Genomic DNA, 115343 nt, shown 5'->3' on the forward strand with positions numbered 1-115343 from the left:
ATCGTGGTGATAAAGGATTTATTGGTAAATTATTACCAGAAAGCCATCAGAAAGAAGAAAATTTGCGGGTAACATTTATTCCCAGACAAACGGGGATAGCAGAAACCTTAGATCTTAATCGGGAGATGTTAAGTGGTTTCACTTACTATAGCGAAGGATATTACGAACTTCCTTTCGAGACCGATTTACAGGTTCCGGAGGCTGCAGATATGCAGAAAACAAAGCGGTTCTCAGGGAAGAAAGGTTTCGCGAAACTGGAGATTATGATGCCTGATGCCAGGTTCAGAGGAAAGAAAGTAGAGTATCTGATGGAGAAAGAAGACCTGCTGGTATCAGGGCAGGAAGAGAATAATTCAAATCAGGACAATTTCTATATCCCTTCAGAATGGGTAAATAGCCCTCACTTACGGATTGTATACAGAAAATCTGAAGAAAAACTGTATTTAGCTACCTTTGGCGAAAAGACCTTGTTAAATGAACAGGAACTGCCTATTTCGAGCCCGGCAGCCCCGGTATGGACAGAATTGCCTTATAACTCGAAAGTCTTGCTTAACGGGATTATCGGAATGAATATTTACAAACCATAGGATGGAAAAATATCTTTCAATAGCGTTATTTTTATTAGTGCTGGCCATGCTGGTCCTACATTTTGCAGAAATTAGAAAATCACAAAGATAATGACCGATCATCTTTTTGGAATAACAGATCCCGGATTAGTAAGGGATAATAACGAAGACGTTTTTATTGCTGCGGAACTGATGCAGCAGAAATACCAGATTGCTGGAGTGATAGATGGTGTGGGTGGTTATGCAGGTGGAGAGATTGCGTCGGCATTAACCAAGGATTGTCTGCTACGCGAACTAACCGGCGAAATAGCGGAGCCGCAACTGGCCCTGCTCCAGGCTTTGTTTCTCGCTAATGAAAAGATATTGTTTGAAAAAAAGACAGACCTGGAACTGGCAGATATGGCCTGTGTAGCGAGTGTTGCAATTATTGACTGTGCACAAAATATACTGCATTATGTACATGTCGGTGATACACGCTTATACCTTTACCGGGATCAAAGCTTGATTAAGATTAGCCAGGATCAAAGTTTTGTAGGCTTTCTGGAAGATTCCGGGCGACTGACAGAAGCCGCTGCAATGCAGCATCCAAAAAGGAACCAGATCAATCAGGCCTTAGGGCTGGTACCTGTTGCGGACATGCCCGATAATTACATCGAAACAGGAACTTCGCCATTTTTACCGGGCGACCTGTTATTGGTTTGCAGTGACGGGTTAACTGATATGATCAGTCAGCAGGAGATCAGTGCTGTACTGGAGCAGGATATCCCAATCGAAGAAAAAGCGGTAAGTCTGATTTACCTTGCCAATGCTGCCGGAGGAAAAGATAATATTACAGTAGTGCTGGCCAAAAACACCAAAATCCCAGTAAAAACTATTGTCGAAGATGTACCTGTAAACCGTATACGCAATGCAGATGAACAGATTTTCGAAAAAAACAGACGGGAAGAATTACCTTTTGTTTTCGAAACTGAAAACCAGTTCAGAACCGAAAGTACATTACCAGCAGATCTCACTGAAATAGAAGAGCCCGTTATCACCCTGCCTTTACAAAGTAACAGGCATCAGCAAACTGAACCAGAAATGCCAGGAGAAGAGGGAGGGAGTCACCAGCGAAATCATAATATTATTATGCTCGCTTGCTTTCTGGTTACCCTGTTATTGGGAGTTGCAGGATGGTGGTTCTTTAGAAGCCGGACCGAAAGCGACAACCTGGAGAAAGTTGTCCGGACGGCTCCTGTTTTACTACCTGCTGAGAACAAATTGTCAGCATTGCTGGCTGGATTTAAGGGCGACACTTTAAAGCTGAATACAAAAGATTATAATGGAGTTATCAGACTAACCAGAACCATAGAAATCAGCAGGGATAGCCTGGTGATCCTAGCTGAAGGACCGTTGTCTTTAGTTAAGGATAGTCTGTTCCAGGGTGAGGCTGCAATTAAATTCACAGGAAATCAACGTTCGGTTCATTTGAACGGCATAAAAATTACTGGATTTGCAACAGGAATTATTGCCCCGGAGCATGGATTGGTACTTAAGAATGTAATATTCGAAAACTGTGGTATAGCATTGGAAAACCGGTTTGCTTTCAAAAATAATGAGTCTGTTTCCGGCAGTATCTCAAAGAATAGTTTCCGGGTAGATACTTCGGGTAAAAAATAGAGATGCAGAAATTGAGTAAAGCAAATTCCGGAAGGTTCACAGAACGTTTGCTACTGATAGCCGGTATAATTATTCTGGGTACTTTTTTCTTCAGACTCCATGTGAAGCTGGAGGAGAAAATGTTTAATGTACCTGAAAAGCTAAAGGCTGGCAAAATTGTTAATTTGAATGCGCCGGATCTGAGGAAGTCTTTTAAAATTCTACTGAAGCAGGAATACTACCTTACTGATCAGAAAGATATAGAGCTGATAAGTACCATAGCAGATAGCGTGATCACTTCATCTGGAACAAAGCTGACAACGATCGGGGAACTGAATAAAAGAAGGTTTAATATTGATGCAGACAGAGCTGAGCTTCAGGGAGGTAAAGTAGTTAAAAGCAGGCTGGATTATTCCCGGGCTCTTCTTGGATTTAATTTTATCGGACAGCCAGCACACCTGCCGCAAGAAGTGCAGGTGGGAACAGGAGCTGGAGAAATCTCCGGGCGGGTTACACAGGCAACCGGTGCGGCAGTGGGCGTACTGATAAGGCTAAATGCCGTTATCCCTGCCGACAGTTTAGAACAGAAACCACTTACAGCTTATGCAAGAACCGGCTCAGACGGAACTTATCGCTTTAGTGGACTAACTGAGGATATGTCATTTGAGGTATTGCCCATACAGCCCGGAAAAGAATTTGGGCAAGTAAAAGGCGTTCAGGAACTGCAAGGGAGTAAGCGTATTAACTTCAGATCTGAACAGCATACGATCCGGCTGATTGCCCCTTCAGTGTATAATCAATTAAAGAAAGACGGCGCATTGATTGTTCGTACACCAGAACAGTTCCGGAGTGGTTTTTACTGGATAACAGGACTTTTTTTCGCTGCATTTATAGTACTCCACCTGTTGATGAGTATGAGGTTTCCGACTGCCGATCAGTTTATTTTGCCCATTATATTTTTGTTAAGTGGAATCTCGCTGCTTACCCTACTGAGCCTGCAAGATCCATTAAGGGACCGCTTTCTGGCAATTGATTCTGTCAAATATTTATTGATCGGACTATCGGTATTGTCCCTTTTATTGTTTACCAATCTGCGTAAATTTCACCCGGATTCTGCCTTCTACCGGCTATATCTATTCCGGATGCCAGGTGCGGCAAACGGATGGCCCTGGATCGCAGGAGCTATGTTTATTCTAGCGCTGACTTTGCTTTTCGGTGCTGGCCCTCAGGGAAGCGGAGTCCGGGTTAACCTGCTTGGCATTCAGCCCAGCGAACTGGTTAAATACCTTACTATTATATTTCTTGCAGGATTTTTTACCAGGAATGAATCATTTATCTCTTCTTACGCCAGCTGGACAAAGAGGTGGCAGTTTTTCTCTTTTGCCTTAGTGGCCATTGTGGGTACTTTATTCCTTTTCCTATTACTTGGTGACCTTGGACCAGCTATGGTCATTTGTTTCACTTTTATATTTCTGTTTTCATTTTCAAGAGGAGACTTTATGCAGATGGCTGCGTTCGTGCTGCTATTTGTCCTTTGCTGCTGGATAAGTGGAAATATCTGGTTGAGTATCGGGTTTACAGCTGCTGTACTTGTTATCCGGACCAGATTATTGAAAAAAACAATAAGCGAGTCTGCCCTGATGGCTTTGGTTGTATTATCTGCATTTTTGACGATAGATCAGCTGCCATTATTAGCTAAACTAATTCCAGGTCCTGTAGCCAGACTTTCAGACCGGAAGGCGATATGGCAGGATGCCTGGGACAATGAAGTTTATGGCGGTGACCAGGTTGCCAATGGTCTGTGGGCTATGGCAAGCGGAGGCTTGAAAGGACAGGGCATCGGTGAAGGTTATGGGAAGACAATACCCGAAGGACATACAGATATGATCCTTCCTGTTATCGCTGAAGAGTTTGGTCTGGCCGGAATTGCCTGTGTATTTGCATTATTTATGCTCTATCTGCATCGTTCTTTTCTCATTGGCCGGGCAAGTGGCACTCCATTAATTTTTTATCTCTGTGCGGGTATCGGGCTGAGCACATTTGTACAATTTATATTAATAGCCGGGGGCTCAACTGGCGCATTGCCGCTGAGCGGAGTGTCTCTTCCACTGCTCAGTTACGGTGGGTCGTCTATGGTTATTAACTTGCTGGCAGCAGCATTTCTACTGTCCGCATCTATGGTTAAAGGAACAGCTGTTCAGCTCAAATATATGCAGAACAATCAGGACCATAATCTCGTTCCTGCATTATTAACCGCATTGGCTGCTGTTACTTTACTTACTGTGCATGCTTCAAAATATAGTTTATTTCCATCTGGTTGGATTGTCAAACCCGCACTGGTAGCGGATCGGAGTGGTAGCCGTCTTTTTAGCTATAATCCCAGAATAGGCATCTTACTACAGAAATTAGAGGCGGGAAATCTATACGACCGCAACGGGCTTTTACTGGCGACAAGTGATCCTAAAGAAATTAACAGGCAGCATTCTGCCCTTTCCGCTGCTGGCATCAACAGTTATGATCTGGATTCAGCAGTACATAGCCGCTCAACAAGATATTATCCTTTTCAGGAACAGCTGTTTTTCTGGACCGGCGATGCTAATACAGGAGTGTTTAATGGCGGAATTAACGGGTATTTTGCAGAATATCAGCATGCTGCGGAACTCAGGGGATTTAAGTTGCCGGCTGTAGATATATCCATTACCGCATCAAAATATAAAGAAGACAGGTTCCTGCCGGCAAGTACTAAAGAAATGACGGTCAGCCGTAAAGATTACAGTGAGTTGCTCCCAATTCTCCGCTCAGGACTGGATACTAATGAAATTGCAAAATTTAAAAAGAAAGATCGTAATGTTCGGTTAGCTGTAGATGCAGCTTTGCAGACCCGGTTGCAACAGGCAATGATTGAAAATTCTGCCATCAGCGGAAACCGCGTATCAGTTGTGGTTATGTCATCCTCTACTGGAGACGTATTGGCCTCTGCCGCCTATCCTTTACCGCCTGTTCACGATTGGGAAGCCCTTACGATGCCTGTTGTTGAGCAGCGTAAACTCTCTGCCTGGTATAATACAGCAGACCCGGGTTTTACAGTAGCCACACAGCCAGGTTCGACGGTTAAAATATTAACGGCTCTGGCAGGTTTTAATAAGCTCGGTATTTCAGCTGCTGAAAAGACATTTCTGGTCAGAACGGCAGAAAGAATACGTACCGGGGGAGCGGAACCAGATGAAACCGGAAACATAAATATGGAACAGGCTATTGTGCGTTCAAACAACGTCTACTTTATTAAACTCGCCAATGAAGCCAAGCTGGGGGAACAGCTGGCCTCGCTCTATCTTAAGACAGGAATGTTCCTGAATGGCGTAGGTGGATATTATTACGGGCGTAAAACAGTAGATCCGGAACAAATTGAGAAATGGACAAAGTATTGGAATAAAACCGTTTTCAATCTGCCATATCATCCAGAAAATATTTATAAATACAGGGCTTCCGGCATCTCAGGAATTGCATGGGGACAGGGCGAGCTGATTGCTACTCCTGCAGCTGTGGCCAGAGTGGCTTCCGGTATTGCGAATCATGGAGAAATGATTCCAAACCGCTATGCACTAAGTTTAAATGGTAAAACCGTTCCTGTTGGAACACCTGTGAAACTCGCAGACAAAGCAAGCTATGCTAATTTGATCCAATCTTATATGATCCGGCAAAGCGCACCAAGATCTGCGGCGTTCGGGATTTCGGTAGCTGGAAAAACAGGTACACCTGAAAGAATGTTGAAAGGAAAAAAAGTAAACGATGGATGGTATGTATTCTTTGCTCCCGATGGGCATGGAAATGGTGAAACCGTTGTTTGTATTCGTATTGAGGCAACCAGAGGTTCTTCAGATGCTACACGTCTGGCCGCGGAGACCGTTGTCCCTATACTAAGGCAGCAAGGATATATAACCAGTATTCAATAAAATATGACCAATTATGTTCTCTAAATTTTGGAAAGATAAACAGCAGGACCAGTCCGATCCCAAACAATTAAGGGCCGCTATACTCGATTTTGTGAAGTCAGAAATTCTTCCGCTGGAAGGTGGGGAAGGACGGCATATGCAGCTATTAAAGCTGTTTTTGTTTCCACAGGCAGAGGATAGATTTTTATACGAGTCGGCTGTTCAAGCTGCAGACCCGTCTCTTTTCAAAGAAGAAGTACAGCGTATTGCAGATAATTATGCTGTTGATTTACCATTAGACTGGCAATTGGAAGTTCATTTTACAGCTGATTTACCTTCAGGTAGTAAAAAGAGTCCGCTTATGCCTGTTAGTTTGGAATTTGGCAGTGTTCCGGTTCCGGAGGTGTTGAAAACAGAAAAAGCGATTTTAAAAATTTTAGCAGGTAAGGCTATTCAGGAAAGCTACATCATTCTTCCCGGTAGCAGGATAAATCTGGGACGGGAAGAGCGTGTACAACTCAGGGACAATAGTATCCGTATCAACGATATCGCCTTTCCGGCAGAACTTCAAGAAGGAAATAAGTACATCAGCAGGCAGCATGCACATCTGGAATGGGACGAACCATCCCGGACCTTTCGCTTGTTTGCCGACGAAGGCGGTGTGCCTCCTGGCAATAAAACAAAAATAAGGTCTGCAGCCGATGAAAGTTTGCATAAATTAAATTCTATACAGGTTGGTTATACACTGAAACCTGGAGATCAAGTGATCTTGGGCGATCAGATAGTTATTTCCTTTAATTCATGGACAGAAAAGTCTAGTGTATAAGCTTATTTCGTAGTTTAGCGGATATTTTGAGAAAATCCCCTTTATGTCTATGATCTGGCGTTATCTTTTACTCTTGTTTTTTTTTTCAGGGCTCTCCGTAGTCCATGCCCAAAAGCGGTATACCATTAGTGGTTTTGTCAAAGATTCCACCACAGGTGAGCAGATGATCGGAGCGACTATCAGTTCGGTGGGGGCTGTTACAAGTGGTACCAGATCAAATGAATATGGCTTTTTCTCTCTTACCATTCCAGAAGGCGAATATCAGTTTAAAGTCGGCGTAGTAGGTTATGCTATCGACACACGGACAGTGCAGCTTAACAAAAATATTCAGCTTCAGATTGCATTAAAACCAGAAGATAACAATCTTTCAGAGGTTGTGATCCGCTCCGGTGGAAGTACACAGAAAGTCAGTTCTGCGCAAATGGGCGTCGAAAAATTGAGTATGAAAGAAATTGATCAGGTTCCTGTCTTATTTGGCGAACGTGATCTAATAAAGGTTGTACAACTACTCCCTGGTGTCAAATCGGCCGGGGAAGGAAATAGCGGATTCTTTGTCCGGGGTGGTGCTGCCGACCAGAATCTGGTATTATTGGACGAAGCGATTGTTTACAATCCGTCCCATTTATTAGGATTCTTCTCCACCTTCAACTCCGATGCGATTAAAGATGTCACTTTATTGAAAGGGATTAATCCGGCAAATTATGGTGGCAGATTATCTTCGGTTATGGATGTCAGGATGAATGACGGAAATAATCAGGAGCTGCGCGTAAATGGGGGTATAGGAATTATAGCATCAAGACTAACTATAGAAGGACCGATCGTTAAAGATAAAGGATCATTTTTAATTAGCGGAAGAAGAACCTACGTGGATATGTTCATGAAACTGAGCAGTGATACGGCGATTAAAAAAAGTGCATTATACTTTTATGACCTGAATCTGAAAGCTAATTATCAGTTGGGTCAGAGAGACAAAATTTATCTGAGCGGCTATCTGGGTATGGACAAGCTTGGACTAAGTGATCTTTTTGGTTTGAATTGGGGTAATAAGACAGCCACGTTGCGCTGGAATCACCAGTTTAGTCCTAAGTTGTTTTCCAATACATCGATCATTTACAGCGACTACAAATATGATATAGATATTAATACATCGGAGAGCTTTGAAGGAAAAATCAGTTCACAAATTAGGGACTGGAATCTGAAAGAAGAATTGAGTTTTTATCCAAACAGTAATAATACATGGAGAATGGGCGTGAATTCCATTCACCATACGATACGGCCAGGTGAATTCTCCGGTGATTTCTCGATGGACAACCAACCGCTTACCTATAGTTGGGAAAATGCAGCCTATGTAAATAATGAGTGGAAGGCATCTGACCGGTTGAAAATAGATTATGGATTGAGATTAAGTGCATTTTCCGTTTTAGGAGGCCCACAGCAGTTTTATGAATTAGATCAGCGAGGTGCAATTCTCTCCTCACGTCAGTATAGTAAAAATGAAATTGTACAAACCTATTTTAATCTGGAACCGCGAATTGCAGCGGCTTATCAGTTAAATGAAATTTCATCATTAAAAGTCGGATACAGCAGGAATACGCAGCCATTGCACCAGCTGTCTAACTCTGCAACAGGAAGCCCGACCGATAAATGGGTGGCAACCAACAATATTATACGCCCCGAAACAGCAGGTCAGTTTTCTGCCGGATATTTCAGAAATCTGAAAGATAACAAGTATGAATTCAGCGCCGAAGCATATTATAAAGCAATGCAGCATCAGGTTGATTATAAAGACGGAGCCAATATCAGAAGTAACGATCCGATTGAACCACAGCTGCTTTTTGGCAAAGGTAGGGCATATGGAGTTGAGCTCCTGCTGCGTAAGAAAACAGGTAAGCTAACAGGGTGGATAGGTTATACGCTTTCCCGTTCCGAGAAACAGATCGATGGAATTAATGATAATGATTGGTATGCAGCAAGGCAGGACAGAACACACGATATATCCATTGTCGGAATTTATGCACTTAATCCTAAATGGAACCTATCTGCAACATTTGTTTACTATACTGGAAATGCAGTTACTTTCCCAACCGGAAAATATCAGGTTGATGATCAGGTTGTTTACCTGTATACCAGGAGAAACTCTTATCGGATGCCGGCATACCACCGTCTTGATTTAAGCGCGACCAGACAGCTTAAAAAACGCGGGAGATTCACTTCCGAGTTAGCCTTTGGACTATATAACGCTTATGGAAGAGAAAATGCTTATACCATTTCTTTCCGTGATAATCCAAATGACAGGTCTAAAACAGAAGCTGTACAAACTTCCCTTTTTAAATTTGTACCATCTGTGTCCTATAATTTTAAATTTTAATTTATGAAAAACACGATATATAACTGGAGCCTTTCATTGGTTATTTTGCTGTTCTTCGGCTCTTGCGAAAAAGTGATACCTATAAAATTAGACAACTCTGATAAGCAGATTGTGATTGAGGGTGAAATAACGATTAAAAAAGAACCATATTTCGTCAGAATATCATCTACTAAAAATTTCGATGAGAATAATGATTTTCCAGGTAGGACAGATGCATTAGTCATCATAACAGACCTGAACACAGGCAAAGCAGAAAAACTAGTTCATACCGGTTCAGGAGTTTATCAAACCAGTACCTTACAGGGCGTTGCAGGGCATACCTATCAACTGGATGTCACTGTAGACGGTAAAAATTATAAAGCGCAGTCTACGATTCCGATGAAGGTTGTTAAGATAGATAAACTAAGCATCCGTAGCTTTGAATTAGATACCGATAAGAAGTTTATCGTACCTGAATTTACAGATCCAAAGGGAGAGGTTAACTTTTACCGGCTGAGACAATGGATAAATGGTGTCCTTGTTAAAGGTTCATGGGCCAGAAACGATGAAGCAGCAGATGGCAGAGTCTTTGACACACCGTTTTATTACGACACTTCTGACGAAGCTGGTAATCCGCTTATAAAAGATGGCGATGAGGTCACCGTAGAATTGCAATGTGTAGATAAAGGTGTATATGATTATTTCCGGACGCTGAGTGAAACTATCGAACAGGAAGCGGCTGCACCTGCTAACCCTTTAAGCAATATTTCGGGAGGAGCTTTGGGTTATTTCAATGCCTGCCGTACGTTTAAAGTTACCTCAACAATTAAGTTGTAAATTGAAGAATAAAAGATAAAGATGAATAAAGCCGATGTTGAACTGGTCGTAATTACCGTTAAATCCGGAATAGAAGAAGCTCTTAGTTTAAAAGTTTATAAAAATGGTACCCTGGCCAGAAGAGGCTCTGGTGGATTACCTGGAGTTAAAATATCGGGAATGAGCCTCAATGCAGGCCCTGGTTTTTTCCTGGGTGTAATGAACAGCGTTTCCCAGCAGGTACTGGACTCACCTGTTAATTATGAGGAAGAGATTACGAAAACTGCATTGGAATATCAGGTTTCATTCTACGGACAGAGCAGTAATGGCGATCAGGGTGAGCGGGCGGAGTGGACGCAGTCTGTTACGCTGCGATTTTTCATGGATGAAGGAACCATGTATAGAAATCAGCTGCTTGGATTTGTAGATGGTCTGGCCATCGAAGCGATGAAATTAACAGACTCCTGGTATTTTGACCTGGTTATGCTGGCATTGGAAGGTAAACGCTCTTCTGTGCTTCCCGAACATACAATAGTTAGTAATTTTAAGAACGAAGATGAAGCAGAAGCTGCATTTCAGGCATATTTTCAGCAGGTAAATAAAAAACAACTTCCCGAATTTGTGAAGGACAAAGTGTTTACTGATCCCCAGGGGCTGCAGTATAAATTATTACTGCAAATGGATGATCAGTCGTTAACTTATACATTTGAACCGGCAGGGGTCGTTTAAACCGGTGCAATTTATTTGAGTAGTTCCAGGAGGTCCTTTTTTGTCATTGTATTGAAAAGAGAACTGTCAGTGTGAATAATGTCGCTGAACAGATTCTTTTTACGCTGCTGTAATAACATTATTTTTTCTTCGATAGTATCCTGGCAGATCAGTCTTACTGCAACGACATGTTTCTCCTGTCCAATTCTGTAACTCCGGTCAATAGCTTGATTTTCAACTGCGGGGTTCCACCAGGGGTCCACTAAATATACGTAATCTGCTTTCGTGAGATTGAGGCCCGTTCCGCCAGCTTTCAAACTGATCAAAAATACACGGACATCGTCATTTTCCTGAAAATTTGATACGCTCTTTTGGCGGTTTGCAGATTGGCCGGTCAAATATTCATGATTAATATTTTTGTCTCTCAGCTCTTTACGAATCAGATCCAGCATACCTACAAACTGGGAAAAAACCAGGATTTTATGTTGTGGAGCATGATTTTGAATTTCTTCCATCAGCACATTAATTTTAGCTGAAGAGTTTCCATGGAGCAGATTATCCTGCAGCAGGGCAGGGGAATTACAGATCTGACGGAGTTGGGTAAGTCCTTTTAAAATATGTATGGTGTGTCCGGCAAGATCATCTGATTTGACATGATTTAAATAGTCTTTATACTCGTTTTTACAAACATCGTAAGCTTTCCGCTGACTTTCATCCATTTCACAATAGATGACCATTTCCGTTTTTTCCGGTAATTCTGTAGCCACTTCCTTTTTTGTTCTTCTGAGAATAAACGGACTGATTTTCTTACGAAGTTCAGCAGCTTTTTTTGTGTCATTAAACTGGTCGACCGGGGAAGCATACTGCTCTCTGAAATGCTGTTTGCTACCTAAAAGACCGGGGCAGGCAAAAGACAATTGCCCATACAGATCATAAGTATTATTTTCAATCGGCGTTCCTGTCATACAGATGCGGTTTCTGCCTTTAAGCAGTATAACTGCTTTATAGATTAATGACTCTGGATTTTTAATCTGCTGAGATTCGTCCAGGAATATATGTTCAAATACAAAATTTTTAAGCCATCCTATGTCCCGCAGTAAAGTTCCGTAACTGGTAAGCACAACGTCAGCTTGTTTAAATTGTGCTGAATCTTTTGATCGTTCCGTACCATATAACGTATAGGTAATCAGCTCAGGTGCAAACTTTTTAATTTCTGCCTGCCAATTGAATAGCAGTGTCGCGGGTACCACGACCAGAGAAGCGTTATCCTTAGTTTTTGACCGGCTGCTGAGTATGTAGGCGATAACCTGTAATGTTTTTCCAAGCCCCATATCATCTGCCAGGATGCCCCCGAAATTAAAGGTGCCCAGGAAATCAAGCCAGTTGATTCCCTGCTGCTGATAGCTTCTTAAGATTGCGTTTAAGCCCGGTGGCTTACCAATGTTCTCGATTTTATTAAAATCGGCCAGCTGCCTGTTCATCTCGGTCAACTCCATTTTCACCTGATCGGAAAGCATATGTGCATCGAACAAATCGGGAATAGCAGTAAAACTAGTTTTTGGCAAGCTAAGCTTTTCCTCATTCAAGGTGGCCAGCTGGAAAAGTTCATTTAATCTGGCTAACCATTGTTCCGGCAGTAATCCATGTGTACCATCTCCCAGTATTACGAATTTGCTTTTGTTGCGGATAGCGCGGTGGAGCTGTTTCAATGGAACCCGCTGATTACCATAGCTTAATTCCAGTTTAGTGTCAAACCAGTCCAGTCCGCTAATGATTTCTATGTCTATTTTAGCCTGATTATGATTTAATTTATTGCCTTTTAGATCTTGAAATCCCAGAATTGTTATTCCATTATCCTGCCAGGTCTGGAAAGTTTTCAGAAACCAGGTTTCGTCAAGGAAATGTTTTTTGTGCAGATAGAAAGCATCTTGCTGAAGCTGATCTTCAAAATGCGGATGTTGTCTGGAAATCAGCGTAAGAAAGCGGAGTTCTGCTTCCTCATCCCTGTTAATACGGAATACTTTTCCATTTCTGTCCTGTGTAAGAATCTGTTTTCTGGAAAGCACCGGGATTTCGGTTTCATTGTAACGGATTACAGGATTGAGTAAAACGTAATTTTCGGAATCGGTCAGATATATCAGTAACTCACTATCTGGTTGAGGTCCGTCGTGGTTTTTTTGCTCTGACTTTAATTGCCTGACAGTCGCTTTTTTGATATAGGTATAATTAATGTGGATACGTTGCTCCAGACCAGCTAGAACATCCTGATAGAAAGATTCATATCTTGATTCATGGATTAAAATATGATTATGATGCTTTTTGAAAAAATGAATCAGATTTAGTAATTCTGGCTGGTCTATCAGATAAAGATTCTTATGATGCAGAATAAAATAATGCAAGGTTACCGGAAGCATAAGCAGATCAAAGCGCTTATCTGCTATGTTTATTGAGGCACTTATTGTATAGAAGTTATCTTTAAGATCTACCTGTAGTTCTATTTCCAGTTTGTCCTTTTGCAGATTTACTGGTTTCAGGGCAGCTGCAGTTAGGTTTTCCGACACCTTAGGATCATGCAGATAAACTTTTAGTTTTGCCGGATTCAAAAAGAGTGCCTTTAGACTGTTGAGCTCCAATGCAAAGTCAGGTTGATCATATCGTTGCTGAAAGCGGGACAAAGCTGTATAAAATTTAACTTCAGCAGGGGCTTCCGCCGTCCAGATAAAGTCAATAGCGGGTATAGACTCCAATGGGTTTTTGGGTTTATCCTGCATGGTGAAAGCAGCTTCCATGAGCTCAGCCTGGAAATGATTATAATATTTATGTTGCCTGAAGACAAGAATATTCTTCTTGTCGGGAGCGGAAAGGAGATGCTTTGGTAAGTTTCTACCGTTTGCAGGGACAAGAAGTGCTTTTAACTGGCTATTTCTTTCTGTGGTTACCGGTAATAAATATTCTAAAACGGGGGAAACCTGTAATTCCTTACCCTCCAGTTTAATCCTGAAAAAAGCTTCCAGATCTTTCTCATTTTCAAGGCCATAACCTAGCGCTGTATGTTGCAGTTTTTTAATACGGATTTCCCAGTCAAAAAAAATGCGCAGGTAATTTTGTTCCAGGACGTTCATCAGAACCCGGGACTGATGAACGCACAGAAGGTTTTTTTGTCCGTTACAGGAGCAGGAGATAATTAGCTGTTTCGTATTTATTCTCAAGCTGATAGAAACAGGAATAGCCGACTGGTCCTGGATAAGAAAAGAGGCATAGCCAATTTCAATTTGTTCTGGTAAGAGCTGGAAATATCCGGCACTGGTCAGGTCTACCTGTGCAGCGCTATGTCTAATAATCCAAACCCTGTCCAGTTGTCTGAAATTGAAATCATCGATGATAAATGGTGGGTTCACTGTCATTAAGCTCTAAAGGTAAGATAAGCACTTAAAATCAGGGGGCAAAAATATTTAAAAATAAATTCTACTATTTCAGTAGACATTATTATATTTGTGAAGCGAAGGAAGTAGAAAAATCCTGAACATATAGTCATGTGGCCGAGTGGTGAGGTGCGGGTCTGCAAAACCCTAAACGGCGGTTCGAATCCGCCCATGACGTCGAGGCGTTCAACGCCTACAGCAACTTGATTTTTGGTTAGATCTAGTTTTGTTTTGTTCATACTCCAGGTTGGATGACCTGGAGTATTTTTTTGCAATTTTTTCTGATTAATAATTTATCATGCGTATTAATTACGGTTATTCAGAATTTATACGTGATTTTACCATTTTGGGTATATAAACCCTAAAACCGGTTTCGCTTTTGTGTTCCACTTATCCTATTCAAAATCTCCTTATTTTTCTAGTTTTTCTTCATCTTGTCCAATATACGGGACAGATAAATTCAAGGAAATCACTACAAATTCGCATATAATTTATTTTTATATAAAATCCAAGTTAATTTCAGTACTGTAAGTTAATTGCCTATATAAATATGACTTTTTGGTATGCATTTTGTCATTATGTTCATACCTAATCTGAAAAACATAAACATTATGAACAGTAACGATTTTAATTTCCGGCTTTATAGTTATAAAGATTCATTGCAATCTTTTGCTATCTCTTTTACACGTGACGTAGAAGACGCGAATGATTTGGTTCAGGATACAATGCTTAAAGCAATCAATTATTCTAACCATTTTAAAGAAGGTACTAATTTCAAAGCGTGGTTATATACCATCATGAAAAACACCTTTATTAATAATTATAGAAGAGCAACCAAAACGAATTCTATCATGACTGTGAGTGATGAAATCACATCAGATAAGCTTCATTACAGTGCGACTATAAATGATAGCCAGGGTAAGTTTGTAATGGAAGACATTTATAAAGCATTGGGAAAACTTCAGCCGGAATATTATGTTCCTTTTCTTAGATATTTTGAGGGATTTAAATATTATGAAATCGCGGAGCAACTAAATATTCCAATCGGTACAGTTAAAACAAGGATACACGTGGCGCGGCAACTGCTTAAAAAGAGCCTTAAAATGCATTATAAAAATTTGCCAGGAAACTAGGACTATAGATTTTAATCAGCGTTATTTTGTTTATTATATAAAGGGTGTCTGCCGGAATTAAATCTGGCAGACACCCTTTTTTCATTTATATAGCACCGGTCCGATTTTTTTGATTTAGGAAAAACTAATCTTTTTTGAGCCTGTTGTCAAAGAAACAGAGGGGAGAACCTATGAATCAGTTAAAAAACATATTGCCGGGTTTAATTTCGCTTCTGACAATAGTTGGATGTGGTCAGTCGGGGAAGGAAAACGAGATGGGTACAACCACACTACCTGCTGACACAAATCTAGGGCAGGCAAAAAGGCAGACTATCGGTGATAAGAAAAGTGTAGCTGCAGAGCAAATTTTTCTGGAAGAAACAGGGAGAATTCTATTACTTGAACTTGAATTGAGTAATGTGTCACTGCAACGTGCAAGCCATCCCGAGCTTAAAGCTTATACAGAGAAGATGATGGGTAGCACCAGAAAATTTCACGAACAGTTGCAACAGCTAGCAACGAGTCTTTCTTATCAACTTCCAGGAGCGTTGCCTTCCAGATCGCAGCTGCAGGTAGATGAAATTAAAAAGCTGGAAGGTCAGGGCTTTGACCTGGAATATATTAAGTCTATTCTTGAATTGCAGCATAAAACGCTGGATAACTTACATGGAGCTATTCGGTTCAAAAAAGGGCCTGTTCAGGAATTTGCCAACCATCAGCTTGAGGGTGTAAATAAGATGCTGGATGAAACCGTAATTATAGATTCACTAATCAAAAAAGTAAATCCAGACCAGCCTGGAGATGATTTATTAAGAATCGATCGTAAACATATCAAATAAGGAGAACAGAAGATGTCAGTTAACAGTCAAACACAAAATCCGCACGATAAATACCCCGTTCCTCCGTTTCCGAAGCAAGAACAGGAAGTGCCAGGAACAGAAGATCAGATGCAGCCGAAAGCAGACCATGGAGAAGAATCCTATATCGGGTCTGGTAAACTAGAAGGTAAGAAGGCCATTATCACCGGTGGCGATTCTGGAATCGGTAAAGCGGTAGCCATTGCTTTTGCCAGAGAAGGGGCAGACGTGCTGATCAGCTATCTGGATACCACAGAAGATAAAGATGCAGAAGAGACTGCTGCAGTAGTTGAAGCGTGTGGCAGGAAGGCTATTCTTATTAAAGGAGATATCAGATCAGAATCTCATTGTAAGGCTATTGTCGACAGAGCCGTTCAGGAATTTGGTCAGATTGACATTTTAGTAAATAATGCCGCATTTCAGATGTCCAGGAAATCACTGCAGGAAATACCAACTGCCGAATGGGAGCGTTCATTCGATACGAATATTACGCCAATGTTCTTTTTATCCAAGGCTGCGGAACCACATATGAAGCCTGGCAGCAGTATTATTAATACCACTTCCGTAAACGCATATTCACCGAGTGAAGTGCTGCTTCCCTATGCCGCGACTAAAGCGGCAATTCAGAATTTTACGGCTAACTTAAGCCAGATTTTGTTGGAACAAAAAAAGGGGATTAGGGTTAATGCGGTCGCGCCGGGTCCGGTATGGACACCGTTAATTCCTTCTACTATGCCAGATGCAGAGAATTTTGGCAAAGATACGCCGATGGGCCGTCCCGGGCAGCCCGTGGAAATTGCTGCCGCTTATGTGTTTTTGGCTTCCGACCAGGCTAGTTATGTCGCTGGCGCAACCATTCCTGTAACCGGTGGAAGGATAACAATCTGATGACTTTATAATATCCGTTAAAATCGTTAATTTACCAGGAGATTTTAACGGATATTATGGAACATACAGATATAAAAATACTTTTTTTCGATATCGGAGGAGTCCTGCTTACCAATGGTTGGGGACATGAGTCGAGGAAACTCGCCGCTAAACAGTTCGATCTGGACTATGACGAGGTAAACACCTTGCACAATTATATTTTTAACGTTTATGAGATCGGGAAAATCAGTCTTGACGAATATCTTGATACTGTGATCTTCAATAAACCCAGGGAATTTACCAGGGAAGATTTCAGGGAATTTATGTTTTCACAGTCAAAAGAACTTCCAGGCCTCCTGTCGTGGTTAAAAGCGTGGAAGAAAAATTGTGATTTCCGCATTATATCCATTAATAATGAAGGAAAAGAGTTAAATAGTTACCGGGTTAAAAAATTCAAACTTCATGAATGCTTTGATGCATTCGTGTCATCCTGCGATGTAGGTATTCGCAAGCCAGATCCGAATATTTTTAAATTAGCACTTGGTATAGCGCAAGCCAGACCGGAGCAATGTTATTATTTTGACGACCGTATTTTTCAGGTAGGAACAGCTGCCCAGCTGGGGATCCATGCGTTTCACCATACGAGCTTTGAACAAACTAAATCCATTCTTGAAGAAATTGGAGGAAAGGCTTAATAGTATTTGAAAGCCTGGTCTAGGCTGTTTTCACAAGACCTTTGACCAGGCTTTTCCATTGTGGATAGGATAATCCTAATTTTGCTGTCCAGCCAACAAATGTATTTCGAATGTTATCCAGTGTATTTTCTGTATGTACATTTGGAACTTCATTTCTTCCATGCTCTTCGGCAGAGACGACCTTTCCTCTGAGTTTTACCTGAAAAGTGGAGCTGGCAGAAGGTTCGAAAAAATGGGCTGTCTGATCTGTAGAATTAACCGGATTTGCACATGGTCTTGCCCTTAAACTTAGTGTTTTCTGATCTTCAGATATTTCTTCGGTAATTTCCTCGATAACCACCCAGTCGTAACCTTCACCAGCAGAAGTGCCCGGTCCGGGAATATTTATTTTAATGTAGTCACCAATTTGTGCAGGTCGGGTGAGTGTCCTGCCGGAAAGATCTGTTAATGTAAACGTTGATAGTGGCACTTCGCAGACTTCCCACCATTGTGATACCATCAGAAGCCTTTCTTTCGCAATTTCATAAAAATCTGCAGCTTGAGCGCTGTCCTGGAACTCGGCCAGGGCATTGGTGTCCAGTTGCCCTCCGGTATATTGTTGTGGTATTTGATCTTTCATGGCGTTTTCTTTCTGAAACGCCTAAACTGTTGAATTGTTTACTATTTAACTATCCAATATCCGAAAGCCAGCCACAATAAACCCTTGACTAGAAAGAACATAAACCCCCAAAATCCCAGTTTACGAAACCATTTTAAAATAAGTGCCTTTTTCTCCTGATTCATTGCTTAAACATAATGATTCTAATTTATTTTCGTAGCAGGATTATTTTATTTTACGTACCGATGGTTCAGGCTTCGCGGAACCTTTCTAAATTGTAATCATTTTCCCACGATCTATTCTTTTAAATTATGTTTGCGGCAAATTATAAAATATGTCAAAGACTAAACTTACTATCAATAATAACGGATCTGTTAAGATCGAAGGTGATTTTGAAATTGTAGATAGAAACGGAAATACTTATGGATTACAAGGTAGAACTGTATTATCTATATGCCGTTGCGGATTATCTAAAAACAAGCCATTTTGTGATGGTGCTCACAATGGTAATTTCGATCATGAAGCTATCGCGTTTGATCTTCCACCAAAAAAAGTATAATCTTTTGGGCTGAACCGCCTGAATATTATTCTTTTAAACATTTTTTGTGCCGGTCTGTTTTGTTTACCTGTTTACGTTAGATTCTAAAACCGGGAAGCCATGAAAAAACACGAAGAAGAACCTAAGCCGAAAGAAAAATCCGAGATTCCAAAAACTGAGACAGCGCAACCTCTTTCTGAAAAGGATGAGGTTAAAAAAGCGGAAGATGAACTTCGGATAAGAATGGATAAAAAATACAAATCTTCCAATCAGTGAAAGAAGCCCCCAAAAATTATTATAATTTTTGGGGGCTTCTCTATTTTATTGCATTTATGATCACCTGGTTGAACAAGTGCTCCTGCTGTAATACACAGGGCATATTGTCTGCGATCTCATTTGTTCTTTTTCGTAGTTGATATACCGTTGGGATACCCTTGGTATACCCTTCCTTTACCCAAAGGGTATACCAAGGGTATCCCAACGGTATATCAAGGGTATGGCAACGGTATATCAACCCCGAAGAAAAGAGGAAGAAAATCAACAAAAACCAAATATTTATTTAGGAACGAACAAGCCCGTATGTAAATGGGCTCCAACAAAAAATCCCTATCTGAATGAACAGATAGGGATTTTTTGTTGAGTTGAAGCTGTATCAGCCGGTTTAGAATAAGCTATCGAAGCTTTTAAAGCTCTCTTACCCAGATGTTACGGAAGCTTAATGGTTCGCTTTTATCTCCGTGAGATTGTAATTTGATTGGGGAGTTTCCATGAGCCTTACGGTAAGCAGCTTCTCCAATGTATTGTGTAGGACCTTTCAGAATGAAGTTATTCTGTACAAGCACACCATTCAGGAATACTGTAACAGCCGCCGGACTTTTTAAAGTGCTGTCAGTGTTGAATACCGGGGCAGTCCAGACGATATCATATACCTGCCATTCTCCCGGCTTACGCGATGGATTAACTAATGGGGTAGTTTGCTTATAAATACTGCCTGCCATACCATTGGTATAAGTAGGATTATTATTATTATCCAGAACCTGAAGTTCATAACCCAGGTCTCCCTTGCCTATAGAAGCTAGAAATATACCGCTGTTTCCTCTGCCTTGTCCTTCACCGGTAATGTTCGCCGGTACTTTCCACTCGAGGTGCAGCTGGTAATTTCCGAATGCTTTTTTTGTTTCAATATTTCCTGCTTTCTTATCTACAGTTAAAAGTCCGTTCGCTACCGTCCATTGCGCTGGTTTATTTCTATCTTCGGTAGTTACCCATTCACTCAGGTTCTTACCATCGAATAAAATGATCGCGTCAGATGGCGCTTCTGAAACGGTTTTACCTGGTTTAACTTCTTTAGGTACCGGTGTGTAAAATTCAGTGTCCTCATGTTTTGCCTGTGCAAAAACTGATGCAGTACTGATTCCTGCAAGAAGAACAGTTGTTAAAATGGTGCTGTTTAATTTCATTTGATGTTTATTTTTGGTCAAAGTTTATTTGCTGTTTATTTTACCGGATGTTCATGGTTAAAAAGCCGCGTACAAGGTAAAGAACATTTTCAGGTGATGCAATTTGTTTTAGATGATCTTTTCTTATTTCAGGCAAGGTCGACCGTCTTTTTTCTGAATTCTGAGGGTGTAGATGAGTACCTGGCTTTAAATACAGTAGAAAAGTAAGCAGGAGAGGAGAATCCGACCTGATAGGTTATCTCTGTTATACTTGCCTGTGAATCTGTAAGTAATGCCGAAGCCCTTTTTAAGCGCTCTCTTAAAATATAGTCATTCACCGTACAGTCAATAAGTCCCTTGGTTTTTCTGTAAAGTTGTATCCTTGAAATACTCATCTGCTGCGCTATAAAATCTATATTCAACTGATCGTTGCCAAGATGTGTATTAATGACCAGGTTGAAGTTTGACAAAAATTGTTCAGATAGCGGATTAGAGGCTGGTTTTCTTTGCTGATCTGCCCGTTTATTATTGGTTAAAGATGCAAGTGCTGGTTTCGACTCTCTGTTTACACGTCTGGTAACCGTATATGCGGGGAGATTATGGATGTTGTATAATTCTGACTGAAGTTTTATTCTCCGCCGGTTTAATAAGATACAAATGTAAATCAGGATCATAATAATTACACCCATTACGATTTCATGCCAATATATATCTTTCATAGTTTATGCTCTGATCTTTTGTTGTAAATCTGCTTTATGCAAGTTAAGAGAAAAATTGATTACCTGTTCGTGTCGGGATCGTTGCCGGGATCGTTTCCGGAGTTTTCCTGATTATAAAATTAAAAATTGGATAGAAAGACCTGTCCCCACATCTTTCAGTCTGTGTTTTAGTATTAATTATGATATAATTCTGTAAGTCAAAATAGGTAAAATAATGCTTTATATAGTGGCTATAGCTTGTATTTGTTTAATAAACAGCATTTTGAATTAGATTCTTATCATAGTTAATATATTATGGAAATGATACAATTTCGATAGGTACTAATTGGAATTTGCTATATATTGGCAGAGCTAACCAATATAAAATGTACGAGATGTTCCCCCCCAAATCCAGATCCCCGGATCTGTGTCCAATTTTGTCATACGACAATTCTAAGCGTTACCGCATATTAAATTCACCTAACCAAATTAAATTATGAATGAGTTTTTACTTCTAAGAAGGAAGTCTGTCTTTTCGGGGCTGGCTGAATTCAAATTCAATAAAAAGTTCCTTCTCGGACTTTTTGCAATGATTCTGCTTCATTTTTCCGCTTATGCACAAACAGCTGTAAAAGGAACTGTGTCTGATACTGAAAATAACACGTTGATTGGTGTTACTGTATCGGTAGGTGGTACGAGTATCCGGGTAATGACCGACGCAGATGGAAAATATACAATTAATGTTCCTGCAACAGGAAAACAATTGGTTTTTACCTATGTAGGTTTGCAGTCACAAACTGTTGAAATTAATGGCAGATCGACGGTAAATGTGATCCTGACAAGTGGTACTGAACTTGAAGTTGTGAATGTAGTGGGTTATGGCTCTGTAAAAAAGAGTGATTTAACCGGAGCTGCTACCACAATCTCTGCCAAAGATTTCAACAAAGGGCCGCTTATAGCTCCCGATCAATTGATTCAGGGTAAAGTTGCTGGTGTTCAAATGATTAACAATAGTGGACAGCCAGGTGGTGCGTCGACTGTTAGAATCAGGGGAAATACAGCAATGACGGGTTCAGGACAGCCGCTTTACATCGTGGATGGTGTGGCTTTGGATGGCAGATCTGCCAGACCCAGCAACAGCGGTGGTGTGGGTGTTGCTCCAAGTGGCAATCCTTTAAACTTTATTAATCCGGCAGACATTGCTAGTATGGAAATCCTGAAAGATGCATCTGCGACCGCTATTTATGGTTCTAGAGCAGCTTATGGTGTGGTATTGATCACAACAAAAAGAGGATTAGCCGGAACTACAAAAATAGATGCAAGCGCTTCTGCAGGTGTAAGTACAATTGCTAACAGTATTGATGTGCTTAATGGCGATGAATATCGTGCTGCATTAAAAAAATATGACTTGACCAGCGGTGATCATGGTGGTAATGTAGACGCCATGGACGAAATTACCCGTACCGGTTATAATCAGAATTATTCAGTTGGAGTTAGCGGTGGTAGTGACGGGAATACTTTCCGGGCATCCTTTGGTTACCAGAACCAACAAGGTATTATCAAAAAAACAGACTTTAAGAAATATAGTGGTGCATTTAACGGAAACTTCAAGTTTCTGGAAAGCAAAAAACTTGGTTTAGATGTCAATTTGATTGCGAATCAATACACAGAAAATATCGCGCCTATTACCACAGATGCAGGCTTTACCGGTTCACTGGTGAGCCAGGCTCTGTCATGGAATCCAACACTTTCTATGAGAAATCCAGATGGTTCTGTTTTTGTAGATCAGGGCTCAACAATTATTAATCCATTAGCGATGCTGGAAGCTTCGAGTGATAAATCGAAAGTTTCGACTATCCTGGGAAGTGTTTCACCTTATTATAAGATTACACCTTGGTTAGAGTACAGAATGTTAGCCAGTATTAATTATAGTACTGGTATCCGCAGAGCATCTACAAGAAGCTTTATTAATTTACAGGGTATTCAGGCAACTGATGATTTCCTTGGCGGATATGCAAGTTATTCGAACTCTGAGCTCATTACTCAGCAGTTTACCAATACTTTGAATTTCAATAAAGAAATTGCAAACAAACTGAATCTGAATGCAATAGTAGGTTACGAATACACCAATTATATCAATAAAGGGCAAAATTTGACAGCTAAAGGTTTTGGTGATATTGATGTAGATTATACTGACGCTTTCCAGGCAACTGCTCCGGCGAACAGAACGATGAATTCTTTCAATGATCCAACGACTCAGTTACAGTCTTATTTTGCAAGGGCGATTTTCAACTATGACAATAAGTATCTGTTAACTGCGACTTTCCGTGCAGATGGATCAACTAAATTTGGATCAAGTAACCGTTATGGATATTTCCCTTCTTTTGCAGCTGCATGGAATATTAAAAACGAAAGTTTTATGTCTGACGTTACCTGGTTAAATCAATTGAAAATCAGAGCTGGTTATGGAAAAACAGGTAATCAGGAATTCCCTTCAGGTTCATCGCTTCAACGTTATAATATTAACTATTCAAACGGTCAGCAGTCACTCGTAGGTGTAAATAACGAGAATACCAAATTGAAATGGCAGGCCGACGAACAAACTAATATTGGTATCGATTTCGGTTTGTTTGATAACAGGTTAACAGGATCAGTAGATTACTTCAATAAAACTACCACAGATCTGTTATTTCCGCAGATTCCATTGGTGCCTGCAAATGCTGGCGTTACAGTTACCTGGGTGAATTTACCTGGACAAATTACCAATAAAGGGGTCGAGCTGAGTTTGAATGCGAACATAATTGATAAGCCTGATTTTGGACTGACTTTAGGCGGTAATGCAACCTTCCTGAAAAATAAAGTAAAAAACATTAATGGTATTATTAAAACCGGTGCACTAAGTGGTCAGGGATTGTCTGATGTTACGCTTGAAGTAATTCAAGCCGGATATCCTTTGTTTGCCATGGTAACGCGTGAGTATAATGGTCTTGATGCAGACGGATTTTCTAAATACACAGATGATGGTTACACCTTTTATTATTTAGGTAATCCAAACCCGTCTGCAATTGTTGGTTTTAATGCAAATGTGAGATACAAGAAATTCAATTTTGCAGCAAATTTCAACGGTTCATTTGGTGGGAAAATTTACAACAATACAGCCAACAGCGTATTGCCTATCTCTAACCTTGGAACAGGTAAAAACGTAGCGTCGGACTTACTGAATTCTCCAATTAAAGAATCTCTGGCTAATCCTATTGCTGCTTCCTCACGTTATATCGAGAGCGGCAATTACCTGAAACTAGCTAATGCAACTATTGGCTATACTATAGGTGATCTGGGTAAATCTGTTAAAGCACTGAATATTTTTGTCAACGGTCAGAATCTGCTGGTCTTTACAAAATACAAAGGATTTGATCCAGAAGTCAATGTAGAGAAAGGCGTAAACGGAGTGCCTTCCGCTGGAATTGAATATGTTCCTTATCCAACTGCCAGAACATTCAACTTCGGCGTAAACTTTTCACTTTAATTTAATCCGGAAAACATGAAAAATAAATCAATTATAGCATTAATGGTATTGGCAATTTCTTTATCTGCCTGTACTAAACTTGATGAGAACCTAAACGGACAATTAGGTAATTCGGGGATAAACTCTGATAATGTACCAGCTTTATTAAACGCAAGTTATTCTGCGATGCGGAATCCATATCAGGGTGCGTACGGCTGGTGGGCTTTACAGGAATTTCCTACAGATGAAGCTATTGCGCCTACAAGAGGTGGTGACTGGGATGACAATGGTGCATGGCGTGCTTTGCATTTACACCGCTGGGCAGCAGATCACCCCAGGATATCTTCTGTGTTCAGAGATTTGAACAGTGTGAGTTATGTAGCGACAAACGTGCTTAAATTTAATCCAACTGCAGACCAGAGTGCGCAAGCAAGATTTCTCCGGGCTTTCGCACAGTTTTCTATTTTAGACGGCTGGGGACAAGTGCCCTATCGTGAACCTGGAGAGGACGTGAGTCTGCCTTCGAAAGTTCGTAAAGCACCGGAGCAAATTGATTATCTGATTGCAGAATTGACCGCGATTATACCCGATCTTCCGGACGGCCCCATATATACCGCAAATAAAAATGCTGCTAAGGTATTGCTAATGAAATGTTACCTGAATAAAGGTGCGTTTTTAAATCGTACTGCACCCACATTCGATAACGGCGATATGGCTAAAGTAATCTCACTGGCAGACGAGATTATTTCCGGTGGTAAGTATGCACTTAGTAAGTATTACGATAATTTTGCACCCAAAAATGATGCGCTGTCTAAGGAGAATATTTTTACAGCTCAGAATCTGGGAGGCGTAGATGCAGGTGGTGTCAGGAATATGTGGATTCCAGGGTTGCACTATAATCAAAACCCTAAAGGAAATAATGGTTTTGCAACCCTATCGGACTTCTATGATAAATTTGAAGCCAAGGATTCACGTATTGGTGGAGATTATCCTGGAGTAACGAATCTTACAGGATTAAAGGTAGGCTTTCTTATCGGACAGCAGTTTAATCAGAATGGGGTAGCATTAAAGGACCGTAAAGGAAATAACCTGAGCTTTACCAGAGAAGTAAGTATTATTGAGAGAGATCAGAATCACCTGGAAGTTGCAGGGATCAGAGTTGTTAAATATCCTGTTGACTATCCAAATGAGTCTACCGGACTGGCAGAAAACGACTGGGTATATTTCCGCTACTCAGATGTGCTTCTGATGAAAGCTGAGGCTTTATTGAGGACGCAGCGCGCAGGAGAGGGACTTATCCTTGTAAACACGCTGAGAACTTACCGTGGTGCGACTCCTTTTGTGACACTCACACTCGATAATTTACTCGACGAACGTGGACGCGAATTCTATTGGGAGAGTGTCAGAAGACAAGATTTAATCCGTTTCGCAAAATATCTTACCCCTTGGCAGGAGAAACCAGCGGACGATCCTAAGTATCTGGTATTCCCGATCCCTGACAATCAATTGTCTAATCCGAATTTTACGCAAAATCCGGGTTATTAAGCCATCTATATTAATTGGTTAGTAAAATGACCGGTTAAGCAAAAAGGTTAATCCGATTCCGATCGTGGTTAACCTTTTTTTTTGCTCATCTTTGTTATTTTTATGGATATGACGAAAAGAATAACCAGTCAGCCCAGAACTGTTAAGGTGACCAGGTACGTGAGCCCTCTGCGGGAGGGTGGTTCTATGCCTGCAATTGCAGAGGCTGACGATGATTTTTTATATGTACTCAAGTTCAGAGGTGCAGGGCAAGGTGTGAAAGCATTAATTGCAGAATTAATTGGTGGCGAGATAGCCCGCTTGCTCGGATTTAAGATCCCTGAAATAGTCTTTGCTGAACTGGATGAAGCCTTCGGTAGAACAGAACCGGATGAGGAGATTCAGGATTTGTTAAAAGCTAGTACCGGCTTAAATCTCGGACTTCACTATCTTTCCGGTTCCATCACTTACGATCCGGTCGTGAATACTGTCGACAGTTTGCTGGCGTCACAGATTGTCTGGCTTGATCTTTTATTGGTGAATATGGACAGAACTGCCAGAAATACTAATATGTTGTACTGGCATAAAGAACTTTGGCTAATAGATCACGGGGCCGCCTTGTATTTTCACCATTCCTGGAACAACTGGGAAGAAATGGCTAAGAAACCATTTAAGCTAATCAGTGATCATGTGCTGTTGCCATTGGCTGCCGAACTGGATCAGGTAGACGAGGATTTTCAGGCTGTTCTGACGCCGGAAGCGATAGAAAATATAGTCGCATTAATTCCTGAAGAATGGCTTTGTTACGACACACCCTTTGACCATCCGGAAACACACCGGGATGCTTATGTGAGTTTCCTGAAAACGAGGTTGCTGAATTTTGAAAATATTATAAAAGATGCACAGCATGCAAGAGAAATACTTATTTGAGTATGCAGTGATCCGTGTTGTACCCAGGGTAGAGCGCGAAGAGTTTGTGAATGTCGGCGTCATTTTGTATTGTCCAAAGTTGAAATTTCTCGAAGCAGCCTTACTGCCCGACTTCAAACGTCTGGAGAAATTTGCGCCTGAAGCCGATCTGGAAGAAATTATAGCACATCTTCATGCTTTAGAGCTGATTGCAAAAGGTGGCACTGCAGGTGGGCCGATCGGCGTTTTGGATGCTCCTTCACGTTTTAGATGGCTCACAGCCTTACGCAGCACACAGGTTCAGACCTCCCGTGTGCATCCCGGATTCTGTGCTGATCCGTCTGTCAAGATCTCAGCATTGCTTCAGGAGCAGGCCGGAGAATAAAAAAGGCCCTGCGCTAGCAGGGCCTTTTGTTTGAATTAAAATCTGGAATTAAGGCTTAGCCTCAAGCTCCTTTACCGACTTATCGATCAGATCGGCACTGGCCTGGTCATTCATTCCTTTTCTAACCGGCTTAAGTTGTTGCAGGATCTGAATAATCTTTGGTGCAACGCCATGCGCTTTGTATTTAATGCCGAAATCTTTAATTGCCCGTATTCCTTCACTTGCATACCCGGGAGATTTTACTGCTGCAATAATATTAATGAAATCGCTGAACATGTCAAATTTTGACTGTGGATCTGCACTCATAAAATTCTGATAAACAAATGGCCATTCCGAATCTCCTCCAGATACCCCGTAAATGGAAACGATCGCTTTGGTCAGCATGCCTTTGCTATCTTTCTCAAAACTTTTGGCCAGTTGAAGTGCCTGAGTTTTGTCCAGAATTGCAGTACCTTCCAGACCAGCACCTATAATGGCGTAAGAAGTGCTTTTCAGTGCTTCCTGATAGATTTCTTTATATTTCTCTGGTTGTTCAGAAGTATAAAGTGAGCGGATGGCGGCCGCTCTAACCAGATTGTTGTCGTCTTTTTGAGCAGACTTCACCAGTTCGGGTAAGGCTAGTGCGTATAGTTTCGTCTGGCCTGGAGTAATAGCTTCAATAGCCTGGATACGTAGTTCGTAATATTTATCCTGCAAAGCAGCCATCAGAATTTTTTCTGCTGTAGGATCCTGTTGTTTCAAGGCAGCTTTCGCTGCTTCAATGGCCTCCAGACGATCTACATATAATCCGGCGTTCTGGTATTGGAACCAGAATTCCTGTAAGGTTTTATGATCTGTCTTTTTGGTCAGCAGAATTTTATCGCCATCTACGTTGACCAGGTCTGGTTTACGGTCAAGTTTCCAGCTTAGCGTATCGGTTTTATCAGTCATCCAGATTTGTTTCCGGATCTTTTTCCCGCCGCTGTAAATGTCTACAGCCATAGGTATCCTGAATGTATCTCCATCCTGCGTTTGGCTAAGAATAACCTGCTGCGTTTGAGTCTGCTCGTCCCAATTGTATTTGATATCCAGCAGCGGGTGTCCTGCGCCGAAGTACCATTGATTGAAGAACCAATTCAGGTCTTTGCCGCTTACTTCTTCCAGTGCAAGACGAAGTTGATGAGCTTCACCATTTTTAAAGGCATTCGTTTTCAGGTAAAGGCCCAATCCTTTATAAAAGGCTTCTTTACCAAGGTAGTTCCTTAACATATTAAGTACTCTTCCACCTTTTTGGTACGATACCCCATCGAACATGTCCATGGAATTATGATAGTGAAAGCGGACAAGGTCCTTTTTCTCATTGCCCGGGTCGCTGAGGTAACCCTGCATAGCCTCGTAATTATGTGCATCTCCTGCGTCCTGTCCATATTTATGTTCTGCCCATAATGTTTCACTCAGGTCTGCAAATGATTCATTTACAGTTAAGTTGCTCCAGCTTTCTGCAGTAACGTAGTCACCAAACCACTGGTGGAAAAGTTCGTGAACGATAGTACTTCTGCCTTTATCGTAATAACGGTCTGCAAGCTCTCTTGCTGTGCCCTGCACATAATCTCCATGTAAGGTGGCTGTGGTGTTTTCCATAGCGCCACTTACATAATCTCTTACAACGATCTGTGCATATTTATTCCAGGGATAATCTACCCCCAGAATCTGAGAATAGAAGTCCATTACTTCCGGTGTAAACCCAAAGATATCTTTTGCATAAGGTGCGTACGCAGGTTCCAGATAGTAGTTTACTTCTTTATCTTTCCACTTATCCTTGTAGATTTTGAAATCTCCAACCGCCATCATGAATAAATAGGGCGAATGTGGCAATTCCATTTTCCAGGTATCGGTACGGGTTCCATCGGCATTTTTTTTCTGTGAATCCAGTCTGCCGTTGGAAAGTGTAACGTATTTCGCAGGCACAGTCATACTGATTTCCTGCGTGGTTTTCTGATTAGTGTGATCTATAGTCGGGAACCAGGCCGACGAGCTTTCCAGCTCACCCTGAGTCCATATCTGTACCGGCTTTCCTTTTTCTGTGCTGTCCGGATTAATGAAATACAAACCCTTTGCATCTGTAATGGCTGCACCTGCTTCCAGCTGAAGCTCGTCTGGTTTTGCCGTATAAGCAATATACAGGGTGTACTTTTCTGATCTCTGGTAAGTTTTGTTTAGCCTTATATTCAGAGAAAGGTTATCGTAAGTATATTTTAACGGGGTTTTCTTTCCATTGGTAAACAAGGAAACCTCTTTAATATCCATCCCTTTTGCGTCCAGTCTCAAACTGTCGGTGGCATAAAAATGTGGCTGCAGTGTAACCCATTCTTCCCCATACAGGTAACGTTTTTTATAGTCAAACTTAACATTGAGCTTAGTATGGACAAGATTGTTAATTTTATCCGGGGTTGCCCGGTATATTTTCAGCTGTGGATCAGCTAATTTTTCCTGGCCGAAAACAGGTAGTGTAATGGCCGTACTAATGAGCATCAGTGTACCTAATGCCGCATATTTATAATGATTCGGTTTTGATTTCATTTCGCAAATTTTGTATTGTAAAACTAGATGCACTGACGCGAAAGTACAAATTTGGTGTGAAATCGTATTTTTCAAGACATTTTTACACTATTGCGGTGAATCAGGGGGCGAAAAAGCCTGTTTTGTAAACTGACCGTAATAAACAAAGTATAAACTTAGTTTATTAGGGCTATACCGTATCTTTGTGATAGTTCTTTAGCGGTATGTCTATACCCTGATGAAATGTTTAAACAGAGAAAGATGGAAAAAGATGATATAATGCTGGATCAGTTAGCCAACAAAGAATATGAGTTTGGCTTTGTTACAGCTATTGATATGGATATTTCTGAAACCGGACTGAATGAAGATACTGTCAGGTTTATATCCGCGAAGAAAAATGAGCCGCAATGGATGCTGGATTGGAGAATGAAGGGGTATCAGGCATTTCTGCAACAGGAAATGCCCGAATGGCAGAATTTTAAAATGCCTGAAATGGATTTTCAGGCAATATCCTATTATGCTGCGCCAAAGCAACAGGCAAAATACGCTTCGCTGGATGAGGTCGATCCTGAATTGCTGCGTACGTTCGAAAAACTGGGTATACCCATGTCCGAACAGAAACAACTTGCAGGGGTAGCAGTTGATGTCGTATTTGACAGTGTTTCTGTAACTACAACTTATAAAAAACACCTGAATGAACTTGGAATTATATTCTGTTCTATCAGCGAGGCGGTAAGAGAACATCCGGAACTGGTACAGAAATACCTGGGTTCGGTAGTTCCGCATACTGATAATGTGTTCGCTTCACTGAATACAGCTGTGTTTTCTGACGGGTCTTTTGTATATATTCCCAAAGGCGTGCGTTGTCCTATGGAGCTTTCCACGTATTTCAGAATAAATGCTGAAAATACCGGGCAGTTCGAAAGAACCCTGATTATTGCAGACGAAGATAGTTATGTGAGTTATCTGGAAGGTTGTACTGCTCCGATGCGTGATGAGAATCAACTGCATGCGGCTGTCGTCGAACTAATTGCAATGAAAGGTGCGGAGATAAAATACTCCACCGTCCAAAACTGGTATCCGGGTGATAAAGAAGGTAAAGGCGGTATTTTTAACTTTGTGACCAAACGCGGTGCATGCCGTGGTGCACACAGTAAGATATCCTGGACTCAGGTCGAAACTGGATCTGCAATTACCTGGAAGTATCCGAGTATTCTTTTACAAGGAGATTATTCAGCCGGTGAATTCTACAGCGTTGCTGTAACTAATCATATGCAGATTGCCGATACAGGTACTAAAATGCATCATATCGGTGCACATACGAAGAGTAGAATTATTTCAAAAGGAATTTCTGCCGGAAAGGGTCAGAATAGTTATAGAGGTTTAGTTCAGATGGGTCCAAGGGCTGCTTATTCAAGGAACTTTACACAATGTGACTCCCTGTTGATCGGTGACCTTTGCGGAGCACATACTTTTCCTTATATCGAATCAAAAAACAATACTGCTACTATTGAGCACGAAGCGACCACCTCTAAAATTGGTGAAGATCAGGTGTTTTATTTGAATCAGCGTGGTATTGACTCTGAGCAGGCAATTGCTTTAATCGTGAACGGTTACGCCAAAGATGTATTGAATCAATTACCAATGGAATTTGCTGTGGAAGCACAAAAATTACTTTCTCTTACACTGGAAGGCAGCGTAGGATAAATCTAAAAAATTAAATATAAATGATGTTATCAATAAAAAACCTTCATGCAAATATTGAAGGAAAAGAAATATTAAAAGGAATTAACCTGGAAGTTAATGCTGGTGAAGTGCATGCGATCATGGGGCCGAACGGTTCCGGTAAAAGCTCGCTCGCCTCTGTATTGGCCGGACGTGAAAACTATGAGGTTACTGAAGGTGAAGTTTGGTTGGATGGTAAAAATCTGCTGGACATGAAACCTGAAGAACGTGCACGTGAAGGTGTTTTTCTTGCATTTCAGTACCCTGTGGAAATACCTGGCGTTTCTAATATCAATTTCTTGAAGACTGCATTGAGTGAAATTCGTACTCACCGTAATCTTCCTCAGCTTTCTGCAAAGGAATTCCTGAAGATGACCAGGGAGAAACAGGAATTGGTAGAATTTGAAGCTAAGTTAGCGAACCGTTCGCTGAACCAGGGCTTCTCTGGTGGAGAGAAAAAAAGAAATGAGGTTTTTCAACTTGCAATGCTGGAACCAAAATTGTCAATTCTGGACGAAACTGATTCAGGCCTGGACATTGATGCCCTTCGTATCGTTTCCAGTGGAATCAACAAATTGCGTTCGACAGAAAATGCCTTTGTTCTGATTACGCATTACCAACGTTTATTGGAATATATCGTGCCGGATTTTGTCCATGTATTATATAATGGCCAGATTGTAAAATCCGGTAATAAAGATCTTGCACTGGAACTGGAAGAAAAAGGATATGACTGGCTGAAAGAAGAGTTTCACGGTAACGCAGCTTTAAATGGACAATAAAATGAAAAAGTTATCTAAAAGTCCTTTGTACCAACAATTGGTGGATGCCTATAACCAGCGTAATTCCGATGGGAATGCTACGCAGGAGAGGGAACAGGCTTTTACTGCTTTTGTAGAAAAAGGTTTCCCTTCCAACAGGGACGAAGATTGGAAATTTACAAATTTAGCTCCTTTCCTTGCTGATGAATATAGTTTTGATTTACAGCAACCTGCGGCGGCGGTTTTAGAAAATGCAGTTCAACATGCCCGGATTCCAGGATTAGAGAGCTATGTACTTGTATTAGTTAACGGCAAAATAAACGGATCACTTTCTATATTGCCGGATGCTTCTTGTTTTAAACTTAAGCAGTTATCTGAAGTTTCAGATCTAAATTATTTTAATACTTATAAATCTGAACATGTTGGTGCGGGGAACCGTATGCTGGCATTAAATACAGCTCTTTTTAACGAAGGATACCTTTTAGAGGTTCCGGACAGCGTAATCTGGGATAAACCATTGCACATTATTCAGTTTTTTGCCGGAGAGCAGAATTTGTTTATCCAGAATCGCAATGTTCTGGTGATGGGCAGATTTGCAGGCCTGGAGGTGATTGAGTCTGTTATTTCGCTTCAGAACGGTCATAAGCTTTTTGTAAACAATGTAACACAGGTCAGGGTTGCCGAGCAAGCCAGTTTAATCCAGTACCAGATACAGCATAATCAGGCTGAGGACAGGTTAGTCAATTTTCTGGAAGTTGTGCAGGAAAAGAACAGCCGTTATGACCATTTTAGTTTTAATCTTCCGGGAGCAGAACTGATCAGAAATAACCTGGAAATTGTATTGAACGGATCAGCTACAGAAACTCATCTGATGGGGCTTTATCTGGTCGGCGATCACCAGTTAACGGATAACCATACTGCAATTCATCATTTATTCCCTAATTGCGACAGCAATGAGATTTATAAAGGTGTATTGCTGGGCAAGGGAAAAGCAGTATTTAACGGTAAAGTGTTTGTCGAAAGACCTGCGCAGAAAACTAATGCGTTTCAACAAAACAATAATCTGCTATTAAGCGATAAAGCACAGGTTTTTGCCAAACCTCAGCTGGAAATTTTCGCAGATGATGTGAAATGCAGCCACGGCTGTACAGTTGGGCAATTTGATCCTGAATCTTTATTCTATTTGCGTTCAAGGGGAATTGGTGAGGATTCTGCCCGTAAGTTACTGGTAGAAGCATTTATGTTTGATGTTACTCAAAGAATCACAAACGAGCCTGTAAAGGAATATGTACAAAGTTTAATCTACGAAAAGATGGAAAATTCTTTCGCAGATACCAATACTTCAGTTTATGGCTAGATTAGATACAGACCGGATTAGAAAGGACTTCCCTATATTAAGTACTACTATTTATGGTAAACCGCTGGTTTATCTGGATAATGCGGCAACTACACAAAAGCCGGTTCAGGTGCTGGATATGCTGGAACAATATTACCGGGAGTACAATAGTAATGTGCACCGCGGTGTACATCTGCTTAGTCAGCAGGCGACTGCTGCTTATGAGCAGGCGCGTAAAAAAGTAGCTGCTTTTATTGGTGCCGCGGAAAGTGATGAGGTGATCTTTACCAAGGGCACAACCGACGGTATTAATTTGGTCGCTTCTTCTTACGGCCGTAAATATCTGCAACCTGGTGATTCGGTATTAATATCAGCTATGGAACACCATTCTAACATTGTGCCCTGGCAGATGATCTGCGAAGAACGCGGTGCAGTGCTTAAGGTAATTCCAATGGATAAGAATGGCGTTCTGAAATTAGATGAGCTGCCAGGTCTATTAGATGAGAAAGTAAAAATAGTTTCGCTGACTTACGTTTCTAATTCTTTAGGGACAGTAAATCCTGTGCACGAAGTGATTAGCCAGGCACATGCTAAGAATATACCTGTACTGCTTGATGCAGCTCAGGCTGTACAACATTTTCCGATAGATGTGCAGGAACTCGATGTCGATTTTCTGGTTTTCTCAGGACACAAGTTGTACGGGCCTACAGGGATTGGCGTATTATACGGAAAGTCAGTATGGCTGAACGATTTGCCACCTTATCAGGGTGGGGGAGATATGATCAAAACCGTAACTTTTGCAAAAACAGTTTACAATGTGCTCCCTTATAAATTTGAAGCTGGTACACCAGATATATCCGGTGCAGTAGGTCTGGGAAAAGCAATTGATTATATCACTGAACTGGGACTGGATACGATCAGGGAACAGGAAGATATGTTAGTTCAATATGCGCTTACCGAGATGGCAGCTATACCGGGTATCCGTTTTATCGGTCAGGCGGAAAAGCGATCAAGTGTAGTTTCTTTTCTCATTAACGATATTCATCCGTATGATTTGGGAGAATTATTGGATAAACAGGGTATTGCTATTCGAACCGGACATCATTGTACAGAGCCGGTAATGGATCATTTCGGGATTCCTGGAACCTGCCGCGCATCTTTTGCGTTTTATAATACAACTGAAGAGATTGATTTGCTGGTTGCAGGAATCAAAAGAGCGGCTGCAATACTGCAGGGGTAAGCAGAGATATCTTTATTTTTTGCCTTAAATCAATATATATGACAATTAATGAAAAACAGGATGAGCTAATCGAAGATTTCGAACTTTTCTCAGACTGGATGGACAAATATGAAAATATCATCGAGATGGGTAAGGATCTTCCCTTGATTGATGAAAAATATAAAGTACCGGAGAATCTGATCAAAGGCTGTCAATCTAATGTGTGGTTACAGCCTGAATTCAGGGATGGCAGCGTATGGTTTACTGCAGACAGTGATGCTATTATTACCAAAGGGCTGATTAGTATGATGGTGGGCGTCCTTTCCGGACACACGCCTGAAGAAATTGTTGCTGCTGACCTTTATTTCATTCCTGCGATTGGGTTGCAGAATCATCTCTCTCCAAACCGTTCAAATGGGCTACTGGCTATGCTCAAACAAATTAAATTATACGCACTGGCTTACCAGTCTGCCGCAAAACAAGGACACAAATGAGCGAATTATCATTAAGAGACCGTATTGAAGAAGCTTTAAGTACGGTATATGACCCGGAAATCCCGGTAAATATATTTGAACTTGGTCTGATCTATAAAATCCAGATGATGGACAATCAGGGAGTTCATATTTATATGACGCTTACTGCACCGGCTTGTCCGGCTGCCGGAGAAATTATGACTGAAGTGGAAACTAAAGTAAAAGCGATACCTGGAATAGGCGAGGTGGAAGTGAGACTAACATTTGATCCGCCCTGGGATAGAGATATGATGAGTGAAGAAGCAAAACTGGAATTAGGCTGGTTATAATGGAAAATCGTCTCCATTTCAGGGAACGGTGTCTCGGACTATTAAAGAATAATGGCCCGCAAACCTTGCTCAACCTGGCAGCGGCGTTAAAACTCACAGTTGAAGGCGCACGCTTTCAGATCCGCCGGCTTGAGGCAGAAGGTCTGGTCAGGTCAGAAGCACAGCCCTCGGGCAGGGGCAGGCCTCAGCAATTCTGGTCACTAACCCAGCTGGGAGAATCAAGATTTCCGGACACGCATGCTTCATTAACTGTCAGACTGATGGAGGTGATGAAAGAAACACTGGGAGAGCAGGCCGTAAGCCAGGTTATCAGTGTAGATGGCGATCACAGTACCCGTCGTTACCTGCAGTCGCTCGAGGGAATTACGGATCCGGTTACCCGGATCACAAGATTTGCCGCGATCAGGAGCACGGAAGGTTATATGGCGCAGTTTATTCAGGATGACCTGAGCTATATCTTTGTGGAGAATCATTGCCCCATAAACGTAGCAGCACATGCTAATCCGGCAATCTGCTGTGCTGAATTTAAAACATTAAAAGCAGTTGTGGGAGAAGAAATTCCTGTCAACCGCATCGAATATATTGTAGCTGGTAACAGACGCTGTGCCTACCGTGTGCATTTATAAAACCCATCAAATTATTGATCACTAATAATTTTCTGGCCTTTATATTGTTTATAATATAAATGGCCTGATGCCATCTAATTAAATTTTATCATGACACACAACAAACTGAAGAAATTCTCTGCTTACGTATTAGCAGGACTTTTATTAACAAGCGGGATAACTGCCGGTGCACAGGAAAAAGAACAAAAGAAAATGACAGACGCAGCGACTGTACTTTCTGATTTTGCCGGAATGAAAGAGTCTATTCCGTCTGAACTTATCGCGGTAACTGAAGGGATCATTGTAATTCCCAAAATGATCAACGCAGGATTTGTGGTTGGCGCAAAAAGAGGTAAAGGGGTGGCTATGGTTAAAAATGCCGATGGTACCTGGAGTAACCCTGTTTTTGTGACCATGACGGGCGGTAGTATAGGCGCGCAGATAGGAGTACAGTCTGTAGACCTTGTACTTGTATTTAAGCATAGAAAAAGTCTCACTGAAATTAAAAAGAGCAGCTTCACACTTGGTGGAGATTTATCTGTTGCAGCCGGACCCGTGGGAAGAAGCTCTTCAGCTAACACAGACTATAAACTGGAAGCAGAAGTTTATTCTTACTCAAGAAGTAAAGGTTTATTTGCTGGAATTACTTTAAATGGTGCTTCCCTGGATATTGATAGTCAGGCTAACCAGAAATATTATGGAAAAACCGAAAATGTAAAAGGTATTTTCGAAGCTAAACCAAGTAAAAAGGAGGAAGTTGTCCTGCTGAAAGAGAAACTTATAGCAATGCAGTAATTTCTTAAATGCAAGATCTGATAAAAGGACCACAAGTTAATTGATTTGCGGTCCTTTTGTTTCAGGGTCTGAATTTTATTCGTCTCGAAGGCATTGTACCGGATTCTTAAAGCCTGCTTTGATAGCTTGTGTACATACTGTAATCCAGGAAATAAAGAGCGCGATAAAACCCGCTCCTGCAAAGTACCAAACTTGCAGATCTATTCTATAAGCAAAAGTATCCAGCCATTGCTTAGTGAGTACGTAACTTAATGGCAGCCCAATCAAAATGGCGATAAATACGGGCTTAATAAAGTCTTTTGATAAAGTGTATACAATTCTCCACTCACTTGCGCCTAATACTTTCCTGATTCCAATTTCTTTAAGTTTTCGCTGCGCCGTAAACGAAGCCAGGCCAAATAGACCAAGACAAGATATAATGATCGCCAGTGAAGCAAAATACCTCGACAATGAGGAAACTCTTTGCTCTGCAACATATTGTTCCTGAAAATCCTGATCTAAAAACTTATAGTCAAAATTACTTCCGGCATTAAAATCCTTATAGACTTTTTGAAGGGCAGCTATTGTTTCTTTTTCTGTGCCGGCTTTTATTCTGACCATAATTCTGTTTGTATGTTTAGCATCGAACAAAAAGAACATGGGTTTCACTATTTCATGCATAGATTCAAAATGCACATTTCTGACTATACCTATAATTTGCAGGTCTTTCCCCCATAAATTAAAGACCTTGCCTATCGGGTTTTTTAAGCCCATAATCTTTATACCAGCCTCATTAAAAATCACTTTAGTACTATCAGACCCAAAATTATCCGAGAAAGTACGGCCATCTATCATCTCCATCCCCATGGTTTCGATCAGGCCGCTATTTATGCCGGCATGTTGAAAGGCAAGTGCTTGCTTCGGATCGCGCCCTTCCCAGCTGAAGTCACCTTGCGTAGATTTTAAATCGCCGATAAATCTCTTATTCATACTGGAGGCATTAATTACGCCGGGAATTTTCTTTACTGCATTGATAAAAGTGCCGGCATTATTTTTTAATTTACCTTCGGGTTCGAGATATAAAACGTTGTCTCTTTTATAACCCGGATATCCGTGCTGAACAAATTCAATTTGTTTGTAGACAACTAAAACAGCAACGATGAGGATTACTGAAAGTGTAAACTGAAATATAACCAGTCCTTTACGGGTCCATAGTTCTCCGGCAGAATGCGTGATTTTTCCTTTTAAAGCTGCAGCGGGATTAAAACCTGATAGATATAATGCTGGATAACTTCCCGAAATTAATCCAGTTAAAGTGGTAATTCCAATCAATATCAGGGCTAGCTTCCATCCAAACTCTAATAATAAATGTTTACCTGTGATTTCATTAAACACCGGGAGTAAAAGTTCAACGCAAAGGAGGGAGAAGAATAAGGATAAATAGACCAAAAGTAGAGATTCTGCCATAAATTGCATAATTAAAGAGCCACGGCTTGCACCCATAACCTTTTTTATCCCGACTTCTTTCATCCTTATTGATGCCCTTGCTGTTGCTAAGTTCATGAAGTTTACACATGCAATTACCAGGATGAAAATAGCAATGAGAGAAAATAGCTTAACGTATTCTATTCTCCCTCCTGTCTGTTTACCATTTTCATATTTATCATATAAATAGCCGTCTGCATAGGGTCTGATAAATAACTCACTACGGTTTTGTCCTTTCAACTTCATGAAGCCTTTGATTTTCGCATTAAAAACATCAACCGGCACATTGTTTTTCAGTAGGATAAAGGTATTAGGGCCACGGTTACTCCATTCCGAAAAAGGAGAAGATGGTCCCATAAGCAAACCAATCGAGACAATAAAATCGACCTGTTTTGAAGAGGTCGAAGGCATGACCTTAAATACACCTGAAATAAGCGCATGATTTTCTGTTTCCATATCAGCATTTTCCCAGACAATTTCTTTACCGAGAACATCTGTAGTGTTGAATAATTTCATTGCCATTGGCTCTGAAATAACAATTGAGTTTTTCTCTTTGAGAACTTCTCTGGCATTACCTGAAACTAGCGGATAGGAGAATATTTGAAAAAAGTTCTTCCCGGCAAATAGGCCATCTCCTTTAATACTGTTATTGGTTTTAGTTAGGAGTTTACTCTGTGCAATCCAGTACTGGGGTGAGACAGCTACAGCGTCCTGTACTTCGGGCATCTCAGCTAGCAATGTTTCACCTAATATCCCTGCAGTTTGGTCAGTAGTGTTTACTCCTGATGTTATCTGCTCGTTTTCCATCACTTGGTAAAGCTGAGTACCATTAACGTGAAATTTGTCCATGTTAACTTCATCGGTTACCCATAAACTAATTAGCAAAGTACAGGTAAGCCCTGCTGTAAGGCCAATCAGGTTGATAAAGAATGAACTTTTATGTTTTTTGAAGTTCCTGTAAATCAGCAATAGGTAATGTTGAAGCATAATTTGGATTTTATTCTCGTTTTTCTTTAGCGATGTTAATGCCATAAACGAAACCGGGTCTTATGTGCCTGAAAAATACACTTTAACAAACCATTTGTACGGAAACGAACAAATGGTGTTCACATGCGTACGATTTTTGAAGGAACTTAAATCTGGTCCGGTAAAAAGCAACTAGCTATTATTCCGGTACAATCTGTGCTAAAATAGCCGGATCGTTCAGATAAGCCCGCTGATAATGCAGTGGGCTTTTTCCTGTGATAGCTTTAAAATACTGGTGAAAACTCGCGAAATTGTAGAATCCGCTTTCAGAGCAGATCTGTTTAATGCTTATTTTGTTCTCGATAAGAAGCTTGCAGGCATACCCCACCCGAATCTCATTAATAAATCTTGAATAGGTCTTGCTCGTTCTTGATTTAAAATATCTGCAGAAATAATTTACACTTACATGGGCAACTTCTGCTACCTCCTGCATCAGAATTTTTCTCTTAAAATTGGCAAGTGAAAATTCATAAATTGCATGAATACGATCATTTTCCGTCTGTTCATAAGCAGGATTAAACCCAATAGAAGACAAGGTGATGAGCTCGTTACTTCCACTCATATAATGAAGCGACTCCAGTAAACTGAGCAACCTGGTACTCCCTATTGAGTTGGGTAGCCTCGCGACAATATCTGCTATGGTTTTCTCAATTTTACCGGTGATTAGTAAACCTCTTTTGGCTCTCTCCAGTAAATTTTTGATGGATTTGTTTTCAGGTAAATTCAGGAATGTATCGCCCCAGAAGTTTTCCCGGAAATGAATAACATATACCTGGGCTTTTGCCCCGCTGTTCTCGTCAAAATATATATCGTCAAATTTGCAGTAATGGGGAAGGTTTGAACCGATCATAACCAAGTCACCTGATCTGAATCGCCGGATGTGGTCTCCTATAAACTGTGTTCCGCTTCCCTGTTTGATAAAAAGCAGCTCAATCTCCGGGTGATAGTGCCACCTGTTGTTTATATAAGGGACATGATCTTCTCTCGCACTGAAAGAATGGATTGAATTCGTAGACAGTTTAAGTAGCTGAGGTTTCATCTTTTTGTTACAGAATGAGTGGTTCTAACCGTAAATATGCCAAAATCATTTATTCTTTTGTCTAAATAGACAATATTATCGTTGGTGTTTTTACTTTCTTTGAGTTAATCATTTTTAATAATCAAAGTAATGAATAGATTTTGTCTGGCATTGGATCTTATCGACGATCCTGATCTGATCAGCGCGTATGAACAAATGCACCGCCAGGTCTGGCCGGAAATAAAAGCTAGTATTCTTTCGTCGGGAATTCTGAGTATGGAGATATACCGGGTTACTAACCGGCTTGTGATGATTATAGAAGCTCATGCTGATTTTAGTTTTGAAAAAAAAGCAAAAATGGATGAGGGGAATTCCAAAGTACAGGAATGGGAAGAGCTAATGTGGAAGTACCAGCAGGCACTACCAATTGCACGACCCGGGGAAAAATGGATATTGATGGATAGAATCTTTGAACTGCATACTTTATGAAAAATCTGTATTTGCAAATCCATCCACTGGACAATGTATTGGTCGCCCTGCAGGATTTGCCGTCCGGAACCAAAGTTAATTTTGATGGAAATGACTTCGAATTGATTACTTCGGTTGCAGCAAAACACAAATTCAGCTTACAGGATCTTGCCACAGGGGAAGATATTCTAATGTACGGTGTGCTGGTTGCGAAGGCAACCCGGGAAATTGCTCTTGGAGAAGCACTCACATTAGAAAATGTGGTACATGCAGCGAGAGATTTTAGTCTGTCAAAAAGAAATACAGAATGGGATCGTCCGGACGTGAGTGCTTTTCAGGAGAGAACTTTTATGGGCTATCACAGGGAAGATGGTAGCGTCGGCACAGCAAATTACTGGTTGGTTATTCCGATGGTATTTTGTGAAAACCGGAATGTCAATGTACTGAAAGATGCTTTACAGGCTAAACTTGGTTTTCAGCAGCCTAAGGGTTATGAAAACGAAGTTGAAAATCTGATTGCGCTTTACAAAGCCGGCAAATCGGTGGAAGATATTATGACTGCAGATCTTGAGCAGTCTGCTTCAAAACCTGCAGTCCCTCTTTTTCCTCATATTGACGGGGTTAAGTTCTTAACCCATGATATGGGATGTGGAGGTACCAGGGAAGATGCAATTACTTTATGCGGTTTGCTGGCCGGCTATATTACGCATCCGAACGTTGCCGGAGCAACAGTATTAAGTCTGGGTTGCCAGCATGCCCAGACCTCTATGTTACAACAGGAGATAACTTTACGTGATCCAAATTTTAATAAACCATTATTTATACTGGAACAGCAGGAATTAGGTACGGAAAAGCGGCTTTTGGAAGAAGCACTTAAACAGACATTTACGGGGTTGATGCAAACAAGTTCTCAAAAAAGAGAACCCGCACCGCTCAGTAAGCTGTGTATAGGATTAGAGTGCGGAGGGTCGGATGGATTCTCAGGCATTTCTGCAAATCCTGTATTAGGTAATCTTTCGGATAAACTAGTCACGATGGGAGGATCGGTAATCCTGGCTGAATTTCCTGAATTATGTGGTGTGGAGCAGGAACTGAGTGACCGTTGTGTAAACGAAGAGACAGCAAGCCATTTTATGAATCTGATGCAGACTTATAATGCCAGGGCTGTCGCTTCGGGTTCTGGGTTTTATGCAAACCCATCTCCCGGAAATATCAAAGATGGATTAATCACTGATGCCATTAAATCTGCAGGGGCTGCAAAAAAAGGAGGGACCTCCCCAGTTACCGCCGTACTTGATTATCCGGAAAAGGTGACAGAACCGGGCCTCAATTTACTTTGTACGCCTGGAAGTGATGTGGAAAGCACAACTGCAGAAGTGGCAGCAGGAGCAAACATCGTAATTTTTACCACTGGCCTGGGTACGCCTACAGGGAATCCGGTCTGTCCGGTTATTAAGGTGTCTACTAATACGGTTTTATACAAAAAAATGCCCGATATTATAGATCTGAATTGCGGGACAATTATTGAGGGAGATGAGAGTATTGCAGCGGCAGCTGACCGGATGCTTGAATACGTAATCAGAGTTGCCAGCGGAGAAATCCGGCCAAAAGCTGTGATACTGGGACAGGACGATTTTATTCCCTGGAAAAGAGGTGTTTCATTATAAAATTAAATTATGTTCAGCTTAAAAGATAAAAGAGCCGTAATTACTGGTGGCGGCAGTGGTATTGGAAAAGCGATCGCTCTGTTATTCGCAACACAGGGTGCAGTATTGCACATTATAGAACTGAACCAGATAGCCGCGGAAGAAACGGTAGATATGATCAGGGAAAATGGCGGGAAAGCTTATGCCTATGGCTGCGATGTAAGTAAACAACAGGAAGTGCTCAGGACGTTTCACCAAATCGGAGCTGTTGACATTCTGGTGAACAATGCGGGGATAGCGCATATCGGGAAAGCGGGTGATACTTCAGAAGCAGATTTTACCCGTATTTTTGAAGTGAATGTAAAAGGTGCCTATAATGCCATTTTTGCGGCACTGCCTTATTTGAAAGTGAGTAAAAGTCCGGTGATTTTGAATTTGGCTTCTATAGCTGCCCTGGTTGGAATTGCTGATCGTTTTGCTTACTCGATGAGTAAAGGAGCAATACACGCAATGACTATGTCTGTTGCTAAAGATTACCTCGCAGAAGGGATCCGCTGTAACAGCATTTCACCAGCGAGAGTTCATACTCCATTTGTGGATGGGTTCATCGCTAAAAATTATGCGGGTCAGGAAAATGAAATTTTCCATAAACTATCCCAAAGTCAGCCAATTGGTCGTATGGGCAGCCCGGAAGAGGTGGCTTCGCTTGCATTATTTTTATGTGCGGAAGAGTCCGGCTTTATAACAGGAAATGATTACCCGGTCGACGGGGGATTTGTAAAACTCAATAACTAAATATAATAATGAAATTAATTAGATGGGGAAATGCCGGGAAAGAAAAAACCGGAGTAGTGATCGACGGAAAACACTATGATACTTCTGGATTAGGAATGGATTATAATGAAGCGTTTTTTGCTTCGGAAGGATTAAAAAGACTAGCTGCATATCTTGCAGAGCAGAAAGATAACCTGGTAGAGATACCTGTTGGATCACGTTTGGGCCCCCCGGTAGCCAGACCTTCTAAAATTATCTGTATCGGACTAAATTACGCAGATCATGCTGCTGAGACTAACGCGCCACTTCCTTCTGAGCCTGTCATTTTCATGAAGTCAACCACAGCACTATCAGGGCCATACGATCCGGTTATTATTCCAAAAGGTTCGGTGAAAACAGATTGGGAAGTAGAATTAGCTATTGTAATTGGTAAAACAGCTTCTTATGTAACTGAAGGGGAAGCTCTTGAGTATGTTGCGGGCTACGCACTGCATAATGATGTCTCAGAAAGGGCATTCCAGCTGGAAAGAAATGGAACATGGGATAAAGGGAAAGGTTGTGATACTTTTGCGCCGGTAGGCCCTTATCTGTCTACGCCGGACGAACTTAATGATATCAATCAGCTTCGCCTGTGGTTATCTGTAAATGGAAAAATGATGCAGGACGGCAATACAGCTAACTTTATTTTTGACATTCCGCACGTGATTTCTTACGTAAGTCAGTTTATGACACTTTTACCGGGTGATATCATTTCTACTGGTACGCCGGCAGGAGTCGGGCTTGGATTTAACCCTCCTGTATACCTGAAACCGGGAGATGTTGTGGAACTGGGTATTGAAGGACTAGGTTCTTCCCGTCAGGAAGTGAAAGAATGGGAAAGAACTCAATTTTATTACTAATAATTGATTCATGGATCTGGAACTCAGAGATAAAATAGTATTAGTTACCGGTGGCGCAAAAGGAATCGGAGAGGGTATAGTACGGCAACTTGCTGCGGAAGGTGCTGTGCCTGTAATAATAGGCAGAAATGAAAATGATAATCTGAAACTGATCAATGAACTGCATGCTAAAAAACTGCATGCTTTTCAATTTAAGGCTGAGCTAAGCAAACCTGAAGAAGTGGAACAGGTTGTGCAGGCGGTTGCCGCGAAATTTGGCAGAATAGATGGGCTTGTCAACAATGCAGGGGTAAATGACAGCGTAGGTCTTGAAAGTGGAAATTATACAGCTTTTATTGATAGCTTACATAAAAATCTTATCCATTATTACCTGATGGCTCATCACTGCCTTCCGTATTTGAAAAATTCGAAAGGGTCTATAGTAAATATTGGGTCTAAGGTCGCTGATACGGGTCAGGGCGGCACATCTGCTTATGCAGCTTCAAATGGAGGAAGGAACGCGCTGACAAGGGAATGGGCTGTCGAATTGTTACCTGCGGGTATACGGGTTAATGCGGTAATTGTCGCAGAGTGTTATACGCCTTTATATCAGCAATGGATAACTTCATTGCCCGATGCAGATACAAAGCTTGCTGCTACCTTGCGTAAAATACCGCTGGGTAACAGAATGACGGAATCTGCTGAAATAGCTAATGCAGTAGTTTTTCTGCTTTCAGAGCGTTCAAGTCATACAACTGGTCAGCTTATCTATGTCGACGGGGGATATGTACATCTGGACAGGGCGGTGACAGGTGTTTAAAATTCAATTAGGCTGTAGTGAGCCACCAGGTGTTCCCAAAGGGATCTTCCAAGCCTCCGCTTCTTCCAAAATCCATTAGCTTAATATCCTGAATAATAACGGAGCCATGAAAAATGGCCCTGTTAAATGTATCTTCTACTTCGCCGACATAAATTAGAAAATTTCCCTTTGAAACGCCGCATGGATCTACTGCCTCGGCCAGCAGGATAATATTCAAACCAATTTTGATTTCAGCGAGTAGAATGGTTCTGTTATCCTCGGCCAGCTCCATCATTATAATTTCTGCATCGAATACCATCTTGGCAAATGACACAAATGCTGCGGCATTTTCAAGCATCAGATAGGGGATAATCGTTTGCTTATCCTTATAACTTTTCATGGATAGAAAACAGCAGGACAGGGTATTTGTTTGTTTTTGACGATTTTGGTCGAAAATCTAATTAATGCTTTACTGGTTTGCTATTAAATCAGTTTAGCGTAATAAAACTGACTAAAACCTTAAAGTTGTCAGAATGTAAAATTCTGACAACTTAATTTAATTCTCCCGAATATCTTGGGAACTATAGTGGATTTAATAAACTGATTTCTATTTTTGCGAAGGATTCGAATGGGGGTATTCTGCCCAAAGACCCCTGTTTGATAAATATCGAATAAACAAGTTCAAATAATGCAAAACCAAGGAAAGAAAATCAGAGTTGCAATCTTAGGCGTAGGTAACTGCGCAAGCTCGCTCGTACAGGGCGTGGAATATTATACAAATAATACAGATAAGACATCAGGTTTAATGGCTGATGATATTGGTGGATATAAAGCAGCTCATATCGAATTTGTATGCGGCTTTGATATTGACGAAAGAAAAATTGGTCTTCCTTTAAAGGAAGCAGTTTTTGCTAAGCCAAACTGTACAATAGTATTAAATGGAGATTTACAATCAGATGCTCCCATCTACAAATCTCCTGTGATTGACGGTGTATCTCCGCAAATGGCTGCTTATCCGGAAGCCAACAGATTTGTTATTAAAGATGAATTGAAAAACACAGACGTTCTTCTTGAAGGTATTACTTATGATGCAGCACAGGTTCAAAGCCTGAGAGCAGAAATTATTGCTCAGCTTCGTCAGCATGAAGTAGAAGTGTTAATTAATTACCTGCCGGTTGGATCGCAATTAGCGACTGAGTTTTATGCTGAAATCTGCATTGAGCTTGGAATTTCCCTGGTTAACTGTATTCCTGTATTTATTGCATCTGATCCGGTTTGGGAACAGAAATTTATTGATGCTGGTATACCAATTATTGGTGACGATATGCGTAGCCAGTTTGGTGCAAGTATTGTATCTCAAATGCTTCAGGAACTTGCTTTTGAAAGAGGACACCATGTTAAAGCACACATTCAGCGTAATGTGGGTGGAAATACAGACTTCCTGAATATGGAAGATAAGAATCGTCTTAAATCTAAAAAGATCTCTAAAGAGAATGTAATCCGTGCACAGAACGATATTAGAGGTATTTCTACTGAAGACAGCTTCCTGCATGCCGGTCCTTCTGAATATATTTCTTTTTACGGTGATAATAAGGTAGCCAACTTCCGTCTTGAGCTGGAAGGTTTTATGGGCGCTCCAGTAATCTTTGATGCACAACTTTCTGTTCAGGATTCTCCGAATTCTGCAGGTGTCGTTATTGATGCGATCAGGTATGTATATGTTGCCAGAGAATTAGGCTTAGTTGGTGCTTTAAGAGGTCCTTCTGCTTCGACTCAAAAAACTCCGCCGGAACAAATGATGTTCAGTGATGCCATTTTTGAGTGTCATGCTTTAGCAAAACGTGAGCTTACTGCTTCTACAACTAAACAGTTGAAAAAATAATTAAGCTTTACCCTATAAAAAAAATGCTGCTGTGAATATTCACAGCAGCATTTTTTTTATAGGAGTCTTTTTTACTCTTTTAGAAGTCTGGTAATCGTATGCTCAAATTCGTCTTTGTATCTGGTATAATACTCCCCGGTTCCCGGACCATAAAAGTCTGTATGAATTTCTACAACTTTGCCGGTTTTATCCAGAATCAGGCTGGTAGGAAATACTTTAATCCCGGTTAATTGCGGTAGAGTTTTTTCAGTACGCAATGAGTCAGTTACAGTCGTAGGTGTAATCAAAATTGGATATTGCACATCAAATCTGTCCCTGAATTTTTGCAAACTAGCTTTTGACCTCTTTAAATCACCAGTATACTCATACGCCAGGCCGATTACTTCGACACCTCTGTTTTTATTTTGTTTATAATAATCACTCAGGAAAGCGGTCTCATCCATGCAGTTCGGACACCATGAGCCCAATAACTGAACAATGACAACTTTATTTTTAAACCTGCTGTCATTGATAGAGACCTGTTTCCCATCCAGATCTTTAAAGCTAAAGTTCAGATGTCCGCTTTCTCCATCTTTAAGACTGGTCTGGGCCGCTTCTAATTTTGCATTTTCATCTTTTACTGCCGTCCATTCCTCATAACCGGCCATACCACTATATAAGTGTCCGTTTGAAAGTTGGTCCTTATTCAGATCGGCATCCAGAACCATTGCGTGTACACCGTCAAAAGTCGATAGCTTTAATTTATTCCCCGTTACGATACCAGCAAGATAACGGTAGTCTCCTGATGGCGTCAGAATAGAGCCCGATACTTTGTTACCCTGCTGGATAAATTGTCCGATAGCGGGCCTGGCCTTTCCACCCCTGATAAAAGAGACTTTCCATTTTCCCTGCACAGAAGAATTTGCAGCACCGTGTTCGGCTTTAAACCTTTCTGGATTTTTAGCAGTGGCAGTGAAAGGGAGGACAATATCTTTCTGTATACCTTTACGGACCCAGCTTCCGGAAAGACTATCGGTTCCGATTAGACGAACGCGAAACTCAGACTCAAAAAAAGGGAGATCAAGAAACAGGCTATCCTGTTTTCTGGTTATATTACTAATCAGCATTTTTTCTGGCTCATTAACAATGTAAAACACGTTTTTGCCTTTAACCTCGGCTGCCTCCAGATTGAAGACTATTGATTTTCCGTCCTCACGCTGTATGGACGCCCGCCAGTTTCCCTTTTTTGGTTGATTCTGTGCTGCAGCATAGAACGTTATACCCATTAAAGAGCTGAGTAATATAATTTTCGGATACTTCATTTGTTTAGAATTATATGTCCAAGATAGGAGATATCTTAATATCTATCAATTTTATAGAGTAATTTGATGGTCATGAATTTTAATAAAAGAATATTTAACATCATACTGTATATTTATACTACCAAATAGCCGGCTATGAAAAAATTTATGCTGATAATAGCTGGGTTTATCCTGCTGAATTTTTCGGGTATAAGAGCACAGGGTATACAATTGAATGTTGCATTTTATGGGCTGCAATTTAAAGGAGGAGATTTTCCTTCCGGTAAAGTCAGGCTTAAAGATACACTCAGTGCTGCAACTCTTTTACCGGCATATCTAGCCGTCCGGCAACAGCATAGTCAAATCTTATTGGATTCTTTAAAAGCTTTCCGGCAGCGTTTCGAACTGAATGACTGGCTTTACTATCAGTTGGTCAGAAAAGTAGCGCAGGAGTTGTGTCCTAAAAATGAAGACTATAATATTTATACACTTTACAAATGGTATTTTCTAACGGCAGCCGGCTTCGATGCCAGGCTTGCAATTACAGGTGAGAAGCTGATATTTTACATCTATAATGAGGAAAATATAGAGGATATTCCATTCTTTATGTTTGACAAGAAGAAATATATGTGTTTGAATATACATGATTTTGAGCCGTTTGATATTCATCTTCAGCCGCCTGTCCCCCTTGTATTGAAAGTTCCGGGTGCGGTTAACTCTTTTTCTTACCGGGTTACCCGTTTACCTGATTTTGAGCCGGAAGCTTATCAAGCTAAAAGCATTGATTTTATTTATAATCACAGGCCATATCATTTTAACATCGTTTTTAATCAGGAACTGAAGGCCGTTTTTAATAATTATCCGATTGTTGATTTTGCGTCTTATTTTAATATTCCGCTTAGCAAGGCAACTTATGAGTCCCTAATTCCATTATTAAAAAACAACATGAGCGGAATGGGAGCCGAGCAGGGAATCGATTATCTGATGCGTTTTACACGATACGCCTTTTTGTACGAAAATGATCAGGAGAATTTTGGACGGGAGCGCAGGCTTTCTCCGGAGGAAACGTTGTTCTCACCTTACAGCGACTGTGATGATCGTGCGGGATTGTTCTTTTACCTGGTAAAAGAAATATATAACCTGCCTATGATAGCATTGCTCTATCCCGGGCATATTAATATTGCCGTTGCACTGCCGGATCCAAAAGGAACGTTCATTAATTATAAAGGTAAGTCTTATACTGTATGTGAACCGACACCCCAATCTGTAGATCTTCCTCTGGGCGCATTTTCTCCAGCCTTGTCTGGCGCTTCTTATGAAGTAGTTTATGTTTATGACCCTGCCAAAAATTAAATAATTGTATTTGTTTATTATAAATAGGTTGTAAAATTGTTAATTTCTTATTTGTAAGTTTAAATTTAAACGGATCATTAAATTATAAAACAATGGAGGGCTTTATACGTGTTTTTTTACCGCTTCTTGCAGGTTACCTGCTCGATTTTGCAATCGGTGATTTACCGTCCGCCTATAGACCGGAATTGTTTTTTAAACGGGCCATAAATTCAGTTTTAAACTGGATGAACTGCGGGACAATGCGTTTGCTTAAAGGGGCAATGCTTGTGGTTATAAGCACAGGGTTTGTTTTTATAGTGACTACATTGATCTGGTCTTATTTGTTAGAATTTGCTGTCCCTGCATATTTGTTGCTAAGCACCCTGATGATCTACTGGTCGTTGGGGAGTAATAAATTAATTCAGGATGGTGATGCCGCTTTTAATAAAAATAAGGAGGGAAATGATTCTTCTGCTTATACCAGGCATGAGACGGTGATCAGCATGTCATCGGGATTAAGTAAAAGAGTGGTCTCGCCGGTTTTTTATTATTGCCTTGGAGGGATTCCCTTAATGTTGTCGTCCCAGTTAATCCATTATCTCGATGACCGGATCGGTTATAAAACTACGGAATTTGAAGATTTTGGTAAAGCTGCAGCCTGGAGTGATGATGTCATTAATTTTATTCCGTCCAGGATCACCGCTGTTCTCATACTTTTAATATCCAGAAATAGTGCCGCATGGAAATATATGATGAACAGAGGGCATTTGCACGCCAGTCCCAATACTGGTTATCCTTTGATGGCAATATCGGGTGTCATCGGAATTGATCTGTTATTACCAGTATCGGAGGTGAAACTGAGCAGAGTCCATTATGCGTATATAAGAAGCCTGCACTATGCAGTTATTTTGGTATTGGTGGTTGCTATAGGGATATATTATTTTAACTGGTAACAGGGGTTTAAGAATTTTCGCTTAGGTTTGTGGCCTAAGCTATGCTGTAGCAATAGCATTTTATAATTATATGATAAGATATAAATCTACCTTCCTTTTTTCGTGGTTTAGTTATTTATTAGTTGTTGTAATTGTGCTGCATTCCTGCAGTTCGGATAAAAACAAGTCCTCGGAAACGCAAAAGCATGCTAGTATTGGCCAAGCCGAAATTAAATATGCAAAGGGATTTAGCATTACTTATTATGAAAATTTCAAGGTTCTGCGTATAAATTCCGGAGGAAATAAGGTTAAAGATACGGCTGTCTACGTACTGCTGGCGAAGGATAAAACAGTTCCGCAAGGTTACGAAACCGCGCAGATTATCCGTACACCGCTTAATAGCCTGGTCGGGTTGTCCTCTTCTCATATCGCATTGGCAGATTTTGCAGATGCTGTGCCAGCTATAACTGGTCTGGGAAGTTTGCAGTATGTTAGTAACCCGCAGGTTTTGAAGCGAATTTCGGAAGGTAAAATAAAAGAAACAGGAGACGAAACTACACTGAATACAGAATTGGTAATTAATATGAAGCCAGGGTTGGTAATGGTTACCGGTAACCCGGATGATCGTTTCAGCCGGTATAGTACTTTAACTTCAGCGGGAGTACCCGTCATGTTAAATTCAGACTGGCTCGAAACAACACCCCTGGGTAAAGCAGAATGGGTCAAGGTAATGGGTGCGTTGATGGACAGGGAGCAGGCTGTCAATGCAAAGTTTAATGCACTGGAGAAGAAATACAATATATTGGCTGAACTGGGTAGAAATGCAGTGCAGAAGCCGAAAATTATAACTGGATTACCGTATAAAGATACTTGGTATGTGCCTGCCGGCGAAAGTTTTATGGCAAGGTTTTTTGAAGACGCCGGCACGACCTATAGCTGGTCTTCCAGTAAAGGGACAGGCAGTCTGGCACTTAGTTTTGAAATGGTGGCACCTGTGGCACTTCAAGCTGACTTCTGGCTTAGTCCGGGTGCACTCAGCAGTAAGGATGAAATTAAGGCAGTAGACTCACGCTATCAGCAATTTAAATCATTCAGGCAAAATAAGATATATAATAATAACAAACGCTCAACGGTTTCAGGTACGAATGATTACTGGGAGTCGGGGACAGTGAACCCTCAGCTTGTGCTGGCAGACATGATCGCCATATTTCATCCGGAATTGCTGCCTCAACATGAATTGTATTATTTTAAACCGGTCAAATAAAATCAATTGTTTAACTACAGGCTATATATCCTTTTCTTACTCATTCTGATTGCTTTTCTGGTAGATATAGCTTTTGGTTCGATTCATATTCCTTTGCTACAGATTCTGGATGTAGTTTCCGGTAAGCAAATAGAGAATGATTCCTGGAGTTTTATAATTCAGCAAATCAGATTACCAAAGGCATTTACGGCTATAATAGCTGGTAGCGGTCTGGCAGTAAGCGGTCTTCAAATGCAGACTTTATTCCGGAACCCATTGGCTGGCCCTTCGGTATTAGGGATAACAGCGGGAGCGAGCCTTGGTGTAGCCATTGTTATGTTTTCTGCAGGCACAATCACAAGTTTATATACGATTAAGGAATTAGGTATCTCGGGCAGCTGGCTCATTATATTAGCATCGTCTGCGGGCGCTGCTCTGGTTATGTTTCTTGTTTTGCTCATATCAGGTGCAGTAAAGGATCATATTGTCATGCTTATTATCGGGGTGATGCTGGGTAATATTACACTTTCGCTGGTAAGTATCTGGCAGTACTATAGTGCTCCCGAATTGATAAAAGATTATCTGATGTGGACATTTGGTTCATTGGGTGGGGTAAACGGAGTCCAGCTGATGATCTTGACTGCTGTAGTGTTTTTCGGTCTAATCCTTACCTTCATAGCTTCAAAAAGTCTGGATGCACTGCTTCTTGGCGATCGCTACGCCATGTCGCTGGGCCTTTCAGTGAAGAGTGCAAGAATCCTCATTATTAGCAGCACCAGCTTACTTGCAGGGGGAATTACCGCATTCTGTGGCCCGATTGGGTTTGTCGGAATTGCCGTGCCCCATCTGGCAAGGGCTATATTTCAGACTTCCAGTCATCGTGTGCTTATTCCTGCCTGTTGTCTTATCGGTGCCCTGCTAATGTTGGTTTGTGATATCTTTTCGCAATTACCTGGAAGTCAGTCTGTGTTGCCTATAAATATAATTACAGCGCTTATCGGATCACCTGTGGTAATCTGGGTAATTGCCAGGCGTCAAAAAAGAAGAGATTGATGAAGGAATTAAAAACTGCTTTAATTGAAACTGAAGGTCTCATGATCGGATATCCTGCTTCGAAAGGCAGCAGGGTAGTAGCCGGACCTCTTGATTTAACTGTCTGCGGGGGACAGCTGATTTGTTTACTCGGGCCAAATGGAAGCGGCAAGTCTACTTTACTGCGTACTTTGACGGGGCTTCAGCCAGTTTCATCTGGGAAAATTTCGCTTGATGGCATACCATTAAAAACACTTAAAGCTCCGGCAATCGCAAGAAAACTAAGCCTGGTGCTAAGTGAAAAGGTGACAGGGAGTAATCTTGATGTGTATAATTTAATTGCTTTAGGCAGATACCCCTATAGTGGCTGGTTTGGTAAACTAAATGCAGAAGACCGGGCAATGATTATCAGAGCGGCTGAGCTAACCGATACTACCGGATTTTTAGACAGGCAGGTGGATAGTCTGAGCGATGGCGAATGTCAAAAGGTGATGCTGGCCCGGGCAATAGCGCAGGATACTCCTGTCGTTGTTCTGGACGAGCCGACTGCTCATCTGGATCTTCCCAGCAGGTTAAAACTAATGCAATTACTTTATAAGCTGACCCGTGAGACCGGGAAAGCAATAATAATATCAACGCATGAACTTGATCTCGCCTTACAGACATCGGACCTGATCTGGCTAATGGACGGGCGTGGAGGGCTTCATTCCGGCATACCAGAGCAACTTATTCTCGATGGTGTATTTGAAAAGGCTTTCAATAGAGAAGAAATTCATTTTGACCCGTATACCGGCCACTTTACAATTCCTCGTGTATTAAAACAGCAGATTTCGCTAATTGGAGATGGGCTGCCTTTCATCTGGACAAGAAAAGCACTTGAACGGTGTGGTTATGGAGTAACTGATGGCCTCAATCCTGAATTTCATATTTTGATTGAGTCAGGAAATAATGGTATACGCTGGACTGTTACTGCATACGGGCATCCCGATCAGTATTTTAATGATCTGCAGCAACTGGTGGATGCGTTGGTATAAAAGAAAGATTCAGAATGTCAGGTGATTGAATGGGAGGGGTGTTTAATTCATCTTAAAAATTTGTGCCTGTACATTTTTTGTTAAATTTGAATACGCAGCGAGGGATAGACCGGCAGGGCGATAATTTTAAGTTTATGGGATTATTTGATATTTTCAAACATACAGAGGGAGAACAGGATTCGGGTTTGTCTAAAGAAATTAATGATAACGCAGCAGCTGAAGCACAACAATATGAGTTCAGTTTGCAGAAAACGGAGTCTGTCTCTGCCTTGCTTCAAATTGCGCCCGAGGCGAGAGACCAGCAGTGGTTGACCCAGTTACTAACTGATCTTCCTCATGCGAGCTTTCGGAGCGGTAATCCACAGATCATTGCGGGTCCGGACGGCTTCCCCTATTTTCAGCTTTTCCTGCCTCAACCGGGAGAAACTTTTCAAAATTTTATTATAGATCTGATGGTTCCTGATTTTCTGCTGGAACGGGGTTATGGGATTGTTATTAATCCAGATGGCGGACATCCGGATTGGATTCTTTCTTATGGTGATCTGCTTAATTACAAGCTTAACGGAAGCTTTTTAAAGCAAGACAATTCTTTTAACCAAGAGAATGACGAAGAGCTTAGTGCTGGAGAAGAGGTACTGATCGGGCAGCCATCTGAAAATATTTTGCCAGCATTTACCCGGAAGCTTCTCAAGGATTTTTTTGAATTAAATGGGGTGGAGAATCCTAAGGTCTTGTTAATGATGCGCAAAAAAGGAGAGGAGATGCAGCAGGATCTCGCATTTAATATAACTCCGGACAAGTTTGATTCAGAAACGACTTTCAGAAATATGATGCAGACTGTTACCTGGTATCTTCCAAGGCATTATTCTGTGATCGGTTTACATGATGACGCATTGAACAGCGGATTTATGCCGCTTTAGACATCCAGTTTTTTCCTTCTGTAAATCTGCTGACCAACATGGCTGCAACTGTATCGCCAGTTGAATTCAGCAGCGTTGCCATTGGGTCTACCAGGGTACCGATAATCATTGCGGGAGGTAATGCCTCTGGTGGGAAACCATAGGCAGATATGAGCAAAAGTTCGCCGACATAACCTCCATTTGGTATACCTCCCTCTACAATACTGATTAAAACCGTCATCCCCAGCGCGATTGCAATTGTTTCTGCATTGTCGAAACTTTTTCCGAACAAAGCGAATACAACAGCCATTTTAATAATGGAAGATATACTTGATCCGTCTTTGTGTAAAGTGGCGCCTAAAGGAATTGTCACCTTCGCTATGTAATCCGGAATACCTATTTTGGAGGATGCTTCCAGGTTTGCAGGTATATTGGCTATACTGCTGCAGGTGCCTATGGCAGTTGCTGAAGGAACAATGTTATATTTCCAATATTTCCTGAATCCCTTTACTCCTCCTGCCACAAATGCATAAAGACTAAAAAACACGATAAAATAAACGGCACCAGTGCCGTAATACAGTCCCAGGGAATGGGCATAAGTCCCAAAGAGCTGCGGACCAAAAACACCTACCTGATAAGCAAAGTAGGCGCCAAGGCCAACTGGTGCGAGTTTCATAATCAAAATAAATATCTGTTTAAAAACCTCATTTCCGGAATTAAGAAAACCGCTGAATGCACTGCCGGATTCACCGGAACGCAGGGTGGCAAATCCGGTTAGAACAGAGAAAATAATCATGGCCAGCATACTCTTCCTTGATAATAATTCGAAGAATTCTGAGGTGGTAAATAGTTGCGTAAGCTGCTCCCCGAAAGGTTTCTTTACAATGTCCTGTTCAAGTGGAATGGCAGAAATTGTTTCATGCACAGGGAATACTTTTACAGCAAAAATTGTCAAACAAGCGGAGATCAAAATTGTTGAAAGAAATACCAATGCCATTACAGCCATCATTTTACTCAGCTTCCCGGTTTCTTTAAGGTTGCCAATTGCTGACGCTATAGAAAAAAAGACCAGTGGAATTACGGCCGTGAACAATAAATTGAGAAATATATCACCTACGGGTTTCAATATCTGTACTTTTTCTCCAAAAAACAGACCTGCCAGGCTTCCGGCAAAGATACCGGTCATAAGCCATATGATTCCTTTATAGTTCTGATAAAAACTGTTCATATAGCTAATATATACTTTAATGTTTAATTGTATATTTTAAATATAAAGAGGCGGGGCAAGGTAAATATTTTTAATTTCGCCTAATTGTATTTATACCTGTTAAGATGAAAAGACGATCCTTTGTGAAAAAAACCGGACTCCTTGCTGCTGCACTTTATTCTAATAAATTATTTGGCTCTACTATGGAGGAGGAATTTCCCGTCGTCAGAAAGATACAGGCACAGAGGCGTTTTGTTTCTAAGGCAGTTGATAATGTTGTCGCCGAATTTTCGTCTAAAGTCAAGAACAAGGAGTATGTATGGCTGTTCAATAACTGTTTCCCCAATACACTGGATACTGCAGTTACCCTGCATCCAGGACCTAAGCCTGAAACTTTTGTGAGTGCAATTGAGCCCGATGCAATGTGGCTCAGAGATAGTACCGGTCAGGTCTGGAACTATCTTTCTCTGCTGAGAAGGGATAAGCCTTTGAAAGATCTTGTGGCAGGAGTAATCAATCGTCAGGTAAAGTATGTGATGAAGGACCCATATGCGAGTTCGTTTTATGATGATCCTGCCAAAATCAGCGAATGGAAAGATGATCTGACAACTATGCTTCCTGGTATACATGAGCGGAAATGGGAATTAGATTCGTTATGTGCACCTATAAGGCTTGCTTACAGATATTGGCAGCAAACCAAAGATACCAGCCTGTTTGATACGGAATGGCAAGATGCTGTCAAGCTCATTCTTAAGACATTTAAGGAGCAGCAGCGCAAAGAGAATGATGGTCCTTATCATTTTCAACGTAACTCTGCCTGGGCAACTGACAGTCTCCCTATGCAGGGATTCGGTTATCCTGTAAAGCCGGTTGGATTGATATGTTCGGCATTCAGGCCAAGTGAGGATGCGACTACTTTCTCTTTTCATATTCCTTCTAATTTCTTTGCTCTGGTGAGTATGAGGCAGGCTGCAGAGCTTTTCCGCATGGTCAAAGCTGACGAGTCAGTAGCAAAGGAGATGGATGACCTGGCCCTGGAGATCAGAACGGCACTTCAGAAATATGCAATCATTGAGCATGAAGTATATGGAAAGGTGTTTGCCTACGAAATCAATGGGATGGGGAGTTTCAATCTGATGGATGATGCCAATTTACCTGGTCTGCTGGGGTTGCCTTACCTTGGTGCAATCTCGGTAACCGATCCCGTATATCAGAATACGCGTAAAATGGTGCTTTCGAAAGATAATCCGTTTTTTTACCAGGGGAAGGAAACGGAAGGACTCGGCGGCCCTCATATCGGTAAAGACATGATCTGGCCCATGAGTATAATTGTGCGGGCACTGACTTCTACCGATGAACAGGAAATTGGTAAATGCTTGCAGATCTTAAAAAAATCAAATGCCGGTACAGGATTTATGCATGAATCTTTTCAAAAAGATAATTTCAGCCAATTTACCAGAAATGCTTTTCCATGGGCGAATTCTTTATTTGGGGAGTTGCTCTGGAAAACTTATCAGGAAAGGCCTCATTTACTAGTTTAAAGCTCTTTTATCATAAATAATGTCATATAAATGAAATTATACCTAGTGTTAACATTAACTTAACATTAGGTTTCCATCTTTGTAATATGTTCTTACCGATACTCGCTGCCACTTTTTATTTATTTGCTATCATAGCTGCATTTAAAATGGATACGCCTTTAAAAGGTTTCTTATTTATTCTCGCCGTTGCCGGAGTAAGCGGGATTTTATATCTCTTTATTCTATTTCCTGGTATTTCCGGACTTGCAGTTGCGCTAATGCTTGCTGCTTTTATTCTACGTCAAAAAAGAAAATAAAAAAACCACCCGGCTTTTGGCACGGATGGTTTCATTGTGTGGGCAATTTCTTACATGGCTTTGTTTGCCTTGATTTCTATTTTCTTATTGGTCTCCGTTGTATTTAACAGACCTTTTGCCCAGAAAGTATAAAACCTTCCTGAAGTTAGCTTAACGTTTTCCAGTGTAGCTACATCTGCTCCCGTAGCTTTGTTTTTAAGCGTCAACTTGTGACTGGCTGCGACTCTGATGTTTTTAAATGGTGTTGCCATTTTATATGGGCGGGTGAAGTTAGTTGTATCGCCATCTACTACAAGGGTTAATTCGGGCGCGTCCGGCGAAAGATTAATGAATCGGAGTTTTGCAGAACCTTCAGCAGGTTTTGTATACTCGTCCTCAGTAATTACATAACCCAGAGAGTCGAGGTTTTCGATCACATACAAGGAATAATAAAGTCCTGCATCCAATTTAATGTTCTTCTCATACCATACATCTGTTTTCCCGCCAACCTTCACCGTAGCTTTATTTGTTCCGGGGAAGACGCGCTGATAATCTATCTGAGATCCGAAATTAAATTCGGCATTATTTACCCGCTGATTACCCAGGTAAAAATCTATGGCATTTGCTTTTGGCGCTGCATTGATAATCGTAAGTGCTGCAATCTCCACAGGTTCCGGTGTGTCTAACTTACAGGAAGAAAGCGTAATGGTTAATCCCAGTACCGAGAGGGCGGCAAGCTTAAGTGTGTTCTTTGAAAAGGTAAATGGTTTTAAACTCATGTTGTCAAATTTTTTGGTTATTAAAATCTATTTGTTGGGTAAAACGCAGGCTGTCAGGCGAACGCTACAGTTTTTTAGGTATTTTTGTAAAATAAAATTAATACAGATTCTTGTAGCGTTTGAACGACGAGATGCGTTTTTAACTTTAATCCGCTTTGGGAGACCAATTACCAGAGAATTGAACGGAATACAATCAGACCCAATAAGAAATAGATAGGCTAAAACTGCGTGAGTAATAAGAATTCGGTGTTCCAGGAGATTATAGTGGGGCTTAGTACGCGTGACGAACGCATACAAGAACGCGTTTATGCCCAATTCTGGGGGTACCTGATGGGTATTTCTACACGATATTTTAAAGACAGGAACATAGCGCGGGAGGTTGTAAACGATAGCTTTATGAAAGCATTCCGAACGATGTATGACTTTCGTCATGATGCTGGACCTGAAGAATTTCAAAAAATGTTCCGCTCCTGGCTCGCTAAAATTACCGTGCGAACAGCGTTGGATAAATTGCGGGCAAATAAAACTATTCTGAATTATGTTGAAGAATATGAAGAGCAGTCGATCACCTATGTAGGAGTTGACCAGGAGCTTCATGTTCAGGATATTTTGAAACTACTTTATGAACTACCCGAAATACAGCGTGCTGTATTTAATCTTTATGAAATTGAGGGTTACAGTCATGATGAAATAGCAGTTATGCTTACAATTCCTGCAAGTTCCAGCCGGACGTACCTGTCCAGAGCAAAAAACAAGTTGCGTGAATTGTATAAAAACACATTAATAAACTGATAAGTATTTCCTGCGGTAAGCTGTAGGATCCAAAATGATATGGGCTATGAAAGAAGCTGACAAAGAACTGATCAAAGAAATAAGTAATCTTTTCGAAGATTACGAGGAGGAGTATGTACCGGGGGAATGGGAGAAATTTCAGGCAGTTCAAAAGCCTTCGAAATTTATTTTTCCGCTATGGATGAAAATTGCTGCTTTGCTGGCGGTAATAACTACAGCTGCAATTTTGTTCCGCCCTTCTTTCAATGCGGACAAAACTCAAAAATATAGTTCAGATAAAACAGAAAATAAATTAGCTCCAAAATCGGATCAGCCTAATCCGATGGGAAAGGTTAAAGAGAAATCGGAGGAATATGTGTTGCAGCATGCTCCTGAAAAAAAGATACGGGCTGAAAAGGACGAAATCTATAAATTTAAGACTACTGTCGCGGATACACCCACTTCATCGTGGCGTAATGCAGTTGTTAAAACTGTGGAGAAGGACAGCATTAGAAGTGTTATTAAGCCTAAGCAGGAGCAAATTTATGTTCAGAATAAACCTATTGAAAAAAATCAGGAGGAGGTTCGACCTGCGCAAGTCGCTCCCGACGCCCCTCTGAAACAAAAAACTGACAGGACACTCGATTTCCTGATGTCCGAAAATCAAAAACAGGAACGTGTAGCTAAAAATAACAGGAAAACGTCCAAGTGGGATTTTGGTGTGGAAGTAATGCCGACTGCTACGAATTCCGCTTTGAATGTTGGCGCCGGATTAACAACTGCTTATGAATTATCTGATCAGTTTTCCCTAAGCTCCGGTATTTCTTTGCTAAACCTGGAGTCCGGTACGGTTGTGAGACCGAACCCAAATGGGGCATTGAATTCTTTTGGTGGCAGCGGTGATTTTTCTGAACAGAAGCGGCTCGATGGTACAAGTGCAATTATAAAAGCTATCGACATTCCTCTGGCAGTGGTTTATAAACTAAATAAAAACTTTTACACTAGTGCCGGATTTTCTTACGTAAACGTAATTAGCGAACGGAGAAGTAATAATTTTGTCCAGAATTCATTAGTGCAGCGTTCCAACAAGGATCCTATGACAGGAGCGGAACATTTGACGGCGGTAATGTCAGTTGAGAAAATCACGGAACCAGAGCCGGTGACGCCATTAAAAGGGAACAGTTATATGGGAGGGTTCTTTAATTTTTCTATCGGAAGGCGGCAGCAGATTTTCCAAAAGTATGATATATTGGTTGAACCTTTTATCAAAGTTCCTGTAGGTCGTCTTTCCCGGGAAGATGTTCAATTGATGAACAGTGGAATCAAGTTACAGTTTGCCTTCTAAAATTAAAAGCTATCTGCTGAAAATTAGGTAAGTATCATTGAATTGTCTGAATTCATATTCTACACCTGTTTTATTTTTATTTATCATACTTTTGGACTGTTATCGATTTTCGGTCTAATCTATCTATTTATTTATGGAAAAAGATGAGCTTGTTATCAGAGAGATTTTGGCGGGAGCAAAGAGGTTATTTGGAAAACATGGATTAAAAAAAACTACCATGGAGGAAATAGCGTCCGCTGCCGGCAAGGGGAAGAGTACGCTCTATTATTATTTTCCGAGTAAGGTTGAGATTTTTGAGGCTGTTGTGGAGGACGAGATGAAAAATGTAGTCAGGCGCATTCGTGAAGCAGTTAATAACGCATTCACGGCGAAAGGCAAGCTAAAGGCATTCTTGCATTCTCAAATTACCTCTATTATTGGCTTTCACAGTTTTAGGGAAGTTCTTTTTGAGGAAATGATGGATAGTATGAGGATGTTGATCTGCATTAAATCCAGATATGAGCAAATACAGCTGGATATGATCAGAGAGATTCTACTTGGTGGTTGCCAATCCGGGGAATTCAGAGATATAACACCAGAAAGAATGCAAAAAATGTCATTTGTAATGGTTACAGCATTCAGAGGGTTGCATTTTCCGTTGACGATTGAACTATCTGAGAGCCAGACACAGGAATATTTTGAAGAGATGATTGATATGTTGATAGAGGGGATCGGAAGTGAGGAGTTGAGGAAAGTCTGATTAGCTTTTAAGTCTGATTTAACTTTTTGGACTTGAAAAACTAAGCTGTAACAGAAATAACGATACTTTTGTTGTTATGGATATAAGAGCAAATATTATTTGACAATAATATTATAGACTAAAATACGGTTATGGTCCAAGAATAATTTACTTTTGTCTATCTTAAAGTTAACATATTTTTAATATATTAGATCATGTTTCATAACGCAATTTGTATTAACTAGCTGTATATGAATAAAATAAATTATGAATCTATCTGAAGTAAACACTATATAATTCAGGCATGCGTAAAAAATTGGGCGATAGAATTGCTGCATTTCAAGATGCAATCGCAATCAAGGAAAAAGGATTATATCCTTATTTCAGATCAATCGAGTCTGCACAAGACACCGAGGTGATCATTGAGGGTAAAAAAGTATTAATGTTTGGTTCTAATTCTTATCTGGGCCTTACTAATCACCCTAAAATTAAGGAAGCTTCCAAAATCGCCATTGATAAATATGGAACTGGCTGTGCAGGCTCCAGATTCCTTAACGGAACGTTGGATATCCATCTTGAACTGGAAAGAAGACTTGCTGCATTCGTTGGTAAAGAATCTGCTGTTTTATTCAGTACGGGATTTCAGGTTAACCTGGGAGTGATATCCTGTCTGCTGGAAAGAAACGATTATTTAATATTGGATGAATACGATCACGCATCTATTATAGACGGTAGCAGGCTTTCGTTCTCACGCTCGATCAAATATGCACACAATGACATGGATGATCTGCGAAAGAAACTCAGTAGGTTACCTGAAGATTCGGCAAAGCTGATTGTAGCTGATGGGATTTTTAGTATGGAAGGAGATATCGTTAAACTTCCTGAAATCGTTCAGATCGCTGAAGAATTTGGTGCGAATATTATGATGGATGATGCACACAGTATTGGTGTTATCGGTTTTAATGGTTCGGGGGTGTCTTCACACTTCGGACTGACTGATAAGGTCGACCTGATTATGGGCACATTTAGTAAGTCACTGGCGTCATTAGGTGGGTTTATTGCTGCTAACGAGGAAACTATTGAATATATCAAGCACCGTGCAAGATCATTGATGTTTAGTGCAAGTATGTCTCCGGCTTCTGTAGCCAGCGTAATTGCAGCTCTTGATATTATCGAATCTGAGCCTGAACGTATTGATAAATTATGGGCAAACACAAATTATGCTAAAAAACTCCTATTGGACGCTGGTTTCGATATAGGACATCCTGAGAGCCCAATTATCCCGGTTTACATCCGTGATAATGATAAAACTTTCCAGATTACTAACATCCTTCAGAAAAATGGAATTTTTGTAAACCCTGTGGTATCACCGGCAGTTCCTTCTGATTCTTCTATGATCAGGTTCTCCCTGATGGCAACTCATAGTTTCGAACAGATTGAAGAAGCAGTCGATAAATTGTGTGCAGCATTTAAAGAGGTACAACTAACGCCTGCTAAAGTGAGTATTTAATTTAACGGTTCTTTAGAATTAAATCTCCTGTCCGGATTACGCCGGATGTTAATTTTTTATATAAATAAATGAAAAAGCGTGTTTTGATTACTGGTGGAAGTGGTTTCGTAGGTTACCACTTGATCGAGGCAGCCATTTCCTCCGGACTGGAGGTTTATGTTGCGGTAAGATCCAGTAGTTCTGTTGCACATTTAAGTATATTCGATATCAAATTTGTTTATCCGGATTTTAGCAGTACGGAAAGCCTTATTCCTCTGTTGGAACAAGGTCGTTATAATTATATTGTTCATGCATCTGGTATTACCAAAGCGAAATCTGCCGAAGAGTACAATAAGATAAATGCCGAGTATTCTAATAATCTTGCACTTGCTGCCGTTAAAGCAGATATTCCCCTGGAAAAATTTGTATTTGTCAGTAGCCTGGCTGCAATTGGTCCACTTGAAAATCTGGAGGGTATAATACAAGACAATACTCCGGCAAGGCCGGTAACTTTATATGGTTCGAGTAAGATGCTGGCAGAACAGTATCTTGCCCGGATAACCAACCTTCCTTTAGTAATTATAAGGCCTACGGCTGTTTATGGACCTAGAGAGAAAGATATTTTTATATTGCTGAAAAGCATTTATAAGGGGATTGAGCCTCATATAGGCAAGTTCTCCCAAAAATTGAGTTTCATTTACGTGAAAGATCTGGCGAATGTAATTGTTGATTCTTTATCTTCTGCTGTAACAAATGCCGCGTACAATGTGTCTGATGGATATCAGTACGACCGCTACGCGCTCGCTGAAGGTGTTAAAAAAGCTATGCACAAAAAGACTTTTAAATTTCATATTCCGGTATTTTTTGTCTCATTTCTGGCAACTGTAATGGAGAAAATTTACAGTAACCGAGATGCTTCGCCGACATTAAATAAAGAAAAAATGAATGAGCTTACGGCTCTGAATTGGATATGTAGTATCGAACATGCCAGAAAAGACTTGTCCTTCAAACCTGCTTACAATCTAAATCAGGGTCTGGAAGAAACAGTTCGTTGGTATAAACAAAATAACTGGCTTTAAGCCAAAGAAGATGAAAATGTATTATTCCATATTTAAGCTACTATTTCCCGAATTAACCACTATGGTTTTTTCTAATAGGAACAGCTATGCATTTTCTGTAATAAACACTAAAAAAATCTATCCACTTTACGTCTTAAATCAATCCTGATATGCCTGCTGAAGCCCTGTTTAAGCTACCGGTATATCCGGACATAATTTTTGACTTTCATACCGTAATAGTCTGTAAGCATCTTACTATTGATGCCTATCTATCTGTTTTTCATGAGAATGTAAATTTTAGTAAAATAAGCAATTCTCGTTTTATTCCTATCAATAATTACTTACCGGTGTCAGGAGCCCCTTCTTTTTTAAAATGAAAAATTACCTCAAAAAAATCATATTTATTCTAGCATTTATTTTGCCTCTATTTAATCTGGCTGGTTTCGCCCAACAAACCGAGGTTAAACAGACTGTAATTACAGGGGTGATTACAGATGCTACAGATAAGGATCCAATTCCTTATGTTACAGTTTTGTTCAAGGGAACTGGTATCATCACCAAATCTGATGCAGACGGTAAATTTGTAATTTCTACGCGCGAAACACATACTGAACTTCAGTTTAGCTATGTCGGATATAAATCTTCATTTGTATCAGTTAAGCCAGGCGAGAGTCAGGTAATTAATGTGAAGATGCAGTCTGAATCCCAAAGTCTTTCTGAAGTTGTTATCAGCTCGAATAAACGACCCGCCTACAGAAATAAGAATAATCCGGCAGTTGAACTGATCAGGAAAGTAATTGAAAACAAGAGTAAAAATCAGGGAAAAGCATATGAGCATATTTCATATCAGCAGTATGAACAAATGTCTTTTTCTTTAAGTAATCTTTCTGAGAAGTTTAAAGGTAAAAAACTCTTCAGAAATTATCAGTTCCTTTTTGAAGAGCAGGATTCAACAAAAATCGGCGGTAAACTGACCCTCCCCATTTTCATGGAAGAGAAGTTATCACAAAATTATTTACAGAGAAATCCTGATAAAAAGAAGGTTGTTGTCCTGGGTGATAAGCATGTGAATTATGACAGCAAGTTTATTGATACGAAGGGTATGAGCAAATACTTCGAAAGGATGTATGCCGATATCAATATTTATGATAATAATATCTCTTTGGTCAGCAATCAGTTTTTAAGTCCGATAGCTGATGCATCTCCGACATTCTACAAGTTTTTTATTACAGATACGATCAAGACACATAGCCCACAGCTAATTGAGCTTTCTTTTATTCCAAGAAATAATACAGACCTTTTATTTGAGGGTAAGATCTATATTACCATGGACGGTAATTATGCAGTACAGGACGCATTTCTAACAGTAAACAAAAATATCAACCTGAATTTCGTAAGGGCGCTGGAAGCAAAGCTTGATTTTGATAAGAATCCGGACGGACGTTACCATCTAGCAAAAACAAATCTGATTATTGATTTTGGTATCAGTCAGAATAAAGGGGGTGGTTTTACAGGGCAGAGGACGGTGATTCTAAAAGATTACCAAGTCAATGTTCCGCAACCTGATACGGTATACCAAGGGCCTGCCCATGTTATTGCTCCGAATGCAGAGAAACGTCCAGACCAGTTTTGGAATAACCAAAGAATGGCAGATCCTTCCCTGACTGCAAATATCAATATCTACAAAAACATTGATACGCTGCAGACTATTCCTTCTTTTAAAAGAACTATGGATCTGGTTACGCTGTTATTTGCCGGATACAAAAATTTTGGGCCTTTTGAGATGGGACCAGTTAACACTTTTTATAGTTTTAATAACGTAGAGGGTTTCAGACTTCGTTTAGGGGGCAGAACTACTACTGCGCTCAGTAACCGGTATTTCTTTGAAACTTATGGTGCTTACGGTTTTAAGGATGAGAAATGGAAATATTTCTTAAGTGGTACTTACTCGCTGAACAATAAATCTATATATGCTTTTCCACAGAATTATATTCGCGGTAGCTTCCAGCGGGATACCAAAATACCTGGACAAGAGCTGCAGTTTGTACAGGAAGATAATTTCCTGCTTTCCTTTAAAAGAGGGGAGAACAATATGTTGTTGTATAATGACATTTACAAGGTGGATTATGTGCATGAATTTGAAAACCATTTTTCTTATGCTATTTCTGCGCGTAAGTGGACGCAGCGTCCGGGTGGTTCTTTAATATTCAATAATTTTGATGCAAATAACCTTCATTCTGTTGATCATATCAATACTTCGGAGATCACCGTAAACCTTCGTTACGCTCCTTTTGAGAAATTTTATCAAGGTAAATTATACCGCACTCCGATCATAGACAAATACCCTATTTTCAACTTGCGCTATACAGCAGGTCTGAAAGGTGTTTTGGGGGGTGAATACAATTATCATAACTTGATGGGAAGTATTGACAAGAGGTTTTACCTGTCTCAACTAGGGTATACAGATGTAACTGTTGAAGGTGGTTATTTATTTGGTAAAGTGCCCTTCCCATTGCTGACCATTCACCGGGCTAATCAGACTTATGCTTATCAACTTAATTCGTATAATCTGATGAACTTCCTAGAATTTGTGAGTGATAAATATGCAAGTGTTAATCTGGACCACAATTTTAACGGATTCTTCTTTAATAAAATACCTTTGATCAAAAGATTGAAGTTGCGTGAGGTAGCGTCCATAAAAGTTCTTTATGGTTCTTTACGTGATGAAAACAACCCGAATAAGAATCCTGACTTATTTCAGTTCCCGAAAAATAGTGATGGTGTGACAACCACGCAAAGTCTTGACAGAACACCTTATGTTGAGGGAAGTGTAGGTGTTGGAAATATATTTAAGATTCTTCGTGTGGATATGGTGAAAAGGTTTAATTACCTGAACAATCCTGAAGTCTCGGAATGGGGTATCCGAGCAAGAGTTAAATTTGATTTTTAATCGTTTATAATTACATTCATGATGCCTTCAGCATTAAAAAATAGTTTTTTTCAAGTCATTATCGCGATCTTCTTAATTGGAGGTGGCTTCAATGCATCGGCGCAGGATACCGGCAACCCTTCTCCTCTGAATTTCCCTGTACCAAAGGGAATTGAGAATCAGTTGTTCTACCTGCAGCGTGATCCTAATATTAATACAATCATCTGTGAGCTTAATGTCGGCTCTGATGGAGATGTTATCAAGGATAAACCGGTTTCAGTTTACTGGATCAGGTATGATGAAAAAAAGGAAAAGAAAGATCTCAATATGATTCAACGTAAGTTTGCCTACGGAATCGATTCTAAAGAAATAGGTAAGGATAAATATGAGTTGCGATTTGTTTCACATAAAAAACTTCCAATGTATCTTCAACGCTCCGCTACCGATAAAAAATTTCATGTTTATGTGACAGTAAATCAGAAAAAAATTCAAGTAGAACGCATATTTTTGCGTATCGAAGGTGGTTCATTCTGGCTTCCTAATGTTAAATATGTAGAAATAAAGGGAATCGATACCATAGATAGTTTACCAACAATACAACGAATCAAAATATAATAAGCAGCATGCAAATGCTGGTCTGTTATTAGACCGGCAACATGCCCCGGAACATAAATTAAGCAACAGTTTGTTGCTATGTTCTTATTAAACGCTTAAAATTCAATCACTATGAAAAAGAATTTTATCTCCAACTCTTCCGAATCCATCAGGATGTTTAAAAGTAGCTTTTTAGAAAGCTTATCTAAAGTACATTATTACGTGCCGCTTATCGTTTATATACCTGTAATCAGCTATTTAATCTATTTATCTTTTATAGATGCAAAGATGGATTTTCTGTCTTTCGGACTTTGGTTACTGATAGGTTTGTTTGTCTGGACGATTTCAGAATATATATTACATCGTTTTGTTTTTCACTTTTATCCTAAGTCGGGTATTGGAAAAAGGATACATTTTATATTCCACGGCGTTCATCATGATTATCCGAATGACTCAAAACGACTAGTTATGCCACCTTCAGCAAGTATACCAATGGCACTGGGTCTATATTTTCTATTTCTTTATTTACTTCCAGCAGGAACTATTTATGCTTTCTTTACCGGGTTTTTAATAGGTTATCTGATTTATGACATGGTACATTACGCTCTGCATCATGCTAATTTTAAAAGCAGCTTCTGGAAAAAATTAAAGCAGCATCACATGTTGCACCATTATTCAGATTCGACGAAAGGATACGGAGTAAGTTCAGCTATTTGGGATAAAGTTCTCGGATCAGATTTTGAGAAAAAATAATTTCAGTATTCAGCGGCGGAAGGAATTAATTTTCATTCCGCCTTTCTTTTGTACGGAATGTCTAAATTCGCAGGAAACGAAGAATTTTGTCAAATCCATCTTCCATACGGCTTTCAGAACTTACAAGCAAGGTTCAACAGGTAATTAGCACATCTTTTGATGCAGTGAAATATTGGGTTATAGCCGATGTAACTAATTATACTTACAAAACTGAAAGAAATTTCCACTATTTCGATCTTGTCGAAAAAGATACTCGTTCAGCGGGTATCGTCGCAAGGTTTTCAGCGAGGGCCTGGGGAAATGCAGCCTTAAACATTACTAATTTCGAGCGTGCAACAGGACAGACCTTTAAAAATGATCTCCATGTACTGATTCAGGTAGAAGTTCTATTTAATTCGGTTTATGGTCTTCAGTTAAACGTAGTCGATATAGATACCAATTTTACACTGGGGCATCTTGAGCAACAGCGAAAGGCCACCTTAGAAAGGTTACTCCGGGAAAATCCAGCTTTTATTAGTTTGGCTGAAGGTATTTATCAGACTAGGAATTCAAAATTGACATTCGGTCCGGTAATTCAACGTATTGCGGTAATCAGTTCTGAAACTTCCGCAGGTTACCAGGATTTTAGACATACTTTAGAAAATAATGCATTCGGCTACAAAATAATAATTGACAATTATTTTGCTCTGGTACAGGGGGAGGCAAATGCAAAAGCGTTTCTTGCACGATTAATTACTGTATTTGAATCTGGGATTCCATATGATGCAGTTATATTGATTAGAGGCGGTGGTGCCCAGACCGATTTTCTTCTTTTTGATCAGTACGAGCTAAACCGGGCTATTGCCAAGTTTCCAATACCAGTGATTACAGGTATTGGTCATCAGAAAAACGAGACAATAGCAGATTTAATGGCCCATACTTCTACAAAGACTCCAACTAAGGCTGCTGAATTTATTATTGCACACAACCGGAATTTTGAAGAGACCCTAAAGGCTATACAACAGACTTTGATAATCAAAGCTGCCCAGCTCATGGCAATTCATAAAGACAAATTGAATACGTTGAACCAACAAACTATTCATGCTGCAAAAAAGATGCTTACGCTGGAAGCACATGGACTGTTAAGTTTGTCGCAACGTTTTCTGTCCCAACCGCAGTTAATTCTTTCGGGTAAAAAGCGGGATCTGGAAAATTTCAGGGTCAATCTTGCAGGTTATAGTAAATTATACCTTCAGCATCAGCAGCGTGAAATTGAACACATTAGATCTTTAATGCGGCTGATGAGCCCAGAGAATATACTCAGTAAGGGATTTGCATTATTAAAAGTAAATGGTGAGATTATAAAAGATATGACCCACATTGAAACGGGAACAATAATTGAAGTTATTCTGGCTGATACAGAAATTGAGACAAAAGTACTGACTAAAAAATACAGGCATGGAAAAGAGTATGAATTATGAGCAAGCTTATGCTGAGTTAAGCCAGATTGCCAAGGAAATTGAAACTGAGGCTGTGTCAGTTGACGTCCTGGCTGAACGAGTTAAACGAGCTTCAGAATTGATTAATTTCTGTCAAAAGAAACTAAGAAACACCGAAACAGAGGTTAATAATATTATTAAACAGTTGGAGAATCAACACTTATAAGTTACATTGACGGGCACACATTTAAATTTTAAACCATGTTAGTATACACACCAGAAGAAGAAGAAGTTTTTTTCGATCAGATTGACAAGGTTTATAGTCTTGCTGAAGATGGCTCAACAACAGAAGCAGAAGCCATATTGTTACAATTGGCGGCAGATGTGCCACTCCCCAGGGAAGATAACACCTTGGGCGCAATTCTATTGGAAAGTATCTATGCTTTTTATGAGCAGAAAGGAGATACCGGAATGGCCTTGCCACATTATCTTGCTGAAACTGATTTCCTGCAAGAAAAAATGAAAACTGAAACCGTGAAGAATCCGGTACATTTTGTAACCACAGGAAGCATCCTGGTAGACTTAAACGAGCTTGATAGAGCGAGGGACTATTTTAAAATAGCTTTAAAGCTGGCGAAGAATAAGATATTCAATGACTTTAATCCTGATTTTCTGCACATGGCGTTAATTTCAGATGAAGAATTTGAAGAGTTTAAGCTCACTTATACGTCGCAGGATGATTCAGATGGAGAAGCATTAACTGAAGACATTTTGCAAGAACTGGAAGTTCTGGTTGCGCAGGGTAACGATCTTTTAGAAGAGGGTGACTTTGACGGAGCAATCACCATTTTTCAAAAGGCAATTTCAATATTGCCAGAGCCGGCCGAAACATGGGAAGTATATCCATGGATAGCCGCACCACTGGCAGATGCTTATTTCGGTAAGGGTGAATATACGCTTGCATTGCCATATTTCCAGATAGCAAACGATCTTACTCAAGATGAAGAGCCAGATGCATTTCTGAAAATGCGTCTCGGACAAACATTTTTGGAAACGGGTAATACAGAAGATGCATCAATATATCTTATCAGTGCTTATGAAATGGGCGGTGAAGAAGTCTTTGACGGTGAGGATGAGAAATATTTGAAGCATTTAAAGCTCAAAAATACCTAAACTGTAAATCAAAACTCTGATCAGGATTGAAACTGATCGGCTAATACCGACAATAAGAAAGAGATATCGAATGGCTTGGTAACTACTTCGTCTGCACATATCTCTTTCACCACTGCAATCCGGGGATGAGTTGATAAAACGATTACCGGAATATGTCCGTGCGTGTCTGACTCTTTGATTTGCTTGCAGATAGACGTGCCTTCTTCAGAAGGATTAATAATGTCCAGTAGGATAGCGTCTGGTTTGAATTCGTTCACATATTTAAATACCTCATGATCTGAGCTGATCAGATGTGTGATATAACCTTCGTCTTTTAGTACGATATCTAAAAGTTCAAGGATATCTTTGTTTTTCTCTAATACCAGTATTTTCTTATTCATCAGGTCGATATGAATTTCGCGGGTTCTCCGGGAAATCGACCACAAAGATAAATAACCTTTTATTTAAATTTCATTGTATTTGGTTTATATTATTAGAATCAGCATTAGCGTAAAATATTTTAGCATTTAAAATATTCTCCCTGGAATTTTTATATTTGGTTATAAGAAGATAAAACATGGATAAATTTACTAAACTAAAAGAACTGGCTTCTGCTATTGAGACAGACGTGGAGAAATTTTACAACGCAGGAAACAGCGCCGCTGGCACACGTGTGCGTAAAGCAATGCAGGATCTTAAGGTCCTGGCTCAAGACATTAGAAGTGAAGTGACTGAGAAAAAAAATTCGGTAAAATAATAACGACCAATTCCTGACGAAAGGGGTTTATTGCTATATGAGGGATGCATTTGCATTATTATAAGCATTAAGTCCCTTTTTTAAATTTAGAATAATGAATTATCTGGCAAGCCCCTCAAGGTATACACAAATGCAATATAGACGCTGTGGAAACAGCGGTCTGAAATTACCGGCGATCTCCTTAGGTCTGTGGCACAATTTTGGCCATGTCGACCAACTTTCCAATTCCAGAGACATTCTGCATTTAGCTTTCGACAGCGGAATTACTCACTTTGATCTGGCCAATAATTATGGACCACCTCCCGGTTCTGCTGAAGAGAATTTTGGTAAGATTTTGAATCAGGATTTCAAGTCATACAGAGATGAAATGATTATTTCCAGCAAAGCAGGGTATACGATGTGGGATGGTCCATACGGAGATTGGGGATCAAAAAAGTATTTGGTATCCAGTCTCGATCAGAGCCTGAAGAGAATGAACCTGGATTATGTCGATATATTTTATCACCATAGACCTGACCCTGAAACGCCGCTGGAAGAGACAATGGCTGCACTGGATCTGATTGTAAGACAGGGGAAGGCGCTATACGCAGGTATTTCTAATTACCCTGTTGAACAAGCAAAAAAAGCTTTTCAAATTTTAAAGGAAATGGGCACACCATGTCTGATCCATCAACCTAAATATTCGATGTATGAGAGATGGATTGAAGATGGCCTTATCGATCTTTTAGGAGACGAAGGGGTCGGATGCATACCATTTTCTCCATTGGCTCAGGGATTACTAACTAATAAATATCTTCACGGAATTCCCGAAGACTCAAGAGCTGCAAAATCACATGGTGCTCTTCAGCAGGAACAGATTAGTCCGGAAACCGTTGTCCAACTACACGGATTGAATTCGCTGGCGCAGGAAAGAGGGCAGAGTCTGGCGCAGATGGCGTTATCATGGATATTGAAAGATCAAAGAATTACTTCGGTACTTGTCGGTGCAAGTAAGCCGTCACAATTAGCAGACAGTTTAAAATGCCTGAACAAACTGGACTTCTCAACGTCAGAACTACAGCAAATTGAAGACATCCTTGCCGGTTAGAATATATTCCTGATGGTGATTTCTTTAAAACGGTAAAAGAATTAAGGTTATATGTTGAGGAACCTGTAAATTCGCAGCCATAAGCGCTTCCTGCGGGAATCGCTTGTTTTGAAATAGTATAACATGACGATAGAAGAAAAGATCCAGGCCTCGGAGACGAGGATTTTTAAAGCTGTATTCCCGAATACAACTAATCATTACGATACCTTATTTGGCGGGACTGCCATGCATATGATGGATGAAGTTGCGTTTATTACTGCGACTCGTTTCAGCCGTCAGCGGATGGTTACAGTGAGCAGTGACAGAATAGATTTTAAAAGACCGATTCCTGCAGGTACAATTGTTGAACTGATTGGAACTGTAAGCCATTTGGGTAATACTAGTATGAAAGTTAGGGTAGATATTTATGTGGAGCAGATGTATTCTGAAACCAGGGAAAAGGCGGTAAGTGGAGAGTTTTCCTTTGTTGCTATTGATGAACATAAGAAGCCAACCGCTATTATTAAATAACAAAAAGGGGTGATCAATTTAAATTGATCACCCCTTTTTATTTATTATGCTCCTGATTATAAGCCCAGTTTTTTATTGATAGTAGATGGAATACCTGCTTTATTTAATAGAATAGCAGTGGTTTTGTATTTGACATAGTTTTTAGTTACATATAAATAACCTTTGTAGTCATTTGTAACGCCCCATGAATTTTTAACAATATAGTATTCTTTACCGTTCTGATCTTTTGCAAGTCCGACAATATGCATACCATGGTCATCTGTGGTTTGGTAGTTATCGAAAGCCTGTTGACGCAGTGTTTCAGTAATTTCCATTTCCGGTTTTGGTTCGCTAAACATAGCTTCTTTTTCAGAAGCATTCATTTCTTCGAAAGGTTTTGCCGGTACGTAAGCCACCCCATTTTTATAAGAGAAAGATTTTTCACTGACATCTGTAGCCCAGGCCACTGAATATCCGGTTTTTAACGCGTTATCGATGATGTCTGTAACTTCATTTAGTTTAACGTTATAGACCTGATCAAAAGACCAGTTGTCTGGAACCAACAATGTAAACTTACTATAGTATGGATGTTCCATGAAAGAAGACAACTCTACGTAATCGTCAGGATTGATACCGACAACTTGCTTAGCAAACGTCTGAGGAGTATAAGTTTTACCCTTGTAGTCGAATTTTTCCGGAACTGCACCGAGGTATGTGTCTAATACTGAAGTATACGCTTTTTCCCAGTTCGGAGTAAGCGTACCATTTGGATTCTTAACAACTGCTTCAAGGATTCCTGTAGTGATAGCACCCATTTCAGCAGTCTTGTTTAATTTGGTACCATAGTTCAATCCTGTATAATTTATTTGAGGAACGGCACCATATTTTTTGTACATATTAATTACATCATGCAATGCGCCACCATCACCAAGTGTAACCGCACCATGCATACGTACATAATTTTTACCTTTTTCAACATAAGCATTTCTGGCGGTAAATAACTGTGATAAAGCTACTGGTTCCTTGCCCATTCTCAACATTTCAGATTCAATGAAAGAATTTGTTGAATAGCTCCAGCAGGTACCTGATGAACCTTGATTTTGCACAGGAGTATTTTCTAAATTAAGTACTTCCGTAAACTTGAAGCCAGAAGTACTGTTGGCGGATTGATTGTTTTTTAATGAATTCACCAGGTTGTCCTGGGCAAATCCAAACGATGTGCTGAATAACATACCAGAGGCTAAAACCCATGGTTTAATCGATAATTTTGTCATTTGTGTGTGTTGTTTTGAATTATCACTTTAGTTTCGCAACTTTATTGCGTTTAACCGAAAGAGGTGGGCAATGTACATTTTTTGTCCATAAATGAAAAAAAAACACGGGGAAAAAATTCTGCCGGATTGGTTTAAATAAACTATAATTCCATAATCACATCAATTATATGAAAGCGAAAGAAGTTACTTTACTTACCGGATTTTTAGGTGCAGGTAAGACCACATTATTAAATGCGGTAATTGAACATTTTAAAGAAACGCGCTTTGCGATTATTGAAAATGAAATCGGGGAGGAGAGTATAGATGCAGGATTAATTGTTAAAGGCGAAGATGATATCATGGAGCTCAATAATGGCTGCCTTTGCTGTTCCCTGAATGATAACTTGTACGATTTGCTAAATAGTCTTTGGGATAGAAAAGATAGCTGGGATCACCTTATTATTGAAGCCACTGGTATTGCTGATCCGGCTAATATTGCTCATCCTTTTCTGACCATGGATCAGGTTAAAAGAGGCTATGATCTTAAAAGGGTGATTTGTATAGTTGATGCCGAACTTATTGAAGATCAACTTAAAGATCATGAAGAAGCTATTCGTCAAATAGCATTCAGTGATGTGATACTATTGAATAAAACCGGGCAGGTTAGTGACGCTTATTTAAAGGAATTACAAGGCATACTGAAAACCATTAATCCATTTGCCGAAACATTGGTTGCTGCAGGCAGAGATTTTCAGATCCGGAAAATGTTTGCGAGAGAGCGATATGCCAATTTCTACAGCAATCCGAAACCGGTGTGGAGTCCGAAAGGGATGTTGAATTTAACCGGAGCCACTCTCCCTGCCGGAAAGACGCTCCTCGCAGTCTCGGGTCAGCATAACAAACATGAGCATAGCGATATTGAAACAATACTTGTTAAATATAAGGAAAGTATGGATGCTGAACAGCTGGAACATCGGATGATGGTTTTTTTGATTCTCCAGTCCGCTAATGTATACCGTATTAAGGGCGTGATTTATAGCAGAGATTTTCAAAGTCGTTTGATTTTACAGACTGTTGGTAAATCACTGTCGATCACGCTTGGTGATCTTTGGATGCCTGAGGAAATAAAAGAAAGTAAGATTGTTGTGATCGGAAAAAATCTAAAGATTTATGGGTTTGATAAGTTATTTAGAACATGCCTTCATACGGGTAGTGAGAATACTGCACATTGATTTCCAAATTCTGCTTAAAAGTGTAAATTGGCTGCATGTTTCGTCAAATTAAACCGCTCTTTCTTGCTGCCTTTATATGGCAGACCTGTATAATTCCCCAGACTGTCAGTGCTCAAGTGCCGGTTGCTGGCGTCAGCAGGTCGCTGGCTGTTTACAGAAAGTCTGTTCTATCTGCCGTAAAATATAAACTTGCTCTGGATATCCCAACAGAAAAGTCTGCTCCTATTCGGGCCAGGCAGGAAATAACATTTAATTCAGGTAAAATAGATCAGACGCTGCAGCTAGATTTCAAAGCTGATGCTAAAGTGATTAGTTTATTGGAAGTTAACGGTAAAAAAGTGCCTGTTAAACTGGTAAATGAACATCTACTCATCGGTCCGGATCTGATAAAGAATGGAGAAAATCATATTAAGGTGAATTTCATCGCCGGCAATGGCGCTCTGAACAGAAACGCAGATTACCTTTACACACTATTCGTTCCTGACCGTGCAAGATCGGCTTTTCCGTGCTTTGATCAGCCTGATATCAAGGCGACTTATTTACTTCAGCTTACAGTTCCATCCAGTTGGCATGCAATTGCTAATGCAACGCAGGAATACGTAAGGGAAGAAAACGGAAGGAAAATATATCAGTTCCGGGAGTCAGATCTATTAAGCACATATCTTTTTGCTTTTGCTGCAGGAAAGTTCCATTTATATAAAGGCAACCTACAGGGGAAAAATGCAGATCTCTTGTATCGAGAGACTGACACAGCTAAATTAACACCAAGCCTGCCTGCTATTTATGCAATACATGAGCAGAGTCTCAAATTTTTTGAGGAATGGACTGGTATTCCGTATCCATTCCAAAAATTCGGTATGAGTGCAATTCCAGAATTTCAGTTCGGGGGTATGGAACATCCCGGGTCAATTCATTATAAAGAGTCTAGTTTATTTCTCGATCGTACAGCATCTAGAGATCAATTAAATACCAGAACGAATTTGATCGCACATGAAACTGCACATATGTGGTTTGGTGATCTGGTTACGATGGATTGGTTTTCAGATGTATGGATGAAAGAAGTATTTGCCAACTTTATGGCTGATAAGAGTACTGTAGAGCCTAATAATAAAGCCGAATCCGATCAGAAGTTTTTAATCAGCCATGTGCCGGCCGCTTATGCTGTTGATCGTACACCGGGTGCAAATCCAATAAGACAGGAACTGGATAACCTGAATGAAGCTGGCACGCTCTACGGTAATATAATTTATCATAAGGCCCCGGTTATGATGAAACAGCTGGAAAGTCTGATGGGAGAATCTGCATTTCAGTCAGGAGTGAGGGAGTATCTTAGGAGGTTTTCTAATAGTAATGCCTCTTGGCCGGATCTTATCCGGATTCTTGACAGCCATACTTCAGCTGATCTTATTAAATGGAATAGTGTCTGGGTGAATGATAATGGCAGACCGGTAGTTACATATAAGCTTGAACAGAAAGGAGGCTTGATATCCAGGTTTACCGTCAGTCAGCATGCAGAGCAAGGTAAGGACAGGAATTGGCCGCAACAATTCAAAATAACCCTGTATTATCAGGACCGTATTAAGGAACTTCCTGTAAATCTTATTGGAAAAGACGTAGTTATAACAGCGGCGGAAGGACTTCAAGCACCTTTATATATGATCTTTAATACAGGAGGAGAAGGTTATGGAAGAATGCCTGTTGACCCCGCACTCCCCGTTCATATTTATGATGTTAAAGATCCATTAAGCAGAGCGAGTGCTTATATCGGTCTTTATGAACAAATGCTAAGTGGAGAAAGTATACGTCCTGAAGAATTGCTCGAGCTCTATAAAAAGGGCTTACTTGTTGAAAATGACGAATTAAATCTAAAATTAATCTGTACGTATATAGGTCAGCTTTACTGGCAGTTCAGTAAAGCTGACTTGCGTATTGCAATTGCACCTTCCCTGGAAATGCAGATCTGGACTGCGCTTTTGCAAAACAAATTCACGAATCAGAGAAAACAACTTTTTAAATTATACCAGGATATATTTTTAAGCCGGGAAGCTAAAAGCCGGTTGTATCAGATTTGGAAAGAACAACTCGCACCAGAGGGGGTTATCCTAACGGAAGATGATTATACAAGCCTGGCGCTGGCCTTGGCAATCAGAGATGATGCATCTAAAGATATTTTGAGGCTCCAGAATCTGCGGATTACAAACACTGATAGAAAAGAGCGTTTTGAGATGATTATGCCAGCTGCATCTTCTGATTTGCAGGAGAGAGACCTTTTTTTTAATAGTTTAAAGCAAATTTCGGGCAGGGCTAAAGAATCTACCGTACTCACAGCTTTATACTACCTGCATCACCCTTTAAGACAGGAAAGTAGTGTGCATTATCTAATGCAGAGCCTTGAGATGCTTGTAGAAATACAAAAAACAGGAGATATTTTCTTCCCTCAATCGTGGCTGCAGGCCAGTTTTGGAATGTATAGCTCAGTTGAGGCGGCGAATATTGTAGAAGAGTTTCTTAAGCTACATCCGGGTTATTCTCCAAAACTCAAAGCAAAGATTCTTCAGGCTACTGATAATTTGTTCAGGGCAAGAAAACTAGATAAACAATAGAGTTTATAAATTATGGGCCAGAAATTACTTCGACTTATATTTTTTGGTAATTATTTTGTTGGCCTGCTGGCTATAGCCCTTACTATAGAATCGACACTTCAGCTAGGTCTTCCATTTAATTCTGCCGCATATTACCTTCTGGTTTTTCTAGCCCCAATAATCTACTACACATACGCTTATATGGGGGTGTCAATTTCTGCTGATACATCAAACCCGAGAACCTTATGGTATGCCTCACATATCAAACAAGTACGTCTTACCCAGCAGATTCTTTTGCTGATCTGCAGTATTGTTGCATTATATCTCGGTATTCATAATATAAAAGGAATACTCGCATTACCGGTAGGATACTGGATCGGAGCCGGGCTGATTGGGTTGGTAGCTATTCTGTATTATGGCATGCTGCCATTGTTCTCTTTCAATCTTAATTTGCGCAATACCGGTTTATTGAAACCATTTGTCATCGGACTGGTCTGGGCGGCTACAGCAAATTTTTTTCCTTTGCTTATGCTTAAAATTGAAACTGGTACAGCTATCGGAGGAAGCTCACTCTGGTACTTTCTGTTTGTTAAGAACTGGATGTTTTGTACTGTGAATGCGATTATGTTTGATATGAAGGATTATGCAATTGATTATAATAACCAACTTAAAACGTTTGTAGTAAGAATTGGGTTGCAGAGAACGGTTAATCAGGTGCTTATTCCTCTGTTGCTGACCGGTGTTGTTTCTTTGGTAATTTTCGCAGGTTACAGGCATTTTCCGGTTGGAAGATTACTTTTTAATCTTTTGCCTTTTCTGCTGACCATAGTCGTTGCTTACTCCATGAATATGCGAAAGCAGATTTTCTATTATTTGATTGTAATTGATGGTTTGATTCTGATTAAAGCGATATGTGGTATTACCTCAATGCTCTTATTTAAATAAATACCGGAATGAATAACAACTACGATTTGATTGCGAAGATTTATGACCCCCTGAGCAGGCTCGTGTTTCGTAAATCACAGCTTAAAGCGCAAACCGATCAGCTTAAATATATCTCATCCGGTAATAATTTATTAATTGCGGGAGGTGGAACGGGTTGGATACTGGAGGAGATCAGTAAAATTTATCCCGCTGGCCTGCAAATTACTTATCTGGAAATATCTGCCGAAATGATCCGGATGGCGCGTGAAAGGGATACAGGTGAGAATCAGGTAACCTATATTCATGCCGGAGCAGCAGATTTTCAAGCAGGTCGTAAGTATGATGTGATACTCACTGGCTTTTTGTTCGATAATTTTCAGTCAGCGGAGGCAATGCAGGTATTCACCCAATTTGATAAAATGATAGCACCGGAAGGATATTGGCTTTATACGGACTTTCAATCTGATATTTCGAAGCAGACGTGGTGGCAGAAAATATTACTCAAAACAATGTATGTTTTTTTTAATTTGGTTTCCGGCGTGAAGGCCAAAAAAGTTCCGGATCTTTCCAGTGATTTTCAGTGTGCTGGTTATCAGATAGTAAACAGCAAGGTTTATTATAATGGCTTTATTCAGGCAGTATCGTTCCGGAAAACACCAAAAAGTTAATCAAACAATCAATTATTTGAATATCATAAGAATTGATTTGAAATTCATATTTTCAAAAGCAGGTTCATACGATACATTTGCCCTGCAACCATTTGTTAATGCGAAAGATCCTAATTTATGCGACCGAAAGCTATATTCTTCTCCATACTTTTCTCTACAACCCTATTATGTAGCCAATTTAATTATGTTCAGGCACAGACGCTGCAGTTAAAAGAAGCCATTGACATGGCTGTCAATAATTATGGAACTCTGAAAGCTAAAAAAAGTTATGCACTTGCTTCCAAAGAAACAGTAAGACAAAATAAGACAGAATATCTCCCTAACCTCAGTCTGGCTGCGCAACAGGACTATGGAACGATTAATGGCCAAAATGGGCCTCTATCTGTTTTAGGTGGGTTAAATGCAGCTTCATCGGGGCCGGCGCTGGATCGCCAGAACTGGAATGCCGCATTCGGAGCTTTATATCTGACTAATGTGAATTGGGACTTTTATACTTTCGGCAGAATACGGGAAAAGGTGAAAGCTGCCAGAGCGGTACAAAGAAGGGATGAAGATGATCTTAATCAGGAAATATTTCAACACGAGGTCAGGGTTTCTTCCGCTTATTTAAACCTGCTTGCAGCACAAAGACTTACACGTTCTCAGCGAAATAACCTCGAAAGAGCAATAATCTTTAAGGATAATGCAGTTTTAAGAGCTAAAAATGGATTAATCGCTGGTGTAGACACTTCGCTGGCGAAGGCTGAAGTATCGAATGCCAGGATTGCTTTGACAAAATCCATTGATCTGGAGCAACAACAGGCTAATCAGTTAGGAGTTTTGATTGGTAAAAATGCGACATCATTTATATTAGATACAGCCTCCGTTAACCATTTACCGAAATCCTTTATTGTGCAGGATACTACTGCCAACCTTACCGGTCATCCTGTACTCAGGTTTTATAAAGACAGGGTAGAAGTGAGCAACCAGCAGGTAAACTATCTGCGCAGATTAAGTTATCCGAGTATCTCGATGATAGGTGTGTTTCAGGGAAGGGGATCTGGGTTTTCCAGTAATTATGCACTTGACCAGTCCGACTTCACCAAAAAATATTCAGATGGTGTTAATCCAACCCGGGCAAACTATCTCATCGGAGTGGGCATAACCTGGAACCTGACCAGTATTCTTCGGAATTCGCCTCAAGTTAAAGCGCAGCGTTTCATCAGCAGGGGACTGCAGGATGAGTACGAACTTGCAGGGCAGCAGTTGCAGGCACAACTTTTATTAGCGGAGACTAAAATAAAAAATGCGATGGACAACTATCAGGAGGCGCCGGTGCAAGTTAAAGCAGCAAGTGATGCTTACTTGCAGAAAAGTACATTATATAAGAATGGATTAACCACACTTGTGGATCTTACCCAGGCTTTATATACACTAAACAGAGCGGAAACAGACCGGGATATTGCCTACACTAACGTCTGGCAGGCTTTGTTGCTCAAATCGGCAGCAAGCGGTGATTTTAATCTGTTTATCAATGAATTTTAAGCCCTTTACCCTATGAATCTTATCCGTTTCGCACTGCGCAAACCAATTTCAATCCTGGTATTTGTAGCAGGACTGCTTTTCTTCGGGATCAGTGCAATGACCAGTATTAAGGTAGATATTTTACCTAAAATGAATTTACCGGTTATTTACATTGCCCATCCTTTCGGGGGTTATACGCCGAACCAGATGGAATCCTATTTTGGTAAGGCCTATGTAAATATTCTGCTTTTCGCCAACGGTATTAAAAGTATTGAGACCAAAAACACACAGGGTCTGATGCTCATGAAACTTACCTATTATGAAGGTACGAATATGGCGCAGGCTGCGTCTGAGTTAAGTGCATTATCGAACAGGGCACAGGCAATTTTTCCAGCCGGTTCACAGCCACCTTTTGTAATTCGTTTTGATGCTTCGTCGCTACCTGTTGGACAATTGGTCCTTAGCAGTAAAATAAGATCGAATAATGAGTTGCAGGATCTGGCTAACACTACCGTACGGGCATCCTTTACTCAAATACCCGGATTATTATCTCCCGCTCCGTTCGGAGGTAGTCCAAGAACTGTAGAGATTAATGTAAATCCGGGCTTAATGCAGTCCCATAACCTTACCGTAGAGCAAATAGTTGAAGCTATTAAGCTTAACAATCAAACTGCACCTTCAGGAAACGTGAGAATTGGTGATAAAAACTATATTACACCAACCAATTATACCATTGAGAAGATCAAAGAATTTGAAGATATTCCATTGTTCAAAGGAGGAGTACAGAATCTTTATCTGAAGGATGTAGCCACCGTAAAAGACGGTGCGGATATTACCTCCGGATATGCTTTAATTAACGGTAAACGATCTGTTTATCTCAGTATTGCGAAGTCAGGAGATGCCTCTACATGGGATGTGGTTAAAAATCTTAAAGCGCACCTTCCGCAGATACAAAACACCTTACCGGAGGATGTTCAGCTATCTTATGAATTTGATCAGTCTGTCTATGTAATTAATGCTGTGAAGAGTCTGATCAGCGAAGGGGCGATAGGAGCCATATTAACCGGCTTAATGGTATTACTGTTCCTTGGTGATAAAAGAGCGGCATTAATTGTTATTTTAACCATCCCGACTTCAATTATTGCCGGTGTATTATTCCTGAAATTATTTGGGCAGACGATTAATATCATGTCGTTATCCGGTCTGGCCCTTGCAATCGGTATTCTTGTCGACGAGTCCACTGTTACCATTGAGAATATTCACCAGCATTTCGATATGGGAAAACCGAAGGCGCAGGCAATCTGGGATGCCTGTAAGGAAATCGCTTTCCCTAAATTATTGATTCTGCTTTGTATTCTTGCTGTATTTGCTCCTGCATTTACTATGTCAGGTATACCAGGTGCACTGTTTTTACCTTTAGCATTAGCCATTGGTTTCTCTATGGTAATTTCTTTTTTGCTTTCCCAGACTTTTGTTCCGGTTATGGCGAACTGGTTGATGATAGCCAAACCACATGCACATGAAAATGCCAAGAAAACCAGGTTTGACCGCTTTAGGGATGCGTTTATGAGAATGCTGGAAACCCTATTCAAATATGCTAAACCAGCAGTTTTAATTTATTTGGTTGTCGCTATCGGCTCTGCAGCACTTCTGTTATCTTTTATTGGAAGAGACGTATTGCCAAAGGTAAATTCAAGCCAGTTTCAGCTTCGGATGCGTTTAGCTGACGGAACCAGGCTCGAGAGAACCGAAGAAAAAGCTAATTTGTTACTTAAAGAGTTAAAGAATATGGTCGGAGAAGAACATGTGGCAATTTCTTCGGTCTATATAGGTCAGCATCCTGCCCAGTTCTCAGTAAATCCGATTTATCTGTTTATGGGAGGACCGCATGAGGCAGTATTCCAGATTACATTGAAAGATATGCACGTTGACATGGACGAATTGAAAGACAAACTCCGTGTACAGATTCAGAAAGTGATTCCGGGCGTTAAATTATCATTTGAGCCGATCGAATTAACAGATAAAGTACTAAGTCAGGGTTCACCTACACCTGTCGAGGTGAGGATTACCGGCAAAAATAAGGAACTTAACAGGACGTATGCAGAAAAAATAAGCAACGCATTAAATCAAGTAAATTATATGCGCGATGTGCAGATTGCACAGCCGATTGACTATCCTTCACTGAACATTAAAATCGACCGTACACGTGCAGCACAGCTTGGTGTCGATTTAAATGATATTTCTAAATCATTAATTGCCACAACTTCGTCTTCCAGATATACAGATAAAAATACTTGGGTAGATGAAAAAATAGGGCTTTCTTACAGTGTACAGGTACAGGTACCCTTTAATCAGCTAAAGTCTAAATCGGATCTGGAAGCTATACCACTATTAAAAAATTCGAGTAGACCAGTGTTAGGGGATGTAGCTTCTATTGAGTCCGGGTTAACCTATGGCGAAAACGACAATCTTGGTTCGACACCGTTTTTGTCTGTTACTGCTAATCTGAATGACAAAGATCTTGGATCAGCTAATAAAGACGTCGCGAAAGCTATTTCAAGCCTTGGAGAGCTTCCACGGGGATTGCTTGTTGAACAGGTTGGTCTTGGAAAGGTTTTGGACGAAACCTTAAGCAGCCTCCAATCCGGTTTGTTGGTCGCGATCGCTGTGATCTTCCTGATGCTTTCGGCCAACTATCAGTCTTTCCGTGTACCGTTAGTAATCCTGGCAACTGTTCCTGCCGTTATACTGGGGGCGTTGCTTTTACTGACAGTTACCGGTTCTACATTGAATCTGCAGTCCTATATGGGAATTATCATGTCAGTAGGTGTGTCTATCGCTAATGCAGTGTTGCTTATTACCAATGCAGAAGAATTGCGCAGGCAACACGGAAATGCATTGGATGCTGCCAGAACTGCAGCAGGAGTGAGGTTAAGACCAATTATTATGACGAGCATTGCAATGATTGCTGGTATGTTACCAATGGCAATTGGCCATGGCGAAGGTGGTGACCAGGTTTCACCTTTGGGACGTGCAGTTATCGGAGGATTGATTGCTTCCACTTTTGCTGTTTTAATTATCCTTCCCCTGGTATTTGCGTGGGTTCAGGGAAAACAATCCACTACTTCATTGTCTCTGGATCCGGAGGATGAAGAGAGTTTACATTATAATCCAATTGCTATATCTAAGCGTGAATCAGAACATGAATAAATCAGCCTATAAAAACTTAAAATTATACAGCGGTATGCTGACACTGTTAATCTTCATTAGCAGTTGCGGTGAAACTAATTCCGAAAAGAAGACCTCAGCAGCCAAGGCTCCTGAAATTAAAACACTGGTATTAGAATCCCAACGTTTAGCGAGTGAGTTGAAGATGCCTGGAGAACTGATCGCCAATCAACAGGTGGACCTGTATGCCAAGGTGAGCAGTTTTGTGAAAAGCCTTAAAGCTGATGTAGGAACACAAGTAACCGCAGGGCAGCTGTTGGTGACGCTGGAAGCACCTGAGATGAGTTCACAGCTTGCGGCTGCGGAATCCAGATTGAAAGCCCAAGAAGCAGTTTATACGGCAAGTAATGCGAATTACAATCGGTTATTGGCGACTAGTCAGACCCCGGGTACTATTTCCACCAACGATCTCGAGCAGGCGCTGGCTAAGAAAAATGCAGACCTTGCACAACTCCATGCTGCGAAAGCTTCATTTAAAGAGATAGGCACAATTCAGAATTACCTGGAAATCAGGGCGCCATTTGCAGGAATTATATCTTCAAGAAATGTAAATGCCGGTGCCTATGTAGGGCCATCCGGAAAAGGTTCTGAGTTTCCACTTTTCACCGTTCAGGAACAGAAGCATTTACGTTTGGTAGTTTCTATACCAGAGCAATACACCGGGTACCTGAAAACAGGGGATACCGTCACTTTTAAAGTCAAATCACAGCCGGCCGCTTTATTTACTGCTACGGTAAAAAGAATGTCTGGTGCATTGGATCAGCGATTACGTTCAGAGCGCGTAGAAATGGATGTAGCCAATCTGGATAAAAAATTACTTCCTGGGATGGTTGCCGATGTGTCTATTCCGTTACCAGCAAATGCAAGTACATTTGTTGTTCCAAAATCTGCTATAGTTGATGGATCAGAAGGAATTTATGTGATTCGTTCAAAAAATAACCGTGCAGAGAAGGTAAACATTAAAAAAGGAAGAGAAACCGACGATAAAACTGAGATTTTTGGAGATCTTACCGCGGGTGACAAACTTGTTGCAGTGGCAGGGGAGGAAATCCACGACGGAGATCCAATCAAACCATAATTTTACAATCCAGGGAAGAGACATGCTTAAAATTTGCGCAAATTTATGGCGTGAAAAAAAGTATGTCTCTTTTGGAGTTTTATGAAATGCTTGCGCATAACAGACCAGATGTTGTTATCCCAAATGCGATCGATGACGTACACACCGGGCATTTTAATGTATTTAAGAGATTTGGCTTTTGCTCACTAAATCCATCTCCTTACAACCGGCGTGAATTTTATAAGATCTCTCTGGTAATTGGCAAGGGCGTACTATATTATCCGAATCAAAAAATAGAAGTTAACGGATCTGCACTTCTATTTACCAATACGACCATCCCGTACTCATGGGAAACCACATCGGAATTTCAATCTGGTTACTTTTGTCTCTTTACAGAAAGTTTCATGCGGCAGCGCAATGAACCACTTAGAGAAGGTCTTTTATCTCGCATTCAGGAAAACCCCGTTTATCCGCTTAATTCAATTCAGGTAGCCGACATCAGTAGGGTATTTGAAAAAATGATAGCTGAAATGGATTCAGATTATGCTTACAAGTATGATCTGATGCGCAATTATGTTAATCTTCTCGTTCATGAAGCCATGAAGATGACACGTTTAGATACACAAAGTAAGATAACGAATGCGTCTACAAGGATTGCTACTTTATTTTTTGAACTTCTTGAAAGGCAGTTTCCCATTCATTCCACAGATCATGTGCTGCAACTTAGGACAGCTAATGATTTTGCAGCTAAACTATCGATTCATGTGAATCACCTGAACCATGCAGTTAAAGAGGTAACTGGTAAAACTACGTCTGAACACATATCCGGGCGCATAGCTACAGAGGCAATTGCTTTGTTACAGCATACGGAATGGAATATTTCTGAAATCGGGTATTGCCTGGGATTTGAATACCCTGCTAATTTTAATCAGTTTTTTAAGCGGCAGACGATGGCTGTTCCACGTTCATTCAGAGATAAAAATGCGCAACCACCGAGGCATTTAGATTTATGGAGCGGTAATTGATTAGATTTTACCGTGGCGGAATATATATCAGGTTAATCTTTTAACAGAATTTAACATGAAAATGGCCACTTAATTTGTATTATTGGTGCAATTAGCTTTCTGATTTATGCTTTTAAAGCTTATTTGAACAGGTTAAAAGACTTTAGGTGTGTGTTTCTATGATTACTAAAATTCAGAAAAGGTCTTTTTATCTGCTTTTTTTACTATTTACTTTTACTATATCTTCCGTAGCTGCGCAGTCAACTGTTGTAACCGGAGTAATTACAGACGCTGCAGATAAACGACCTGTACCTTCCGTTACTGTAATTTTCAAAGGGACAAAAATAGCGACCAAAACAGATGCGCAGGGTAAGTACCGGTTGAGTGCACAAATGGCTTCGACCCATATAGAAATAAATTATGTTGGTTATAAAACTCAGTCTGTTCCGGTAAAAGCAGGGCAGGAACAGCAAATCAATATCATACTTCAAGAAGATTCTCAGTCTTTAAATGAAGTAACCGTTAATTCCGCAAAAAAAGCTAAATACAGAAACAAAGACAACCCTGCTGTCGAACTTATTCGTCAGGTAATAGCGCATAAATCTCTGAACAGGTTGGAAAGTGATTCTACTGTCGAGTACCAGCAATATGACTGGATGCAGTTTTCTTTAAGTAATCTTTCTGAAAAGTTCAAAAACAAGAAAATCTTCAAAAACTATCAGTTCCTTTTCGACGAACAGGATTCCACAGCAGTAGGTGGTAAAAATATATTGCCTGTTTATCTGCGGGAGCGGCTTTCTCAATATTATTATCGCAAAAGTCCACAGAAAACTAAGATTATTACGCTCGCAGACAAGCATGTGAATTTTGACGATGGGCTGGTAGATAACAATGCTATCGGCAATTATTTTGAGCGGATGTATGCTGATGTAAATATTTATGACAATAACATAGTTTTTACCAACAGCCAGTTTTTAAGTCCGATCGCGGATGGAGCACCTGCGTACTATAAGTTTTTTATTACCGATACGCTAAAAAATCAACAACCACAGCTCATTGAGCTCTCTTTTATCCCCAGACTGCCAAATGCATTGCTGTTTGAAGGGAAGATTTATATCACCATGGATGGTAAATATGCGGTCCAGCAGGCTTTTTTGAAAACGGGTAAAGATGTGAACATAAATTTTGTTCGTGCCCTGGAAGTCAAGCTGAATTTTGAACCGGATTTCCGGGGGAAATTCCATTTGGTTAAAAGCCATTTACTAATGGACTTCGGGTTAGGCAATGAAAAAGGAAGAGGTTTTAAAGGAGAAAGATCAGTAACGATTAAAAATTATAAGACAAATATACCAAGGCCGGACAGCGTGTATTCCGGGGAGAGTCTGGTGATGGCAGCTGGTGCAGAAAACAGGGATGCTGCGTATTGGGCAGATAACAGACTCGATACTATCGGGAAAGATAAGCTGAAAATTTACGGCAATATTGATACTCTGGGGCAGATGAAATCATTTAAGCGGATGATGGATTTGGTGACTTTCTTTTTTATTGGATATAAAAATCTTGGACCTGTCGAAATAGGTCCGTTGTATTCATTCTATACCTTCAATAACCTTGAAGGTTTTCGGCTACGATTCGGGGGAAGAACCACTACGGACTTCAGTACCCGTTTTTACCTGGATACCTATGCAGCTTATGGATTTAAGGACGAAAAGTGGAAATATTTCTTCAGTGGTGCTTATTCTTTCAATAACAAATCTATTTATAAATTTCCACAGAGTTTTGTTCGTGCGAGTTTTCGAAGGGATATGAGTATTCCGGGTGAGGAGTCTGTTAATGGTGTTCAGGAAGATAACCTCGCATCTTCGTTCAGGAGAGGTGTAAATGATAAGTTTTTATATAATGACTTTTACAAAGTAGAATATCAGCAGGAGTATCTGAACCATTTTTCATTTAACATTGGTTTCAGAAAATGGACACAGAGTCCGGCAGGAAATCTAGTTTTTGCAAGACAGACAGATCTCGGGCCACAGCAGCTGTCGCGGTTGACAAGTACAGAGTTTAACCTGAGGCTGCGTTATGCGCCATTCGAGAAATTTTACCAGGGAAAATTGTTCAGAGAGCGCATTATCGAAAAATATCCTGTTTTTGAACTGGACTATGCTGCGGGTGTAAAAGGATTATTTGGCGGTGAAAATGCTTATCACAATCTTACAGCAAGCATTGATAAACGTTTCTATCTGGGGCAGTTTGGCCGTTCCGATGTTAGGCTCGAAGGAAATTATCTATTTGGTCAGGTACCTTTTCCGCTGCTTCGGATTCATAAAGCCAATCAATCGTATTCCTATCAGGTTTACGCCTATAATCTCATGAATTTCCTGGAATTTGTAAGTGATCATTATGTAAGTCTAAATGTCGATCATAATTTTAATGGGTTGATTTTAAACCGAATCCCATTGTTACGGAGATTGAAATTAAGAGAGTATGTTACATTTAAAGGATTGTATGGCGGTTTACGGAACGAAAATAATCCGCTCATGAATTCATCTTTATTACAATTTCCTGTAAATGAAGATGGTGTTGCAACCACATATCACCTGGGGAACCGTCCGTATATGGAAGCAAGTGCCGGATTGGGTAATATTTTTAAAGTTCTACGTTTTGATGTCGTTAGAAGATTTAACTATCTGGATCATCCTGATGTTGCCAAGTGGGGCTTGAGAGCAAAAGTCCAGTTCGAATTCTAATTAAAAGACCTCATTCAGGCCAACAAAAACCCCTTTTGAGCCATTCTTCCCAATACCATAATCAATGCAGAGATTGGAACGGCTTTGCTTATTGAAGAGGATGCGCAAACCAGCGCCTGCTCCGGGTTCCCAGTATTGAAATAGCTTCGTTTTTTGCTGATTGCTGGCAGTTTGTAAATTAAAAAATGCTACACCGCTAAATAGTTTATTAGCAGAGATTGGGAAGCGGTATTCCAATTCGTTATAAAAGAAAGACGGGCCTTTAAATCTGGCGATAGTATAACCTCGTCCAGTTCGCTGTTCTGTATCACTGCCAGTACCGGGTAATTCCATATAAGGCAACTGACCCCGGAGCAGATAAGAGCCCCAGATCCAGTATGCAAGTACATGTTCAGGGTTTCGTTTTGACAGGCTCCAGTATTTTCTCAGCTCTGTTTTCAGTTGCATTGCAGACTTCTGACTTCCCATCCAGTGTGTATTCGTTCTAAGGATTACATCGATATATAAACCTTTATATGGCCTGTAAGGCTGATCTTTAGAATTATATTGCATGTTCAGGAGAAAACCACCTGCGATATTCTCGTCGGTATCAAAACCATTCTGTTGGCTATATAATTCATTGTAAACACCAGGCTGACCGGTGGCCGGACTTTCCTGCGTAATCTTTTTATAGTAGTTAAACGTAAGACCGGCACCCGCATAAAAGTTATCAAGGATACTTTTATAAACCATTTCACTAAGTTTTAGAAAGGTGTATCTGAGCGGAAGGGTTAATGGGTTTTTCTGGCCGGTTCCGATTCCATCGTCTTGTATAACCGTTTTGCCGAGGTTCCAGTTTCCTACAAGATTATACTGGTTCCTTGCTGTATAAATATTATGACTTAATTGAATAAGGGCCAGCTCATTTGTTGAAAGCACCCCGTAGGCATCAAATATGGAAAGTGATGTACTTTCGGGATTCCCCAGGTATTCACTGCCCGAAATGTCTGCACCAAATTCAAAACCGGTACTGGGTGTATAGCCGACGGAGGGTAGAATAGCGAAACTACCCTTATTGTTAACTATAGGTGCAGGTGTGTTTTTCTTTAAAATCAACTTTCTGAACACATCAACTACGTCTACTGCCACACTATCTTGAGCAACAGCATGCATACTAAGTAGTAGCATAACACTCAGGAATATTGCCCTTCGTGATAGGATTATTTTAGGTAGAGTTTTGATCTTCATGCAAGTATTCGAAAATAAAAATACACTTATTACTCTTATCTCTACAAACCGGTACAAATAAAATTTGTTATGGTCATTATCTACCTGGATTAGATGCCGGTACATGAATTTTTTATAATTTCAATCTGTGCTAATTGTAAAATTAATGGGAGGTTCAGTTAGATGAAAATGGCGTATTTATATTATAAGTGGTTTGTTTGCAGTGGTATTGAACGGAATTTGACGCGTTTATGTATGATTAATATGTTTTGAGGCATTACAATGAAATATATAAATGCTTATTTACTTCAAAAGGACACGGAAATTGACTAAAATTGCGTCTATACCGGGACAAACCCTTAAATCTGTTAAAATTGTCCCGTCCAGGTATAGTTTTTTATAAGGTTCAGGCCTGTCCGGAAGAACAAATAGTGATTATGAAACAAATATTGAAGATTGGCGTAGATTCAGCAGCGCCTTTTCCATTGCACAGCGATTATAACTCTACGACATTTGAAGGGTTTGAAGTAGACATGCTGCAGGCAATAGGTAAAGTACTTAATCTGGAATTTCAATATGAAGTATCATTATGGTCTAATATTTTGGAGAAGCTTTATAAAGGCGAACTTGATATAATTTGTTCGGCGGTCACTATGACCAGTTCCAGGCAGATGATTCTGGAGTTTAGTACACCATATCTCGAATTTAAACTTTGTGCAGTTGTCAATAAAGGCGATACGCATGGCGATGACCAAACTTTTAAAGATAAAAGAATTGGTATCCGTATTGCTACAGAAGCAGAGAAATACGTGATGTCTAAATTTCCTTCCAATACAACAGTTCATGCGGAAACAAATAAGGAGTTGTACGAAAAGTTGCTGGATAGAAAAATAGATGTTTTAATTGATGATTCTCCAATTGCAGGAGGTTTTCTGGATAAATATGATAGTCTTGAAATTGGACATTTCATACCGAATTCAGATTCCAGATATGCCATAGCGATGAAAAAAGGGGATATTGAACTTAAAGAAAGAATCAACGAAACATTAGAGCTGCTGCATGAGAACGGGACTTACGATGCCATTTATGAAAAATGGTTCAGCCATATCCGGTTGTCCTGATAAACAATAAATATTAAGCTTTGCACAAGAAAAAGAAAGATAAAGACAAAAAGAGCGACAAATCTGACGCTAAGTCTAAGAAGAAAAAGAAAGAGTGCTGCGAAAAATATAAACTTGGAAAACGGTGTAAAAACTGTCCTCTGGGTTAGGTTGTGTCAAACAAAAACCCATTCCAATTGCTTTTCATGTAGTATTATAATTAAATAACATGGAAAAAATAATTCAAGTACTCTTCGATACAGAAGCATCCGCATTCAGTGGACTCAAAGCGATACAGAATTTATCTGCTAATCAGGATATTTCTCTGGGAGAATCCTATGTCCTGAGTAAAAATGAGGCCGGTCAGGTAAATATTCGTTCAGCAAAAGATGAGTCTGCGGGCTACAGCACAATTGGTGGTGGGATAGTAGGCGGTTTAATAGGTTTGCTTGCGGGCCCTCTGGGTTTGCTTGTAGGAATTGGTGCGGGTATGGTTGCAGGTTCCGCGGGTGACACTTTGCGCGCAGAGCAGGTTTCCGATTACCTGGACGACGTTTCAATTAACATCCCACCAGGAAAAGCACTATTGGTTGCTCATGTTTGGGAAGATTGGGAAATACCCGTTAATACTGTTTTAGAGCCATTTAAGGGGCATATACATCGGTTGGATATACAGGAAGATGTATTTGTACCGGCAGAAAAACAGCTTAATCAGCTAAGCGATCAAATTTCTAAAACCGAAGCTGCATATCTTGCTGCAGATGAATCAGGTAAGTCGGCCTTGAACCAGGAACTCCTTGATTTAAAGATAAAACGCGAAAAATACAAAGAACAGTTTCAAGGTACGTCAGGCCACCAGGAAGCTCAATATAATGAGTGGTTAAAGGCAGAAAGGAAGTCGGACGACGAAACAACCTATACTTCTGAAAGCTGGGAAGAGAAGCAGGGACGCTTAACTGCAAGAATCAATGCACAGCAGAATAAATTAAATGAGCTTCTGAAAAAAAGATAAAAAGCTGTAATCAATTATGATTTAACACAGTTCAGGGCATCTTCAAAAGGTTAAAAACGATATATTAGCTGACCAAATAATATTAAAGCCAAATATGTCAGTTAAATCCAAGCCATTTACTCTTCATGAGGACTGGGCAGTTGTAATTCTCGGTGCCCTGGTTATTGTTCTTTCTTTATTTTTTTATATAGTCCCTGTACCGGTGTTTAAATGGAGAAATACAACTGAATTGATGTCGGTTGTATTAACTGCAGGAAATCTTAAAATTGTTCTCATTCAGTTTGTCTTTGTGTGCTTTATCGGCATCGCGGGGGCACGAATTACGGGGAAATCAGTGCGAAATTTTGTTGCTGGTTTCCCTTTTGTGTATCTGCTCACTATAATTGCGCTGCTCATTGCAGGTAATTCGACAATGCGGTCGCTTAATCTTGAAGCAGTAATTTTTAGTTTGGTTATCGGGCTTGTCATCGGTAACTTTTTTAAGCTGCCGCAATGGTTCAGGGATATGTTGTCGACGGAGCTTTTTGTTAAGATAGGCTTGGTCCTGTTGGGGACAACGATTATATTTTCCGACATTCTTAAGGCAGGTTCTTTGGGGCTTATTCAGGCACTGATTGTCGTACTTTCAGTATGGTATTTTGCTTTCTGGTTATGCAGGAAGTTTAAAATAGATGATGATTTGACTATGATGATCTCTTCAGCAGTATCTATTTGCGGTGTTTCGGCAGCCATAGCCACATCAGGAGCAATAAAAGGTGATCCTAAAAAATTATCCTATGTAATATCTATGGTGCTCATTACGGCAATTCCGATGATGATCTTTATGCCATACATTGCGAATTATTTTAACTTTCCGCAGGAAGTTACCGGCGCATGGCTTGGCGGTAGTATTGATACTACCGGTGCTGTTGTTGCTTCAGGAAGTCTTGTAGGAGAAGAGGCACTTAAAATCAGCACGATTGTTAAATTTTCTCAAAATGTATTGCTGGGTATCGCTGCGTTTGCTATCAGTATTTACTGGTCTTACCGTAAAACCGACGGTGCTGATACAGTTGAAAAACCAACATTAAAAGTAATCTGGGACAGATTTCCGAAATTTGTACTCGCCTTCGTAGCGGCTTCCTTATTATTTTCTTTTGCAGTGTCGGCTGAAACTGCGGCCGGAGTTAAAGATAGTTTGAAAAATATGCAGAACGCCTGGTTTACGCTTGCCTTTACAAGTATCGGTTTGGAAACAAATTTTAAGGACCTGTTCAAAAATGAAAATAAAAAGCCTTTGTATGCCTTTCTGCTTGCTCAACTTTTTAATGTGATTATTACACTCATCATTGCCTTTATCTTATTTAATTAGCCTGCCGGCCATTGAAAAAATAGATTAAATTTGTGGCATGACTATAGAAGAATTAGAAGCATATTTTGATGGTATCGAATTGCCTGCTCAAATAGACCTTGAAGCAGGAGTTGTTATTGCTGATGTGCCGCTTTTTTTGGAATCGCATCTTAGCTATGTGAAGAATAGTGGGAGTTTAAAATCCGCTGACGTATTCGTGAAAAGGCTGCACCAGTTACATGATCGCTTAGAACAAATGAATCAACAGCGGATCTAATAAGATGCAAACGTCAGTTCAGACGTCGCCTTCCGGAATGTTTTTACTTCGTTGGCTTGTTTTTGCCCTGATCCTGTTTAAAGTTTTTCTTGATATTCCCAGAAATGCTGCAATATTATCTACAGGCACATTTCTGAGTACATGTGGTGAGTTTCTGGCTAATATGACATAATTTTCAAGTGCAGAGTTAGCACTGAACTGGTATACCCGTTTTTCCTGGAAAATTTCATAATCAAGTATAATACGCTGAGTATAGTGATGTATTTCTGGGAAATCGGCAGAGAGAAGCTTTAGATCTTCGTATGTAATGTATTTTAGAATCGAAGGGTTAACTGCTTCGATATACTCCATAGTTGGTTTCTGAAGGAAAAAAGATTCCGCGGACAGAATCAATTCCCGTTCATTCCAGAACCTGTACGGTACTTTTCTGTCTTCCTTCCATTTATATCCCATCATATATCCTTTTTCAAGAAACCAGATACGGTCTGCCGGGTCTCCGGCCTGCTGCAGAAAATGGCGCTTTTTGATATGTTCAGTTTTGATTATTTCAATTAACCGTTGCCGTAAATCTGCATTGACAGGGTTTAGAAAGGTGAGGAAATTTATCAGCTCAAGATTATTCATAATAAAAGGATTAGGGATCCGATGGTGATTTATATTGTTAAATATTTAATTATCAGTAATATATGATAAAGTTTTTGTTAAAAATAACCGCATTTGATGCTATTTTTTTGATGAAAATCAAATTCAATCTAATAAGTTTCAAATTTCTTCTGGTAAAGCTCAATTTCTATTAGCTGCCGAAAAACTATTTTTCTTTAGCATAGGACATCCGGTCAGAAATACACACTGTATATATAGAGGTGTATTAATTTCAATCATATGTCATCAGATTTTTCACGTTTACTGTATTTGTTATCCAGATTTCTCAGGAGCACTCTTTCCCTGGCCTTTTACTTTGAAACAAATACACTCCAGCAATAAGATGCATATTAAACGTATTCTGTTACTATTATCGGGCGATGTTTGGTGTCAAATAGTTCAGGTTTAGTGTATGGTGATGAAAATTAGTTATCAGACCTGCACCGATGATGAACTTCTGCGGTGTATCTCTGAAAGTGATAGCGAAGCCTTTAATGAAATTTATCAACGTTACTGGAAAAAGCTTTATAATGAAACCTATAAAAGGCTGCGTAATGCACAGCTTGTAGAAGAGATTGTACAGGATGTCTTTATAGACATGTGGACCAAACGCACTTATTACCAGGTTAAAAGCATCTATGCTTATCTCTTGATTTCTATGCGCTATAAGACATTTAAAGAGTATCGAAAAAGCAAAGGTGTTTCATTTTTCGAGATACCCCTGGATGATATTTATGCCTCCGGAGATCAGGCCGACTCCAGACTTAACGTAAATGAATTGCAAACCTGCATTGAATATTGGCTGTCTATGCAGCCGGAAAAAAGAGCAGTCATTTTTCGCATGCGCTATCTTGATTATTTAAGTACCCGGGAAATCAGCACAATTTTGGGTATTTCCCAGAAAACGGTTCAGAATCAGTTAATTACGGCCTTTACCAGCCTGAGAGAATTTATAACCAAATTGTTGATACTGGCTTTATTCTAAATCTATAAGGCGAATGTTATGCAATGTGCTTGCGGTAAGTAGTTCATGTTAATTTGCTTCAACATATAAAATAGCATAGGAGAGTGGTTTCTTTTCCGACACTGTTATAGTATAAGGTCGTTATCAAACAAATAAGATGGAATCGAATCTTTTGAAAAATGAATTTCAACAATTTGTCGACCTGTATCTGGAAGGAAACGCCGATGGCGATCAGAAAAGGTTAGTAGAAAGCTATTTTGAACTTTTTGCTCAACAGCCGGACGTACTTGATGAATTATCTGATCTGGAGATATCTGTAATAGATAAACGTTTACACGATATGATCAGCAATAATATTCAGCTACGCCGGTCTGTTCTCAACCGTAATCAAAGATATTTCTATGTGATTATGACAGTTTTTCTAATCGCAGGTGGTCTTTTTATCTACCATAATAAGGTAACTGGACTAAATGATGAGCCATTAATTCAGGCAGCAATAAAGCCGGGCAGCAACCGGGCTACTCTTACACTATCCGATGGAACAGGTCTGGTGCTGGACAGCAATTATAACGAACTTCCCGGTGACAAATTCCCAGGAATGGTTTTTAAAACCGAACGGGGGCTTTTAAGCTATAAAAATATAAGGGTTAATGATTTAAGGAAGAGCTCTTTAAATAGACTTGTATTGTCAACCCCCAGGGGCGGGCAGTACCGGGTAATCCTTCCTGACGGGACGAAGGTATGGCTTAATGCTGCTTCGAGTTTAATTTTTCCTGTGGTCTTTGATGAGAAGGAGCGAACAGTACATTTATCCGGGGAAGCTTATTTCGAAGTAGCTAAAAGAGTGTCCTTACCTTTTACAGTTTGCGCAAAAGGACTGCAGATCCGTGTGTTAGGCACTCATTTTAACCTTTCTGCTTATCCAGAGGAGCCTATATCCAGCACTACACTTCTCGAAGGCAGTGTTATTATTGTTCCTAAAGCCGGAACGACCTTAAAACGGCTGCTTCCCGGAGAACAGGCTGTTGTTGACGAAGCATCTGGTTCTGTTATAGTTACCAAAGCAGATACTGAGGGTGCAACTGCATGGAAAGATGGATATTTCTCATTTGATAACGAGTCTTTGGAGACTATTCTCAGGAAGTTAGAACGATGGTATGATGTGACTGTCTGTTATGATAATCAGGACCTGCGTAAGCTTCAGTATACCGGGATCCTATCCAGAAATAAAGATATAGCTCAGGTATTAAGAAAATTTGAGCTGACAAATACTGTTAAATTTAGAATAAAGGGGAGAATAATTACGGCTGCTTTAAACTAATGTGAGTACCAATTAATTAATAACTTCTGTAAATGAATAATAATCTGTATATTCGTGCCATATTTAATAATAATACAATGCAAGAAGGAGTAGTAAAATTTTTTAATGAGACTAAAGGTTTTGGATTTATCGTACCATCTAATGGTGACAGCGAAATCTTTGTTCATTCAACAGGCTTGTTAGCCAGCATCCGTGAAAACGATAAAGTTACTTACGATGTAGAAGAAGGCCGTAAAGGTCTTAATGCAATTAATGTTCAGTTAGTCTAAATTTTTAATTTATATAATTGAGTGAGCCTTCCCGATCATCGGGAAGGCTTTTTTTTGTTTCTTTTTTTCGTAGGTATTGTTTCGTACGAAAAGTTTCCTACCTTTAGAATATGAAACAGCAAAACTATACATCCTCATCCGATATAGAACCCACTAAATCGGAACTTGAAATTCTTCAGGTTCTCTGGAGTGCAGGCCCATCTACTGTTCGTCAGGTAAATGATCAGCTTAATAATTTACGTCAGGTTAATTATACCTCTACATTGAAATTAATGCAGATCATGGCTGAGAAGGGCATCCTTAAAAGAGATGAAAGTCAAATGAAGCATATTTATCATGTTGTTGAAGAAGAGAAAAAAACCAAAGAGAATTTGCTGGGGAAATTCGTCGACAATTTATATGATGGATCTTCAAGCAAATTAGTCATGCAGCTGCTAGGTAATCAGAAAACTTCTAAAGAGGAATTACAGGCTATTAAAGATATGCTGAATCAATTAGATCAATAAACCATTTTGAACCACAAACTATGGAACTTTTAATTAAAGCTATTGGATTTACACTGCTGCATTCTTTGTGGCAGGGACTGCTACTATCCTTGATCACTGCGTTGATCCTGGTTGGCGGTAAAAATTTGAGCTCTGCATCAAGATACCGGTTTTTAACCTGGTCGCTTGTGCTTTTCGCTTCCGCAACCCTATTTACTTTTGCATCCTATATGATTCAGGACCAAAGTATTGTAGGTCCGGTAATGAGCCATCAGGCAAATGTAGGAATTCCGGCTGTTGATACTCTTCAAGGTAAATATAGTCCGGCTGAATCGGGGGTTTATGAACTTTCTGCATTTGCAGCGAATGGTATAAATACTGCCGGTGATTTTTTCTCCAGAAATACAGATCTGATTGTATTGGTTTGGTTTTTAATGTTCTGCGCTAAAAGTCTTCAGCTACTGACAGGTTTGCATGGAATATATCGATTGAAAAATACCAACGTAAAACCTGTTTCCGAATTCTGGCAAAACAAAGCAGAAGAGCTGGCCGAAAAGCTTAATGTTCAAGCTGTTGTCAGATTAATGGAATCCGGACTGGCCCGTGTGCCAATGGTTATTGGTCATTTTAAACCGGTAATTCTAATTCCTATTGGCTTAATCAATGCCATGAGTACAGCAGATGTAGAAGCCATACTTGTACACGAATTAGCGCATATCCGCCGCAGAGATTTTATAGTTAACATATTGCAGAGTTTGCTGGAGATGATTTTTTTCTTTAATCCAGCTGTGATCTGGATTTCAGAACTGATCAGAGCCGAACGTGAAAACTGTTGCGATGACATCGCTGTTACCCAGCTTAGTAATAAAGCGGTCTATATCCGTGCATTGGTGAGCTGTCAGGAATACGAACACGGCGCCCCTGGGTTAAGCATGGCTTTAAAAAATGGACAGGGACAACTAATGCATCGTGTGAAAAGATTGCTTGGGCAATATCAATCACCTGTTACGAAGATGGAGAGAGTAATATTATCATTATTGATGATCGTCGTAATATTAACTACGGCTGCCTTTAAAGTCCTGCCTGAAAGAGCTGCTGTAAAAACAAAGCTGGCTTCCAAAGAGGTATCTGCTACCAAGGCTCAACCAGTTGCTAATCAAGACCATTCTGATGCTAACCGCGATCAGCAGGTTAGCAGTACTACAGAACACCAGGTAGTAACTACTACGACAACAGTGCGTCCGGATAACCCTGTTGATGTTGCGGCCGAAATACCGGTAGTAGCAGATGTCCCAGTGCAGGAAACAGTTGCAATACCGGTTAAACCTGCTTTGCCAGTTGTTCCTGGGATGTCGCCTGCTGTGGTTGCTTTGCCTGCTCAGAAAAGTGACCGCGTTAATTCCGAGGCGTTAATTGCTGATTTAAAAAAGCATAATATGATTGAAGATGATCGTGATTTTAAAATCCAGCTTAATCAGGACGGCCTATATATAGACGGTAAAAAGCAAAGTGCGGTCTGGCACAAAAGGGTTATGCGCAACTACGTCAACGAGCCTAATAAAAAGCTCAATTACACTACTACAGTGCGAATTAACTAATTATATCAATTTCTCATAATTTATTCCTGTCTCTCGTTTTTACCGGGAGCAGGGATCGCTTTGCCCTTGATTTGCAGCTGGCATCTGTGCTATCTTAAAATTCTTATAAATGAAAAAATATTTAATGATGCTATTTTTAGCATGGTATGGCACCGCTGTGTCTTTTGGGCAAGTAGCTGGATCGAAAATAAAGGGGACTCTTCTGGATCATCAGGGTGTTGGGATCGATGGTGCGACGATGTCGGTAAAAAAACAATCAGATTCATCACTCGTGAAAATGGAGTTCAGTGAGGCTAATGGGAGTTTTATTTTTAGTGGGATAGCTCCCGGAATCTATTTACTGGATGTAAATCTGATGGGGCGAAGAGTTTATCAGTCTGTCTCTCTTGCTATTACCGCCGGTTTGCCGGTGTTGGATCTGGGTTCAATTCGTATTCAGGAACAGCAACAGTCTTTAAAAGAAGTGTCTATTGTATCTAAAAAGGCACTGATTGAACATCAGATTGACCGGACCGTATTAAATGTCGATGCCTTGATTAGTAATGCCGGAACTACGGCAATGGATGTATTGGAAAAATCTCCGGGAGTAAGGGTCGATCAAAATGGGCAGATTAGTCTGAAGGGGCAGCAAGGGGTAACTATTTTTATTGATGATAAGCCAACATATCTGTCCGGGGCAGACCTGGAAGGTTATTTGAGGAGTCTGCCGGCAACAACTTTAGACAAGATAGAAATCATGAGTAATCCTCCGGCTAAATATGATGCTGCTGGAAAAGGAGGAGTTATTAATATAAAGACGAAAAAGCAAAAGCTCAAAGGATTTAATCTTGGGATTAATGCATCTGCAGGTCAGGGAATATATACAACAACAAATAATAGTATTGACTTTAATTACAAAAACAATAAGATTAATGTATTTGGTAATGCTGGCTACAGTTTTCGCAATGGGGCATCGGACCTTCATATCTATCGGAACTACAGAGATGAAGCTGGTAATCATACCGGATCATTCGATCAGCAGACTTTTCTACGCAGGAAAGGCTGGGGAATAAACGGACTTCTGGGGGCAGATTATAGTCCGTCAGAATTAACGAGCTGGGGCGTGGTATTTACAGGTTTCTTACGTAAACCGAATTCAAATAATCTCAGTGAGAACGTTATTAATGATGCTGCAGGTAAACTGGAATCTTTGGTTAAAGCGCGTAATGTGGAGAATGGAACTTCAGATAATTTCGGTGCGAATCTGAATTACCGCCATTTATTTAAAAAAGACGGACCCGATATTTCAGCTGATCTTGATTATTTGCGTTATGGATCTGGTAACAAACAAGATTATGTTAACGACATATATAACGCTGACAGACAGTTTGATCATGTAGAAGGGTTAAATGGTAACTTGAAAGGGAATATAAATATTTTAAGTGCAAAAGTAGACTATACACATCCGTTTAGCGGGAAATTGAAACTTGCCGGCGGTTTGAAAAATAGTTTTACAGAAACAGATAACGTAGCAGATTATAGTAATACGCTGGGAGGTCTTACTACCCCGGATTATGATAAATCCAATCAGTTTAAATACAAGGAAAGGATTAGTGCAGCTTATGTGAATCTGAATAAAGATTTTGACAGATGGAGCGTTCAGGCTGGTCTGCGTTTGGAAAATACAGATTCACGTGGAAGGCAGTTGGGAAATATAATGAAAAGTGACTCCTCCTTTAAAAGGAATTATACAGGCTTGTTCCCGACTCTTTTTATACGATATCAGTTGGACACTTCGGGCAATCAGCAGTTGAAATTCAATTATGGACGTCGTGTTGAAAGACCGTATTATCAGGATTTGAATCCGTTTATTTCACCGCTCGATAAATTCACCTATTATGTAGGTAATCCATATTTACTACCTTCTTTTTCGCAGAAAGTCGAGCTGACTTATGTTTGGAAGAAGTTTAGTACTTCGGTAAGTTACAGTAGTGCCAAGGATGAGTTTAATGAGACTATTGAGATTAAAGATGGGATTTACTACAGCAGGCCGGGAAATATTGGCAGTAGTAAAGTCTTAAGTTGGAATATTGACGCGGGTGTAGATCCCTTGAGCTGGCTTAATTTACAGTTTTATGGAGAGCTGACCAGAATTCATTCTAAAAGTGATTTTTATTCAGGCCTGCTGGATAATAAAGGGGTTTTCACTTATCTTCAGGGGATTGCGCAGTTTAAGCTACAACACGGTTGGAACGCACAGCTGGATGGGAATTACCAAAGTAAAGTAACCAATGCCCAGTTTGTCGTTGGAGAGCAGTGGAGAATGAATATGGGGCTTTCCAAAACCCTTTCGCCAAAAACTACACTTAAACTGAGTGTTAGTGATATATTCAGAACTCAGATCACCAGAGGTACAATCAATAACCTGAATCTGACAGATGCAGGATGGGTGAACAGGGGAGATAGCAGACGTGCAGTACTTACTTTAAGCATGAGGTTAGGTCAGATGAAAGCTAACCGGCCTGATAAACGTTCAGGAGCAGATTCGGAAGCTGACCGTGTGAAGCAATAGCAGGTTTGATTCAGTTGCTGTTTACGTTTTATTTTCCATTGATTTTTTTTTGCTATTCTTCGGGGTTGGTATACCGTTGCGATACCCTTGGTATACCTTTCCTTTACCCAAAGGGTATAGCAAGGGTATCGCAACGGTATACCAAGGGTATAGCAAGGGTAAGGCAACCCCGAAGAAAAACAGAAGTAAACTAGGCGCTTACTGCGATAAGACTAAAGAAATGGCCGAACAAAGACTCCGTTAGACCGATTATCTTAATTTCAGGTCAAGTGCTTCCAGAATTGCCGCATAGATTTCTTCCAGATCGGCATTGCTAATACAATAGGGTGGAAGGATATAGATAATATTGCCTAAAGGACGAAGGATTATCCCTTTATCCAGAAAGAAATTATATAACCAGTCCCGCAGACCATTAAAATAAGAGGTCCCTTCTCCCGTTTCCCATTCAATGGCGAGGATAGTCCCTGTCTGCCGGACGGAGCGGACAAGAGGATGTAGTTCGATTGAAGTTGCAAATGTGCTATGCAGCGCAGCTATCCGCTGTATTGCTGCCTGGCAATCTGGTTCGGCTAATAAATCAAGGCTGGCCGCGGCTGCAGCGCAGGCTAGTGGGTTCGCTGTAAAAGAATGACCATGGAAAAGAGTCTTAAGATTATCCTCAGCTAAAAAAGCAGCGTAAATTTCTGAACTGCAGGTTGTGATACCCAGAGGCATAGTTCCGCCGGTTAATCCTTTGGAAAAACAAAGGATGTCGGCCTGTTGCTGCAGGTGGTCTGCGGCGAAATTTCTGCCTGTGCGCCCGAATCCCGTAAAAACCTCATCCTGGATCATTAGTATTCCGTTCCTACGGCAAAGAGCCATGAGCTGGTCAAGGTGTTCGGCCTTGTGCATTAGCATTCCCGCAGACCCCTGTACCAGTGGCTCGAAAATAAAACATGCGAGGTCTGCAGCGTGGGTTTCGATGATTTTCTGCAGATCTTCCAGGTTATTGCTGTCTGGTGTATCAATATAGATTACTTCGAACATCTGGTTTTTGAACGGGGCTGTCCATGTACCCCGGGCACTCACTGACATGGCGCCGAAAGTGTCGCCATGATATGCGTTTTTAAAAGCAAGAATCTTACTGCGTGGTTGGTTCTGATTATACCAGAACTGGATACACATCTTAAGTGCTACCTCAATAGCAGTTGACCCGTTGTCGGTGTAAAAAACTTTCTGTTGAGAGGGTGGCAGTATATTCAGTAGCTTTTCGGCGAGTTGAATAGCGGGCTCATGTGTGAACCCTGCAAAAATGACCTGGTCTAGCTTACCGAGCTGTTTGATCACTTTTTCTGCAATATAAGGATGGGAGTGTCCATGTAGTATAACCCACCAGGATGAAATTGCATCTATATATTTTTTGCCATCCTGGTCAAAGAGGTACGATCCGGATGCATGATCTATAACTATATGTTTATTTCCCTTATAATGTTGTGTATAAGGGTGCCATATATATTTAGCGTCTCTATTTGTTAAGGTCATATACTACCTCCTTTTCCAGATTGTTTATACGCTGCATTGGTTTTAATCCTAGTAAACTGAAGAGTTCTCTGTCCTGGGAAATGCCGGGATTTGGGGTTACCAATAGCTCTTCGCTTTCACTTGTAAAGATGGAATTTGCACCCGCCATGAAACACCAGGATTGTTCCTCTCCGCTCATTTCTGCTCTTCCTGCACTTAAGCGGACGATAGATGCGGGCATTAAAATCCTTGCAGTTGCAATCATGCGGATCATTTCCCAGGCGTCTGTTTTGGGCATGTTTTCAAGAGGTGTGCCTTTTACGCGGGCAAGGGCATTGACTGGTACAGATTCCGGATGAACCGGTAACGTGGAAAGTGTATGTAGCATACGAATCCGGTCTTCGTGTGTTTCACCCAGACCGATAATTCCACCGGAGCATACGCTGATTCCTGCCTTCCTTACATGATTTATGGTGTTTAACCTATCATCGTAAGTCCGGGTGCTGATAATCTCTTCGTATTTTTCTCTTGACGTATCCAGATTGTGATTGTAGGCATACAGACCTGCTTGCTGAAGTTTTTGTGCCTGACTTTCTGTGAGCATACCAAGCGTGCAGCATACCTCCATGCCAAGCTCATTGACGCCGGTTACCATATCTAGTATGGTGTCGAAATCGCGATTGTCTCTCACTTCCCGCCAGGCTGCAGCCATACAGAAACGTGAAGATCCGGCTTCTTTAGCGCGCGTGGCAATTTGAATAACCTCGTCTCTGCTCATGAGAGATTTCACTTTAATTCCGGTATGGTAGCGCGCTGCCTGACCACAATAGGAACAGTCTTCCGGGCAGCCTCCGGTTTTTACAGAAAGTAAAGTGCATACCTGAACCTCCAGGGAATTGTGAAAATTGCGGTGGACGGTTGCGGCCTGATACACCAGTTCAAGCAAAGGTGTATGGTATATTCCCTGGATTTCTTCGATGCTCCAGTCATGGCGGATGTTTAGAATTGACGACATATTGAGAATTAAATGTTTTGTATAGTCTAAAATTTGAGCAGTTTGGGTAGTATGCTCAGTGAATTATGGTTTATCTCAGTTAATTCCTGCAGATCAGTCCAGGAACAGTTTGATGGCAGCTGGCTGATAATTACTTTTTTGCTGTATGGATTAAAATCTCCGTTGAAAATCACCTGCTTCAGATCGAGTCCACGCAGTTTAATGACCTCAAGAGTAAGCAGGCTATGGTTAATACAGCCCAGATAATCCCTGATAACCAAAATCAGATCAGCTTTTAGGTGCAGGATTAATTCTGCCGTGAGTAAATTGTCAGATAAGGGTACCAGCAGGCCGCCGGCACCTTCGATCAGTAAAGGTCTGAGGTGCCCGGGCAGGATAAAGTCCTGTAAGGTGATCCTCACATTTTCTGCAGCGGCGGCTTCATGAGGCGATGCAGCAAGCATAAAGCGGTGTCTTTCAGGATGAAATCTGGAATGATGGTGCCCTGTAAGCTCACGCACGATCTCTGTGTCGGTATAATGCAGGTCGCCTGCCTGCACCGGTTTCCAATAGTCCATTTTGTTTTGATAACATATGACAGCAGAAACTACTGTTTTGCCTATTCCTGTACCTATACCGGTTACAAATAGCGGGTTATTCATGTTTGTTGTCTGATTTTTAAGATTGGTGCAATTGCTTAATCTGTTCACAAAGGCCATTAATTTCTGTTTCGGTGTTGAATGAATGAATGCAGATACGCAGTCTTTCGGTACCCGCTGGTACAGTCGGGCTGCGGATCGGGTAAACTGCATATCCTTTTTCGAAAAGCAATTTGCTCCAGCGAAGGCAATTCTCATTTCCCGGGATCGTAATTATTTGAATAGGGGACACTTTCAGATCAATCCGCTCTGTTGAATTCCCGGCCGGATAAATAGCTTGCAAATTAGCGCGTAGGAGAGTTGATTTTTGCTGAAGCTTATGTTGTTCTTCAGGAAGGGTTAATAATCGTTTATATCGCGTTAAAATGGATAGTATTAGCATAGGAGGCAGTGCTGTGCTGTAGATAAATGGCCTTGCGAAATTTACAAGATAGGTTTTGAGTAATTGGCTACCCAAAATTACTGCGCCATGAAGGCCTAAAGCCTTGCTGAAGGTGATGATTCTGGCGAATACCGGGGTGCCGGTCACTTCGCTGGTGGCCAGGCCAGTTCCGAATACTCCAAACGCGTGAGCTTCATCTACAATGAGTCTCGCCTGATATTTACTACATAGGGCCAGTATCGGGGGTAGGTTGGCGAAATCTCCATCCATAGAATAAAGGCTCTCTATTGCCACATAGCAACGGCCCTGACGGTCTTTGTTTTGGAGGAGTTTGTTTTCCAAATCCCTGCAATCGTTATGTCTGAACTTTAGCCGGTCTGCATAGCTTAGTCGCAGGCCGTCGATTACCGAAGCATGGATGTACTGATCGTAAATCACGAGGTCTCCTTTTTGTGGAAGGCAGGAGAACAGTGAGGTGTTTGCTGTATATCCTGAATTAAAAAGTAGTGCCGCTCCGGTTTTTTCCTGTGTTGCAAACAGGTCTTCCAATTCTTCGGCAGCAGCGGAATTTCCGCTGAGTAATCTTGACCCGCCGGCCCCTGACCAGCCTTGGTTTTTCGGTAGCAGCCTGGCTTCTGATTGAAGGTATTCTTTTGATGATTCTTCATTTTTCAGTCTGGAGTATCCTAAATAATCATTAGAGCTGAAGTCTGTTAAATCATTTGTTAATTGTAGTTTACGAATTCCATTTGTTGACTCTTTGTTGCCAATTTTAAACTGCATAAATTGTTCTGCATTCATAGTTTCTAAGCAATGGAATCTTTAATTAACGCATTTGTCCATCCAGTATGAAGCTGCTCTTCAATTGCGCAGATATACGCTGCATGTGACTCCCAGTCCACAGAAAATTCTTTCAGCTGTATGATCATTTCTTCGAGGTGGCCTTGCTCTTCTACAATTATTGACCTGACGCTAACCTTGCTGCCAGCCTGCTGCAGTGCAGCCTGATAGACCGGGTATAATTGGTCTGCCCGGACTTCTATAGCGTAGGTGACGAGTAGGTAAGCTGCAAATTTTAATTCCGCACCATGCAGGTGCAGACGATCGCGCAGATATCTGCTGGTTTTCAGATCCAACAGCTGTAAATAGTGTTTGCTTGCTATTGGTGCTATTAAGTAGTCCGGATGATAAGTAGGGTTTTCGCGGATTCCTAATCTGGTGATTTGCTTTTTTAGATAGTAGGCGTGGCGATGTTCTTCTGCTGCATGTTTTAATACCATCAATGTTGTGGTATGGGCATTTTCGCTCGCTGATATCTTTCTGGCACCTATATTCTCCAGAAGTGATAGTGTATTGAGTAGTTTGGCATGTAAAGAATCGTGCTGTATAATATGTTGTAGTAATGCTGTTAATGTCATCTTATGCGGATTTGTGCCAAAAGTATTACCTTGCCCCAAACTTCATATGTACCAGTTTTATTTTTATGAGTAGTCCGGTTAATATTCCATTTCAAACTGTTATTAAAATTGACAGATCAATTGATCATCCTGTTTATTTGCAGATTGCCCGGCAGCTTATAAATGCCATACAGCGGGGGGTACTGCAGGCAGGTTCGCAGTTACCAGGTAGTCGATCACTTGCGCTGATCCTTCAGGTGCACAGAAAGACGATTATTGCGGCGTTTGATGAGCTGGATGCGCAGGGTTGGACAGAAATCAGACCGAATAAGGGGACTTTTGTCCGGAAAGAATTGCCTCAGGATCCTGACGTTAAGCCGTATAGTGCGGGTTTGTTAACCAGTTATCCAGAGAAAACAGGTTATCAGTTCCGAAAGAGTATGTTATTAGACGCGCTTACTTTGAGTCCAAACACGGGACTGGAGTTTAATGATGGTCTGCCGGATATCAGATTGCTTCCGCTAGAGCGGTTGTCTAAGGTGTATGGGGGAATACTTCGCAGTAAGACCAATTATAGGCATTTCGGCTATTCACATGCCGAAGGCAACGTCTTTTACCGGGAAATGCTGGCTGACTATCTTAATAATACGAGAGGGCTGCATATTAAAAAAGAGAATATTCTGACCACCAGGGGTATACATATGAGTATTTACATGGCGTCAAGCATGTTAATTGACGCTGGTGATGTGGTCGTTGTAGGTGACCTGAGTTACTACCTGGCGAATATGTGTTTTCAGCAATGCGGCGCGAAATTGCAGGCTGTTCCTGTTGACAAGGACGGAATCTCGACAGAAGCGGTTCGCGAGTTGTGTAAGCGTCAAAAGATAAGGATGTTATATCTCACGCCGCATCATCATTACCCAACAACAGTAACCTTAAGTGCAGAGCGGCGTGTTGAGTTGCTCAATCTTGCTGCTCAATATGGATTTATAATTCTGGAGGATGACTATGATTATGATTTTCATTATAAGGGTAATCCAGTCTTGCCGCTGGCCAGCGCCGATACTAACGGAATGGTCGTTTATATAGGCTCATTCTGTAAATCACTGGCCCCCGGTTTCCGCTCGGGGTACCTGGTTGCTCCCGAAAACCTGATACTGGAAATGGCTAAGTTCAGAAGGTTGGTAGACCGCCAGGGCGACATGTTAATGGAACAGGCCATAGCTGAACTGCTCGAAGAAAAAGAAATTCAGCGTCACCTGAAGAAGGCGGTAAAAGTTTACCAGGATCGTCGTGATCTATTTACTTCTCTGCTAATAAAAGAGCTGGGAGGGGAGCTGACATTTGATGCCCCGCCGGGCGGATTGTCGGTCTGGACCAATTGGAATCCAGACCTTAATCTCATGCGGATTAGTAAAAATTGTACAAAAATGAACCTCCATTTGCCACAGGAACTTCTTTATCAAAATGAACATTCTACAGCTATGCGTCTTGGGTTTGGAAACCTGAATGAGCAGGAAATCACATTGGCTGTACGCGTGCTTTCGAAGGCTGTTAATATGGAAGAATAATCTAGTTATCAATTGATAATATTTGTATCATATATATCTATTTGTCAGTGTATATACAACTGTTAATTGTATTTTTAAACTAACTTAATACTTCTATCCCTTTATCATCAAATTCGTCGAAAATCGAAGCCATAATACTGCTCTTTGTAGGCTCGGCCATTGAAATATCCATGCACCAGAAGTAGACACGAACCTGGCTGCTGCTTTTACTTTTGGGGCTAATAATAAGCTTGGGCTCTTTGTTCAGGAAAATGTTGTCACTGTTTTTAATTACCTCTAAAATTAATGTGCTTACCACCTCCCTGTCATATGGTTTACTAATCGTGAATTCCAGCATCGCCCGCATCTGATTATTGGTTAATGTCCAGTTGATAATGTTGTTTGAAAGTATCGATCCGTTGGGAATAATGATTTCGGCACCATCGTCGGTAAGTAATGTACTTGCCCTGATTCCTATTTCTTTTACCCGCCCTTTTTTATCACCGAGTTCCACCATATCACCTATGCGTAGTGTCTTGTCGAATATCAGAATGATACCGGATACAAAGTTGCTGACTATGTTTTGTAAACCCAGTCCGATACCTACACCTAATGCGCCCAGAACCACCGTAATCTTATCTATAGGCAATCCTGATGCAGCGACGGCAACCAAGAAACCTCCAATCAATAAGATCAGTCTCATGATAATGAGTTTAGAACGTTCAGATTTGTTCTCTTCCAGGGAATCATCACCCATATCGCCAAAAAAGTAGGTGATATATTTCTGCAGGAAGTTTGCTGCCCAGATAATAACCAGGAACAGGACTATACCACCAAGCGTGAATGTTAAGCTGCCAATTGTTCTCTTTTCGTTGAGCAAGCCCAGAACAAAGTTGTAAAGTTCATTAAAGATATTCAGGTTGGTTAAAAAAAGTGTAGTCCAGATAATGAAGATTACGATTCCTAAAATGCCTCCTACTCTTCTTTCTACGCGCTGCCAGTCGAAGTAATCTGCATAGTTTCTTCTGATCCGGCTGGTTTTTACCTGCAGGATAAAGGCCTCTGTAAGCATACTGGCTAAAAGAATCAGTGAAATGGAATTTAGAACAGCGCTGATGGCTGTATTATAAAAGATTTGTGTGAGTGTAAACCTTCCGAATATATTGCAAAATATAGCCAGTATATTAAAAAGGATGTAGATAATTCCAACAGGTAGGAGTATACTGAATTTGCCTGCGGCTGGTCTTAGATTTTGGAAGGCTTTAATCCCGTAAATCGTAGACAGTATACTGAATATCAGTAGAATCCAGCGTTGGGATCTGGCTTGAAAACCTAAAAGGCGAAGCAGAATAGGTAAGAGCAGCAGAACAACGAATATAGCCCAGGTATAGAAGACCTTTTTTGGAACGCGTTTGTATAGTAAGGAAGCTAAAAGGATAGCCAGTAATACATAAACGCCTTCGATGTATAATGCAGGCGCGAGCAGATCAAATACGGGTGCCAGAGTGAGGATGAGGATGAATGTTATTTGATAGGGTTTGGGTCGTAGAAGATTGAAACCGTAAATGGTGGTTACGTCCATCTTATCCGCTTTCTTCAGAGTTTTGAAATTGTAATACACCCAGAAGAAGAAGACTGCTCCGGTTAGGAATAATAACAAACGGGTATTTCTGGTATAAACAAAGTAATAGAAAGAAATTTTCTTTTCGCTCTCCAGAAAGTGCTTGAAGCCTATTTTCCGGTTCATTTTCTGGTTTATGGTCTCCCACAGATAACGCCTCTCTTTTCCAAAAGCCTTTATGCCTACCAGTTTGAGCTGGTTTTCTGTCAGAAATTTCAATTCTTTGATATTAATCAGATTGGTTGAAGTCCTGGCCATCAATGCATTTAAAATGCTGGTGTTGGTCTTAATGAGGCTATCCATTTCTGTTTTCTTGCCTGCGAGTTCTGTAAACTGACTTTTAAACACAACTTTTAAGGAGTCTGTGCTGAATAACCGCGTTAGTACTGTGTCCTTACCTAGTTCAAGGAGATGAGTTTTAACCTCGTTGAGTTCTTCATCGTATTCTTTGAGGTCTTCCAGGCAGGTTTGATTATGAGAATCCAGTTCTGAGAGTAAAGTCTGGTACATTTGTAAATTCTGCAGGTTTTGAGGTCTGTCTTTCTGATTAAGACGATCCCTTAAAAGCGATATTGCAGCTTCATCCTGCTCCAGGTGGGGCTTAATGGAGTTGAGCTTGTAAAAGCTTCCTGTAGTAACCCTAACCTGATTAATGGCTTCGTAAACTTTACCCAGGCTGGCCAGATAATCGCTTCGGTTAAGGACACTAGAATCAGCGAGATAAGAAACGTCATTTTTATCGGGTTTATCTTTGTGTTTCTGGGCCCGGGTGAGTTCTGGTATAAAAAAAAGGCAGGCCAATAGCGTTAAATATTGACTTGCCTTTTTTAAGTTGGTGCTTATAGCTTTCATTTACAAGATGTTTGTCCTTGCAAATATAGGCTATCGGTTATATCTTTTCAGTAATCCCTGCAGGAGCAATAGTTTTTTCGAAAATGCGGTATTTTTTGTAGGGATCTCCTTTGATTGCTTTAATCGCGTTGTTCACTAAGTCGTTGTTTTCCAGTGTCCAGGATGCCTCTGCATACTTTAATCCTTTAGCTTTGTATGCCTTAATAATATTACCGTACAGACAGGCTTCAATTCCCATTTTCCGGTAACCTTCTACAACTCCAAGCAGTAAAATCCGCAGGCCTGAAACCCTTTTTTTATACCACAACAATTTAAGTAAACCGGTAGGAAACAGTCTCCCTCTTTTGATTTTGATAAGTATTTCATTAATGTCAGGAACGGCTGCACCAAAACCGACTATCTTCCCATTCTGCTCTGCAACCAGGCAGAAGTCCGGGTCGAGGATCATTTTTAAGTCTTTAGCCTGATAATCATATTCTTCATCATTCATAGGTACGAACCCCATGTTTTTATCCCATGCTTTATTATAAACTTCACGGAGCTTGTCAGCTTCTTCTTTGAAGTTTTTCATGTTGATCTTCCGGATCACAATCTCGCTTCTTTTTAAACGTTCCTGCAGTTTGTCCATGAGCTTTACAGACCTGTCATCATAGCTCTCACCGTCCCACTTCCAGGCGATAAGATCTACCTTTTTTACCAGTCCGTTATTTTCCAGAAGCGTAACATAATAAGCTGCATTATATGGCATCATCACTACCGGAGGGCTATCAAAACCGGAAACCAGTAATCCACAGGATTCATTGGTTGAAAAATTTACCGGTCCGATAATCGTATTCAAACCTTTATCAGTAAGCCATTTTTCGGCTTGTCCAATTAGCATATCTGCACTTTCCTGGTCATCGATACAATCAAAGAAACCAAAAAAACCATCCTGGTTATGATTCACTTCGTTGTGAATGGTATTGTGTATTGCGGCTATTCTGCCTATAATTCTGCCCTGGTCTAAAAGAAGGAAGCATTGCAGAGAAGAATGTTTATGGAAAGGATGTGTGGTTAATAAGTCTCTCTGGGCGATATGAAGTTCCGGTACGTAATTAGGATCATGTTTGTACAGATCGTGTGGAAAATCAATAAACGATGCTAATTCTTTTTTCGATTTTACCGGAATTATTGTCTTCATAAATCTAGCTTTTTTTAAGTCTGATCCGTTTTGTCAGGCGTTTTAAAACCTGCTGTTTCATTGACTCCTGACAATTCAGGCTCCAAATATATTCAAATGGATAATAGGTTGTATGTTTCAGATGAAATTGAGCGTTATATGCCCCAGGCTGTAATAACCAGGTTTCTTGATCCGGCACGATTACGATGCTCGCAGAGATAGATGCCCTGCCACATTCCGAGTGCAAATCTTCCATTTTGTATCGGAATCATAACTGACGCACCCATCAAGGATGCTTTAATGTGCGCGGGCATGTCATCCGGACCTTCATCATCATGGAGATACCCCGGATCATTTTCTGGTACGCTTTTGTTGAAATAATACTCGAAATCCTGTCTCACTGTGGGATCTGCATTTTCGTTAATGGTCAGTGAAGCCGAAGTGTGTTGTATAAATACCTGACAGATTCCCGATTTTATATGTTGTATTTCCGGTAATATGGTTTCGATTTCCCTGGTTATCAAATGAAAACCTCTTCTTTTAGCACCAATTCTGATATTTTTCTGATAAATAACCATTGATTTTTTTGATTAAAAACAAATGTAAAAGATAAATATTGTAAGCTTTCAAAGGACCGTGTTTTTTTGGATATTTGAGGTCTATGATTAACTATAATCCGAAAGACTGGTTTAACTTTATCTTTCACGTTCACAAAGCAGATACAATCAGGAAACTCTGGCCGCTCATGCTTTCTGTAGCTGTATTTTCCGGGCTGGTTGCCTATCTGGAACTGTATTATTTCCGTGTTTACATCAACGATACTGTTAAGAACATTAGCATGATGCATAGTCTGCTGGGTTTTGTAATATCTATGCTGCTGGTGTTCAGGACTAATACTTCATACGACCGGTGGTGGGAAGGGCGCCGGCTGCTTGGTCAGCTAACCAATGTCAGTCGTAACCTGGCTATTAAATTAAAGGCTTTGCGCCTGGATAAAAAGGAGCTGGAATTTTTTAACTATGCGATTCCTAAATATGCTTTCGCTTTAAAGGAACATTTGCGTGAGAAACAGTATTTTGGAAAAAACAGTCTTCTTATCGAGGTAGATGGGGGCAAACATATTCCCAACCAGGTGGCAGCCAGTATTAATTCAAGAATTATTCAGCTGAATTTGGATGGTAAACTTACAGGAGAACAGTTGTTGATGTTAACGCCTGAAATCACTGCATTTACCGATATCTGCGGAGGTTGCGAAAGGATAAAAAACACACCCATACCGTTTTCTTACAGTGCATTTATAAAGAAATTCATTTTTATTTATGTCATCACACTTCCTTTCGGCTGGGTATTCAGTCTTGGATTTTTCGTGGTGCCGATAGTTCCGTTCATTTTATATGTACTGGCTTCCCTTGAACTGATTGCTGAAGAAATTGAAAGCCCTTTCGGGCTTGATGCAAATGATTTGCCTGCGGACGAGATTTGCGCTAATATTGAAAAACATGTCGGAGAAATTTTAAGCTAATGGTTAAAATTGCTTATCATCCCTGTTTTGCACATAGTTTACCCGAAGGTCATCGGTTTCCTATGCTAAAATACGAACTGATTCCATTGCAGCTGCTTCATGAAGGGATAGTTTCTAAGGATAATTTTTTTGAACCGGATCCGCTGGAAGAAGAGTTTGTATTACTGGCGCATCAGTCGGCTTACTGGGAACAATTGAAGCAATTGAGTTTGCCGCCAAAGGAGCAGCGCAGAATTGGTTTTGAACTTAATGAAGCATTGATGGAACGAGAGCTGCGGATCGCAAGAGGTACGATTGAAGGGGCAGAGGCAGCGCTGAAATCTGGAATTGCTTTTAATGTTGCCGGTGGTACCCATCATGCCGGCTCAGATTGGGGAGAAGGCTTCTGCCTGTTGAATGACCAGGCTATTGCTTCCTGTTATTTGCTGTTTAAGAAGCTTGCCAGGCGAATTTTGATCGTTGACCTTGATGTTCATCAGGGAAATGGAACTGCGCAGATTCTGGCGCAGGAAAAGCGTGTCTTTACTTTTTCAATGCACGGAGAGAAGAATTTCCCCTTTCGAAAAGAGGTCTCAGATCTGGATATTGGATTACAAGATGGTGTGAGGGATGATTTTTACCTTTCCACGCTCGCTAAAACTTTACCCGAACTGATCTCGGTGCATAAACCCGATTTCGTATTCTATCTTGCTGGCGTAGATGTGTTGGAAACTGATAAATTAGGCAAACTTTCGCTAAGCAATGCAGGTTGCCGGGAAAGGGACCGTCTGGTTTTCGAAGCCTGCGTTAAGTATGGTTTGCCGGTGCAGGTGAGTATGGGAGGTGGTTATTCGCCCCAGATCCGTGATATCGTAGACGCACACTGCCATACTTTCAAAACAGGTATTGCGCTTATAGGAGATTAAAAATAAGATTTTTCCGGCTGTTTTTTATCGGGCTATCGTGCTGCAGTTGTTTTAAATTAGATATAGATTAACCGAATCCAGATATTTTTGATGAAATTTATCGGTCCTAAAGAATACATATAACAGATGAAGATTGTAATTGCAGAGAAACCATCAGTTGCACGGGAATTGGCTAAAGTATTTGGCGCTACCGTAAAAAAAGATGGCTATATAGAAGGGAAGGGATATTCTTTTACCTGGGCATTCGGACACTTACTGCAACTGGCACCTCCGCAGGAATATGGTTACATTGGCTGGAGGAGGCAACATCTGCCGATGCTGCCTCCGAAATTTAAACTGGCTATCCGAAAGATTAAAACGAAGGATGGGCTCGTGGAAGATCCGGGTGTACGGAAACAGCTGGATATTATTAAAAAACTATTTGATGAGGCTACAGAAATTATAGTAGCGACGGATGCCGGGAGAGAAGGAGAGCTTATTTTCCGGTATATATATTACTTCTTAAAATGTAAGAAACCGTTTAAAAGGCTATGGATATCTTCTCAGACTGACGAGGCTATTAAGGACGGGTTCAGAAATTTAAAGCCTGGTACGGATTACGACACGCTTTTTAATTCTGCACA

Annotated in this window: 99 protein-coding genes and 1 tRNA gene (2 of these 100 running past the window's edge); 77 read left to right on the top strand and 23 right to left on the bottom strand. The window is 40.5% G+C overall.

Annotation, left to right across the window (positions count from 1 at the left end):
- The 7 genes from BLR53_RS05575 to BLR53_RS05605 form a co-directional block, all read left to right on the top strand.
- On the top strand, nt 1-587 hold the 3' portion of the coding sequence (locus BLR53_RS05575) for a hypothetical protein (RefSeq protein ID WP_074587891.1). 379 nt of this gene lie to the left of the window's left edge; only the last 587 of its 966 coding nucleotides appear in the window; its start codon lies beyond the left edge, outside the window; its stop codon occupies nt 585-587.
- Between the two features lie 90 nt (nt 588-677).
- Entirely contained in the window at nt 678-2225 is a 1548-nt protein-coding gene (locus tag BLR53_RS05580) for a PP2C family protein-serine/threonine phosphatase (protein ID WP_074587893.1), read from the top strand.
- Between the two features lie 2 nt (nt 2226-2227).
- Nucleotides 2228-6157 (top strand): FtsW/RodA/SpoVE family cell cycle protein, encoded by a 3930-nt coding sequence (locus BLR53_RS05585; protein ID WP_074587895.1) that lies wholly within the window; start codon nt 2228-2230, stop codon nt 6155-6157.
- Nucleotides 6158-6170: 13 nt separating this feature from the next.
- Nucleotides 6171-6962, top strand: coding sequence for an FHA domain-containing protein (locus BLR53_RS05590; RefSeq protein ID WP_037439504.1), 792 nt, complete (start codon nt 6171-6173; stop codon nt 6960-6962).
- Between the two features lie 43 nt (nt 6963-7005).
- Entirely contained in the window at nt 7006-9330 is a 2325-nt protein-coding gene (locus BLR53_RS05595) for a TonB-dependent receptor (RefSeq protein ID WP_342342062.1), read from the top strand.
- Nucleotides 9331-9333: 3 nt separating this feature from the next.
- Nucleotides 9334-10146: a DUF4249 domain-containing protein gene (locus BLR53_RS05600; protein ID WP_083332015.1), complete on the top strand. Its 813-nt coding sequence runs from the start codon at nt 9334-9336 to the stop codon at nt 10144-10146.
- A 21-nt stretch (nt 10147-10167) separates the two neighbouring features.
- Complete coding sequence (locus BLR53_RS05605) at nt 10168-10854, top strand: hypothetical protein (RefSeq protein ID WP_037439500.1); 687 nt, start codon at nt 10168-10170, stop codon at nt 10852-10854.
- An 11-nt stretch (nt 10855-10865) separates the two neighbouring features.
- On the opposite strand, the gene BLR53_RS05610 is transcribed toward BLR53_RS05605, so the two are convergent.
- Nucleotides 10866-14237, bottom strand: coding sequence for a DEAD/DEAH box helicase (locus tag BLR53_RS05610; RefSeq protein ID WP_074587899.1), 3372 nt, complete (start codon nt 14235-14237; stop codon nt 10866-10868).
- A gap of 125 nt (nt 14238-14362) precedes the next feature.
- Here BLR53_RS05610 and BLR53_RS05615 point away from each other — a divergent pair.
- The 5 genes from BLR53_RS05615 (at nt 14363) to BLR53_RS05635 (ending at nt 17786) form a co-directional block, all read left to right on the top strand.
- Nucleotides 14363-14433, top strand: a tRNA-Cys gene (locus BLR53_RS05615).
- A 433-nt stretch (nt 14434-14866) separates the two neighbouring features.
- Nucleotides 14867-15388 carry an RNA polymerase sigma factor gene (locus tag BLR53_RS05620; protein ID WP_037439548.1) on the top strand — a complete coding sequence of 174 codons (522 nt, stop codon included), beginning with the start codon at nt 14867-14869 and terminating at the stop codon, nt 15386-15388.
- A 170-nt stretch (nt 15389-15558) separates the two neighbouring features.
- Nucleotides 15559-16206 carry a DUF4142 domain-containing protein gene (locus tag BLR53_RS05625; protein WP_074587901.1) on the top strand — a complete coding sequence of 216 codons (648 nt, stop codon included), beginning with the start codon at nt 15559-15561 and terminating at the stop codon, nt 16204-16206.
- A gap of 12 nt (nt 16207-16218) precedes the next feature.
- Nucleotides 16219-17112, top strand: a complete 894-nt coding sequence (locus tag BLR53_RS05630) for an SDR family oxidoreductase (protein ID WP_037439495.1) — start codon at nt 16219-16221, stop codon at nt 17110-17112.
- Between the two features lie 56 nt (nt 17113-17168).
- Nucleotides 17169-17786: an HAD family hydrolase gene (locus tag BLR53_RS05635; RefSeq protein ID WP_037439493.1), complete on the top strand. Its 618-nt coding sequence runs from the start codon at nt 17169-17171 to the stop codon at nt 17784-17786.
- 19 nt (nt 17787-17805) lie between these two features.
- On the opposite strand, the gene BLR53_RS05640 is transcribed toward BLR53_RS05635, so the two are convergent.
- Complete coding sequence (locus BLR53_RS05640) at nt 17806-18405, bottom strand: hypothetical protein (protein ID WP_037439490.1); 600 nt, start codon at nt 18403-18405, stop codon at nt 17806-17808.
- Nucleotides 18406-18718: 313 nt separating this feature from the next.
- On the opposite strand from BLR53_RS05640, the gene BLR53_RS05650 reads away from it, so the two are divergent.
- Together BLR53_RS05650 and BLR53_RS19920 are read left to right on the top strand one after the other, a co-directional pair.
- Complete coding sequence (locus tag BLR53_RS05650; RefSeq protein WP_037439485.1) at nt 18719-18943, top strand: CDGSH iron-sulfur domain-containing protein; 225 nt, start codon at nt 18719-18721, stop codon at nt 18941-18943.
- A 99-nt stretch (nt 18944-19042) separates the two neighbouring features.
- A complete protein-coding gene (locus tag BLR53_RS19920) occupies nt 19043-19198 on the top strand; it encodes a hypothetical protein (protein ID WP_176763523.1) in 156 nt (51 codons plus the stop codon).
- A gap of 407 nt (nt 19199-19605) precedes the next feature.
- Here the strand turns inward: BLR53_RS19920 and BLR53_RS05655 are convergent, their stop codons facing one another.
- Both BLR53_RS05655 and BLR53_RS05660 read right to left on the bottom strand, forming a co-directional pair.
- A complete protein-coding gene (locus tag BLR53_RS05655) occupies nt 19606-20382 on the bottom strand; it encodes a 3-keto-disaccharide hydrolase (RefSeq protein WP_037442548.1) in 777 nt (258 codons plus the stop codon).
- Nucleotides 20383-20510: 128 nt separating this feature from the next.
- On the bottom strand, nt 20511-21080 hold the full coding sequence (locus tag BLR53_RS05660) for a helix-turn-helix domain-containing protein (protein WP_074587903.1): 570 nt from the start codon (nt 21078-21080) through the stop codon (nt 20511-20513).
- Nucleotides 21081-21555: 475 nt separating this feature from the next.
- Here BLR53_RS05660 and BLR53_RS05665 point away from each other — a divergent pair, with 475 nt between their 5' ends.
- The 4 genes from BLR53_RS05665 to BLR53_RS05680 all read left to right on the top strand — a co-directional run bounded on the left by BLR53_RS05665 (nt 21556) and on the right by BLR53_RS05680 (nt 27382).
- Nucleotides 21556-24585: a SusC/RagA family TonB-linked outer membrane protein gene (locus BLR53_RS05665; RefSeq protein WP_244889455.1), complete on the top strand. Its 3030-nt coding sequence runs from the start codon at nt 21556-21558 to the stop codon at nt 24583-24585.
- A 15-nt stretch (nt 24586-24600) separates the two neighbouring features.
- Nucleotides 24601-26109 (top strand): RagB/SusD family nutrient uptake outer membrane protein, encoded by a 1509-nt coding sequence (locus BLR53_RS05670; RefSeq protein ID WP_074587906.1) that lies wholly within the window; start codon nt 24601-24603, stop codon nt 26107-26109.
- 108 nt (nt 26110-26217) lie between these two features.
- Nucleotides 26218-27018 (top strand): HipA family kinase, encoded by an 801-nt coding sequence (locus BLR53_RS05675; protein ID WP_074588522.1) that lies wholly within the window; start codon nt 26218-26220, stop codon nt 27016-27018.
- A complete protein-coding gene (locus BLR53_RS05680; protein WP_074587910.1) occupies nt 26996-27382 on the top strand; it encodes a DUF3037 domain-containing protein in 387 nt (128 codons plus the stop codon). Before BLR53_RS05675 ends, BLR53_RS05680 begins: the two co-directional genes overlap by 23 nt.
- A 48-nt stretch (nt 27383-27430) precedes the next feature.
- Here BLR53_RS05680 and BLR53_RS05685 read toward each other — a convergent pair whose 3' ends face one another.
- Nucleotides 27431-29941: a M1 family metallopeptidase gene (locus BLR53_RS05685; protein WP_074587915.1), complete on the bottom strand. Its 2511-nt coding sequence runs from the start codon at nt 29939-29941 to the stop codon at nt 27431-27433.
- Between the two features lie 240 nt (nt 29942-30181).
- Between BLR53_RS05685 and sufB the strand changes: the two genes are divergently transcribed.
- The 8 genes from sufB to BLR53_RS05725 all read left to right on the top strand — a co-directional run bounded on the left by sufB (nt 30182) and on the right by BLR53_RS05725 (nt 37160).
- The gene (sufB, locus tag BLR53_RS05690; RefSeq protein ID WP_037442554.1) at nt 30182-31627 is read left to right on the top strand and encodes a Fe-S cluster assembly protein SufB; all 1446 of its coding nucleotides are present in this window, start codon (nt 30182-30184) and stop codon (nt 31625-31627) included.
- A 20-nt stretch (nt 31628-31647) separates the two neighbouring features.
- Nucleotides 31648-32424, top strand: a complete 777-nt coding sequence (gene sufC, locus BLR53_RS05695) for a Fe-S cluster assembly ATPase SufC (RefSeq protein ID WP_425312216.1) — start codon at nt 31648-31650, stop codon at nt 32422-32424.
- Nucleotide 32425: 1 nt separating this feature from the next.
- The gene (gene sufD / locus BLR53_RS05700) at nt 32426-33760 is read left to right on the top strand and encodes a Fe-S cluster assembly protein SufD (RefSeq protein ID WP_176763524.1); all 1335 of its coding nucleotides are present in this window, start codon (nt 32426-32428) and stop codon (nt 33758-33760) included.
- The gene (locus BLR53_RS05705) at nt 33753-34979 is read left to right on the top strand and encodes an aminotransferase class V-fold PLP-dependent enzyme (protein ID WP_074587920.1); all 1227 of its coding nucleotides are present in this window, start codon (nt 33753-33755) and stop codon (nt 34977-34979) included. The genes sufD and BLR53_RS05705 overlap by 8 nt, the downstream gene beginning before the upstream one ends.
- A gap of 38 nt (nt 34980-35017) precedes the next feature.
- Nucleotides 35018-35452, top strand: a complete 435-nt coding sequence (locus BLR53_RS05710) for a SufE family protein (RefSeq protein WP_037442536.1) — start codon at nt 35018-35020, stop codon at nt 35450-35452.
- Complete coding sequence (locus BLR53_RS05715) at nt 35449-35760, top strand: DUF59 domain-containing protein (protein ID WP_037442533.1); 312 nt, start codon at nt 35449-35451, stop codon at nt 35758-35760. Before BLR53_RS05710 ends, BLR53_RS05715 begins: the two co-directional genes overlap by 4 nt.
- Complete coding sequence (locus BLR53_RS05720; protein WP_074587925.1) at nt 35760-36386, top strand: helix-turn-helix transcriptional regulator; 627 nt, start codon at nt 35760-35762, stop codon at nt 36384-36386. Before BLR53_RS05715 ends, BLR53_RS05720 begins: the two co-directional genes overlap by 1 nt.
- 90 nt (nt 36387-36476) lie before the next feature.
- Nucleotides 36477-37160 carry a lipid-binding SYLF domain-containing protein gene (locus BLR53_RS05725; RefSeq protein ID WP_037442529.1) on the top strand — a complete coding sequence of 228 codons (684 nt, stop codon included), beginning with the start codon at nt 36477-36479 and terminating at the stop codon, nt 37158-37160.
- 75 nt (nt 37161-37235) lie between these two features.
- Here the strand turns inward: BLR53_RS05725 and BLR53_RS05730 are convergent, their stop codons facing one another.
- Together BLR53_RS05730 and BLR53_RS05735 are read right to left on the bottom strand one after the other, a co-directional pair.
- Nucleotides 37236-39611 (bottom strand): ABC transporter permease, encoded by a 2376-nt coding sequence (locus tag BLR53_RS05730; RefSeq protein ID WP_074588527.1) that lies wholly within the window; start codon nt 39609-39611, stop codon nt 37236-37238.
- Between the two features lie 178 nt (nt 39612-39789).
- On the bottom strand, nt 39790-40689 hold the full coding sequence (locus BLR53_RS05735) for an AraC family transcriptional regulator (protein WP_074587928.1): 900 nt from the start codon (nt 40687-40689) through the stop codon (nt 39790-39792).
- A gap of 129 nt (nt 40690-40818) precedes the next feature.
- Here BLR53_RS05735 and BLR53_RS05740 point away from each other — a divergent pair, with 129 nt between their 5' ends.
- Genes BLR53_RS05740 through BLR53_RS05760 form a run of 5 tightly spaced genes read left to right on the top strand, consistent with a single transcriptional unit; the run spans nt 40819 to nt 45254 of the window.
- Nucleotides 40819-41157 carry an L-rhamnose mutarotase gene (locus tag BLR53_RS05740; RefSeq protein WP_037442525.1) on the top strand — a complete coding sequence of 113 codons (339 nt, stop codon included), beginning with the start codon at nt 40819-40821 and terminating at the stop codon, nt 41155-41157.
- Complete coding sequence (locus BLR53_RS05745) at nt 41154-42803, top strand: UxaA family hydrolase (RefSeq protein ID WP_074587933.1); 1650 nt, start codon at nt 41154-41156, stop codon at nt 42801-42803. The genes BLR53_RS05740 and BLR53_RS05745 overlap by 4 nt, the downstream gene beginning before the upstream one ends.
- Nucleotides 42804-42812: 9 nt before the next feature.
- Nucleotides 42813-43577 carry an SDR family NAD(P)-dependent oxidoreductase gene (locus tag BLR53_RS05750; RefSeq protein WP_037442521.1) on the top strand — a complete coding sequence of 255 codons (765 nt, stop codon included), beginning with the start codon at nt 42813-42815 and terminating at the stop codon, nt 43575-43577.
- Nucleotides 43578-43585: 8 nt separating this feature from the next.
- Nucleotides 43586-44455, top strand: coding sequence for a fumarylacetoacetate hydrolase family protein (locus tag BLR53_RS05755; RefSeq protein ID WP_074587936.1), 870 nt, complete (start codon nt 43586-43588; stop codon nt 44453-44455).
- Between the two features lie 10 nt (nt 44456-44465).
- Nucleotides 44466-45254, top strand: a complete 789-nt coding sequence (locus BLR53_RS05760; RefSeq protein WP_037442517.1) for an SDR family oxidoreductase — start codon at nt 44466-44468, stop codon at nt 45252-45254.
- Between the two features lie 7 nt (nt 45255-45261).
- On the opposite strand, the gene BLR53_RS05765 is transcribed toward BLR53_RS05760, so the two are convergent.
- Entirely contained in the window at nt 45262-45633 is a 372-nt protein-coding gene (locus BLR53_RS05765) for a VOC family protein (RefSeq protein ID WP_037442515.1), read from the bottom strand.
- Between the two features lie 288 nt (nt 45634-45921).
- Here BLR53_RS05765 and BLR53_RS05770 point away from each other — a divergent pair, with 288 nt between their 5' ends.
- Entirely contained in the window at nt 45922-47115 is a 1194-nt protein-coding gene (locus BLR53_RS05770) for an inositol-3-phosphate synthase (RefSeq protein WP_074587940.1), read from the top strand.
- Nucleotides 47116-47186: 71 nt separating this feature from the next.
- Here the strand turns inward: BLR53_RS05770 and BLR53_RS05775 are convergent, their stop codons facing one another.
- Nucleotides 47187-48416, bottom strand: coding sequence for a peroxiredoxin family protein (locus BLR53_RS05775; protein WP_074587943.1), 1230 nt, complete (start codon nt 48414-48416; stop codon nt 47187-47189).
- Nucleotides 48417-48551: 135 nt separating this feature from the next.
- Between BLR53_RS05775 and BLR53_RS05780 the strand changes: the two genes are divergently transcribed.
- From BLR53_RS05780 to BLR53_RS05805, 6 genes are all read left to right on the top strand, one after another.
- Nucleotides 48552-49748, top strand: a complete 1197-nt coding sequence (locus BLR53_RS05780) for a hypothetical protein (RefSeq protein ID WP_051760354.1) — start codon at nt 48552-48554, stop codon at nt 49746-49748.
- Nucleotides 49749-49840: 92 nt separating this feature from the next.
- Entirely contained in the window at nt 49841-50680 is an 840-nt protein-coding gene (locus BLR53_RS05785) for a cobalamin biosynthesis protein CobD/CbiB (RefSeq protein ID WP_074587945.1), read from the top strand.
- Between the two features lie 70 nt (nt 50681-50750).
- Nucleotides 50751-51923: an ABC transporter substrate-binding protein gene (locus tag BLR53_RS05790; protein ID WP_074587947.1), complete on the top strand. Its 1173-nt coding sequence runs from the start codon at nt 50751-50753 to the stop codon at nt 51921-51923.
- Between the two features lie 6 nt (nt 51924-51929).
- Nucleotides 51930-52955: an iron ABC transporter permease gene (locus tag BLR53_RS05795; RefSeq protein WP_074587949.1), complete on the top strand. Its 1026-nt coding sequence runs from the start codon at nt 51930-51932 to the stop codon at nt 52953-52955.
- Nucleotides 52955-53968 carry an ABC transporter ATP-binding protein gene (locus BLR53_RS05800; protein ID WP_074587952.1) on the top strand — a complete coding sequence of 338 codons (1014 nt, stop codon included), beginning with the start codon at nt 52955-52957 and terminating at the stop codon, nt 53966-53968. The genes BLR53_RS05795 and BLR53_RS05800 overlap by 1 nt, the downstream gene beginning before the upstream one ends.
- Nucleotides 53969-54102: 134 nt before the next feature.
- Entirely contained in the window at nt 54103-54888 is a 786-nt protein-coding gene (locus BLR53_RS05805) for a hypothetical protein (protein WP_074963974.1), read from the top strand.
- Here BLR53_RS05805 and BLR53_RS05810 read toward each other — a convergent pair.
- Nucleotides 54875-56095 carry a dicarboxylate/amino acid:cation symporter gene (locus BLR53_RS05810; protein ID WP_074587954.1) on the bottom strand — a complete coding sequence of 407 codons (1221 nt, stop codon included), beginning with the start codon at nt 56093-56095 and terminating at the stop codon, nt 54875-54877. The two genes, BLR53_RS05805 and BLR53_RS05810, sit on opposite strands and share 14 nt — an antisense overlap.
- Nucleotides 56096-56199: 104 nt before the next feature.
- Between BLR53_RS05810 and BLR53_RS05815 the strand changes: the two genes are divergently transcribed.
- Both BLR53_RS05815 and BLR53_RS05820 read left to right on the top strand, forming a co-directional pair.
- Entirely contained in the window at nt 56200-57615 is a 1416-nt protein-coding gene (locus tag BLR53_RS05815; RefSeq protein ID WP_037441600.1) for a glycoside hydrolase family 125 protein, read from the top strand.
- Between the two features lie 86 nt (nt 57616-57701).
- Complete coding sequence (locus BLR53_RS05820) at nt 57702-57911, top strand: hypothetical protein (protein WP_074587956.1); 210 nt, start codon at nt 57702-57704, stop codon at nt 57909-57911.
- 50 nt (nt 57912-57961) lie between these two features.
- Here the strand turns inward: BLR53_RS05820 and BLR53_RS05825 are convergent, their stop codons facing one another.
- Complete coding sequence (locus BLR53_RS05825; protein WP_037441596.1) at nt 57962-58669, bottom strand: DUF4397 domain-containing protein; 708 nt, start codon at nt 58667-58669, stop codon at nt 57962-57964.
- Between the two features lie 228 nt (nt 58670-58897).
- On the opposite strand from BLR53_RS05825, the gene BLR53_RS05835 reads away from it, so the two are divergent.
- The 11 genes from BLR53_RS05835 to BLR53_RS05890 all read left to right on the top strand — a co-directional run bounded on the left by BLR53_RS05835 (nt 58898) and on the right by BLR53_RS05890 (nt 70917).
- Nucleotides 58898-59461 carry an RNA polymerase sigma factor gene (locus tag BLR53_RS05835; protein ID WP_037441591.1) on the top strand — a complete coding sequence of 188 codons (564 nt, stop codon included), beginning with the start codon at nt 58898-58900 and terminating at the stop codon, nt 59459-59461.
- A 46-nt stretch (nt 59462-59507) separates the two neighbouring features.
- Entirely contained in the window at nt 59508-60785 is a 1278-nt protein-coding gene (locus BLR53_RS05840; protein ID WP_143007831.1) for a hypothetical protein, read from the top strand.
- A 133-nt stretch (nt 60786-60918) separates the two neighbouring features.
- Nucleotides 60919-61524: a TetR/AcrR family transcriptional regulator gene (locus BLR53_RS05845; protein ID WP_037441586.1), complete on the top strand. Its 606-nt coding sequence runs from the start codon at nt 60919-60921 to the stop codon at nt 61522-61524.
- Nucleotides 61525-61807: 283 nt separating this feature from the next.
- A complete protein-coding gene (spt, locus tag BLR53_RS05850) occupies nt 61808-63013 on the top strand; it encodes a serine palmitoyltransferase (RefSeq protein ID WP_074587961.1) in 1206 nt (401 codons plus the stop codon).
- A gap of 68 nt (nt 63014-63081) precedes the next feature.
- Nucleotides 63082-64071 carry an NAD-dependent epimerase/dehydratase family protein gene (locus BLR53_RS05855; RefSeq protein ID WP_074587964.1) on the top strand — a complete coding sequence of 330 codons (990 nt, stop codon included), beginning with the start codon at nt 63082-63084 and terminating at the stop codon, nt 64069-64071.
- A 352-nt stretch (nt 64072-64423) separates the two neighbouring features.
- Complete coding sequence (locus BLR53_RS05865; RefSeq protein ID WP_074587967.1) at nt 64424-67000, top strand: DUF5686 and carboxypeptidase-like regulatory domain-containing protein; 2577 nt, start codon at nt 64424-64426, stop codon at nt 66998-67000.
- 18 nt (nt 67001-67018) lie between these two features.
- A complete protein-coding gene (locus BLR53_RS05870; RefSeq protein WP_074587969.1) occupies nt 67019-67594 on the top strand; it encodes a DUF4833 domain-containing protein in 576 nt (191 codons plus the stop codon).
- A gap of 111 nt (nt 67595-67705) precedes the next feature.
- Nucleotides 67706-68326: a sterol desaturase family protein gene (locus BLR53_RS05875; RefSeq protein WP_037441575.1), complete on the top strand. Its 621-nt coding sequence runs from the start codon at nt 67706-67708 to the stop codon at nt 68324-68326.
- Nucleotides 68327-68412: 86 nt separating this feature from the next.
- Nucleotides 68413-69786, top strand: coding sequence for an exodeoxyribonuclease VII large subunit (gene xseA / locus BLR53_RS05880; RefSeq protein WP_244889456.1), 1374 nt, complete (start codon nt 68413-68415; stop codon nt 69784-69786).
- A complete protein-coding gene (xseB, locus tag BLR53_RS05885; protein ID WP_037441570.1) occupies nt 69764-69970 on the top strand; it encodes an exodeoxyribonuclease VII small subunit in 207 nt (68 codons plus the stop codon). The genes xseA and xseB overlap by 23 nt, the downstream gene beginning before the upstream one ends.
- A gap of 35 nt (nt 69971-70005) precedes the next feature.
- On the top strand, nt 70006-70917 hold the full coding sequence (locus tag BLR53_RS05890) for a tetratricopeptide repeat protein (RefSeq protein ID WP_074587972.1): 912 nt from the start codon (nt 70006-70008) through the stop codon (nt 70915-70917).
- A gap of 20 nt (nt 70918-70937) precedes the next feature.
- On the opposite strand, the gene BLR53_RS05895 is transcribed toward BLR53_RS05890, so the two are convergent.
- Complete coding sequence (locus tag BLR53_RS05895; RefSeq protein ID WP_037441603.1) at nt 70938-71297, bottom strand: response regulator transcription factor; 360 nt, start codon at nt 71295-71297, stop codon at nt 70938-70940.
- Between the two features lie 176 nt (nt 71298-71473).
- Between BLR53_RS05895 and BLR53_RS05900 the strand changes: the two genes are divergently transcribed.
- The 3 genes from BLR53_RS05900 (at nt 71474) to BLR53_RS05910 (ending at nt 73250) form a co-directional block, all read left to right on the top strand.
- The gene (locus BLR53_RS05900) at nt 71474-71653 is read left to right on the top strand and encodes a histone H1 (protein WP_037441566.1); all 180 of its coding nucleotides are present in this window, start codon (nt 71474-71476) and stop codon (nt 71651-71653) included.
- A gap of 94 nt (nt 71654-71747) precedes the next feature.
- A complete protein-coding gene (mgrA, locus tag BLR53_RS05905; protein WP_074587974.1) occupies nt 71748-72740 on the top strand; it encodes an L-glyceraldehyde 3-phosphate reductase in 993 nt (330 codons plus the stop codon).
- 123 nt (nt 72741-72863) lie between these two features.
- Entirely contained in the window at nt 72864-73250 is a 387-nt protein-coding gene (locus tag BLR53_RS05910; RefSeq protein ID WP_037441561.1) for an acyl-CoA thioesterase, read from the top strand.
- Nucleotides 73251-73306: 56 nt separating this feature from the next.
- Here BLR53_RS05910 and BLR53_RS05915 read toward each other — a convergent pair whose 3' ends face one another.
- Complete coding sequence (locus BLR53_RS05915) at nt 73307-74503, bottom strand: C1 family peptidase (RefSeq protein ID WP_074587976.1); 1197 nt, start codon at nt 74501-74503, stop codon at nt 73307-73309.
- Between the two features lie 167 nt (nt 74504-74670).
- On the opposite strand from BLR53_RS05915, the gene BLR53_RS05920 reads away from it, so the two are divergent.
- The 9 genes from BLR53_RS05920 to BLR53_RS05960 all read left to right on the top strand — a co-directional run bounded on the left by BLR53_RS05920 (nt 74671) and on the right by BLR53_RS05960 (nt 89424).
- Nucleotides 74671-75714, top strand: a complete 1044-nt coding sequence (locus BLR53_RS05920; RefSeq protein ID WP_074587979.1) for a CobW family GTP-binding protein — start codon at nt 74671-74673, stop codon at nt 75712-75714.
- A gap of 35 nt (nt 75715-75749) precedes the next feature.
- Complete coding sequence (locus BLR53_RS05925) at nt 75750-78317, top strand: M1 family metallopeptidase (RefSeq protein WP_074587982.1); 2568 nt, start codon at nt 75750-75752, stop codon at nt 78315-78317.
- A gap of 12 nt (nt 78318-78329) precedes the next feature.
- Nucleotides 78330-79241, top strand: coding sequence for a UbiA prenyltransferase family protein (locus tag BLR53_RS05930; protein WP_074587984.1), 912 nt, complete (start codon nt 78330-78332; stop codon nt 79239-79241).
- Between the two features lie 8 nt (nt 79242-79249).
- Nucleotides 79250-79888 carry a class I SAM-dependent methyltransferase gene (locus BLR53_RS05935; protein ID WP_074587986.1) on the top strand — a complete coding sequence of 213 codons (639 nt, stop codon included), beginning with the start codon at nt 79250-79252 and terminating at the stop codon, nt 79886-79888.
- A 117-nt stretch (nt 79889-80005) separates the two neighbouring features.
- The gene (locus BLR53_RS05940; protein ID WP_051759680.1) at nt 80006-81412 is read left to right on the top strand and encodes a TolC family protein; all 1407 of its coding nucleotides are present in this window, start codon (nt 80006-80008) and stop codon (nt 81410-81412) included.
- Nucleotides 81413-81424: 12 nt separating this feature from the next.
- Nucleotides 81425-84601 (top strand): efflux RND transporter permease subunit, encoded by a 3177-nt coding sequence (locus tag BLR53_RS05945; RefSeq protein ID WP_074587988.1) that lies wholly within the window; start codon nt 81425-81427, stop codon nt 84599-84601.
- A 34-nt stretch (nt 84602-84635) separates the two neighbouring features.
- Nucleotides 84636-85697, top strand: a complete 1062-nt coding sequence (locus BLR53_RS05950) for an efflux RND transporter periplasmic adaptor subunit (RefSeq protein WP_244889457.1) — start codon at nt 84636-84638, stop codon at nt 85695-85697.
- A gap of 50 nt (nt 85698-85747) precedes the next feature.
- Nucleotides 85748-86701, top strand: coding sequence for a helix-turn-helix domain-containing protein (locus tag BLR53_RS05955; protein WP_088775962.1), 954 nt, complete (start codon nt 85748-85750; stop codon nt 86699-86701).
- 158 nt (nt 86702-86859) lie between these two features.
- Entirely contained in the window at nt 86860-89424 is a 2565-nt protein-coding gene (locus BLR53_RS05960; protein ID WP_074587995.1) for a DUF5686 and carboxypeptidase-like regulatory domain-containing protein, read from the top strand.
- On the opposite strand, the gene BLR53_RS05965 is transcribed toward BLR53_RS05960, so the two are convergent.
- A complete protein-coding gene (locus BLR53_RS05965; RefSeq protein WP_176763525.1) occupies nt 89425-90651 on the bottom strand; it encodes a BamA/TamA family outer membrane protein in 1227 nt (408 codons plus the stop codon).
- Nucleotides 90652-91067: 416 nt separating this feature from the next.
- On the opposite strand from BLR53_RS05965, the gene BLR53_RS05970 reads away from it, so the two are divergent.
- From BLR53_RS05970 to BLR53_RS05985, 4 genes are all read left to right on the top strand, one after another.
- Nucleotides 91068-91751, top strand: coding sequence for a substrate-binding periplasmic protein (locus tag BLR53_RS05970; RefSeq protein ID WP_088775963.1), 684 nt, complete (start codon nt 91068-91070; stop codon nt 91749-91751).
- Between the two features lie 208 nt (nt 91752-91959).
- Nucleotides 91960-92742, top strand: coding sequence for a DUF1269 domain-containing protein (locus BLR53_RS05975; RefSeq protein WP_037438959.1), 783 nt, complete (start codon nt 91960-91962; stop codon nt 92740-92742).
- A gap of 94 nt (nt 92743-92836) precedes the next feature.
- Nucleotides 92837-94093 (top strand): YeiH family protein, encoded by a 1257-nt coding sequence (locus BLR53_RS05980; protein ID WP_037438956.1) that lies wholly within the window; start codon nt 92837-92839, stop codon nt 94091-94093.
- Between the two features lie 37 nt (nt 94094-94130).
- On the top strand, nt 94131-94349 hold the full coding sequence (locus BLR53_RS05985) for a DUF6965 family protein (RefSeq protein WP_037438954.1): 219 nt from the start codon (nt 94131-94133) through the stop codon (nt 94347-94349).
- A gap of 18 nt (nt 94350-94367) precedes the next feature.
- Here BLR53_RS05985 and BLR53_RS05990 read toward each other — a convergent pair whose 3' ends face one another.
- Nucleotides 94368-94973, bottom strand: a complete 606-nt coding sequence (locus BLR53_RS05990) for a Crp/Fnr family transcriptional regulator (protein WP_074587999.1) — start codon at nt 94971-94973, stop codon at nt 94368-94370.
- Nucleotides 94974-95409: 436 nt separating this feature from the next.
- Here BLR53_RS05990 and BLR53_RS05995 point away from each other — a divergent pair, with 436 nt between their 5' ends.
- From BLR53_RS05995 to BLR53_RS06020, 6 genes are all read left to right on the top strand, one after another.
- Nucleotides 95410-95976 (top strand): RNA polymerase sigma factor, encoded by a 567-nt coding sequence (locus tag BLR53_RS05995; protein ID WP_157282790.1) that lies wholly within the window; start codon nt 95410-95412, stop codon nt 95974-95976.
- Nucleotides 95977-96112: 136 nt separating this feature from the next.
- Nucleotides 96113-97276: a FecR family protein gene (locus BLR53_RS06000; protein ID WP_074588003.1), complete on the top strand. Its 1164-nt coding sequence runs from the start codon at nt 96113-96115 to the stop codon at nt 97274-97276.
- 77 nt (nt 97277-97353) lie between these two features.
- Complete coding sequence (locus BLR53_RS06005; protein WP_037438973.1) at nt 97354-97545, top strand: cold-shock protein; 192 nt, start codon at nt 97354-97356, stop codon at nt 97543-97545.
- A 110-nt stretch (nt 97546-97655) separates the two neighbouring features.
- Entirely contained in the window at nt 97656-98051 is a 396-nt protein-coding gene (locus tag BLR53_RS06010; RefSeq protein WP_074588013.1) for a BlaI/MecI/CopY family transcriptional regulator, read from the top strand.
- A gap of 20 nt (nt 98052-98071) precedes the next feature.
- Entirely contained in the window at nt 98072-99628 is a 1557-nt protein-coding gene (locus tag BLR53_RS06015) for a M56 family metallopeptidase (protein ID WP_074588018.1), read from the top strand.
- Between the two features lie 109 nt (nt 99629-99737).
- Nucleotides 99738-102179 carry a TonB-dependent receptor gene (locus tag BLR53_RS06020; protein ID WP_074588020.1) on the top strand — a complete coding sequence of 814 codons (2442 nt, stop codon included), beginning with the start codon at nt 99738-99740 and terminating at the stop codon, nt 102177-102179.
- A gap of 249 nt (nt 102180-102428) precedes the next feature.
- Here BLR53_RS06020 and bioA read toward each other — a convergent pair whose 3' ends face one another.
- From bioA to BLR53_RS06045, 5 genes are read right to left on the bottom strand one after another with little or no spacing between them, the layout of a single operon-like run.
- A complete protein-coding gene (bioA, locus tag BLR53_RS06025; RefSeq protein ID WP_037438944.1) occupies nt 102429-103700 on the bottom strand; it encodes an adenosylmethionine--8-amino-7-oxononanoate transaminase in 1272 nt (423 codons plus the stop codon).
- Nucleotides 103684-104694: a biotin synthase BioB gene (gene bioB / locus BLR53_RS06030; RefSeq protein ID WP_074588021.1), complete on the bottom strand. Its 1011-nt coding sequence runs from the start codon at nt 104692-104694 to the stop codon at nt 103684-103686. Before bioB ends, bioA begins: the two co-directional genes overlap by 17 nt.
- 26 nt (nt 104695-104720) lie before the next feature.
- Complete coding sequence (gene bioD / locus BLR53_RS06035; protein ID WP_074588022.1) at nt 104721-105335, bottom strand: dethiobiotin synthase; 615 nt, start codon at nt 105333-105335, stop codon at nt 104721-104723.
- Nucleotides 105336-105351: 16 nt separating this feature from the next.
- Nucleotides 105352-106515: an aminotransferase class I/II-fold pyridoxal phosphate-dependent enzyme gene (locus BLR53_RS06040; protein ID WP_037438937.1), complete on the bottom strand. Its 1164-nt coding sequence runs from the start codon at nt 106513-106515 to the stop codon at nt 105352-105354.
- A gap of 5 nt (nt 106516-106520) precedes the next feature.
- On the bottom strand, nt 106521-107132 hold the full coding sequence (locus BLR53_RS06045; RefSeq protein ID WP_074588023.1) for a hypothetical protein: 612 nt from the start codon (nt 107130-107132) through the stop codon (nt 106521-106523).
- A gap of 65 nt (nt 107133-107197) precedes the next feature.
- Between BLR53_RS06045 and BLR53_RS06050 the strand changes: the two genes are divergently transcribed.
- The gene (locus tag BLR53_RS06050) at nt 107198-108682 is read left to right on the top strand and encodes an aminotransferase-like domain-containing protein (RefSeq protein WP_037438933.1); all 1485 of its coding nucleotides are present in this window, start codon (nt 107198-107200) and stop codon (nt 108680-108682) included.
- Nucleotides 108683-108761: 79 nt separating this feature from the next.
- Here BLR53_RS06050 and BLR53_RS06055 read toward each other — a convergent pair whose 3' ends face one another.
- From BLR53_RS06055 to BLR53_RS06065, 3 genes are all read right to left on the bottom strand, one after another.
- Nucleotides 108762-111134, bottom strand: coding sequence for a mechanosensitive ion channel domain-containing protein (locus BLR53_RS06055; RefSeq protein WP_081857474.1), 2373 nt, complete (start codon nt 111132-111134; stop codon nt 108762-108764).
- 37 nt (nt 111135-111171) lie between these two features.
- Entirely contained in the window at nt 111172-112314 is a 1143-nt protein-coding gene (locus tag BLR53_RS06060; protein ID WP_074588025.1) for a GNAT family N-acetyltransferase, read from the bottom strand.
- Between the two features lie 134 nt (nt 112315-112448).
- On the bottom strand, nt 112449-112871 hold the full coding sequence (locus BLR53_RS06065; protein WP_037438929.1) for a secondary thiamine-phosphate synthase enzyme YjbQ: 423 nt from the start codon (nt 112869-112871) through the stop codon (nt 112449-112451).
- Nucleotides 112872-112954: 83 nt separating this feature from the next.
- Between BLR53_RS06065 and BLR53_RS06070 the strand changes: the two genes are divergently transcribed.
- The 3 genes from BLR53_RS06070 to topB form a co-directional block, all read left to right on the top strand.
- The gene (locus BLR53_RS06070; protein WP_074588027.1) at nt 112955-113815 is read left to right on the top strand and encodes a bestrophin family protein; all 861 of its coding nucleotides are present in this window, start codon (nt 112955-112957) and stop codon (nt 113813-113815) included.
- Nucleotides 113815-114720, top strand: a complete 906-nt coding sequence (locus tag BLR53_RS06075) for a histone deacetylase family protein (protein ID WP_074588029.1) — start codon at nt 113815-113817, stop codon at nt 114718-114720. Before BLR53_RS06070 ends, BLR53_RS06075 begins: the two co-directional genes overlap by 1 nt.
- A 126-nt stretch (nt 114721-114846) precedes the next feature.
- Nucleotides 114847-115343, top strand: the 5' end (the start) of a protein-coding gene (gene topB, locus BLR53_RS06080) for a DNA topoisomerase III (protein WP_037443261.1). 1363 nt of this gene lie beyond the right edge of the window; only the first 497 of its 1860 coding nucleotides appear in the window; its start codon is at nt 114847-114849; its stop codon lies beyond the right edge, outside the window.

The organism is Pedobacter antarcticus (genome assembly GCF_900103515.1).
Classification (GTDB): Bacteria; Bacteroidota; Bacteroidia; order Sphingobacteriales; family Sphingobacteriaceae; genus Pedobacter; species Pedobacter antarcticus.

What these genes read in the sequence shown, in the direction of transcription:
- BLR53_RS05580 (WP_074587893.1), top strand. Translation starts at nt 678, where the DNA reads ATGACCGATCATCTTTTTGGAATAACAGATCCCGGATTAGTAAGGGAT.
- BLR53_RS05585 (WP_074587895.1), top strand. Translation starts at nt 2,228, where the DNA reads ATGCAGAAATTGAGTAAAGCAAATTCCGGAAGGTTCACAGAACGTTTG.
- BLR53_RS05590 (WP_037439504.1), top strand. Translation starts at nt 6,171, where the DNA reads ATGTTCTCTAAATTTTGGAAAGATAAACAGCAGGACCAGTCCGATCCC.
- BLR53_RS05595 (WP_342342062.1), top strand. Translation starts at nt 7,006, where the DNA reads ATGTCTATGATCTGGCGTTATCTTTTACTCTTGTTTTTTTTTTCAGGG.
- BLR53_RS05600 (WP_083332015.1), top strand. Translation starts at nt 9,334, where the DNA reads ATGAAAAACACGATATATAACTGGAGCCTTTCATTGGTTATTTTGCTG.
- BLR53_RS05605 (WP_037439500.1), top strand. Translation starts at nt 10,168, where the DNA reads ATGAATAAAGCCGATGTTGAACTGGTCGTAATTACCGTTAAATCCGGA.
- BLR53_RS05610 (WP_074587899.1), bottom strand. Translation starts at nt 14,237, where the DNA reads ATGACAGTGAACCCACCATTTATCATCGATGATTTCAATTTCAGACAA.
- BLR53_RS05620 (WP_037439548.1), top strand. Translation starts at nt 14,867, where the DNA reads ATGAACAGTAACGATTTTAATTTCCGGCTTTATAGTTATAAAGATTCA.
- BLR53_RS05625 (WP_074587901.1), top strand. Translation starts at nt 15,559, where the DNA reads ATGAATCAGTTAAAAAACATATTGCCGGGTTTAATTTCGCTTCTGACA.
- BLR53_RS05630 (WP_037439495.1), top strand. Translation starts at nt 16,219, where the DNA reads ATGTCAGTTAACAGTCAAACACAAAATCCGCACGATAAATACCCCGTT.
- BLR53_RS05635 (WP_037439493.1), top strand. Translation starts at nt 17,169, where the DNA reads ATGGAACATACAGATATAAAAATACTTTTTTTCGATATCGGAGGAGTC.
- BLR53_RS05640 (WP_037439490.1), bottom strand. Translation starts at nt 18,405, where the DNA reads ATGAAAGATCAAATACCACAACAATATACCGGAGGGCAACTGGACACC.
- BLR53_RS05650 (WP_037439485.1), top strand. Translation starts at nt 18,719, where the DNA reads ATGTCAAAGACTAAACTTACTATCAATAATAACGGATCTGTTAAGATC.
- BLR53_RS19920 (WP_176763523.1), top strand. Translation starts at nt 19,043, where the DNA reads ATGAAAAAACACGAAGAAGAACCTAAGCCGAAAGAAAAATCCGAGATT.
- BLR53_RS05655 (WP_037442548.1), bottom strand. Translation starts at nt 20,382, where the DNA reads ATGAAATTAAACAGCACCATTTTAACAACTGTTCTTCTTGCAGGAATC.
- BLR53_RS05660 (WP_074587903.1), bottom strand. Translation starts at nt 21,080, where the DNA reads ATGAAAGATATATATTGGCATGAAATCGTAATGGGTGTAATTATTATG.
- BLR53_RS05665 (WP_244889455.1), top strand. Translation starts at nt 21,556, where the DNA reads ATGAATGAGTTTTTACTTCTAAGAAGGAAGTCTGTCTTTTCGGGGCTG.
- BLR53_RS05670 (WP_074587906.1), top strand. Translation starts at nt 24,601, where the DNA reads ATGAAAAATAAATCAATTATAGCATTAATGGTATTGGCAATTTCTTTA.
- BLR53_RS05675 (WP_074588522.1), top strand. Translation starts at nt 26,218, where the DNA reads ATGACGAAAAGAATAACCAGTCAGCCCAGAACTGTTAAGGTGACCAGG.
- BLR53_RS05680 (WP_074587910.1), top strand. Translation starts at nt 26,996, where the DNA reads ATGCAAGAGAAATACTTATTTGAGTATGCAGTGATCCGTGTTGTACCC.
- BLR53_RS05685 (WP_074587915.1), bottom strand. Translation starts at nt 29,941, where the DNA reads ATGAAATCAAAACCGAATCATTATAAATATGCGGCATTAGGTACACTG.
- sufB (WP_037442554.1), top strand. Translation starts at nt 30,182, where the DNA reads ATGGAAAAAGATGATATAATGCTGGATCAGTTAGCCAACAAAGAATAT.
- sufC (WP_425312216.1), top strand. Translation starts at nt 31,648, where the DNA reads ATGATGTTATCAATAAAAAACCTTCATGCAAATATTGAAGGAAAAGAA.
- sufD (WP_176763524.1), top strand. Translation starts at nt 32,426, where the DNA reads ATGAAAAAGTTATCTAAAAGTCCTTTGTACCAACAATTGGTGGATGCC.
- BLR53_RS05705 (WP_074587920.1), top strand. Translation starts at nt 33,753, where the DNA reads ATGGCTAGATTAGATACAGACCGGATTAGAAAGGACTTCCCTATATTA.
- BLR53_RS05710 (WP_037442536.1), top strand. Translation starts at nt 35,018, where the DNA reads ATGACAATTAATGAAAAACAGGATGAGCTAATCGAAGATTTCGAACTT.
- BLR53_RS05715 (WP_037442533.1), top strand. Translation starts at nt 35,449, where the DNA reads ATGAGCGAATTATCATTAAGAGACCGTATTGAAGAAGCTTTAAGTACG.
- BLR53_RS05720 (WP_074587925.1), top strand. Translation starts at nt 35,760, where the DNA reads ATGGAAAATCGTCTCCATTTCAGGGAACGGTGTCTCGGACTATTAAAG.
- BLR53_RS05725 (WP_037442529.1), top strand. Translation starts at nt 36,477, where the DNA reads ATGACACACAACAAACTGAAGAAATTCTCTGCTTACGTATTAGCAGGA.
- BLR53_RS05730 (WP_074588527.1), bottom strand. Translation starts at nt 39,611, where the DNA reads ATGCTTCAACATTACCTATTGCTGATTTACAGGAACTTCAAAAAACAT.
- BLR53_RS05735 (WP_074587928.1), bottom strand. Translation starts at nt 40,689, where the DNA reads ATGAAACCTCAGCTACTTAAACTGTCTACGAATTCAATCCATTCTTTC.
- BLR53_RS05740 (WP_037442525.1), top strand. Translation starts at nt 40,819, where the DNA reads ATGAATAGATTTTGTCTGGCATTGGATCTTATCGACGATCCTGATCTG.
- BLR53_RS05745 (WP_074587933.1), top strand. Translation starts at nt 41,154, where the DNA reads ATGAAAAATCTGTATTTGCAAATCCATCCACTGGACAATGTATTGGTC.
- BLR53_RS05750 (WP_037442521.1), top strand. Translation starts at nt 42,813, where the DNA reads ATGTTCAGCTTAAAAGATAAAAGAGCCGTAATTACTGGTGGCGGCAGT.
- BLR53_RS05755 (WP_074587936.1), top strand. Translation starts at nt 43,586, where the DNA reads ATGAAATTAATTAGATGGGGAAATGCCGGGAAAGAAAAAACCGGAGTA.
- BLR53_RS05760 (WP_037442517.1), top strand. Translation starts at nt 44,466, where the DNA reads ATGGATCTGGAACTCAGAGATAAAATAGTATTAGTTACCGGTGGCGCA.
- BLR53_RS05765 (WP_037442515.1), bottom strand. Translation starts at nt 45,633, where the DNA reads ATGAAAAGTTATAAGGATAAGCAAACGATTATCCCCTATCTGATGCTT.
- BLR53_RS05770 (WP_074587940.1), top strand. Translation starts at nt 45,922, where the DNA reads ATGCAAAACCAAGGAAAGAAAATCAGAGTTGCAATCTTAGGCGTAGGT.
- BLR53_RS05775 (WP_074587943.1), bottom strand. Translation starts at nt 48,416, where the DNA reads ATGAAGTATCCGAAAATTATATTACTCAGCTCTTTAATGGGTATAACG.
- BLR53_RS05780 (WP_051760354.1), top strand. Translation starts at nt 48,552, where the DNA reads ATGAAAAAATTTATGCTGATAATAGCTGGGTTTATCCTGCTGAATTTT.
- BLR53_RS05785 (WP_074587945.1), top strand. Translation starts at nt 49,841, where the DNA reads ATGGAGGGCTTTATACGTGTTTTTTTACCGCTTCTTGCAGGTTACCTG.
- BLR53_RS05790 (WP_074587947.1), top strand. Translation starts at nt 50,751, where the DNA reads ATGATAAGATATAAATCTACCTTCCTTTTTTCGTGGTTTAGTTATTTA.
- BLR53_RS05800 (WP_074587952.1), top strand. Translation starts at nt 52,955, where the DNA reads ATGAAGGAATTAAAAACTGCTTTAATTGAAACTGAAGGTCTCATGATC.
- BLR53_RS05805 (WP_074963974.1), top strand. Translation starts at nt 54,103, where the DNA reads ATGGGATTATTTGATATTTTCAAACATACAGAGGGAGAACAGGATTCG.
- BLR53_RS05810 (WP_074587954.1), bottom strand. Translation starts at nt 56,095, where the DNA reads ATGAACAGTTTTTATCAGAACTATAAAGGAATCATATGGCTTATGACC.
- BLR53_RS05815 (WP_037441600.1), top strand. Translation starts at nt 56,200, where the DNA reads ATGAAAAGACGATCCTTTGTGAAAAAAACCGGACTCCTTGCTGCTGCA.
- BLR53_RS05820 (WP_074587956.1), top strand. Translation starts at nt 57,702, where the DNA reads ATGTTCTTACCGATACTCGCTGCCACTTTTTATTTATTTGCTATCATA.
- BLR53_RS05825 (WP_037441596.1), bottom strand. Translation starts at nt 58,669, where the DNA reads ATGAGTTTAAAACCATTTACCTTTTCAAAGAACACACTTAAGCTTGCC.
- BLR53_RS05840 (WP_143007831.1), top strand. Translation starts at nt 59,508, where the DNA reads ATGAAAGAAGCTGACAAAGAACTGATCAAAGAAATAAGTAATCTTTTC.
- BLR53_RS05845 (WP_037441586.1), top strand. Translation starts at nt 60,919, where the DNA reads ATGGAAAAAGATGAGCTTGTTATCAGAGAGATTTTGGCGGGAGCAAAG.
- spt (WP_074587961.1), top strand. Translation starts at nt 61,808, where the DNA reads ATGCGTAAAAAATTGGGCGATAGAATTGCTGCATTTCAAGATGCAATC.
- BLR53_RS05855 (WP_074587964.1), top strand. Translation starts at nt 63,082, where the DNA reads ATGAAAAAGCGTGTTTTGATTACTGGTGGAAGTGGTTTCGTAGGTTAC.
- BLR53_RS05865 (WP_074587967.1), top strand. Translation starts at nt 64,424, where the DNA reads ATGAAAAATTACCTCAAAAAAATCATATTTATTCTAGCATTTATTTTG.
- BLR53_RS05870 (WP_074587969.1), top strand. Translation starts at nt 67,019, where the DNA reads ATGATGCCTTCAGCATTAAAAAATAGTTTTTTTCAAGTCATTATCGCG.
- BLR53_RS05875 (WP_037441575.1), top strand. Translation starts at nt 67,706, where the DNA reads ATGAAAAAGAATTTTATCTCCAACTCTTCCGAATCCATCAGGATGTTT.
- xseB (WP_037441570.1), top strand. Translation starts at nt 69,764, where the DNA reads ATGGAAAAGAGTATGAATTATGAGCAAGCTTATGCTGAGTTAAGCCAG.
- BLR53_RS05890 (WP_074587972.1), top strand. Translation starts at nt 70,006, where the DNA reads ATGTTAGTATACACACCAGAAGAAGAAGAAGTTTTTTTCGATCAGATT.
- BLR53_RS05895 (WP_037441603.1), bottom strand. Translation starts at nt 71,297, where the DNA reads ATGAATAAGAAAATACTGGTATTAGAGAAAAACAAAGATATCCTTGAA.
- BLR53_RS05900 (WP_037441566.1), top strand. Translation starts at nt 71,474, where the DNA reads ATGGATAAATTTACTAAACTAAAAGAACTGGCTTCTGCTATTGAGACA.
- mgrA (WP_074587974.1), top strand. Translation starts at nt 71,748, where the DNA reads ATGAATTATCTGGCAAGCCCCTCAAGGTATACACAAATGCAATATAGA.
- BLR53_RS05910 (WP_037441561.1), top strand. Translation starts at nt 72,864, where the DNA reads ATGACGATAGAAGAAAAGATCCAGGCCTCGGAGACGAGGATTTTTAAA.
- BLR53_RS05915 (WP_074587976.1), bottom strand. Translation starts at nt 74,503, where the DNA reads ATGACAAAATTATCGATTAAACCATGGGTTTTAGCCTCTGGTATGTTA.
- BLR53_RS05920 (WP_074587979.1), top strand. Translation starts at nt 74,671, where the DNA reads ATGAAAGCGAAAGAAGTTACTTTACTTACCGGATTTTTAGGTGCAGGT.
- BLR53_RS05925 (WP_074587982.1), top strand. Translation starts at nt 75,750, where the DNA reads ATGTTTCGTCAAATTAAACCGCTCTTTCTTGCTGCCTTTATATGGCAG.
- BLR53_RS05930 (WP_074587984.1), top strand. Translation starts at nt 78,330, where the DNA reads ATGGGCCAGAAATTACTTCGACTTATATTTTTTGGTAATTATTTTGTT.
- BLR53_RS05935 (WP_074587986.1), top strand. Translation starts at nt 79,250, where the DNA reads ATGAATAACAACTACGATTTGATTGCGAAGATTTATGACCCCCTGAGC.
- BLR53_RS05940 (WP_051759680.1), top strand. Translation starts at nt 80,006, where the DNA reads ATGCGACCGAAAGCTATATTCTTCTCCATACTTTTCTCTACAACCCTA.
- BLR53_RS05945 (WP_074587988.1), top strand. Translation starts at nt 81,425, where the DNA reads ATGAATCTTATCCGTTTCGCACTGCGCAAACCAATTTCAATCCTGGTA.
- BLR53_RS05950 (WP_244889457.1), top strand. Translation starts at nt 84,636, where the DNA reads ATGCTGACACTGTTAATCTTCATTAGCAGTTGCGGTGAAACTAATTCC.
- BLR53_RS05960 (WP_074587995.1), top strand. Translation starts at nt 86,860, where the DNA reads ATGATTACTAAAATTCAGAAAAGGTCTTTTTATCTGCTTTTTTTACTA.
- BLR53_RS05965 (WP_176763525.1), bottom strand. Translation starts at nt 90,651, where the DNA reads ATGAAGATCAAAACTCTACCTAAAATAATCCTATCACGAAGGGCAATA.
- BLR53_RS05970 (WP_088775963.1), top strand. Translation starts at nt 91,068, where the DNA reads ATGAAACAAATATTGAAGATTGGCGTAGATTCAGCAGCGCCTTTTCCA.
- BLR53_RS05975 (WP_037438959.1), top strand. Translation starts at nt 91,960, where the DNA reads ATGGAAAAAATAATTCAAGTACTCTTCGATACAGAAGCATCCGCATTC.
- BLR53_RS05980 (WP_037438956.1), top strand. Translation starts at nt 92,837, where the DNA reads ATGTCAGTTAAATCCAAGCCATTTACTCTTCATGAGGACTGGGCAGTT.
- BLR53_RS05985 (WP_037438954.1), top strand. Translation starts at nt 94,131, where the DNA reads ATGACTATAGAAGAATTAGAAGCATATTTTGATGGTATCGAATTGCCT.
- BLR53_RS05990 (WP_074587999.1), bottom strand. Translation starts at nt 94,973, where the DNA reads ATGAATAATCTTGAGCTGATAAATTTCCTCACCTTTCTAAACCCTGTC.
- BLR53_RS05995 (WP_157282790.1), top strand. Translation starts at nt 95,410, where the DNA reads ATGAAAATTAGTTATCAGACCTGCACCGATGATGAACTTCTGCGGTGT.
- BLR53_RS06000 (WP_074588003.1), top strand. Translation starts at nt 96,113, where the DNA reads ATGGAATCGAATCTTTTGAAAAATGAATTTCAACAATTTGTCGACCTG.
- BLR53_RS06005 (WP_037438973.1), top strand. Translation starts at nt 97,354, where the DNA reads ATGCAAGAAGGAGTAGTAAAATTTTTTAATGAGACTAAAGGTTTTGGA.
- BLR53_RS06010 (WP_074588013.1), top strand. Translation starts at nt 97,656, where the DNA reads ATGAAACAGCAAAACTATACATCCTCATCCGATATAGAACCCACTAAA.
- BLR53_RS06015 (WP_074588018.1), top strand. Translation starts at nt 98,072, where the DNA reads ATGGAACTTTTAATTAAAGCTATTGGATTTACACTGCTGCATTCTTTG.
- BLR53_RS06020 (WP_074588020.1), top strand. Translation starts at nt 99,738, where the DNA reads ATGAAAAAATATTTAATGATGCTATTTTTAGCATGGTATGGCACCGCT.
- bioA (WP_037438944.1), bottom strand. Translation starts at nt 103,700, where the DNA reads ATGACCTTAACAAATAGAGACGCTAAATATATATGGCACCCTTATACA.
- bioB (WP_074588021.1), bottom strand. Translation starts at nt 104,694, where the DNA reads ATGTCGTCAATTCTAAACATCCGCCATGACTGGAGCATCGAAGAAATC.
- bioD (WP_074588022.1), bottom strand. Translation starts at nt 105,335, where the DNA reads ATGAATAACCCGCTATTTGTAACCGGTATAGGTACAGGAATAGGCAAA.
- BLR53_RS06040 (WP_037438937.1), bottom strand. Translation starts at nt 106,515, where the DNA reads ATGAATGCAGAACAATTTATGCAGTTTAAAATTGGCAACAAAGAGTCA.
- BLR53_RS06045 (WP_074588023.1), bottom strand. Translation starts at nt 107,132, where the DNA reads ATGACATTAACAGCATTACTACAACATATTATACAGCACGATTCTTTA.
- BLR53_RS06050 (WP_037438933.1), top strand. Translation starts at nt 107,198, where the DNA reads ATGAGTAGTCCGGTTAATATTCCATTTCAAACTGTTATTAAAATTGAC.
- BLR53_RS06055 (WP_081857474.1), bottom strand. Translation starts at nt 111,134, where the DNA reads ATGAAAGCTATAAGCACCAACTTAAAAAAGGCAAGTCAATATTTAACG.
- BLR53_RS06060 (WP_074588025.1), bottom strand. Translation starts at nt 112,314, where the DNA reads ATGAAGACAATAATTCCGGTAAAATCGAAAAAAGAATTAGCATCGTTT.
- BLR53_RS06065 (WP_037438929.1), bottom strand. Translation starts at nt 112,871, where the DNA reads ATGGTTATTTATCAGAAAAATATCAGAATTGGTGCTAAAAGAAGAGGT.
- BLR53_RS06070 (WP_074588027.1), top strand. Translation starts at nt 112,955, where the DNA reads ATGATTAACTATAATCCGAAAGACTGGTTTAACTTTATCTTTCACGTT.
- BLR53_RS06075 (WP_074588029.1), top strand. Translation starts at nt 113,815, where the DNA reads ATGGTTAAAATTGCTTATCATCCCTGTTTTGCACATAGTTTACCCGAA.